At 66.9% G+C, this 108,722-nt stretch carries 113 protein-coding genes and 1 tRNA gene (2 of these 114 only partly in view); 63 read left to right on the top strand and 51 right to left on the bottom strand.

All coding sequences use genetic code 11. The annotated features are described in order from the left end of the window. The 6 genes from L6Q21_RS02010 to L6Q21_RS01985 form a co-directional block, all read left to right on the top strand. On the top strand, positions 1 to 1,377 hold the 3' portion of the coding sequence (locus tag L6Q21_RS02010) for a DUF2460 domain-containing protein (RefSeq protein ID WP_237828789.1). Its footprint begins 963 nt before the window's first position; the window shows 1,377 of its 2,340 coding nt (coding positions 964-2,340); its start codon lies beyond the left edge, outside the window; it ends in the stop codon at positions 1,375 to 1,377. After that, positions 1,374 to 2,213 carry a DUF2163 domain-containing protein gene (locus L6Q21_RS02005; protein WP_237828788.1) on the top strand — a complete coding sequence of 280 codons (840 nt, stop codon included), beginning with the start codon at positions 1,374 to 1,376 and terminating at the stop codon, positions 2,211 to 2,213. The genes L6Q21_RS02010 and L6Q21_RS02005 overlap by 4 nt, the downstream gene beginning before the upstream one ends. Before the next feature lie 3 nt (positions 2,214 to 2,216). Continuing rightward, positions 2,217 to 2,648, top strand: coding sequence for a peptidoglycan endopeptidase (locus tag L6Q21_RS02000; protein WP_237828787.1), 432 nt, complete (start codon positions 2,217 to 2,219; stop codon positions 2,646 to 2,648). Further along, the gene (locus L6Q21_RS01995; protein ID WP_237828786.1) at positions 2,649 to 4,754 is read left to right on the top strand and encodes a phage tail protein; all 2,106 of its coding nucleotides are present in this window, start codon (positions 2,649 to 2,651) and stop codon (positions 4,752 to 4,754) included. A gap of 15 nt (positions 4,755 to 4,769) precedes the next feature. Continuing rightward, entirely contained in the window at positions 4,770 to 5,243 is a 474-nt protein-coding gene (locus L6Q21_RS01990) for a DUF2793 domain-containing protein (protein WP_237828785.1), read from the top strand. Between the two features lie 132 nt (positions 5,244 to 5,375). Beyond that, on the top strand, positions 5,376 to 6,536 hold the full coding sequence (locus tag L6Q21_RS01985) for an OmpA family protein (RefSeq protein WP_237828784.1): 1,161 nt from the start codon (positions 5,376 to 5,378) through the stop codon (positions 6,534 to 6,536). A gap of 532 nt (positions 6,537 to 7,068) precedes the next feature. Here L6Q21_RS01985 and L6Q21_RS01980 read toward each other — a convergent pair. From L6Q21_RS01980 to lipB, 4 genes are all read right to left on the bottom strand, one after another. Beyond that, entirely contained in the window at positions 7,069 to 7,683 is a 615-nt protein-coding gene (locus tag L6Q21_RS01980) for a hypothetical protein (protein ID WP_237828783.1), read from the bottom strand. Then, positions 7,680 to 7,982, bottom strand: a complete 303-nt coding sequence (locus tag L6Q21_RS01975) for an SCP2 sterol-binding domain-containing protein (protein WP_237828782.1) — start codon at positions 7,980 to 7,982, stop codon at positions 7,680 to 7,682. The genes L6Q21_RS01980 and L6Q21_RS01975 overlap by 4 nt, the downstream gene beginning before the upstream one ends. Before the next feature lie 97 nt (positions 7,983 to 8,079). Further along, complete coding sequence (locus tag L6Q21_RS01970; RefSeq protein WP_237828781.1) at positions 8,080 to 8,394, bottom strand: hypothetical protein; 315 nt, start codon at positions 8,392 to 8,394, stop codon at positions 8,080 to 8,082. A 71-nt stretch (positions 8,395 to 8,465) separates the two neighbouring features. Beyond that, the gene (gene lipB, locus L6Q21_RS01965; protein WP_237828780.1) at positions 8,466 to 9,173 is read right to left on the bottom strand and encodes a lipoyl(octanoyl) transferase LipB; all 708 of its coding nucleotides are present in this window, start codon (positions 9,171 to 9,173) and stop codon (positions 8,466 to 8,468) included. Between the two features lie 94 nt (positions 9,174 to 9,267). Here lipB and L6Q21_RS01960 point away from each other — a divergent pair, with 94 nt between their 5' ends. The 6 genes from L6Q21_RS01960 to L6Q21_RS01935 all read left to right on the top strand — a co-directional run bounded on the left by L6Q21_RS01960 (position 9,268) and on the right by L6Q21_RS01935 (position 15,205). Continuing rightward, on the top strand, positions 9,268 to 10,224 hold the full coding sequence (locus tag L6Q21_RS01960; protein ID WP_237828779.1) for a D-alanyl-D-alanine carboxypeptidase family protein: 957 nt from the start codon (positions 9,268 to 9,270) through the stop codon (positions 10,222 to 10,224). Positions 10,225 to 10,340: 116 nt separating this feature from the next. Then, positions 10,341 to 11,456 (top strand): polyamine ABC transporter substrate-binding protein, encoded by a 1,116-nt coding sequence (locus L6Q21_RS01955; RefSeq protein WP_237828777.1) that lies wholly within the window; start codon positions 10,341 to 10,343, stop codon positions 11,454 to 11,456. A 21-nt stretch (positions 11,457 to 11,477) separates the two neighbouring features. Further along, positions 11,478 to 12,347 carry an ABC transporter permease gene (locus tag L6Q21_RS01950; RefSeq protein WP_237828775.1) on the top strand — a complete coding sequence of 290 codons (870 nt, stop codon included), beginning with the start codon at positions 11,478 to 11,480 and terminating at the stop codon, positions 12,345 to 12,347. Beyond that, positions 12,344 to 13,177, top strand: coding sequence for an ABC transporter permease (locus tag L6Q21_RS01945; protein WP_237828774.1), 834 nt, complete (start codon positions 12,344 to 12,346; stop codon positions 13,175 to 13,177). Before L6Q21_RS01950 ends, L6Q21_RS01945 begins: the two co-directional genes overlap by 4 nt. Beyond that, entirely contained in the window at positions 13,177 to 14,331 is a 1,155-nt protein-coding gene (locus tag L6Q21_RS01940; protein WP_237828773.1) for an ABC transporter ATP-binding protein, read from the top strand. Before L6Q21_RS01945 ends, L6Q21_RS01940 begins: the two co-directional genes overlap by 1 nt. Before the next feature lie 13 nt (positions 14,332 to 14,344). Further along, positions 14,345 to 15,205 carry an alpha/beta fold hydrolase gene (locus tag L6Q21_RS01935; protein WP_237828772.1) on the top strand — a complete coding sequence of 287 codons (861 nt, stop codon included), beginning with the start codon at positions 14,345 to 14,347 and terminating at the stop codon, positions 15,203 to 15,205. A gap of 164 nt (positions 15,206 to 15,369) precedes the next feature. Here the strand turns inward: L6Q21_RS01935 and cydX are convergent, their stop codons facing one another. From cydX to L6Q21_RS01920, 3 genes are read right to left on the bottom strand one after another with little or no spacing between them, the layout of a single operon-like run. Beyond that, entirely contained in the window at positions 15,370 to 15,483 is a 114-nt protein-coding gene (gene cydX / locus L6Q21_RS01930; RefSeq protein ID WP_237828771.1) for a cytochrome bd-I oxidase subunit CydX, read from the bottom strand. A gap of 21 nt (positions 15,484 to 15,504) precedes the next feature. Beyond that, entirely contained in the window at positions 15,505 to 16,653 is a 1,149-nt protein-coding gene (gene cydB, locus L6Q21_RS01925; protein ID WP_237828770.1) for a cytochrome d ubiquinol oxidase subunit II, read from the bottom strand. An 11-nt stretch (positions 16,654 to 16,664) separates the two neighbouring features. Beyond that, positions 16,665 to 18,248 carry a cytochrome ubiquinol oxidase subunit I gene (locus L6Q21_RS01920; RefSeq protein WP_237828769.1) on the bottom strand — a complete coding sequence of 528 codons (1,584 nt, stop codon included), beginning with the start codon at positions 18,246 to 18,248 and terminating at the stop codon, positions 16,665 to 16,667. A 90-nt stretch (positions 18,249 to 18,338) separates the two neighbouring features. Here L6Q21_RS01920 and L6Q21_RS01915 point away from each other — a divergent pair, with 90 nt between their 5' ends. Next, the gene (locus tag L6Q21_RS01915) at positions 18,339 to 19,907 is read left to right on the top strand and encodes an ATP-binding cassette domain-containing protein (protein WP_237828767.1); all 1,569 of its coding nucleotides are present in this window, start codon (positions 18,339 to 18,341) and stop codon (positions 19,905 to 19,907) included. Next, positions 19,904 to 21,502 (top strand): ATP-binding cassette domain-containing protein, encoded by a 1,599-nt coding sequence (locus L6Q21_RS01910; RefSeq protein ID WP_237828765.1) that lies wholly within the window; start codon positions 19,904 to 19,906, stop codon positions 21,500 to 21,502. Before L6Q21_RS01915 ends, L6Q21_RS01910 begins: the two co-directional genes overlap by 4 nt. 56 nt (positions 21,503 to 21,558) lie before the next feature. Here the strand turns inward: L6Q21_RS01910 and L6Q21_RS01905 are convergent, their stop codons facing one another. From L6Q21_RS01905 to L6Q21_RS01895, 3 genes are all read right to left on the bottom strand, one after another. Beyond that, the gene (locus tag L6Q21_RS01905; protein ID WP_237828764.1) at positions 21,559 to 22,530 is read right to left on the bottom strand and encodes a formylglycine-generating enzyme family protein; all 972 of its coding nucleotides are present in this window, start codon (positions 22,528 to 22,530) and stop codon (positions 21,559 to 21,561) included. Positions 22,531 to 22,636: 106 nt separating this feature from the next. Then, positions 22,637 to 23,374: an RlmE family RNA methyltransferase gene (locus tag L6Q21_RS01900; protein WP_237828763.1), complete on the bottom strand. Its 738-nt coding sequence runs from the start codon at positions 23,372 to 23,374 to the stop codon at positions 22,637 to 22,639. Continuing rightward, complete coding sequence (locus L6Q21_RS01895; RefSeq protein ID WP_336246219.1) at positions 23,371 to 24,354, bottom strand: Ppx/GppA phosphatase family protein; 984 nt, start codon at positions 24,352 to 24,354, stop codon at positions 23,371 to 23,373. The genes L6Q21_RS01900 and L6Q21_RS01895 overlap by 4 nt, the downstream gene beginning before the upstream one ends. A 337-nt stretch (positions 24,355 to 24,691) precedes the next feature. Here L6Q21_RS01895 and L6Q21_RS01890 point away from each other — a divergent pair. Next, a tRNA-Ala gene (locus L6Q21_RS01890) sits at positions 24,692 to 24,767 on the top strand. A gap of 66 nt (positions 24,768 to 24,833) precedes the next feature. Here the strand turns inward: L6Q21_RS01890 and L6Q21_RS01885 are convergent. Continuing rightward, entirely contained in the window at positions 24,834 to 25,277 is a 444-nt protein-coding gene (locus tag L6Q21_RS01885; RefSeq protein ID WP_237828762.1) for an SRPBCC family protein, read from the bottom strand. A gap of 134 nt (positions 25,278 to 25,411) precedes the next feature. On the opposite strand from L6Q21_RS01885, the gene L6Q21_RS01880 reads away from it, so the two are divergent. Then, on the top strand, positions 25,412 to 26,011 hold the full coding sequence (locus tag L6Q21_RS01880; protein WP_237828761.1) for an NAD(P)H-dependent oxidoreductase: 600 nt from the start codon (positions 25,412 to 25,414) through the stop codon (positions 26,009 to 26,011). Between the two features lie 145 nt (positions 26,012 to 26,156). On the opposite strand, the gene L6Q21_RS01875 is transcribed toward L6Q21_RS01880, so the two are convergent. The 4 genes from L6Q21_RS01875 to L6Q21_RS01860 are packed head-to-tail and all read right to left on the bottom strand — an operon-like array spanning position 26,157 to position 28,887. Further along, positions 26,157 to 26,324: a DUF1328 domain-containing protein gene (locus L6Q21_RS01875; protein WP_237828760.1), complete on the bottom strand. Its 168-nt coding sequence runs from the start codon at positions 26,322 to 26,324 to the stop codon at positions 26,157 to 26,159. 36 nt (positions 26,325 to 26,360) lie between these two features. Next, positions 26,361 to 28,043, bottom strand: coding sequence for a sensor histidine kinase (locus tag L6Q21_RS18105; RefSeq protein ID WP_237828759.1), 1,683 nt, complete (start codon positions 28,041 to 28,043; stop codon positions 26,361 to 26,363). Further along, positions 28,040 to 28,642 carry a sigma-70 family RNA polymerase sigma factor gene (locus tag L6Q21_RS01865; protein WP_237828757.1) on the bottom strand — a complete coding sequence of 201 codons (603 nt, stop codon included), beginning with the start codon at positions 28,640 to 28,642 and terminating at the stop codon, positions 28,040 to 28,042. The genes L6Q21_RS18105 and L6Q21_RS01865 overlap by 4 nt, the downstream gene beginning before the upstream one ends. Beyond that, positions 28,639 to 28,887, bottom strand: a complete 249-nt coding sequence (locus tag L6Q21_RS01860) for a NepR family anti-sigma factor (protein WP_237828756.1) — start codon at positions 28,885 to 28,887, stop codon at positions 28,639 to 28,641. Before L6Q21_RS01860 ends, L6Q21_RS01865 begins: the two co-directional genes overlap by 4 nt. Positions 28,888 to 29,050: 163 nt before the next feature. On the opposite strand from L6Q21_RS01860, the gene L6Q21_RS01855 reads away from it, so the two are divergent. The 3 genes from L6Q21_RS01855 to L6Q21_RS01845 all read left to right on the top strand — a co-directional run bounded on the left by L6Q21_RS01855 (position 29,051) and on the right by L6Q21_RS01845 (position 30,518). Next, complete coding sequence (locus L6Q21_RS01855) at positions 29,051 to 29,827, top strand: response regulator (protein WP_237828755.1); 777 nt, start codon at positions 29,051 to 29,053, stop codon at positions 29,825 to 29,827. Positions 29,828 to 29,966: 139 nt separating this feature from the next. Beyond that, positions 29,967 to 30,164: a CsbD family protein gene (locus tag L6Q21_RS01850; RefSeq protein WP_237828754.1), complete on the top strand. Its 198-nt coding sequence runs from the start codon at positions 29,967 to 29,969 to the stop codon at positions 30,162 to 30,164. Between the two features lie 12 nt (positions 30,165 to 30,176). Beyond that, positions 30,177 to 30,518, top strand: coding sequence for a hypothetical protein (locus L6Q21_RS01845; protein ID WP_237828753.1), 342 nt, complete (start codon positions 30,177 to 30,179; stop codon positions 30,516 to 30,518). 109 nt (positions 30,519 to 30,627) lie between these two features. On the opposite strand, the gene L6Q21_RS01840 is transcribed toward L6Q21_RS01845, so the two are convergent. After that, on the bottom strand, positions 30,628 to 31,647 hold the full coding sequence (locus L6Q21_RS01840) for a PAS domain S-box protein (RefSeq protein WP_237828752.1): 1,020 nt from the start codon (positions 31,645 to 31,647) through the stop codon (positions 30,628 to 30,630). A gap of 260 nt (positions 31,648 to 31,907) precedes the next feature. On the opposite strand from L6Q21_RS01840, the gene L6Q21_RS01835 reads away from it, so the two are divergent. Continuing rightward, a complete protein-coding gene (locus tag L6Q21_RS01835; protein WP_237828750.1) occupies positions 31,908 to 32,192 on the top strand; it encodes a hypothetical protein in 285 nt (94 codons plus the stop codon). 70 nt (positions 32,193 to 32,262) lie between these two features. Here L6Q21_RS01835 and L6Q21_RS01830 read toward each other — a convergent pair whose 3' ends face one another. Both L6Q21_RS01830 and L6Q21_RS01825 read right to left on the bottom strand, forming a co-directional pair. Continuing rightward, positions 32,263 to 32,580: a hypothetical protein gene (locus tag L6Q21_RS01830; protein ID WP_237828749.1), complete on the bottom strand. Its 318-nt coding sequence runs from the start codon at positions 32,578 to 32,580 to the stop codon at positions 32,263 to 32,265. A gap of 29 nt (positions 32,581 to 32,609) precedes the next feature. Beyond that, positions 32,610 to 32,879: a GlsB/YeaQ/YmgE family stress response membrane protein gene (locus L6Q21_RS01825; RefSeq protein ID WP_237828748.1), complete on the bottom strand. Its 270-nt coding sequence runs from the start codon at positions 32,877 to 32,879 to the stop codon at positions 32,610 to 32,612. A 173-nt stretch (positions 32,880 to 33,052) separates the two neighbouring features. On the opposite strand from L6Q21_RS01825, the gene ada reads away from it, so the two are divergent. From ada to L6Q21_RS01785, 8 genes are all read left to right on the top strand, one after another. After that, positions 33,053 to 34,132, top strand: a complete 1,080-nt coding sequence (gene ada, locus L6Q21_RS01820; protein WP_237828747.1) for a bifunctional DNA-binding transcriptional regulator/O6-methylguanine-DNA methyltransferase Ada — start codon at positions 33,053 to 33,055, stop codon at positions 34,130 to 34,132. A gap of 160 nt (positions 34,133 to 34,292) precedes the next feature. Continuing rightward, positions 34,293 to 37,211, top strand: coding sequence for a monovalent cation/H+ antiporter subunit A (locus tag L6Q21_RS01815; protein WP_237828746.1), 2,919 nt, complete (start codon positions 34,293 to 34,295; stop codon positions 37,209 to 37,211). Further along, positions 37,211 to 37,555, top strand: coding sequence for a Na+/H+ antiporter subunit C (locus L6Q21_RS01810; protein WP_237828745.1), 345 nt, complete (start codon positions 37,211 to 37,213; stop codon positions 37,553 to 37,555). The genes L6Q21_RS01815 and L6Q21_RS01810 overlap by 1 nt, the downstream gene beginning before the upstream one ends. Then, on the top strand, positions 37,552 to 39,180 hold the full coding sequence (locus L6Q21_RS01805) for a monovalent cation/H+ antiporter subunit D (protein WP_237828743.1): 1,629 nt from the start codon (positions 37,552 to 37,554) through the stop codon (positions 39,178 to 39,180). Before L6Q21_RS01810 ends, L6Q21_RS01805 begins: the two co-directional genes overlap by 4 nt. Then, on the top strand, positions 39,177 to 39,668 hold the full coding sequence (locus L6Q21_RS01800; protein WP_237828741.1) for a Na+/H+ antiporter subunit E: 492 nt from the start codon (positions 39,177 to 39,179) through the stop codon (positions 39,666 to 39,668). The genes L6Q21_RS01805 and L6Q21_RS01800 overlap by 4 nt, the downstream gene beginning before the upstream one ends. Beyond that, positions 39,665 to 39,949, top strand: a complete 285-nt coding sequence (locus L6Q21_RS01795) for a K+/H+ antiporter subunit F (protein WP_237828740.1) — start codon at positions 39,665 to 39,667, stop codon at positions 39,947 to 39,949. Before L6Q21_RS01800 ends, L6Q21_RS01795 begins: the two co-directional genes overlap by 4 nt. Then, a complete protein-coding gene (mnhG, locus tag L6Q21_RS01790) occupies positions 39,946 to 40,293 on the top strand; it encodes a monovalent cation/H(+) antiporter subunit G (RefSeq protein WP_237828739.1) in 348 nt (115 codons plus the stop codon). Before L6Q21_RS01795 ends, mnhG begins: the two co-directional genes overlap by 4 nt. 198 nt (positions 40,294 to 40,491) lie before the next feature. Next, a complete protein-coding gene (locus L6Q21_RS01785; protein ID WP_237828738.1) occupies positions 40,492 to 42,861 on the top strand; it encodes a TonB-dependent receptor in 2,370 nt (789 codons plus the stop codon). A gap of 47 nt (positions 42,862 to 42,908) precedes the next feature. Here the strand turns inward: L6Q21_RS01785 and L6Q21_RS01780 are convergent, their stop codons facing one another. The 3 genes from L6Q21_RS01780 to L6Q21_RS01770 are packed head-to-tail and all read right to left on the bottom strand — an operon-like array spanning position 42,909 to position 44,876. Continuing rightward, positions 42,909 to 43,682 (bottom strand): SDR family oxidoreductase, encoded by a 774-nt coding sequence (locus L6Q21_RS01780; RefSeq protein WP_237828737.1) that lies wholly within the window; start codon positions 43,680 to 43,682, stop codon positions 42,909 to 42,911. A 56-nt stretch (positions 43,683 to 43,738) separates the two neighbouring features. After that, positions 43,739 to 44,347 (bottom strand): hypothetical protein, encoded by a 609-nt coding sequence (locus L6Q21_RS01775; protein WP_237828736.1) that lies wholly within the window; start codon positions 44,345 to 44,347, stop codon positions 43,739 to 43,741. 13 nt (positions 44,348 to 44,360) lie between these two features. Next, a complete protein-coding gene (locus L6Q21_RS01770) occupies positions 44,361 to 44,876 on the bottom strand; it encodes a hypothetical protein (protein WP_237828734.1) in 516 nt (171 codons plus the stop codon). A gap of 563 nt (positions 44,877 to 45,439) precedes the next feature. Here L6Q21_RS01770 and L6Q21_RS01765 point away from each other — a divergent pair. The 3 genes from L6Q21_RS01765 (at position 45,440) to L6Q21_RS01755 (ending at position 48,830) form a co-directional block, all read left to right on the top strand. After that, positions 45,440 to 46,393, top strand: coding sequence for an AraC family transcriptional regulator (locus L6Q21_RS01765; protein ID WP_237828733.1), 954 nt, complete (start codon positions 45,440 to 45,442; stop codon positions 46,391 to 46,393). A gap of 498 nt (positions 46,394 to 46,891) precedes the next feature. Then, complete coding sequence (locus tag L6Q21_RS01760; RefSeq protein ID WP_237828732.1) at positions 46,892 to 47,827, top strand: helix-turn-helix domain-containing protein; 936 nt, start codon at positions 46,892 to 46,894, stop codon at positions 47,825 to 47,827. Between the two features lie 238 nt (positions 47,828 to 48,065). Then, entirely contained in the window at positions 48,066 to 48,830 is a 765-nt protein-coding gene (locus L6Q21_RS01755; protein WP_237828731.1) for a hypothetical protein, read from the top strand. 61 nt (positions 48,831 to 48,891) lie between these two features. Here L6Q21_RS01755 and L6Q21_RS01750 read toward each other — a convergent pair whose 3' ends face one another. Then, positions 48,892 to 49,290: a lysozyme inhibitor LprI family protein gene (locus tag L6Q21_RS01750; RefSeq protein ID WP_237828730.1), complete on the bottom strand. Its 399-nt coding sequence runs from the start codon at positions 49,288 to 49,290 to the stop codon at positions 48,892 to 48,894. A 240-nt stretch (positions 49,291 to 49,530) separates the two neighbouring features. Between L6Q21_RS01750 and L6Q21_RS01745 the strand changes: the two genes are divergently transcribed. Continuing rightward, positions 49,531 to 50,142 (top strand): DUF3011 domain-containing protein, encoded by a 612-nt coding sequence (locus tag L6Q21_RS01745; protein ID WP_237828729.1) that lies wholly within the window; start codon positions 49,531 to 49,533, stop codon positions 50,140 to 50,142. A 54-nt stretch (positions 50,143 to 50,196) separates the two neighbouring features. Here the strand turns inward: L6Q21_RS01745 and L6Q21_RS01740 are convergent, their stop codons facing one another. Continuing rightward, on the bottom strand, positions 50,197 to 50,484 hold the full coding sequence (locus tag L6Q21_RS01740; RefSeq protein WP_237828728.1) for a DUF167 domain-containing protein: 288 nt from the start codon (positions 50,482 to 50,484) through the stop codon (positions 50,197 to 50,199). After that, positions 50,481 to 51,383, bottom strand: coding sequence for an acyl-CoA thioesterase (locus tag L6Q21_RS01735; protein WP_237828726.1), 903 nt, complete (start codon positions 51,381 to 51,383; stop codon positions 50,481 to 50,483). Before L6Q21_RS01735 ends, L6Q21_RS01740 begins: the two co-directional genes overlap by 4 nt. 100 nt (positions 51,384 to 51,483) lie before the next feature. Between L6Q21_RS01735 and L6Q21_RS01730 the strand changes: the two genes are divergently transcribed. Together L6Q21_RS01730 and L6Q21_RS01725 are read left to right on the top strand one after the other, a co-directional pair. Then, positions 51,484 to 52,248: an NUDIX hydrolase gene (locus L6Q21_RS01730; RefSeq protein ID WP_237828725.1), complete on the top strand. Its 765-nt coding sequence runs from the start codon at positions 51,484 to 51,486 to the stop codon at positions 52,246 to 52,248. A gap of 78 nt (positions 52,249 to 52,326) precedes the next feature. Then, a complete protein-coding gene (locus L6Q21_RS01725; protein ID WP_237828724.1) occupies positions 52,327 to 53,778 on the top strand; it encodes a coniferyl aldehyde dehydrogenase in 1,452 nt (483 codons plus the stop codon). A gap of 53 nt (positions 53,779 to 53,831) precedes the next feature. On the opposite strand, the gene L6Q21_RS01720 is transcribed toward L6Q21_RS01725, so the two are convergent. Continuing rightward, the gene (locus L6Q21_RS01720; RefSeq protein ID WP_237828723.1) at positions 53,832 to 54,413 is read right to left on the bottom strand and encodes a DUF4136 domain-containing protein; all 582 of its coding nucleotides are present in this window, start codon (positions 54,411 to 54,413) and stop codon (positions 53,832 to 53,834) included. A gap of 175 nt (positions 54,414 to 54,588) precedes the next feature. On the opposite strand from L6Q21_RS01720, the gene L6Q21_RS01715 reads away from it, so the two are divergent. Further along, on the top strand, positions 54,589 to 57,747 hold the full coding sequence (locus L6Q21_RS01715) for a DUF748 domain-containing protein (RefSeq protein WP_237828722.1): 3,159 nt from the start codon (positions 54,589 to 54,591) through the stop codon (positions 57,745 to 57,747). Positions 57,748 to 57,751: 4 nt separating this feature from the next. On the opposite strand, the gene L6Q21_RS01710 is transcribed toward L6Q21_RS01715, so the two are convergent. Then, entirely contained in the window at positions 57,752 to 58,048 is a 297-nt protein-coding gene (locus tag L6Q21_RS01710) for a c-type cytochrome (protein ID WP_237828721.1), read from the bottom strand. A 97-nt stretch (positions 58,049 to 58,145) separates the two neighbouring features. Here L6Q21_RS01710 and L6Q21_RS01705 point away from each other — a divergent pair, with 97 nt between their 5' ends. Beyond that, entirely contained in the window at positions 58,146 to 60,380 is a 2,235-nt protein-coding gene (locus L6Q21_RS01705) for a patatin-like phospholipase family protein (RefSeq protein ID WP_237828720.1), read from the top strand. Positions 60,381 to 60,441: 61 nt separating this feature from the next. Here L6Q21_RS01705 and L6Q21_RS01700 read toward each other — a convergent pair whose 3' ends face one another. Further along, positions 60,442 to 61,155, bottom strand: coding sequence for a superoxide dismutase (locus tag L6Q21_RS01700; protein WP_237828719.1), 714 nt, complete (start codon positions 61,153 to 61,155; stop codon positions 60,442 to 60,444). 230 nt (positions 61,156 to 61,385) lie between these two features. Here L6Q21_RS01700 and glpD point away from each other — a divergent pair, with 230 nt between their 5' ends. Beyond that, the gene (gene glpD, locus L6Q21_RS01695; protein ID WP_237828718.1) at positions 61,386 to 62,858 is read left to right on the top strand and encodes a glycerol-3-phosphate dehydrogenase; all 1,473 of its coding nucleotides are present in this window, start codon (positions 61,386 to 61,388) and stop codon (positions 62,856 to 62,858) included. Between the two features lie 6 nt (positions 62,859 to 62,864). Here glpD and pdxH read toward each other — a convergent pair whose 3' ends face one another. Then, entirely contained in the window at positions 62,865 to 63,449 is a 585-nt protein-coding gene (gene pdxH / locus L6Q21_RS01690; RefSeq protein ID WP_237828717.1) for a pyridoxamine 5'-phosphate oxidase, read from the bottom strand. 141 nt (positions 63,450 to 63,590) lie between these two features. Between pdxH and L6Q21_RS01685 the strand changes: the two genes are divergently transcribed. The 5 genes from L6Q21_RS01685 to L6Q21_RS01665 all read left to right on the top strand — a co-directional run bounded on the left by L6Q21_RS01685 (position 63,591) and on the right by L6Q21_RS01665 (position 68,223). Then, a complete protein-coding gene (locus tag L6Q21_RS01685; RefSeq protein ID WP_237828715.1) occupies positions 63,591 to 64,514 on the top strand; it encodes a DnaJ C-terminal domain-containing protein in 924 nt (307 codons plus the stop codon). 10 nt (positions 64,515 to 64,524) lie between these two features. Beyond that, entirely contained in the window at positions 64,525 to 65,391 is an 867-nt protein-coding gene (locus L6Q21_RS01680; RefSeq protein ID WP_237828714.1) for a YihY/virulence factor BrkB family protein, read from the top strand. 62 nt (positions 65,392 to 65,453) lie between these two features. Further along, on the top strand, positions 65,454 to 65,834 hold the full coding sequence (locus L6Q21_RS01675) for a hypothetical protein (protein ID WP_237828712.1): 381 nt from the start codon (positions 65,454 to 65,456) through the stop codon (positions 65,832 to 65,834). A gap of 55 nt (positions 65,835 to 65,889) precedes the next feature. Further along, positions 65,890 to 67,437, top strand: coding sequence for an acyl-CoA carboxylase subunit beta (locus tag L6Q21_RS01670; protein ID WP_237828711.1), 1,548 nt, complete (start codon positions 65,890 to 65,892; stop codon positions 67,435 to 67,437). Positions 67,438 to 67,611: 174 nt separating this feature from the next. Further along, positions 67,612 to 68,223, top strand: a complete 612-nt coding sequence (locus L6Q21_RS01665; RefSeq protein ID WP_237828710.1) for a PEPxxWA-CTERM sorting domain-containing protein — start codon at positions 67,612 to 67,614, stop codon at positions 68,221 to 68,223. Positions 68,224 to 68,301: 78 nt separating this feature from the next. On the opposite strand, the gene lexA is transcribed toward L6Q21_RS01665, so the two are convergent. The 5 genes from lexA to tpiA all read right to left on the bottom strand — a co-directional run bounded on the left by lexA (position 68,302) and on the right by tpiA (position 72,193). Then, the gene (gene lexA, locus L6Q21_RS01660; RefSeq protein WP_237828709.1) at positions 68,302 to 68,979 is read right to left on the bottom strand and encodes a transcriptional repressor LexA; all 678 of its coding nucleotides are present in this window, start codon (positions 68,977 to 68,979) and stop codon (positions 68,302 to 68,304) included. A 96-nt stretch (positions 68,980 to 69,075) separates the two neighbouring features. Further along, positions 69,076 to 69,870, bottom strand: a complete 795-nt coding sequence (gene trpC / locus L6Q21_RS01655; RefSeq protein ID WP_237828708.1) for an indole-3-glycerol phosphate synthase TrpC — start codon at positions 69,868 to 69,870, stop codon at positions 69,076 to 69,078. Between the two features lie 9 nt (positions 69,871 to 69,879). Continuing rightward, positions 69,880 to 70,875 carry an anthranilate phosphoribosyltransferase gene (gene trpD / locus L6Q21_RS01650; protein ID WP_237828707.1) on the bottom strand — a complete coding sequence of 332 codons (996 nt, stop codon included), beginning with the start codon at positions 70,873 to 70,875 and terminating at the stop codon, positions 69,880 to 69,882. Then, complete coding sequence (locus tag L6Q21_RS01645) at positions 70,872 to 71,477, bottom strand: anthranilate synthase component II (protein ID WP_237828706.1); 606 nt, start codon at positions 71,475 to 71,477, stop codon at positions 70,872 to 70,874. The genes trpD and L6Q21_RS01645 overlap by 4 nt, the downstream gene beginning before the upstream one ends. After that, the gene (gene tpiA, locus L6Q21_RS01640; RefSeq protein WP_237828705.1) at positions 71,474 to 72,193 is read right to left on the bottom strand and encodes a triose-phosphate isomerase; all 720 of its coding nucleotides are present in this window, start codon (positions 72,191 to 72,193) and stop codon (positions 71,474 to 71,476) included. The genes L6Q21_RS01645 and tpiA overlap by 4 nt, the downstream gene beginning before the upstream one ends. A 113-nt stretch (positions 72,194 to 72,306) precedes the next feature. Here tpiA and L6Q21_RS01635 point away from each other — a divergent pair, with 113 nt between their 5' ends. The 3 genes from L6Q21_RS01635 (at position 72,307) to L6Q21_RS01625 (ending at position 75,328) form a co-directional block, all read left to right on the top strand. After that, positions 72,307 to 73,668 carry a M48 family metalloprotease gene (locus L6Q21_RS01635; protein ID WP_237828703.1) on the top strand — a complete coding sequence of 454 codons (1,362 nt, stop codon included), beginning with the start codon at positions 72,307 to 72,309 and terminating at the stop codon, positions 73,666 to 73,668. Continuing rightward, positions 73,658 to 74,500: a DsbA family protein gene (locus L6Q21_RS01630; protein WP_237828700.1), complete on the top strand. Its 843-nt coding sequence runs from the start codon at positions 73,658 to 73,660 to the stop codon at positions 74,498 to 74,500. The genes L6Q21_RS01635 and L6Q21_RS01630 overlap by 11 nt, the downstream gene beginning before the upstream one ends. 429 nt (positions 74,501 to 74,929) lie before the next feature. Continuing rightward, entirely contained in the window at positions 74,930 to 75,328 is a 399-nt protein-coding gene (locus L6Q21_RS01625; RefSeq protein WP_237828699.1) for a hypothetical protein, read from the top strand. Between the two features lie 77 nt (positions 75,329 to 75,405). Here L6Q21_RS01625 and rpoZ read toward each other — a convergent pair whose 3' ends face one another. Continuing rightward, positions 75,406 to 75,747 carry a DNA-directed RNA polymerase subunit omega gene (rpoZ, locus tag L6Q21_RS01620; protein ID WP_237828698.1) on the bottom strand — a complete coding sequence of 114 codons (342 nt, stop codon included), beginning with the start codon at positions 75,745 to 75,747 and terminating at the stop codon, positions 75,406 to 75,408. A gap of 262 nt (positions 75,748 to 76,009) precedes the next feature. Between rpoZ and rpsD the strand changes: the two genes are divergently transcribed. Then, positions 76,010 to 76,621, top strand: coding sequence for a 30S ribosomal protein S4 (gene rpsD, locus L6Q21_RS01615; RefSeq protein WP_237828697.1), 612 nt, complete (start codon positions 76,010 to 76,012; stop codon positions 76,619 to 76,621). Positions 76,622 to 76,694: 73 nt separating this feature from the next. Here rpsD and L6Q21_RS01610 read toward each other — a convergent pair whose 3' ends face one another. Continuing rightward, complete coding sequence (locus L6Q21_RS01610) at positions 76,695 to 77,090, bottom strand: TraR/DksA C4-type zinc finger protein (protein ID WP_237828696.1); 396 nt, start codon at positions 77,088 to 77,090, stop codon at positions 76,695 to 76,697. Positions 77,091 to 77,166: 76 nt separating this feature from the next. Here L6Q21_RS01610 and L6Q21_RS01605 point away from each other — a divergent pair, with 76 nt between their 5' ends. From L6Q21_RS01605 to L6Q21_RS01565, 9 genes are all read left to right on the top strand, one after another. Further along, positions 77,167 to 79,275: a RelA/SpoT family protein gene (locus tag L6Q21_RS01605; RefSeq protein WP_237828695.1), complete on the top strand. Its 2,109-nt coding sequence runs from the start codon at positions 77,167 to 77,169 to the stop codon at positions 79,273 to 79,275. A gap of 110 nt (positions 79,276 to 79,385) precedes the next feature. Next, positions 79,386 to 80,270, top strand: a complete 885-nt coding sequence (locus L6Q21_RS01600) for a DUF481 domain-containing protein (RefSeq protein ID WP_237828694.1) — start codon at positions 79,386 to 79,388, stop codon at positions 80,268 to 80,270. Positions 80,271 to 80,420: 150 nt separating this feature from the next. Further along, positions 80,421 to 81,305 carry a DUF481 domain-containing protein gene (locus tag L6Q21_RS01595; protein ID WP_237828693.1) on the top strand — a complete coding sequence of 295 codons (885 nt, stop codon included), beginning with the start codon at positions 80,421 to 80,423 and terminating at the stop codon, positions 81,303 to 81,305. Positions 81,306 to 81,361: 56 nt separating this feature from the next. Then, a complete protein-coding gene (gene pyrE, locus L6Q21_RS01590; RefSeq protein WP_237828692.1) occupies positions 81,362 to 81,943 on the top strand; it encodes an orotate phosphoribosyltransferase in 582 nt (193 codons plus the stop codon). Further along, positions 81,940 to 82,662 (top strand): pyridoxine 5'-phosphate synthase, encoded by a 723-nt coding sequence (locus tag L6Q21_RS01585; protein ID WP_237828691.1) that lies wholly within the window; start codon positions 81,940 to 81,942, stop codon positions 82,660 to 82,662. Before pyrE ends, L6Q21_RS01585 begins: the two co-directional genes overlap by 4 nt. Before the next feature lie 14 nt (positions 82,663 to 82,676). Beyond that, the gene (gene acpS / locus L6Q21_RS01580) at positions 82,677 to 83,078 is read left to right on the top strand and encodes a holo-ACP synthase (protein ID WP_237828940.1); all 402 of its coding nucleotides are present in this window, start codon (positions 82,677 to 82,679) and stop codon (positions 83,076 to 83,078) included. After that, entirely contained in the window at positions 83,075 to 83,908 is an 834-nt protein-coding gene (gene lepB, locus L6Q21_RS01575; RefSeq protein WP_237828690.1) for a signal peptidase I, read from the top strand. The genes acpS and lepB overlap by 4 nt, the downstream gene beginning before the upstream one ends. Before the next feature lie 5 nt (positions 83,909 to 83,913). After that, positions 83,914 to 84,942, top strand: a complete 1,029-nt coding sequence (locus L6Q21_RS01570) for an AI-2E family transporter (protein ID WP_237828689.1) — start codon at positions 83,914 to 83,916, stop codon at positions 84,940 to 84,942. 108 nt (positions 84,943 to 85,050) lie between these two features. After that, positions 85,051 to 86,700 (top strand): FAD-dependent oxidoreductase, encoded by a 1,650-nt coding sequence (locus L6Q21_RS01565; protein ID WP_237828686.1) that lies wholly within the window; start codon positions 85,051 to 85,053, stop codon positions 86,698 to 86,700. 69 nt (positions 86,701 to 86,769) lie between these two features. Here the strand turns inward: L6Q21_RS01565 and L6Q21_RS01560 are convergent, their stop codons facing one another. Genes L6Q21_RS01560 through L6Q21_RS01540 form a run of 5 tightly spaced genes read right to left on the bottom strand, consistent with a single transcriptional unit; the run spans position 86,770 to position 91,991 of the window. Continuing rightward, on the bottom strand, positions 86,770 to 87,747 hold the full coding sequence (locus tag L6Q21_RS01560) for a DUF4268 domain-containing protein (protein WP_237828684.1): 978 nt from the start codon (positions 87,745 to 87,747) through the stop codon (positions 86,770 to 86,772). 1 nt (position 87,748) lies between these two features. Further along, a complete protein-coding gene (gene lepA, locus L6Q21_RS01555; protein ID WP_237828682.1) occupies positions 87,749 to 89,551 on the bottom strand; it encodes a translation elongation factor 4 in 1,803 nt (600 codons plus the stop codon). Between the two features lie 42 nt (positions 89,552 to 89,593). Next, positions 89,594 to 90,013, bottom strand: a complete 420-nt coding sequence (ribH, locus tag L6Q21_RS01550; protein ID WP_237828681.1) for a 6,7-dimethyl-8-ribityllumazine synthase — start codon at positions 90,011 to 90,013, stop codon at positions 89,594 to 89,596. Positions 90,014 to 90,018: 5 nt separating this feature from the next. Next, on the bottom strand, positions 90,019 to 91,317 hold the full coding sequence (gene ribB, locus L6Q21_RS01545) for a 3,4-dihydroxy-2-butanone-4-phosphate synthase (RefSeq protein ID WP_237828680.1): 1,299 nt from the start codon (positions 91,315 to 91,317) through the stop codon (positions 90,019 to 90,021). A gap of 56 nt (positions 91,318 to 91,373) precedes the next feature. Beyond that, positions 91,374 to 91,991, bottom strand: a complete 618-nt coding sequence (locus tag L6Q21_RS01540) for a riboflavin synthase (protein ID WP_237828679.1) — start codon at positions 91,989 to 91,991, stop codon at positions 91,374 to 91,376. 98 nt (positions 91,992 to 92,089) lie between these two features. Here L6Q21_RS01540 and L6Q21_RS01535 point away from each other — a divergent pair, with 98 nt between their 5' ends. Then, positions 92,090 to 92,539, top strand: a complete 450-nt coding sequence (locus tag L6Q21_RS01535) for a hypothetical protein (RefSeq protein WP_237828678.1) — start codon at positions 92,090 to 92,092, stop codon at positions 92,537 to 92,539. On the opposite strand, the gene ribD is transcribed toward L6Q21_RS01535, so the two are convergent. Genes ribD through dnaN form a run of 3 tightly spaced genes read right to left on the bottom strand, consistent with a single transcriptional unit; the run spans position 92,524 to position 95,126 of the window. Then, on the bottom strand, positions 92,524 to 93,501 hold the full coding sequence (gene ribD / locus L6Q21_RS01530; protein WP_336246218.1) for a bifunctional diaminohydroxyphosphoribosylaminopyrimidine deaminase/5-amino-6-(5-phosphoribosylamino)uracil reductase RibD: 978 nt from the start codon (positions 93,499 to 93,501) through the stop codon (positions 92,524 to 92,526). The two genes, L6Q21_RS01535 and ribD, sit on opposite strands and share 16 nt — an antisense overlap. Before the next feature lies 1 nt (position 93,502). Further along, positions 93,503 to 93,967: a hypothetical protein gene (locus tag L6Q21_RS01525; RefSeq protein WP_237828677.1), complete on the bottom strand. Its 465-nt coding sequence runs from the start codon at positions 93,965 to 93,967 to the stop codon at positions 93,503 to 93,505. A 52-nt stretch (positions 93,968 to 94,019) separates the two neighbouring features. Then, on the bottom strand, positions 94,020 to 95,126 hold the full coding sequence (gene dnaN / locus L6Q21_RS01520) for a DNA polymerase III subunit beta (RefSeq protein WP_237828676.1): 1,107 nt from the start codon (positions 95,124 to 95,126) through the stop codon (positions 94,020 to 94,022). A gap of 116 nt (positions 95,127 to 95,242) precedes the next feature. Here dnaN and pyrC point away from each other — a divergent pair, with 116 nt between their 5' ends. Together pyrC and L6Q21_RS01510 are read left to right on the top strand one after the other, a co-directional pair. Continuing rightward, positions 95,243 to 96,298 (top strand): dihydroorotase, encoded by a 1,056-nt coding sequence (pyrC, locus tag L6Q21_RS01515; RefSeq protein WP_237828674.1) that lies wholly within the window; start codon positions 95,243 to 95,245, stop codon positions 96,296 to 96,298. 2 nt (positions 96,299 to 96,300) lie between these two features. After that, positions 96,301 to 96,693 carry a barstar family protein gene (locus L6Q21_RS01510; RefSeq protein ID WP_237828672.1) on the top strand — a complete coding sequence of 131 codons (393 nt, stop codon included), beginning with the start codon at positions 96,301 to 96,303 and terminating at the stop codon, positions 96,691 to 96,693. Here the strand turns inward: L6Q21_RS01510 and L6Q21_RS01505 are convergent. From L6Q21_RS01505 to rph, 5 genes are all read right to left on the bottom strand, one after another. Continuing rightward, positions 96,690 to 98,081 (bottom strand): N-acetylmuramoyl-L-alanine amidase, encoded by a 1,392-nt coding sequence (locus tag L6Q21_RS01505; protein WP_237828671.1) that lies wholly within the window; start codon positions 98,079 to 98,081, stop codon positions 96,690 to 96,692. The two genes, L6Q21_RS01510 and L6Q21_RS01505, sit on opposite strands and share 4 nt — an antisense overlap. 113 nt (positions 98,082 to 98,194) lie before the next feature. Further along, the gene (locus L6Q21_RS01500; protein WP_237828669.1) at positions 98,195 to 98,515 is read right to left on the bottom strand and encodes a hypothetical protein; all 321 of its coding nucleotides are present in this window, start codon (positions 98,513 to 98,515) and stop codon (positions 98,195 to 98,197) included. A 33-nt stretch (positions 98,516 to 98,548) separates the two neighbouring features. Beyond that, positions 98,549 to 99,715, bottom strand: a complete 1,167-nt coding sequence (gene hemW / locus L6Q21_RS01495) for a radical SAM family heme chaperone HemW (RefSeq protein WP_237828668.1) — start codon at positions 99,713 to 99,715, stop codon at positions 98,549 to 98,551. Then, a complete protein-coding gene (gene rdgB / locus L6Q21_RS01490) occupies positions 99,712 to 100,323 on the bottom strand; it encodes an RdgB/HAM1 family non-canonical purine NTP pyrophosphatase (protein ID WP_418895789.1) in 612 nt (203 codons plus the stop codon). The genes hemW and rdgB overlap by 4 nt, the downstream gene beginning before the upstream one ends. Continuing rightward, on the bottom strand, positions 100,320 to 101,036 hold the full coding sequence (gene rph / locus L6Q21_RS01485) for a ribonuclease PH (RefSeq protein WP_237828667.1): 717 nt from the start codon (positions 101,034 to 101,036) through the stop codon (positions 100,320 to 100,322). Before rph ends, rdgB begins: the two co-directional genes overlap by 4 nt. A gap of 112 nt (positions 101,037 to 101,148) precedes the next feature. Here rph and hrcA point away from each other — a divergent pair, with 112 nt between their 5' ends. From hrcA to L6Q21_RS01470, 3 genes are read left to right on the top strand one after another with little or no spacing between them, the layout of a single operon-like run. Next, positions 101,149 to 102,192, top strand: a complete 1,044-nt coding sequence (gene hrcA, locus L6Q21_RS01480) for a heat-inducible transcriptional repressor HrcA (protein ID WP_237828666.1) — start codon at positions 101,149 to 101,151, stop codon at positions 102,190 to 102,192. Next, positions 102,189 to 102,716: a nucleotide exchange factor GrpE gene (locus L6Q21_RS01475; RefSeq protein WP_237828665.1), complete on the top strand. Its 528-nt coding sequence runs from the start codon at positions 102,189 to 102,191 to the stop codon at positions 102,714 to 102,716. The genes hrcA and L6Q21_RS01475 overlap by 4 nt, the downstream gene beginning before the upstream one ends. After that, positions 102,713 to 103,087: a putative quinol monooxygenase gene (locus tag L6Q21_RS01470; RefSeq protein ID WP_237828664.1), complete on the top strand. Its 375-nt coding sequence runs from the start codon at positions 102,713 to 102,715 to the stop codon at positions 103,085 to 103,087. The genes L6Q21_RS01475 and L6Q21_RS01470 overlap by 4 nt, the downstream gene beginning before the upstream one ends. Here the strand turns inward: L6Q21_RS01470 and L6Q21_RS01465 are convergent. Then, a complete protein-coding gene (locus L6Q21_RS01465) occupies positions 102,991 to 103,410 on the bottom strand; it encodes a vgr related protein (RefSeq protein WP_336246217.1) in 420 nt (139 codons plus the stop codon). The two genes, L6Q21_RS01470 and L6Q21_RS01465, sit on opposite strands and share 97 nt — an antisense overlap. 106 nt (positions 103,411 to 103,516) lie before the next feature. Beyond that, positions 103,517 to 103,996, bottom strand: coding sequence for a copper chaperone PCu(A)C (locus L6Q21_RS01460; RefSeq protein WP_237828663.1), 480 nt, complete (start codon positions 103,994 to 103,996; stop codon positions 103,517 to 103,519). A gap of 244 nt (positions 103,997 to 104,240) precedes the next feature. Between L6Q21_RS01460 and dnaK the strand changes: the two genes are divergently transcribed. Next, a complete protein-coding gene (dnaK, locus tag L6Q21_RS01455; protein WP_237828662.1) occupies positions 104,241 to 106,148 on the top strand; it encodes a molecular chaperone DnaK in 1,908 nt (635 codons plus the stop codon). A 55-nt stretch (positions 106,149 to 106,203) separates the two neighbouring features. Beyond that, positions 106,204 to 107,346, top strand: a complete 1,143-nt coding sequence (gene dnaJ, locus L6Q21_RS01450) for a molecular chaperone DnaJ (RefSeq protein WP_237828660.1) — start codon at positions 106,204 to 106,206, stop codon at positions 107,344 to 107,346. 408 nt (positions 107,347 to 107,754) lie between these two features. Here dnaJ and L6Q21_RS01445 read toward each other — a convergent pair whose 3' ends face one another. Beyond that, positions 107,755 to 108,722: the 3' portion of an AbgT family transporter gene (locus L6Q21_RS01445; RefSeq protein WP_237828659.1), read on the bottom strand. Its footprint extends 598 nt past the window's final position; the window shows 968 of its 1,566 coding nt (coding positions 599-1,566); its start codon lies off the right edge, out of view — the gene reads right to left on this strand; its stop codon occupies positions 107,755 to 107,757.

Here is a 108,722-nt window from a genome sequence, read left to right as displayed (position 1 = left end):
GGCTGGGCGCCGCCTTCGACCTTGCTTTCGCCTTGCCATGCGGGCGCGATGGACTGGTTGCGCGGAATTGCTGGGGCTTTCGCCTCCATGGCCGCTGCCGAAGGCGGGCATGTGCGCTTTCAGGTGGGGGAACCCTGGTGGTGGGTGGGGCCTTCGGGCGCCCCCTGCTTCTACGATGCGGCGACGGTGGCGCGCTGGACGGCGGAAAAGGCGGCAGCGCCGCCGGCGATGGCGGATGTGGCGGGCGGGCGCAGCGCGGCGGAGCGGGCCTGGCTGGACTGGCTGGGGGCGCGGCTTGCCGAGGCTTGTGTGGGCGTGCGGGAGGCTGCGCGCTCGGCGGCGGGGGAGGCGGCCTTTACCTCCTATCTGCTGTTCTACGCGCCGCAGGTGCTGGACGAGGCGAAGCCCGATCTGAAGCGGGCGAACATGCCGGTGGGCTGGGCCTTTCCCGCATGGGATGTGCTGCAGCTGGAAGATTATGATTTCGTCGTGGCCGGCGACGAATGGGGGCAGGCGCGGGGGCGGGCGGCCGTGGGCGAGGCTCTGGGTTACCCGTTGCAGCGGCAGCAGTATTTTTCGGGATTCGTGCTGGACGCGGCGGATGCCGGCGTGGCGTGGCCGCGCATCGGCGAGGCGGCGGCAGAGGCGCAGCGCCGGGGGGTGCCGGAGGTGTTCCTCTGGGCCTGGCCGCAGGTGGCGCGGGACGGCTTCGTCTGGACGGCGGACGCTGGAAGCGGGGAGGAAGCGGAAGTGAATGGGTTTCACGATGTGCGGTTTCCGCTCTCGCTCGGGTTCGACGCGGTCGGCGGGCCGGAGTTTGCGACGCAGGTGGCGGAGCTGGTCTCGGGCCATGAGCAGCGCAACCTGCTGTGGGCGGAGGCGCGGCTGCGCTATGACGCCGGGCTAGGAGTGCGGTCCGAGGCGGATCTGGCGGAGCTTGTGCGCTTTTTCCGGGCGCGGCGGGGGCAAGCCTTCGCCTTTCGGTTCCGCGATCCGTTGGACTGGGTGAGCGGCGCCTTCGGCGCGGAGGTGGCGGCCACCGACCAGTTGCTGGGTGTGGGCGACGGGACGTCCATGCGGTTCCAGTTGGTGAAGCGCTATGGCGAGCCGGAGGATGCGGAGGTGCGGCGCATCACCCGTCCGGTGGGCGCGAGCGTTCGGGTTTCCGTGGGCGGCGTCGAACGGACGCAGGGCTGGGCCTTGCAGCCCGGCGGCGTGCTGCTGTTCGAAGTGCCTCCGGCCGCCGGAGCGGCGGTGCGGGCCGGGTTTCGTTTCGATGTGCCGGTGCGGTTTGCCGCCGATCGGCTGGATGTCTCCCTGTCGGGCGTGCGGTCGGGCGAGGTGCCTTCCGTGCCTCTGGTGGAGGTGCGGGAATGAGCGATTTCGCCGAGCGGGCGTTGCAGGGCGAGGTGACGACGCTTGCCCTGTGCTGGAAGCTGACCCGTGGCGACGGGCTGGTTCTGGGCTTTGCGAGCCACGATCGCGATCTGCTGCTGGGGGGCGTGCGCTATCGGGCGCGGCCGGGGATGACGCCTTCGGCGGTGACCCATTCGGTGGACCTGGCTGCCGACAGCATGGAGGCGGAGGGGTTTCTGAGCTCTGCGGGCCTCACCGAACTCGATCTGGAAAGCGGGCGCTGGGCGGAGGCGCGGGTGGAGCTGTTCGCTTGCGACTGGCGTTTTCCGCAAGCGGGCACTCTGGGGCTGATGCGGGGCCGCATGGGACGGGTTTCCCGCTTTGGCCTGGGGGCCGGGGGCGGGTTCCGGGCGGAACTGCTTTCCGATCTGGCGGAACTGGAAGCGCTGGAGCCGTTGCGGCTTTCGCCGCTGTGCCGCGCGGAGCTGGGGGATGGCCGCTGCGGGGTGGATATGGCCGGGCGGCGGGTGGAGCTGGATGTGCTGGCCTGGGAAGGCGATCGGCTGGAACTGGCCGCTGCCCCCGAGGCGCCCGAGCGTTACGCCTGGGGGCTGATGCGCTGGGTTTCCGGGGGTTTGGCGGGGGTGGACCGGCGGGTAGCTGCCGTGGAGGGCCGGACGATCTGGCTGGAGGAGACACTGCCCGATTTGCCGGAGCGGGCGGGGGCGATCTGGTTGTGGGAAGGTTGCGACAAGCGTTTCGAGACCTGTGGCCGTCGCTTCGGCAATGCGCTGGCGTTCGATGGCGAGCCGCATGTGCCGGGGAATGACGCCTTGCTTCGTTATGGCGATGGTTGAGGCGTGACGGTCGAAGAGGCGCGTGCCGCGCGCATCGTGGCGGCTGCTCGCGCGGAATTGGGCGGGGCGTTTCGGCCCCAGGGGCGGGGCGAGGAGGGGCTGGACTGCCTGGGCCTGGCGCTTCGTGCCCTGGCTGCCGGGGGCTGCCGGGTGGACATGCCGCGCCTGCCGATGCGCGGGCATTCGGTCGAGCAGGTGCATGGCTGGCTTTGCGCGGCCGGCTTTGCGCGGCTGGAGGTGGAGGAGGCTTCCCCGGGGGATCTGCTTCTGAGCTTTCCTGCCACGCGGCAGGCGCATCTGGCGGTTCGGACAGCGGAAGGCTTTGTCGAGGCCAATGCCCAACTGCGGCGGGTGGTGGAGCGCCCCTGGGGAGGCGGGGGCGTCTGGGATTCGGCGTGGTGCATCGGGGCGGGTGCGGTGAAAGGACGAGGGTGAATGGCATCGGTTCTGTTTTCGACCATTGGCCAGGCAGTAGGCGGACCTCTGGGGGCTGCCGTCGGGGCTGCCGTGGGGGGCAGTGTCGATTCCCTTCTCTTCGGTGCCCGGCGGCGGGGAACGGCGGAGCTGTTCGTGCAGCGTTCGGCTTATGGCGAAATATTGCCGCGGCTTTATGGGCGGACACGGGCGGCGGGGCAGCTGATCTGGGCGCTGCCGATCAAGGGGGCGGCCGGCAAAGGCAGCGGCCGGCGGGATTCGGGGGCGAGCTTCGCGATCGCGCTTTCCTCCGGGCCGATTCAGCGGGTGGGGCGAATCTGGGCGGACGGGCGGGAAATCCGCGATTCGAGCGGGCGTTTCGAGGCGCGGACGCAAATGCGCGTTCATGCGGGCGGTCTCGACCAGGTGGCCGATCCGCTGATCGTGGCGGCGGAGGGAGCCGAAAATGCTCTCGCCTATCCTGGCCTGGCTTATGTGCTGTTCGAGGATTTTGCGCTGGCGCCTTTCGGCAACCGCATTCCCAATCTCAGTTTCGAGATATTTGCCGATGCGGCGGGGCCGGCGCAGTGGCTGGATGATCTGGCCGGACAGGCCGGGATCACCGTGGAGGCGGATGAAGTCGATCCCGCCGCGCTGGGGTATGCGGCGTTCGAAGGGGGCCTGGAGGAGGCTGCCCGGATTGGACGGATTGGCGATTTGTCCGTCGGCTATGTCGAAGGCGGGGCGCGCTTTCGAGCCAGTCCGCCCGGTTTCGACCTGCGGCTGGAGGATTTGCTGGCGAGCGATGAAGGGGCCGTGAATCTCGCGCGGGGCGATCGCCCGTCTGCGATGGCGCTGACCTATCTGGATTCGGACCGTGACTATCAGCCGGGGCGTCAGCGTGTGGCGCGGGCGCGGCGCGGACGGGAACTGGAGAGCGAGGCGCCCGTCTGTGCGACGGCCGGCATGGCGCTTTCTCTGGCGGCGCGCTTTCTGCGGCAATCCGAGGTGGGGGCCGATCGGCTGCGGTTCGGCTTGTCGTGGCGGTGGCTGGGGATCGGGGTTGGGGATCATGTGCGGATCGAGGGGCTTGGAGCCTGGCGAATCCTGGAACGCGAGGTGCGGGGCCTGCGGCTGTTCTGTGAAGCGGAACGGGCGGAGTCCGGCGCGCCTTCGCGTGTGGGTGTGAGTGATCCGGGGCGGGTTTTGCCGGCGCCCGTGGTGCCGGCCGGATCTACCGACGTGCATTTGTTCGAGGTGCCCGTTCCGCTGCGGGCTGGCGCATCGGCCGCCTGGGTGTGGATGGGTGGCGGGGCCGGCTGGCGCGGGGCCCGGGCGAGCCTGCTGTCCGCCGGAGGCGAGAGCCTGATCGGCGAGGTGCGCGAGGCCTCGCCGCGCGGATGGCTGGCTGCGCCGCTGGAAGCGGGCCAGGAGGCCATCTGGGACTGGCGCAACTCGCTTCTGCTGGAGGTGGAGGAGGGTGCGCGCATCTTCGAGAGCCGAAGCCGGGCGGAGGTTCTGGCCGGCGCCAATCTGCTGCGCGTTGGCGAGGAGCTTATCCAATATTGCGAGGCGGTCGTCGTGGCCGCGAACAGGGTGCGGCTGTCCGGGCTGTTGCGGGGGCGGTTCGGCACCGGTTTCCGAAGTCGTCGGCTGGAGGTGGGAGAGATCGTGCGGCTGGTGGAGGTCGATCGGATTCTGCCGGTGGGCACGCAGGGGGATATGGCAGGGCGTAGTCTGCTTGTTCTGGCATCGGGCGCGGGTGATCCCGTCGGCGGGACGGAAGCCGGATTGACGGTGGAAGGGCTGGCGGCTTCGCCGATCGCACCCGTGCATGTGACGGTGCGGCGCGAGCCGGACGGCGGTTTGACCTGCAACTGGGCGCCCCGGTCGGCTGCGAACTGGCACTGGGATGCTGCTGAAGGGGCGCATGCAGGTTGGCGCTGCCACATTTTGTCGCAGGACGGGCGCTCGCTGGTGATTCTGGTTCGGGAGCAGCGACTGTATCTTGGCCCGGATCAGCAGGCAGCGGCGTTCGGGGCAATGCTGCAGGCGGGAACCATGGTCGTGGAGGTGTTGGGCGATGGCCCGCCGGATCTGCGGATGAGCCGGCCGCTGGTGGTTTGAGAGAGGGGGGTTGGAATGTTTGAGACAAGTGCTCGGCTGGGATTGCCATTGCTGATACCGGGGCAGGGGCAGAAAGATGTGACCCACAATGAGGCGCTTATGGCGTTGGATATGCTGGTACAGCCGGTGGCGGTGAGCGCCACCGCGACTGTGCCCCCTGCCTCTCCGTCAGAAGGGCAATGCTGGATGGTTCCGGCGAACGCCACGGGCGAATGGCAAGGACATGGGGACTGCATTGCCTGCTGGACAGCCGGGGGCTGGCGCTTTGCCGTGGCTGCCGAAGGCTGGGCGCTGTGGCTGCTGGACGAATCCGTCGTCTTGCGAAGGGGAAATGGGGCCTGGGTGCGCTCCGGAACTGTGGGGCCGCGGGCGGAAGCGGTGGATTTGCCCGCGGGTGGAGCTGTGGTGGATTCAGAAGCTCGCCTGGCGATTTCGACTTTGGTGGAGCGCCTCGTCGAACTGGGGCTTGTGCAGCCATCCGAGGGTTGAGTCATGTTCGATTTGCATATCAACATGTTGCTTACACGCAACAGTTTTGGCGAAACGCCCTCTTGCTAACCGATGTCGTGCTCGTTTACATGGCCTCTGCCTGAGTGCGTCAATACGTAGAAGGGGATAATCATGGGGAAGTTCGCCGTTGCGGTCGCCCTTGCGACCACGGTGCTGGCCGGAGCCGCGCATGCGCGTGACAAGGCTTGGTACATCGGCCTTGAAGGTGGCGGCTTCATCGCTGAAACCAAGAGCTGGGATATCGAAACCGCCGCTGGCGTCGGTGTCGATTCCGCGCTTCGGAACAAGTATGAGGCCGGCTGGGAAGTCGGTGGTGTTCTGGGTTACGATTTCGGTCCGTTCCGTTCGGAATTCGAAGTTGCCTACAAGAATGCCAATCTGGATGCGATCACTGTGGCCAACGGCACTCCGCCGATCGCTTGGGGCAACCCTGAGTGGGGTGGCCTTGGCGGCGTAGGCGTTCCGCCTGCCGGCCGTTACGACAGTGCCGACGGCAATGCCCAGATCCTGTCGTTCATGCTGAACGGTATGTTCGACTTCGGGAACAACGACGATTCGCGCTTTGGCGGTTTCGTCGGCGGTGGTGCGGGTATCGCCCGCTTCAACGCCCACATCTGGCAGCTTCAGAAGTATGGCCCGGCTTTCTCGGACGACAGCGACACGGGCTTTGCCTGGCAGGCTCTTGCCGGCATCCGCTACTCGCTCTCGAACAAGATCGACCTGTCGCTGAAGTATCGTTTCTTCAACATGAACGGTATCGATCTTCAGACGACCAACGGTCATGATCTTTCGGGCAATTGGCGCAGCCACAGCCTTCTGGCTGGCCTGACCTTCAATCTTTATGAGGAAGAGGCTGCTCCGCCGCCTCCGCCGCCTCCGCCGCCTCCGCCGCCTCCGCCGCCTCCGCCGCCTCCGCCGGCGCCTGTGGTTCCGGGGCCGTTCCTGGTCTTCTTCGACTGGGACAAGTATGACATCACGCCCGAAGCTGCCGCGATCCTCGACCGCGCTGCCGAAGCCTATGTCCAGACTGGCCAGTCTTCGGTGGTGATCGATGGTCACACCGACACTTCGGGTCCGGCTGCCTATAACCAGGCGCTGTCTGAGCGTCGTGCGAATGCCGTGAAGGCCTATATGGCTGGCAAGGGCATCGCCGAGAGCCAGATGACGACCCGTGGCTTCGGCTTCAACCGTCTGCTGGTCGACACGCCGCTGGGCGTGCGCGAACCGCAAAACCGGCGTGCCGAGATCATCTTCGGCCAACCCGCCAACTGATGATGATCGGCTGAAGCGCTTTCGCGCTTCACCGGAAAGATTTGGCCCGCCTCCTCATGGAGGCGGGCCTTTTCTTGTTGAGCGTCTTTTGCTTGTTGTTTGATCTGGGGAAGTTTGAACGTGGTAAGTGGCGTTTCTTTCTCAGAGTCGAATCTGGTTGCTGATCAACCAATCGGGACTAAGGTGAAAATGCCGATGTAGACGGCGGGCCGTTGATCGTAGTGCAAGTTGGATATCATGCCGACTAGTAAGCAATAACTTACAGGCAAAGAGCAACACGCACGGCATTTCAGAGCGAAATGCCGTAATAGTTCGTGAAATATGAAGGCGCCATGATCCTATTGAGATCATGTTCGAGGCAGGCTTAAGGACAGGCTACGGAGCGCTGTCTGCTATAAGGGCCGTTTTGCCGCCATTATGTTGCTCAGGCTTTAAGTCCTGAACTTGGCAGGAATAGTCTTACACTTGAAGCCCGCTGAAACTGCATGTGAAAGAGAATGAGAATCCGATCAATGTCGGATGCATATCCCTATCAATAGCGGCAACGCCCTCTCCTGTCGCAGGTGCCCACGTTCGGCACATCCGCCCACTCCAGTCTGGGATGCAAAGCTTCTGGTACGCTGTTATTGAAAATCAGGCTTTCCCGAAACGTCCCAAGTTCGGATTCCGCAAAGTCCCCCAGCTTGCCTTTCGGCACCGAAAGCGCCCGACGGCCGACCATGGCTGCGGCGTTGCAGAAACTATATTGGGCATCGAAGGTGGCCCAGCTCTGGTTGGTGCGCGTCGCATAGCTGTCGAAGGCGCGCTGGCCAACTCGCGGCCCCTTGCTGCGTACAAAATAGCCGGTCATCGTCTTGAAGCTGTCGGCCATCTCGTCACTATGCTGGCGGAGCAGGGCATTGTAGGTGGGCACGGTCGCCAGGAACGGTGAGAACTGGCATTGCAAGGCGGCCACGTTCAAACCGGCGCGGAGCCGCCAGATCCTGTCTGCCCGCTCTTCCTTCACGTTAAGGCCTGGCAGCGTTTCGGGGGTGAGGGTCTGTGCCCTCGCCCCCGTCACTATGCCGAACGCGCAAGCCACGGCCATGGCGAGCCGAACAGCGGAGGCCGACCTGCCGGTCGTGCGGTGCGCGCGCGCTTGGATCATCCCAGAATCTTGCCCAGTTGCATGGCAATGCCCATGTCGCCCTCGACCTTCAGCTTACCCATCATGAAAGCCATTTGCGGGTTTTGCTTGCCCGACGCAATATCCGTGAAATCGGCAATCGAAACCTTCACCCGGCAGTCGGCGTCACCGGCGTCGTTCGAAACCGTCGCGGGCTCGCTCGATCCGTCGATCCGCACCAGCCCGTCGTCTCCGAAATCGAACACGACCACCTTGCCGGCAATGGCGCCGTTCTTGGCCACCCGATCGGTCAGGCCCTGGGTAATTTCCGCGATGCTCATCTTGAACTCCTCCCTCCTCGAAACTTAAGAGAAAGGCCGCCTTTTGAGGGGCGGCCTTTCCAATCCTGGCCAGCCATTCCGCCGGCGCAAGGACCGCTTACTGCGCCGGAGCGGCAGCTTCGCCAGCCGCAGCGGCGGCATCGGCAGCGGCGGTCGCGGCGTCGGTCGCAGCGGCAGCGGCGTCAACGGCGGCGTCGGCAGCCGGAGCCACGGCAGCGTCGGCGGCCGCGGTCGCAGCGGCATCGGCGGCAATGGCGGCGTCGGCAGCGGCGGCATCGCCACCTTCCACCGGAGCGGCTTCGGTCGTGACGGCGGTTTCCTCGGCGGGCTTGGCGCCGCCGCAGGCCACAACGAACAGGGCCGCACCGGCGACCAGAGCGGCCGACTTCACCTTCAGAAGAACTTCACCCATTATCTGACTCCTGATTGTCTATTGAGAGTTCCAGAGCCTTCGGTCCCTGACGACCCAGAACCGGCGCGAACCTAGCTGCAATCCCCCTCTGCCTCAAGCGCCTTCATCGTGGAGGCGCGACAGCCTGTTAGGGAAGTGAGCATGGACGGAAGATGGCGCAGCAGGGCGGCGTCGAGATCGGCGAGGCTTGCGCCTGGCGCCAGATCCGCGAGCCGCGCCACGCCATGCGCCGAAATTCCGCAGGGGATGATGGCGCCATAGTGGCTGAGATCGGTCGCGACATTGATCGCCAGCCCGTGGAAGCTGATCCAGCGGCGGACGCGAACCCCGATCGCGCCGATCTTCGCTATCCCATTGGCGGTGTCGACCCAGATTCCGGTGCCGGCTTCATGGGGAAAGGCGCGGATTGCGAATTCGCCGAGCGCGGCGATGGCCCATTGTTCCAGGCTGGACACGTAGCGGTGAACGTCCCGGCCGCGCCGGCCGAGGTCGAGCATGGGATATATGACGCGCTGCCCCGGCCCATGGTAGGTGAAGCGTCCGCCCCGCCCGGCCTCCACCACGGGAAAGCGGGAGGAGTCGACCAGTTCCGCAGCGGCCGAACTGGTGCCGGCGGTGATCACCGCCTCATGCTCCACCAGCCAGACACGTTCGCCGGCCTGCTGCCGAAGCATCCGCTCGACATGGGCGTCCATTTCGCGAAGCGCCTCGCCATAGGGCGTGAGGCCGGGGGAGACCTGCCAATCGGGCTGCGTCAAAGGGGACTGGAGTGCGGCCATCTGCGGCAAATAGCCTCTCTGGCGGGATGGCGCCAGCTTGCGGGCTTCGAGGACTCTAGGCGCGGATTCCGCAAAGTGTTAAACAATCGGCGACATGAAACATCGTCGCATTGCAATTGGCGCTGCTTCCCTGCTGGCCGCCACACTTGCGTCGGCCGCGCCGGCGGGCGCGGTCAGCCTATTTTCCCAGCCCAAATATGCGGCCTTCGTGGCCGATGCCGACACGGGCGAGGTGCTCTATTCGCGCCAGGCGGATACGCAGCGCTTCCCGGCCTCCATCACCAAGGTGATGACGCTCTACATCGTCTTCGAGCAGCTTGCGGCCGGAACGCTGAAGCTGGAGGACCGGGTGGTGATGAGCCGCTTCGCGGCCGGTCAGCGGCCTTCGAAACTGGGCCTGAAGGCGGGCGAGAGCCTGACGGTGGATCAGGCGATCCGCAGCCTTGCCACCAAGTCCGCCAACGATGTGTCCGTGGCGCTTGCCGAGCATATCGCCGGCAGCGCCGACGCCTTCGCCCGGCTGATGACGAACCGCGCCAGGCAATTGGGCATGCGCAACAGCTATTTCGTCAACCCCAACGGCTTGCCGGATTCCCGCCAGGTGACCACGGCGCGCGACATCTTCATCCTGTCGCAGGCGACGATTCGGGATTTTCCGCAATATTACAGCTATTACCAGCAACAGCAGTTCGTGTTCGGCAACCAGGTGCTGCCGAACCATAATCATCTGCTGCGCACCATGCCCGGCGTGGACGGTATCAAGACCGGCTTCACCAATGCGGCGGGCTTCACGCTGGCGGCATCCGCCGTCCGCAACGGCAGGCGGCTGATCGCGGTGGTGCTGGGCGGGCCGTCGCGCGTGGCGCGGGACAGCAATGTGGAAAGCCTCCTCTCGGCGGGATTCGCGGTTCTGGACGCGCGCAATCGCGGGCGGCAGGTGCAGGTGGCCGACCTGCTTTCCGAGCCGGGCGACCTGAACGACGAACTGCTGACCCGGCTTGTGGAGCAGGGCAGCGGCGATGGCCCGGCGCCGAAGACCAGCCGCCGATAAGCGCGGGGCGGCTTTTTTTCGCGCGGCGCCTTTTGCAATGCACAAACGGGCTTAACCTTGCGCTCGCCCTGTTCTACGACTGCCGGCAAACGCTGGAATAATGGAGGGCAGGGGGCATGAACGCTTTCGGCATCGAGAAGGCTTCTTTCGCGAATCTGGGCCGGTCCAAATTGTCTCGGCGCGGTTTGCTGGCCGGGCTTGGGGCGGCGGCGGTCGGTTTCAGCCTGACCGGATGCGGTTCGGGCAGCGGCGGCGATTCCGGCGGCGAGAAGCTGAACTTCTACACCTGGGACACCTATATCGGCGAAACCACGCTGGCCGACTTCCAGAAGTCCTCCGGCGTCAAGGTGCAGACCAGCTATTTCGCGACCAACGACGAGCTGTTCGCCAAGCTGAAGGCCGGCAACCCCGGCTATGATGTGATCGTGCCCTCCAACGAGTTCGTGACGCGCATGCGCGAGGCGGGCATGCTGCTGCCGCTCGACATGTCGCTGATCCCCAATTCGAAGAATGTCGCCCCCGAATTCATGGGGCTGGACTATGATCCCGAGCCGAAGCACAGCCTACCCTACACTTGGCTGGTGACGGGGATCGGCTATCGTAAGTCCCGCGTGAACGGCGTGCCCGACAGCTGGAAGTGGCTCTATGATTCCGACCTTTACAAGGGGCGCATCGCGCTTCTGTCGGAAGCGGCCGACATCATCCGGCTGGGCGCCAAATATCTGGGCAAGTCGCTGAACGGGATCGACGCCGCGACCACGAAGCAGGTCGAGGAAATGCTGATCCGGCAGAAGCCCAACATCAAGACCTTCCACGAGGACAATGGGCAGGATCTGCTGCTGGCCGGCGATGTCGACCTGGTTATGGAGTTCAACGGCGACATCGCGCAGGTGGCGGCCGAAGACCCGGACATCGGCTTCGTGGTGCCCAGGGAAGGCTCGCTGCTGAACGCCGACACGCTGGCGATCCCCAAGGGCGCGCCGCGCGCCGAACTGGCGCACAAGTTCATCAACTTCCTGCTGGACGCGGAAGCCGGCAAGCATATCGCCGAGACGATCCTCTACCCGACGCCGAACGCCGCGGCGAAGGCGCTGATGCCGGAAAGCTATCGGGACAGCCCCATCATCTTCCCGCGCGGGCCGGGGATGGACGCCAGCGAATGGGGCAAGTTCGAAGGCGCGGAGCAGCAGCGCATGTTCGAGGAAGCCGTGACCCGCGTTCGCGCCGCCTGACGCCGCAAAGGGGGCGGACGGATGAACAACGGGATCGACTGGCGGCGATCGCTTACGGGCTTCGCCGGGCTTATGGGGCCGCCGCTCGGCTGGTTCCTGCTGTTCTTCGCCGTGCCCATGGCGGTGGTCTGGGCCTATAGCTTCGGCACCAATGTCGGCATTTCCGACATCGAGATTTCCGGCACCTTCGCCAACTATGCGCGGGCGCTGGAGCCGCTTTATCTCGGCATCCTCGGCAAGTCGCTGGCGTTTGCGGCGCTGGCGACCCTCATCTGCCTCGTCATCGGCTTTCCGGTGGCGCTGGCGATCAGCTTCGCCCCGCCCAGGCTGAAGACCTGGCTGCTGATCGGGGTGATGCTGCCCTTCTGGACCAACCTGCTGATCCGCACCTACGCCCTCATCGCCCTGCTGCGCGACGAGGGGCTGATCAACCATGGGCTGGAACTGGCCTTCGGCTGGGCCGGCTTCGAGCCGCTTCGCATGATGCACACCAATTTCGCGGTGATGGTGGGGCTGGTCTATGTGCACCTGCCCTTCACCGTCCTGCCGCTCTACGCCGCGCTGGACCGGCTGGACCGCTCCCTGCTGGAAGCCAGCCTCGACCTGGGCGCCGGCCATATCCGCACCATCTGGAACATCGTGCTGCCTTTGGCGTCGGCGGGGATCGCGTCGGCCATCCTCCTCACCTTCATTCCGGTGCTGGGCAGCTATCTCGCCCCCGACCTGCTGGGCGGGCCAGACAGCCAGATGATCGCCAATGTGATCGAGCGGCAGTTCAAGCGCGCCAACGACTGGCCGTTCGGCGCCGCGCTCGCCTTCATGCTGATGTATCTGACCTTGTTCGGGATCGCCATGCAATCGCTGCTGAAGCGGCGGGAGCGGCCGGAATGAGGGAAAAGCCCGGCCTTCTCGATTACGCCCGGCGCTGGCCGCTGCAACTGTGGATGTGGCTCGTCGGCCTGTTCCTCTACGCGCCGCTCGCCGTGCTGGTGCTGATGAGCTTCAACGACAGCCGCCGGACGACGCAGTGGCGCGGCTTCACCCTGGACTGGTATCGCAAAGTGTTCGAGGACGCCGAGCTGGTGCAGGCGCTGATGAACTCGCTCACCATCGCCGCGCTTTCCACCGCGCTCAGCGTGGTGCTGGGCACGCTCGCGGCGCTGGCGCTGTGGCGGTTCCGCTTCCCGGGCAAGCCGCTGGTGGACGGCGCCTTCTCGCTGCCGATCGTGGTGCCGGAAATCTGCATGGGCGTCGCGATGCTGATCTTCTTCGCCCGAGTCATGCCCTGGCCGCCCGGCCTGCCCTGGCCGCTGTCGCTGGGCGCCATCGTCATCGCCCATGTCGCCTTCAGCTTCCCCTTCGTGGCGGTGGTGGTGCGCGCCCGGCTGGGCAGCTTCGACCGCTCGCAGGAGGAGGCCGCGCGCGACCTCGGCGCCAGCCAGTGGCAGGCGATGTGGGACGTGGTGATCCCGCATCTCCGCCCGGCGCTGCTGGCCGGCGCGCTGCTGGCCTTCACCTTGAGCCTCGATGATTTCGTGATAACCTTCTTCACGGCCGGGCCGGACACTTTGACCTTCCCGGTGAAGGTCTATTCGATGGTGCGCTTCTCGGTCACGCCCAAGGTGAACGCCATTTCCACCCTGCTTCTTCTTTTCACCATCATCCTCACCTTCATCGCGCTGAGGCTGCAGGCCCGCGCCGAGACGGAACAGAAGCACTGATGACGAGCCCCGCGACCAAGCAGCCGGCCGAGCCGCGCCGCACCATCATCGAGTTCCGCAACATCACCAAGCGCTTCGGCCCGGTGGTGGCGGTGGACGATGTCAGCCTGACGATCGAGGAGGGGGAGTTCTTCGCGCTGCTCGGCCCCTCCGGCTGCGGCAAGACCACGCTGCTGCGGATGCTGGCCGGCTTCGAAACGCCGACCAGCGGCCAGATCCTGATCGACGGGCGGGACATCACCCGCGAGCCGCCGAACAAGCGGCCGGTCAACATGGTGTTCCAGAGCTATGCCGTCTTCCCGCACCTCTCGGTCATCCGGAACATCGAATATGGGCTGAAGATGGAAGGCGTGCCGTCTGCCGAGCGGCGCGAGCGGGCGGAAGCGGCGCTGGCGCAGGTGCAGCTGGAAGGCTATGGCGACCGCATGCCCGACCAGTTGTCCGGCGGGCAGCGGCAGCGGGTGGCGCTGGCGCGCGCCATCGTCAAGCGCCCGCGCGTGCTGCTGCTGGACGAGCCGCTTTCCGCGCTGGACGCCAAGCTGCGCGAGGAACTGCGCTTCGAAATGTCCGAGCTTCAGGACCGGCTTGGAATCACCTTCGTGATGGTGACGCACGACCAGGACGAGGCGCTGGCGCTCGCCAGCCGCTGCGCGGTGATGCACAAGGGTTCGCTGATGCAGGTGGCGACGCCCGCCGACCTTTACGAATTCCCCGCCTCGCGGCTGGTCGCCGACTTCATCGGCTCGGTGAACCTGTTCGAGGGCCGGGTGGAGGAGGACGACCACGATCATGCCATCATCAACCTGCCCGAGCTGGGGATAAAGGCCTGGCTGGACCATGGCACCGGCGCTTCGGAAACCGTGCAGATCTGGCTGGCGCTGCGGCCGGAAAAGGTGGAGCTGCACAAGCGCGAGAATGGCGAAGGCCCTCCCGACATGGAGGGGACACCCAAGGGCTATAATGTGGTGAAGGGCCGCATATTGGATGTGGCCTATCTCGGGTCGGAGTCGGTGTTCGACGTCAGGCTGGAAGGCGGCAAGCGCGTGCGCGTGATCCGCCCCAACCTCACCCGCTGGGATCAGGAGGATTTCAGTTGGGACGAAGACGTCTGGCTCGGCTGGCACGCGGAAGGGGCGCACATCCTGTTGGCCTGATGCAGGATAGCGAATGACGCCTGAGGAAATCTTCGTGCCCGTGCCCGGCGGGCGAATCTTCACCCTGCAATGGGGCGAAGGCCCGCTGCTGCTTTTCACCCATGCCACCGGCATGTGCGCGCGCGTCTATCTGCAGTTGCTGGAGCCGCTGGGCGCGAAGTTCCGGGTGGTGGCGCCCGATGCGCGCGGCCATGGGCTGACCGAACTGGAAGCCGATCCGGCGCGGATTCCGGCGGACTGGAAAATCTACGGGCAAGATTTGAGGCATCTCGTCTCGGCGCTGGGCGGCGGGCCGGTGCGCCTCGCCGGGCACAGTTTCGGGGCCGCCGTCGCCTTCGAGGCGGCTGCCGCCAATCCGGGGCTGGCTTCCTCCGTCTGCCTGATCGACCCGCCCGCCATTCCCTTCGAACATGCTGACTCCTATCGCGCGGCGCGGGAGGCGGATGGCCGTCCGCCCAATGCCATGGCGGATCAGGCGGAGCGCCGCCGTGGCCGGTTCGCCAGCCGCGCGGCCGTTCGCGCCGCCTACCGCGACCGCGGCGTCTTTCGGGACTGGCCCGAGCGCGCGCTGGACGATTATCTGGACGGCGGCCTGCTGGCGGAAGGCGATGGCGTGCGGCTCGCCTGTTCGCCGGCCTGGGAAGCCGCCAGCTTCCGGGGGGTGACGACGACGATGCGGGAAAGCCTGAAGGCGGCCGCTTTTCCGTTCACGCTGCTGCTGGCGGAAAAGGACAGCCCCGCCCCGGCCGGTTTCGAAGCCGCTGTCCGCGCGCTGCAACCACAGGCGATCGTGCGGCGATTCCCCGGCACCGGGCATTTCCTGCCGGTCACGCACCCGGAACTGGTGCGGCCCTGGCTGGAGGCGCTGACTTAGGTTCAGAAGCGATAGACGTAATGGATATATTCTCCGTCATCCCGGGCTTGACCCGGGATCCCGCTTTTCCCCCCGCCGGCGGGAAAGCTGGACCCCGGGTCAAGCCCGGGGTGACGAAAGGAAATGGGGTGACGAAGGGGAATAGGAGGCCCTAATCTGGCCCCTCATTCCCACCAGGGCTCGCCATCGTCATCGGCGTGGAATTCGTGCCACATGCCGTTCAGCACGCCGAAGGCGACGGCAAGGCCCAGCCCCAGCACCCAGGTGAAATACCACATGGAGTCGTCCTTTCCAGTCGATCAGTAATAGTCGGCCGAGGAGCGCACCGCCTCGGTCGTCACCCGCCCGAAGAGCACCTTGTAGACCCAGGCGGTGTAGAGCAGCACCAGCGGCAGGAAGATCAGCGTCGACAGCAGCATGATCCAGAGCGTCATGTGGCTGGAAGACGCATTCCAGACCGTCAGGCTGGAGCCCGCGTCCACCGAGGAGGGCAGGATCACCGGGAACATCGACAGGCCGACGGTGGAGATGATCCCCACCACCGCCAGCGACGAGCCGAGGAACACGCCCACATCCCAGCGGCGGGCGATTCCGGCCATCGCCAGCACCGGGCCGATGAAGCCAAGCGCCGGCGCGATCAGCATCCAGGGGTGGCTGGCATAATTGTCGAGCCACGCCCCGGGCGCCGCCACCGCGCCATGCATCAGCGGATTGGAGGGGCCGTTCGGATCGACCCCGGGGGCGATGCGCACGCCGAATTCGCCCAGCGCCATGAAAACGCCGCCGACCGCGAACAGCAGGATCGCCAGAGCCCCGGCGGCCAGGCCGTAACGCCGGGCCCGGTCCAGCACAGGCCCATGCTCGATCTTCAGACTCAACCAGCCGGCTCCGTGCAACACCAGCATAGAAACCGAGAGCAGCCCCGCCAACAGGGTGAAGGGCGTGAACAGGTCGAGAAGGCCGCCGTCCCAGAAGGCGCGCAGATTGTCGTCCAGATGGAAGGGCACGCCGGAAAGCACATTGCCCACCGCCACGCCGAACACCAGAGCCGGCACGAAGCCGCCGACGAACAGCGCCCAGTCCCAGCCGTTGCGCCATTTCGCGCTGGCCCGCTTCGAACGGTATTTGAAGCCGACCGGCCGCAGGATCAGTGCCATCAGCACCAGGAACATGGCGAGATAGAAGCCGGAGAAGCTGATCGCATAGACGAAGGGCCAGGCGGCGAAGATGGCGCCGCCGCCCAGGATGAACCACACCTGATTGCCTTCCCAGGTGGCGCCGATGGAGTTGATGACGAGCCTGCGCTCCTCGTCCGTCCGGGCGACGAACGGCAGCACCGTCGCCACGCCGAGGTCGAAGCCGTCCGTCAGCGCGAAGCCGATCAGCAGCACCCCCAGCAGCACCCACCAGATGAGGCGTAGCGTTTCATAATCGAAGGGAATGGGCATCGCCTCTCTCCTTATTCGGCCGGCAGCGGCACGAAGGCGCCGCGCACGCGATCTTCATGGGCGGCCGGGCCGCACTCGACGGACTGGTCTGGCCCGTGGCGGATTGCGGCCAGCATAAGCCGCACCATGATCACCGCCAGGATTCCATAGGCCAGCGTGAATCCGGCGATGGTGGCCCAGATCTGCGCCACGGTCAGGCTGGAAGGCGCCAGGAAGGTGGGCAGCGCGCCTTCCACCGCCCAGGGCTGGCGGCCATATTCCGCCAGGATCCAGCCCATCTGCGCCGCGAGCCACGGAAACGGCATCACCGCCACGCCCGCTTTCAGGAACCAGCGCTGGTCGAACCGCCGTTTCGAGGCCAGCAGGAAGGCGGTGCCGAAGAAGGCGATCAGGAAGAAGCCGATCCCCGCCATGCCCCGGAACAGCCAGAACAGCACCGGCACATTGGGAACCGTGCTCCAGGCGGCGGCCTCGATATCGGCCCTGGTCGCGGCGCGCGGGTCTTCCACGAAGCGCTTCAGCAGCATGGCGTAGCCGAGGTCGGCGCGGTGCAGCTCGAACTGTTCGCGGGCGGCGACATCCTGGCGATCCGCCTTCAGCTGCTCCACCGCGTCATAGGCGAGGATGCCGCGCTGGATCCGCACCTCCGCCGTCTCCACAAGCTGCTTGATTCCAGTGACTTCGCCAGTGAAGGAGCGGGTGGCGATCAGCCCCAGCACGGCCGGCATCCGCACTTCGAAATGGGTGGTGCGCGCCTCCTTGTCGGGCAGGCCGAACAGGGTGAGGCCGGCGGGCGCGGGCTCGGTTTCCCACATCGCCTCGATGGCGGCGAGCTTCATCTTCTGGTTGTCGGTCAGCGCATAGCCCGACTCGTCGCCCAGCACGACGACCGACAGCGAGGCCAGCAGCCCGAAGGAGGCCGCCACCACGAAGGAGCGCCGCGCGACCGGCCGGAACCGCCCCTTCAGCAGATACCAGCAGGACACCCCCAGCACGAAGACGGCCCCGGTCACATAGCCGGCGGACACGGTGTGGACGAACTTCGCCTGCGCCACCGGGTTCATCAGCACCTCCATGAAGGAGGTGATCTCCATGCGCATGGTGTCGGTGTTGAAGCGCGAGCCGACCGGATTCTGCATCCAGCCATTGGCGACCAGGATCCACAAGGCGGAGAGGTTGGAGCCGAGCGCCACCATGAAGGTCACGAACAGGTGCCCCAGCCGCGTTAGCTTGTCCCAGCCGAAGAACATGAGGCCGACGAAGGTCGCCTCCAGGAAGAAGGCCATCAGCCCTTCGATCGCCAGCGGCGCGCCGAAGATGTCGCCGACATAATGGCTGTAGTAGGACCAGTTGGTGCCGAACTGGAATTCCATGGTGATCCCGGTGGCGACGCCCAGCACGAAGTTGATTCCGAACAATTTGCCCCAGAAGCGTGTGGCATCGCGCCACACCGCCTTCCCCGTCATCACATAGACGCTTTCCATGATGACCAGCATGAAGGAAAGGCCAAGCGTGAGCGGCACGAACAGGAAATGGTAAAGCGCCGTCAACGCGAACTGGAGACGGGACATTTCGACGACCGCCATATCGACCATGGGTCACCTCGATAGCCTTGAGCGCAGGCCTCGCCTGCCGGGCGAGTCCGCCTGTTTATATGAGACTTTCCTAATTTTCGAAATGGCGAAGTGAAGGTGTCAGAACAGCGCACCCACCTGCATGGAAGCCATGCGGCCGCTTTCGCGTGGATGGGCGACGTGCTGGGCGCCGGGCTGGTGGCGGCCGGGCTTGCGCTGGGGGTGGGGCATGTTTCGGGTGTGGCGGTGCCCCCGCTCTGGATGGCGATGCTGTTGCTGCTGGCCGGCGGGTTGGCGCGCGCCGGGGCGCAATGGCTGGCGGCCGATCTGGGGATGGCAGATGCTATGCGCCTGAAGGCGGCGGAGCGTGCGCGGCACTGGCGGGCGCTGCTGGAGGCGCCACCGGCCGGCCGGCTGGCCGGCGCGGAAATGGCGCGCGCCATCGACAGCGTGGAAATGCTGGAGGGGTTCGAGGCGCGCTTCCGCCCGATGCGCACGGCGGCCGTCGTCGCGCCGCTGCTGGTCGCCCTGTTGGTGGCCTTCCAGAGCCCGGTTTCGGCGGCGATCCTTGTTTTCACCCTGCCGCCTTTCGCCATGGGGATGGCGCTGGCGGGCACGGCCGCGCGCACGGCGGCGGACCGGCAACTGGGCGCCATCCGCCATCTGAACGGCCTGTTCCTGGACAGGCTGCGGGCGCTTCCCGAAATCCGCCATTTCCAGGCCGAGGAGCGGGTGCTGCGGCAGATGGCCGACGCCTCGACCGAGGTGGCGGACCGCACGCTCGCCACCTTGCGGGTCGCCTTCCTGTCGGGCGGGATCATCGAGTTCTTCGCGGCGATCGCCGTGGCGCTGGTGGCGATCTACGCCGGCTTCAACCTGCTCGGCATATTGCCATTCCCGGTTCCCGAGCGGCTGGGGCTGGTGGCGGCCTTCTTCGCGCTGGCGATGGCGCCGGAATTCTACCTGCCGATGCGGCGGCTCGCCGCCGCCTATCACGACAAGCAGATGGGGGAGGCGGCGCGGGAGGCGCTGGCAACGCGGGCGGAATCCCCGCCGCCGCTGCCGAGGGCAGAACAGTTTGCCGGCGTTTCCGCGCGCGATCTCGTCGCACGCCACCCAGACGGACCGGTGATCGGCCCGGTGACGTTCGCGATCGCCGCCACGGGCTTGACCGTGCTTGTCGGGCCGACCGGTTCGGGCAAGTCCACGCTGCTGGCGGCGCTGGCCGGGCGGGTGCCGCTGGAATCCGGTGCCCTCGAATGGGCGGCCGGCGGCGTGCCGCCGCTCGGCTGGGCGGGGCAGCGGCCGCTGATCCTGTCCGGCAGCCTGGCTTCGAATCTCGCCCTCGCCGCGCCCGACGCCGCCGAGGCGGCAATCCTCGCGACGGCAAGGGCGGCGGCGCTCGACGAACTGCTGGCCACGCGCGGGCTTCAGGCCCGGATCGACTGGGCCGGTTCCGGCCTTTCCGGTGGCGAGCGGCGGCGGATCGGCGTGGCCCGCGCCCTGCTTTCTGGCCGGCCGCTTCTGCTGCTGGACGAGCCGACCGCCGACCTCGATGCGGAAAGCGCCGCGCATGTGCGTGAGGCATTGCGGGCAATGGCTGGAAGCCGGGCGCTGGTGGTCGCCACGCACGACGAGGCGCTCGCAGTGCTGGCCGACCAGCGGGTCCGGCTTTCATGAGTGCGCCCGAACAGGATCTGGAAGCGCTCGTCGCCGGGCGGATGGCGGGCCAGAAAAGCGCGCTGCGCGGGGCGATCTTCGCGGCCGTGGCGGCGGCGCTGGCGGCGACATTGCTGCTGGGCCTGTCCGGCTGGTTCCTGACCGGCGCCGGCCTTGCCGGGCTGGCGGGGGGCGGCGCGGTTCTGGCTTTCAACTATCTCGTGCCCAGCGCTTTCATCCGGCTGTCCGCCGTCGCCCGCACCGGCGGCCGCTATTTCGAGCGGTTGCTGTCGCACCGGGCGGCGCTCAGGACGCTGGCGGCGGTGCGGGTGGATCTGATGGCGCAGGTGGCGGCGCTGGATCCGCGCCGGGCACGGGTTCTGTCGAACGGAGAGGCCGCGGCGCGGCTGACGGGCGATGTCGATGCGCTGGAGGACCGGATCGTCCGCACGCCCGCGCGGCCGGCGGCGCTCGCCTCGGCGGCCTTCGCCCTGCTGCTGGCCGGCGCTGCCAGCCCATGGGCCGTTCCGGCTCTGGCTGCGCTGTTCCTGACCTTGCCGCCGGCGGTGGCAGCGGTGGCGCGGTGGCGGGTGGATGCGCCGGCGGAAGAGGCGCAGCGGCTGCTGGGGCAATTGAAGGCGGAAATGGCCGACATGCTGGCGGCCGGCCCGGAAATCGCCGTCTATGGGCTCGCAGCGGAAGCCGCCGGGCGGTTGCAGCGGACGGCCGCGCAAATGGACATGGCCCGGCGCCGCGCGGCGAGCGGAACGGCGCTCGCCACCGGGCTGCTGACGGCCGCCGGGCCGCTGATGGCGGCGCTGGTCCTGCTGCTCGGCACCGGCTCCGCGCCGCTGGTGGCGGCCGCCGCGCTCGCCGTGCTGGCCGCGTGCGAGATATTGGGTGGACCGATCCGGGCACGGCTGGAAGAAAGCCGCACCCGCACCGGGCTTCGGCAGCTGGAAGCGCTGGCGGCGCAGGCTGCCGACGCACCGGCGAAATCCTTGCCGGCCGCCAGTCAGCCGCAGCCGCTGGCAATAGACGCGCTTCGCCTGATACCGGGCGATAGGCTGGCGCTCACCGGCCGTTCGGGCAGCGGCAAGACGCGGATATTGGAAAGCTTCGCCGGCCTGCGCGCCGACGCGCCGCAAGCCTTGCGGGTGGGCGGGGAGGATCCGCGCGCCCTCGCCTTCGCCGACCTCAGCCGCCAGTTCGCGCTTTCGCCGCAAGACCCGGTGCTGATCGCCGGCACGGTGGCCGACAATCTGCGCCTGGCTCGCCCGGGGCTGACCGAGGAGGCGCTTTGGGCCGCCCTCGAAACCGCCTGCCTGGCGGACGAAGTGCGCGCCCTGCCCGAAGGGCTTCTCACCTGGCTGGGCGATGGCGGCGCGCGCCTGTCGGGCGGGCAGCGCAAGCGGCTGGCGCTGGCGCGGGCGCTGCTGGCGGGCCGCCCCTGGCTGCTGCTCGACGAGCCCAGCGAAGGCCTGGACTCCCGGACCGAGGCGGAACTGGCCCGGCGGCTTGGCGAATGGCTCTCCGCCACCGGCGCCGGGGCGTTGATCGCCAGCCACCGGCCGGCGATCGTGGGTTTGGCCGGACGGTGCCTCAACCTCGGCTGACGCGGAACGACAATCCTCGCCGGCCGGCCTGCTCGTCTGCGGCTGGCGGCTGAGCTTCAGTTCGCCGGGCGCCGAATGCAGCGAAAGCCCAGATGGCTCATGGAACTGTCCAGCATCTGCGCGTGGCGGGCGGCCGGGCGGTAGCGACGGCAGTAATCGGGCGTGCACAGATGCGATCCGCCCTTCAGCACTTTCCTCGGGATGCGGATGTCGGGCATCTCGGGATCGTAGCTGCCGTCGATCGCCGCGCCGCGCGGGTTGCTGGGCACGCAGCAGCTCTTGCCCTGCGGCTGGCCTTCGTGGCGCGGGGCATACCAGTCCTGCGTCCACTCCCAGACATTGCCGATCATGTCGGAAAGGCCGAAGGCATTGGCGGGGAAGCTGCCGACGGGCGAGGTGCGCTCGAACCCGTCCTCCAGGCTGTTGAAATAGGGGAAGCGGCCCTGAAAGACGTTCGCCATATGCCGGCCACCCAGCGTCAGCTCGTCGCCCCAGGCGAATTCCCGCCCGGCGTTTCCACCCCAGCCGGCGAATTCCCACTCCGCCTCGGTCGGCAACGACTTGCCGGCCCATTCGGCATAAGCGGCTGCATCATGGTGGCAGACATGCACCACAGGATGCTGCATCAGCCCATCGAGGCTGCTCGCCGGCCCCAACGGATGCTTCCAGCTGGCGCCCGGAGTCCAGGCCCACCACTGGCTCCAGTCGTCGAGGCTGACCGGGCCGGGCGGCGGCGTGAAGACGAGGCTGGCCGCCACCAGCATGGCCGGGTCGGCGCCGGGATAATCCTCGGCCCGGGGCGGCACCTCGGCCATGGTCACATAGCCCGTCGCCTCCACGAAGGCCGCGAACTGGCGGTTGGTGACCGGAGTCCGGTCCATCCAGAAGCCGGACACTTCCACCTCATGCGCGGGCGCTTCCTCGGGATAGTGCCGGTCCGAGCCCATGCGGAAGCGCCCGCCCGGAATCCAGGCCATGTCTTGGGTGGCCATGTCTTGGGTGGCCATGTCGTCGGTGGATAGGGTCATGGCGGGCTTCCTCTCGTCGGCCGCCTTAATGGACGGGGGAAAGGCCGGCCCGCAATGCCCTTTGCATCTGCCCCGGCCCAAAGCGGGCAAAAAAGCCGGCCGCGCCTCAGGCCGGCGACGCTTCGCCCTTGAAGCCGGTCGCGACCAGGAACGTCTCGGAGGAATCCTTGCGGCTGGCCGGCGGCTTGGCGTGCTTCACGCTGGCGAAGCGGCGCTTCAGCTCCGCGACCAGCGCGCCTTCCGCCCCGCCCCCCAGCACCTTCGCCACGAAGGCGCCATCCGGCTTCAGCACCCGCATGGCGAAGTCGGCGGCCGCCTCCACCAGCGCCATGGTGCGCAGATGATCCGTCGCCGGATGGCCGACGGTGTTCGCCGCCATGTCGGACATCACCAGATCGGCCTGGCCGCCTAGCATGGCGATCAGCCGTTCATCCATGCCGTCTTCCAGGAAATCGCCCTGCACGAACTCCAGCCCGGCGATGGGCTCCACCTCCAGCAGGTCGATGCCGATGATCTTCGCCTTCGGCCGGCGCTTCAGCGCCACCTGCGTCCAGCTACCCGGCGCCGCGCCCAGATCGACGATGCGGTCGGCGCCCTGCAGCAGGTGGAAGCGCTCATCCAGTTCCATCAGCTTGAAGGCGGCGCGGGCGCGCCAGCCTTCCAGATGCGCGCGCTTCACATAGGGGTCGTTCAACTGCCGCTCCAGCCAGCGGGCCGAGCTGGCCGAGCGGCCGCGCCGGTTCTTCAGCCGGTTGCGCCCCCCCAGAGAGCGCCCGCCGGTGCTGCGGCTGCCGCCACTGCCCGTGCCACCACCCCCGCCGCCGCCTCTTGCCGGCCCGCTCATGCCCGCACCGCCACAGCGGCATCCGTGCGCACGATCATGCTGCGCAATATCCCTTCGCGAATTCCCCGGTCGGCGACTCGAAGCCGCGGCGCGCTGCCAAGGTCGATCAGAGCCTCCAGGATCGCCGCCCCCGCCACCACCAGGTCGGCCCGGTCCGTGCCGACGCCGGGAATGGCGGCGCGCTCTTCGGGCGACTTGCGTGCGAGACCATGGCTCAGCGCCACCAGTTCCGTGGTGGAAGCCAGGGAGCCGTCCACCTGCCGCCTGTCATATTGCGGCAGCCCCATGTTGAGGCTGGCGAGCGTGGTGACCGTGCCGGAGGCGCCGAGCAGCTGCACGTCCCCGCGCATACGGTTCACCAGCGGCTTCAGATGTTCGGCGACCCGCGCCTTCATCCGCTCATAGGCTTCCATGCGCAGCGCCGGGTCTCCGGCATCCGCCAATTCCGTTTCCCCCAGCGACACGACCCCCCAGGGCACGCTCACCCAGGCCTCCATCCGGAAGGCGGGGGCGCGGGGCTTGTCGCCCCTGGTCCGCTCCAGCAGCACCACTTCCGTGGAACCGCCGCCGATGTCGAACACCAGCGTGCGTCGCGCCGTCCGGTCGATCAGCGTCTGGCAGCCCAGGACCGCCAGCCGCGCTTCTTCCGCCGGGGTGATGACGTCGAGGGCGAGGCCGGTCTCCTCATAGACCCGGCGCACGAACTCCGGGCCGTTGACGGCGCGGCGGCAGGCCTCGGTCGCCACGCTGCGCACCTGGGTGACGCCGCGCCGCGCCAGCTTGTCGGCGCAGGCGGAAAGGGCGGCCACGGCCCGGTCCATCGCCGCGTCGGACAGGCGGCCCGATTGCAGCAGGCCCTCGCCCAGCCGCACGATCCGCGAATAGGCGTCGATCACCTGGAACTCGCCGTCGTCGCCATGGCTGCGCCGGGCGATCAGCAGCCGACAGTTGTTGGTGCCGAGGTCGAGGGCTCCGAACACGCTCCGGCTGGCTGGGCCGCTTCTCAGGAAAGGTTGCCCGGCATGCAAGCGGCCGGGCCGCTCTCGCCCTTCGGGGCCTGCACTTTCCTCGGCGGCCTCTCCCGGCCGCCGGATTGCGCCATGGGCCTCGGCCCCGGCACGTTGATACTCGCCCATCGTCGTCGTCCCGGCTCGCTTGAAGCGGCAACCGCCTCAGGCACTTGGGAAGGAAGCTAGCAGGATGCGACGAATTCACAAGTGCCGGGCAAAAGCTTGCGCGCGCGGGCTTGTGCAAGGCCCTGCTCGCCGCTATAGGCCGCCCTTCTCATGGCCTGGGCCCCGACGTTCGGACGAGAACGGGGACGTAGCTCAGATGGGAGAGCGCAGCAATCGCACTGCTGAGGTCAGGGGTTCGATCCCCCTCGTCTCCACCAGGCCTTCCACGACATCGGTCTTGCTGACGAACCTGCGCCGGTCGACCGGGATCATGCGCGGCCCGGCTACTGGTTGATCTCGGGCTCCACCAGCCTTGCCAGCTTGTGCAGGGAATCCTGCCAGCCGAGATAACAGCCGTCGGGTGGAATCACGTCGGGCACGCCTTCCTGCTCGATGCGGATGTCTGTGCCGGCGGGTACCGCCTTCAGGACGACCGTGACCCGCATCTCGCCCGGCAGCTCGGGGTTGTCGAAGCGGTCCGTATAGACGAGACGCTCCCCGGGCACGAGTTCGAGATAGCGGCCGCTGAAGGAATGGCTGGCTCCGGTCGTGAAGTTCCGGAAGGACATGCGGTGGCCGCCGCCCACTTTTGCGTCCATCTCATGGACGGTGCAGAGGAAGCCATAAGGCGGAAGCCAGCTGGCGATCGCGTCGCTTTCCAGAAAGGCGCGATAGAGTTTTTCCGGTGGCGCGGCGATGACACGGTGAAGTCGGATGCTGCCGGGCATGTTCCTCTCCTCTCGCTTTGCATTCCGGCAGGGCAGCCCATCCGGATATGGAGGGCGACGCTCCGCCGACGGGCTGATATTTTGCCCCGAGTCTTAAATCCTCATATCTTACATCCCCATGTCCGGAGCTGGCGATGCGCGTTCTCATCCTCGACGGCCATCCCGATGAAGGCCGTCTCGTCACCCATTTGCTCGACCATTATCAGGCCGGGCTCGGCGCCGATATGGAGGTCGAGCGGATCGCGGTGCGCGATCTCGCCTTCGACCCGATTCTGCGGCAGGGCTACAAGGTCGTTCAGCCATGGGAGCCGGACCTCGAGCGCGTCGCTGCCGCAATCGCCGCCTGCGATCACCTCGTCGTCGCCTTTCCGATGTGGTGGGGCAGCGAGCCCGCCGAGTTGAAGGGGCTGATCGACCGGGTGCTGCTGCCCGGCTTCGCCTTCCGCTATCATCGCGACGATCCGTTCTGGGACCGGCTGCTTGCGGGCCGTTCGGCCGATGTGCTCATCACCACGGACACACCATCCTGGTATCTGCGCTGGGCCTATGGGAATCCGGTGGTGCGCCGCTGGCGCGGCCAGATTCTGGGCTTCTGCGGATTCAAGCCGCTGCGCGTGGCTCGCTTCGGCCCGGTGCGCCATGGCGGCGTGGAGAAGAATATCGGCGCTTGGCGGCGGCAGGTCGAAAAGCTCGCTTCGTCCGCCTCTCGCCTGCGACGCGGCCCCAAGGCCTGACGGGGATTGCTGAAAAAGAGCGTGGCCGAAGCAGCCAGCGGCTGCGCAGCATATCCAAAGGGGCGACCCCGCGTCTCGGCGGGGCCGCCCCTTTGCGTCGGCCATGGGCGTCGGGGGCGAAGGCCCGTGGCCCGACGTTGGCGTTTCAGCCCGCGCGCCGGATCAGCGACATCACCAGGCTTCCGATGAACAGCACGACGAAGATGAAGAACAATATCTGCGCCATTCCGGCCGAAGCGGAGGCGATACCCCCGAAACCGAACACGCCTGCAATCAGCGCAATGATCAGAAAGCCGATGGCCCAACCCAGCATAGCAGTCTTCCTTTCCTTTTCCTGCCTCTTGCGAATTCAACCTCCGGCGTTGCGAATTGTTCCCACATTCGGGTGAAAGGCCTGATCAAGCCTCGATTCTGGAAAAATGAGGCAAAGCGAAATCCTGCCGCAGTCGTCCTCGACCGTCAGGAACCGCCCACCCAATTGCCGCGCGAAGGCCGTGAGCAGCCTCGGCGGTTCCGGCAAGTCCCGTGTCGACCCGGCGTCTGTCTCCACTTCGAAATGCAGCGCCGCCTCGCCCTGCGCCAGCCGCAGCGAAAGCGATTGCAGGCGACAGCCCAGGCATTCCGGTTCGCGCAGCCAGGCGCCCACCTCCACCACGCAGAGCGCCAGCGGCACGGCGCTGTCGATTCCGACGGCGACGGGAGGGGCGTCGACCGTTAGCGCCTGCGTTTCGAACTCGGTGGCCACAAGCTCGACAAGCCCCTGAAGCAGCACATCCGCGCGCACGGCCGCCCGCTCGAAATCGCGGTAGAGCAGGCGATGCACCAGTGTCAGCGCCCCCACCCGCAGGCGCAATTCGCGCAGCGGGCCGATTTCCGCCTGGCCGGCGTTTCCGGCCCGCAGCGTCAGATAGCTGGAGATGAGCTGCAGATTGTTGCGGACGCGATGGTTCAATTCCAGCGTCAGCGCCTTTTGCCGTTCCAGCGCCTCGGTCAATGTCCGGTCGCGCTCGGCGATGGTGCGGGCCATGCGCTGCGCATCCGCCGCGAGCGCCCGGATCTCCAGCGGCGCTTCCTCGAACCGCTCGGCTGGAAGCCGGTAATTCCCCTCGCCGATCAGGCCGGTGATCCCCCTGAGCTCGGTGACCCAGCGCAGGATGCTGTGGTTGGCGCCCACCCAGATCGCCACGGACGTCAGCAGCAGGGCCGCCAGAGGCAGCGCGAAGGAACTGGCGAAAAACCACCAGTCCCCCGCGAGCCCGCCCATCCACGGCCGGACAAAGACCAGATGCAGGCTGTCCTCCGCCCGCTCGGCCGAATGCAGGGGGGCATGGCTCCAGGCCCAGCGCTCTCCCACGGCATTGACGAGCGAACCCGGCTGGCCCGCCGCGGGGCCGAGGGGCAGTGGGTCCAGCCCCGCGGGCGCCTTGCCGGCCAATATCCTGCCGCTCCCGTCGGCCAGCAGGGAAAAGGCGCCGCGCTGCCGCTGCGGCGGCTCGATGGAGTTCGCCAGCTTCGCAAGATCGACCAGCGCCACGACATATGGGCCGCTGGCAGGCGGGCCGGAGCGGGGCATCCGCCACAATTCGCCCGCCGTCATCTGCCGCCCCGCCTCGCCGCCGCAGCGGACCCGCCCCTTCTCGTCGAGGGCGACCAGCTTCACATAAGGCCCCAGCATCTCGCCGGCGGCGTGCAGCAGGCTCGCGCATTCCTCGGTGCGGCCTGCCCGTATGGCCGGATGGCTGTCCAGCAGGGCGACAAGGGGCTGGACGCGGTGAAGCGGATTCATCTGCGGCGAAGCGGCCTGGAGCACGGCTGCCCCCAGTTCCTGATTGGCCCTGCGCACATCGCTAAGAAGCCGGTCCACGCCCAGAATCGCCGCCAGAATCGCAAGCGGCACAAGCGCCAGGGACAGCACGATCAGCAGGGCCTGATGGATCGGCCGCCGCCGGGTGAGGAAGGTTACAAGCCGCCGGCCGAGGGAAACGAGGGGGGATGGGGCTGCTTCGACCGGCTCCGCGTCCGGAGGTCTCACCCCGGATTCGCCGCGGTCGCGCGAGCCGATGGCCTATCCTCCGGCCCCTCGATGTAACGCTTGAGCGCTGCACGGCCACGGGTGATTCTGCTCTTGACCGTGCCCAGCGGCACTCCGGCCACATCGGCGATTTCCGCCCACTGCAAGCCGGATTCCAGCAGCAGCAACGCTTCGCGCTGCTCGTCGGGCAGCGCCCGCAGGCCGCGCTGCAGATCGGCCAGCATGCGTTCCCCGCCCTGGTTGGGCGGGGTGGTCAGCAGCCGCTCCGCCGCTTCCGGGTCGTAGCTGGTAAAACGCCGCGCGACCGCAGCGGTGGTGTAGAAATGGTTTCGCAGGATTCGGAAGATCCAGGCGCGAAAGTTGGTGCCGGGCGTATAGGTGCGGCGGGCCCCCCAGGCCTTCGCCAGCGCTTCCTGCGCCAGATCGTCGGCCTGGTCGCGATTACCGCACAGCCCGCGGGCAAAAGCCCGCAGCGAAGGGATGATGCCGACGAGATCCCGGCGGAATTCGGCATCGGCCGCCGCGACATTCTCGGCCGGCGGCTCCGGCGGCTCCCCGGCCACGCCCGTGCGCGAGACGGAGACGAGATCGGCGGTCATAGCCGGTCGCCTCCGGCCCGCCGGGGGCCGTCCTCCAGCGCCGTCGCGGCCGGATTCTCCGCCCCGGAGCTTTCCGAAGGCGCGGTGGCGCGATGGTCGTCGATCCTGTCCAGCAGGTCGAGGAAATGGTCAGGCACGTCTTCCTGCTCCACATCCGCCCACAGCTTGCGCAAGCCAAGGGCAATCGGATCATCCGCCCGTCTTCCGACGGCTCGTCCGACCCCCGCCTTTTCGTCCTTAGCCATGGCCTGCTCTCTTCTCCTGCACGATCTTAACCGGCAACAATCGCCCTGTGGCGCGAAAGTTCCGTGCCGGCACCCACCGTCGCAAAAAAATTGATGGAGCGCGGGAACATGCAGCGATCCTCGTGGTTTTGCGCAGTGGAAGCTTCCTGCCGGAGAGAATCGAATGACGGTCGATCAGACGAGCGCGCGCCACACCTATGCCCCGCATCTGCCATTTCTGCGCCGCTACGCGCGCGCGATCTCCGGCTCGCAGAAAGCCGGGGACGCCTATGTCCGCGCGGCGCTCGAGGCCTTGCTGGCCGATCCGGGCGGGCTCGACACCAATCCGTCCAACCCCCGGCTGGAATTGTTCCGGCTGTTCCATCTTTTCCGGTCGCCGGTCTTGCAGCCGTCCGGCATCGCCGAGCCGGAAGGCGCGGCGCTCCATGGCCGCGAAGGGCTGATGCTGACGGCGATCGAGGGTTTCACCTCCTCCGAGGCCGCCAGCATCCTCAACATCTCCGCAACCGAGATGGAGGCCGCGATCGCCGATATGAAGGCGCGCATCGCCGCGGCCATCCGCTCCCGCGTGCTGATCATCGAGGACGAACCGATCATCGCCATGCATCTGGAACAGATCGTCGCCGACATGGGGCATGAAACGGTCGCAAACGCCATCACCCGCGAGGAGGCGGTGCAGGAAGCCGGGCGGACGCTTCCCGATCTGGTGCTGGCGGACATCCAGCTGGCCGACGGCTCTTCCGGCGTCGATGCCGTGGGCGATATTCTCGCCCGCCAGGACGTTCCCGTCATCTTCATCACCGCCTATCCGGAAAGGCTGCTGACCGGCGAGCGGCCCGAGCCCACCTATCTTGTCACCAAGCCGTTCCAGGCGGAGGCGGTGGTGGCCACGATCGGCCAGGCCCTCCTCGCCCGCCAGCCGCTGTTCGCGCCGGCCTGACCCGCCCGGAATCGTCCGGGTTGGCAGGGCGTGGCAATTCGCCGTCCAGCCGTCGGCAGCCCGGAAACAATGGCCCGTTTCGCCGGTTTCATTCCCGAGGCGCAGACGCCTCCTGACAGGATGATCGAAAGGAGCGGCCATGAACTGGGATAGGATTTCGGGAAACTGGACCCAGCTTACGGGAAAGGTGAAGGAGCAATGGGGCAAGCTGACGGATGACGATCTGACGGAAATCGCCGGAAAGCGCGACATCATGATCGGCAAGATCCAGGAACGCTATGGCATCGCCAAGGATGAGGCCGAGCGCCAGCTGGACAAGTTCAGCTCGGACTACTGAGAGGAATTGGAAATGACCCCCGCTCAGGCCGAAGAAGGCGATCTCGCGGACTTCGAAACGGCGCTCGCCGATCCCGCAGCCTATTATGCCGACCCGGAAACCATCCTGGCGGACCGCGAATTGTCGCTTTCCCAGAAGCGGCGTTTCCTGACGGAATGGGCGCAGGATCTGGCGGATCGGCAGCAGGCCGATGGAGAGGGCATGATTGCCCCCGGCCAGAAGCGGGAAGCGGCGGAAGCCGAGCTGCTGCGCCGGGTCAACGCCAGTCTCAAGCTGCTGGAAGGACAGCCGGAGCAAGAGGACGGGAAGGTCGAGCGGAGCCACTGGAAGCGCCTGCTTCCGCTCCGAGGCTGAACCAGTCCGCGCTTCGCGGATGCGACCCTGACTGGGCTGGTGCCGCCTTACGCGCACCAGCCCATTTTTATGCGTTCGAGATGGGTTTAAAAGCCATGACTACCGGCATTTATTGCGCAAATGTAGCGGATGGCAGCCTCAGTTGCGCGACTAATCCGTCCTGGGTCCATCGCCTGGTTATCTGTCCGCCGAGACTGCGCGCCGCCGTCCGCAACAGCAGGCTGCCGAAGCCTTCCTGCATCTCGCCGGGTTTCCCGGCGGGGCAACCGGCCTCGACCCAGTCGAGCCATATCTCCCCCTCCACATGCTTCAGGCTGACAGCCAGCCGACCATCCGCATGCGAAAGGGCGCCATATTTCGCCGCATTGGTGGCAAGCTCGTGCACGATGAGCGCCAGCATCGGCAGCGACCGGGCACCGGCGAGGATATCGGTGTCGACAACGAAGCGGCATTCCGCACCCCGGCGCTCGTAGGGCGCGACAATGGTCGCCAGAAGCTCGCGGACATCGACAGCGGCGGCGACGGGATCGGCGCCCGAGTCTGGCATCGTCAGGGCATGAGCGCGGTCGAGCGCCGCCACGCGGCCGGCGAAATTGTGGACCAGGTCATCCACATCCCCGGCGTCGCGCGCGCTCAGCGAGAGCAGGCCCGAGATGACCGCGAACAGATTCTTGATACGATGCCCCATTTCGCGCAGCAGCAGCGCCTGCTGTTCCGCATGCCGGCGGGCATCCCGGATGTCGCGCGCGATCTTCGACGCGCCGACGACCCTGCCTTCCTCGTCGCAGACAGGCGAAACGGTGAGCGATATGTCGACCAGGCTGCCGTCCTTGTGGCGCCTCAAGGTCTCGAAATGCCGAATGCTCTTCCCCTGGCTCAGCCGGGAGAGGATTTCGCTTTCCTCGTTCAACCGGTCTTCGGGGATTATGAGGGAGATATGCCGACCGATGGCCTCCTCGGCCGAATAGCCGAACAGTCGTTCGGCGGCACCGTTCCAGCTCAGGATAACGCCCTGCAATGTCTTGCCGACAATCGCATCGTCCGAGGATTCGACGATCGCCGCCAGCCAGGCTCTTTCACTCAATCCCTGTATGACGTCCGCCCGACCATATTCCGTTCCAGAATTCATATTTTCGTCCTTCGGGCCTCCTTCCGGCATATCGGAAGACATGGGAGGCGTGCAAATGTCTTGCGAACAACATAGGAACTTCGGCTTTTTCCGCCCTCCCGGCTGGCCTGCAAATCGGTGACTTGGCCGCATTTCCCCCGCCAGTCTGCGCAGCGGCCGGCTGGACTGGTCCGTTCCCACGGCGACTGGCGGGCCGGGCCTTGGAACCTTGGTCCGAGCGCGGCGGTTATGACGCAGGGGGTTCAAGAGAGGAGACAGTCATGAAAAAGTGGATTCCCGGCCTGTTCCTGGCGATCGGCCCCGCCACGATGGCGATGGCGCAGGAGGCGATGCCTCCCGAGCCGGCCCCGCAATATGGCAAGGAGGCCGCGCCGGCCTCGACCGAGGAGGCGCAGGCCCGGCGCCTGCTGATGGAAGCGGGCTACACCAACATCACCGACCTGCAACGCGACGGGCAGGGCTGGAAGGCGCGCGCCGTGCAATCCGGCAAAACGGTGAATGTCCGGGTAGCCGCGGACGGAAGCGTGTCCGGCCAACCGCGCTGAGGACAGCGCTTACAAGGCAATCACCCGGCCGGAGGAAATCCGGCCGGGTGATTCATTTTCAAGCGATGGTTTATTTGTCCTTTGCGCGATCCCGAACGGCATCCGCCTGATTTTCCAGCGAATCCGCCTTCCTCTCTCCGGAATCGCGCACGCGGTCGGCTTTTTCCTCCAGCGCGCGCTCGCCCGCGGTATCCGTTCCATCGATATGCGTGTCGAGGCTGTCCGCCCGGTCTTCCAGGGCTTCGGCTTGCAAATCGGTGTCGGCGCGAACGGCGTCGGCCTGATTCTCCAGGGCCTTCGCTTCTCGTTCGGCTTCCTTCTGGGCCGCATTGGAGCAGCCACTGGCCAGAAGCAGGGCAGCAACGGCGATAGGCGCGTGGAACTTCATGATCTGAAAATTCATCGATTGTCTCCCGATCAGCGCGGCGTGCCGCGGCGAACCATGTTGACGATTGCGAGCAGGATGATGGCGCCTATGAACGAAGCCAGCAGCGATCGGATATCGAAGGCGCCGCTGGTGATGGGGGCACCGCCCAGGAATGGCGTGACGATGAAGCCCGCCAGGATCGCGCCCACGATACCGACGACGACATTCAGCAGGATTCCCTGCTGCCCGTCGGTCCGCATGACGATGCTGGCAAGCCAGCCGATGATACCGCCGACAATCAGAATATAGAGAATCGTCATCAAACCTCTCCCTTCCCGGAGGGAAATAACCGCCGACGGGCGAAATGGTTCCCGCGAGCTGCCGGAAAGGCCGCACCGAGCGGTTGCTCTTCCTGCATGGGCCGCGCACCGATATCGGGTTTGAAAGCAGGAAACGGAGCGCGGCGTCGACGATTTGCCGCCAGGATGTGGCGATGATGACAAAGCCCATGGAAACAGCCCGGCCGGATATTGCATGCGATCCGCGCTGGGCGCGGGTGCTGGCCCGCGACACAAGCGCGGACGGCCAGTTCTGGTATTCGGTCAGGACGACAGGGGTCTATTGCCGCCCATCCTGCCCTTCGCGCCGCGCCGACCCCGGCAATGTCACGCTGCACGATACGCTGGAAAGCGCCCGCGCCAGCGGCTGCCGCCCCTGCAAGCGCTGCAATCCGGAAGGTGCTTCTCTCGACGCGCAAAACGCCGCGCTGGTGGAGCAGGCCTGCCGGTTGATCGAAATGGCGCAGGAGATCGTGCCGCTGCAGAAGCTGGCCGACACCGTGCAACTGAGCCCCGGCTATTTCCATCGGCTGTTCAAGGCCGGAACGGGCCTTACCCCCCGCGCCTATGCCGCCGCGCACCGGGCCGGAAAGCTGCGCGAGAAGCTGTCCGGCGGAAGCCCCGTGACCAACGCCATGCATGAGGCCGGGTTCAATTCCAGCAGCCGATTCTATGCGCAATCCTCCGACCTTCTCGGCATGGTGCCCGGGCGCTATCGCACCGGCGGCCGGCATGAGATATTGCGCTTCGCGGTCGGCCAATGCGCCTTGGGGGCGATACTGGTGGCGTCCAGCGAAAAGGGCGTCGCCGCGATCCTGCTGGGCGACGATCCCGATGCGCTGGTCCGCGACCTCCAGGACCGCTTTCCGAACGCCGGGCTGGTCGGGGGCGATACGGATTATGAGCATCTGGTCGCGCAGGTCATAGGGTTCGTGGAGGCGCCGGGGATCGGCCTCGACCTGCCGCTCGATGTGCGCGGCACGGCCTTCCAGCAGCGGGTCTGGCAAGCGCTGCGCGACATACCGCCGGGCGAGACGGCGACTTACGCCGACATTGCCAGGCGAATCGGCTCGCCAACCGCCACGCGCGCGGTGGCGGGGGCCTGCGCCGCCAACCGCATGGCCGTCGCCATTCCCTGCCACCGCGTCATCCGCACGGACGGCTCGCTTTCCGGCTATCGCTGGGGCGTGGAACGCAAGCAGGCGCTGCTCTTGCGGGAGGTCGCCTCCGGATGAAGCGGATCGCCTGGCGTAGGGGCCGAACGGGGGCCGAGCGGGGGGCCAGGCAAAAAACGCACCAAAGCGATCAACTTATGCTTGCGTCATCGGCCCTCGCTGAAGATTAAGGGCGGGAGCAACCCTGCTCGAGGCCGCTGGCGAGGAGCTGACGACCCCGATGGACCCGCAACATATCCTGTTGCTGATCATGACGCTGCCGTTCCTCGGCAGCTTCGCCGCTGCGTTCATTCCGACGCGGGCGCGCACCCAGGCGACCATGCTCGCCGGGCTGATCGCGCTGTTCTGCGCCGGCGCCATCGGCGGGCTCTATCCGCTGATCGCCAACGGGCAGGTGCTCGTCAGCACCACGCCCTGGCTGCCCTCGCTCGACTTGAACCTCACCTTCCGCCTGAGCGGCGTGTCGTGGCTGTTCTCCATGCTGGTGCTGCTGATGGGCGCGCTGGTGATCCTCTACGCCCGTTACTACATGTCGCCCGAGGATCCGGTTCCCAGGTTCTTCGCCTTCCTGATGGCCTTCATGGGCTCGATGCTGGGCGTTATCCTGTCGGGCAACCTGGTGCAGATCGTCTTCTTCTGGGAACTGACGAGCCTCTTTTCCTTCCTGCTGATCGGCTACTGGCACCATAACCAGAGCGCGCGGGACGGGGCGCGCATGTCGCTGATCGTCACCGGCGCGGGCGGCATCTGCCTGCTGCTGGGCTTCCTGCTGCTGGGGCATATCGCCGGCGGCTATTCGCTGGACCGGGTGCTGGCTTCGGGCGAGGCCATCCGTTCCAGCCCGCTCTACCTGCCGACCCTGCTGCTGATCCTGATCGGCGCCTTCACCAAGAGCGCGCAATTCCCCTTCCACTTCTGGCTGCCGCACGCGATGGCGGCGCCGACTCCGGTTTCCGCCTATCTCCATTCCGCCACCATGGTGAAGGCGGGGGTGTTCATCCTGATCCTGCTGTGGCCGGTGCTTTCGGGGACGGACGCCTGGTATTTCACGGTGGCACCCATCGGCCTCGCGACGCTGCTGATCGGCGCCTGGGTGGCAATCTTCCAGCAGGATCTGAAGGGCCTGCTGGCCTATTCCACGATCAGCCATCTGGGCCTCATCGTCCTGCTGCTGGGCCTCGGCAGCCCGCTGGCGGCGGTGGCGGCCATCTTCCACACGGTGAACCACGCCACCTTCAAGGCCTCGCTGTTCATGGCCGCAGGGATCATCGACCATGAGACCGGCACGCGGGACATCCGCAAGCTCGGCGGCCTCTATCGCTTCATGCCCATCACCGCGACGCTCGCCATGGTAGCCGCCGCCGCCATGGCCGGCGTTCCGCTGCTGAACGGCTTCCTTTCCAAGGAGATGTTCCTGGCCGAAGTTCTGGAAAAGCACAGCGGCACCATCCTCGACCAGATGCTCCCATGGCTCGCCACGCTGGCTAGCGCCTTCGCCGTGCTCTACTCGGTGCGGTTCATCCACCAGGTGTTCTTCGCGCCCCCGCCCGAACCCCTGCCGCACGAGCCGCATGAGGCGCCGCCCTGGATGCGCCTGCCGATCGAGATTCTGGTGCTGGCCTGCCTAGTGATCGGCATCTTCCCGGCGATCACGATCGGGCCGTTCCTGGCGACCGCCGTGCAGGACATGCTGGGGCCGCGCACGCCGGACTACAGCCTCGCCATCTGGCATGGTTTCAACCGGCCGCTGCTGCTCAGCCTGCTGGCGCTGGTGGGCGGGGTCAGCCTCTATGCGCTGTTCGGCAAGCGGCTGAACGCCGTGAAGACCTCGCCGGTGGTCGGGCGGCTGAAGGCGCGGCGGACGTTCGAGGCGGTGATCGAGCATATCGTCGACGGGGCCGGCCAACTGCACAAATGGGCGGGCACCGCCCGGTTGCAGCCGCAGCTTCGGGCGCTGGTGGTGATCGCGCTCGCCGCCTCCGTCCTGCCTTTCTGGCTCTTCGGCTATTCGGTGGGCAGCAAGCCTTTAACGCCGCTCGATCCGGTTTTCGCCATCTTCTGGGCGATCGGCGGCGCCAGCGCCATCGCCGCGGCATGGCTCGCCAAGTTCCACCGGCTGGCGGCGCTCATTCTCGTCGGCGTGGCCGGGCTCGTCACCTGTCTCAGCTTCGTCTGGCTGTCGGCGCCCGATCTCGCCGTCACCCAGCTCGTGGTGGAAATCGTGACGACGGTGCTGCTGCTTCTGGGGCTGCGCTGGCTGCCCAAGCGCCGCCCCGACATATGGCCGGAAAAGCATATGCCCGTGCGCGTGGCGGCGCGGCGCGGCGCCGATCTGGTGATCGCGATTATCGCCGGTCTTTGCATGTCTCTCGCCGCCTATGCGGTGATGAGCCGGCCGCTTACCGACAGCATCGGCAGCTTCTTCACCCAGAACGCCTATTCCAAGGGCGGCGGCACCAATATCGTCAATGTGATCCTGGTGGATTTCCGCGCGTTCGACACGCTGGGCGAAATCACCGTGCTGGCGATCGTCGCCATCACCGTCTTCTCGCTGCTGCGCCGCTTCCGTCCGGCGGCCGACAGCATCAAGACACCGGAACAGCAGCGCGTGCAGAACGAGTTCGACCGCGCCCATGCCAGCCGCGACGTGGGCGACACCCTTGCCGATTATCTGATGATCCCGCGCACGGTGATCGAATGGATGTTCCCCGTCGTCGTCACCTTCGCCATCTACCTGCTGCTGCGCGGCCACGACCTGCCGGGCGGCGGCTTCGCCGCCGGCATCGTCATGTCGATCGCGATCATCCTGCAATATATGGCGAGCGGCACCCGCCATGTCGAAGACCGGCTGATGATCATGCCGCTGCGCTGGATCGGCTTCGGGCTGCTGGCCGCCACCTTGACCGGGGCCGCCGCCTGGCTGTTCGGCTATCCGCTCCTCACCACCTATTTCCGCTACATCGAGCTGCCCGTCATCGGCACCATGCCGGTCGCAAGCGCGCTTCTGTTCGACATCGGCGTCTTCTCGGTGGTGGTCGGCGCCACGATCCTGGTGCTGATCGCGCTCGCCCACCAGTCCATCCGCACGCCGCGCGCCGCGCGCGCCACCGAAACCCAGGCGGGCGGGGAGGCGGGCTGATGGAAATCATAATGGCGCTTGCCATCGGCGTCCTGACCGGCTCGGGGGTGTGGCTGCTGCTGCGCCCGCGGACCTTCCAGCTGGTGATCGGGCTGGCGCTGCTTTCCTATGCGGTGAACCTGTTCATCCTGGCGATGGGCCGGCTGCGCGTCGGCGCTCCGCCCATCCTCACCAAGGGCGCCGCGGTGGACCCGGCCGCCTACACCGATCCGCTTCCGCAGGCGCTGGTGCTGACGGCGATCGTCATTTCCTTCGCCACCACGGCGCTGATGCTGGTGGTGCTGCTCGCCTCGCGCGGGCTTACCAACACCGACCATGTCGACGGCGAGGAGGATCAGCCGTGACGGGCGGATGGATGCAGCATCTCGTCGTCCTGCCGATCGTGCTGCCACTGGTCGCCAGCGCGGTGATGCTGCTGCTGCACGACCGCCGGCTTCGCCTCAGGAGCAGCCTCGGCCTCGCCACCACGGCGTTGCTTGTGCTGATCGCCTCGGTGCTGTTCTACCAGACGCTCGCCGGCGGGCCGCTGCAGCCTTGGGTCGGCACCTACCGGCTGGGGGACTGGGCCGCGCCCTTCGGCATCGTGCTGGTCGTCGACCGGCTTTCGGCGCTGATGCTGTTGCTGACTTCGGTGCTGGGCTTCACCTCGCTCCTCTACGCTCTGGCGCGGTGGGACAGGTCGGGGCCGCGCTTCCATGCCCTGTTCCTGCTGCTGCTGATGGGGCTGAACGGCGCCTTCCTGACGGGGGATCTCTTCAACCTCTTCGTCTTCTTTGAGGTTTTCCTCGCCGCCTCCTACGGGCTGGTTCTGCATGGTTCCGGACAGCCGCGCGTCAGCGCCGGGCTGCATTACATCGCCATCAATGTGGCCACCTCGCTGCTGTTCCTGATCGGCGTCAGCCTGCTCTACGGCGTCACCGGCACGCTCAACATGGCCGATCTCGCCATGCGCATCCCCAATGTCCCGCCGGAGGATGTGATGCTGCTGGAGGCGGGGGCGGCGATCCTCGGCATAGCCTTCCTGGTGAAGGCGGGCATGTGGCCGCTGGGCCTGTGGCTGCCGCGCACCTATGCGGCGGCGGCCCCGCCGATCGCGGCGATGTTCGCCATGCTCTCCAAGGTCGGCGTCTATATCATCCTGCGCCTTTCCATGCTGCTCTTCGGGGACCAGGCCGGCCTCGCCGCCAGCTTCGCCAACGACTGGCTGCTGATCGGCGGCATGGCGACCATCGCTTTCGGCGCCGTCGGAATCCTCTCCGCCTCCACGCTGACCGGGCTCGTCGGCCATTATGTGCTGGTGTCGTCCGGCACGCTGCTCGCCGCCATCGGCACCGGCAGCCACCGGGTGCTGGCGGGCGCGCTCTTCTATCTCGTCAGCTCGACGCTGGCGATCGCCGCCTTCTACCTGATCGTCGAACTGGTGGAACGCGGCAGTGTCGAGGAAGGCGAAGGCTCGACTTCGGAACCGGTGTTCGAGGACGAATATCTGGGCGCGCTGGCCGAGGAAGAGGATAACGAGATCGGGGTCGTCATCCCGGCGACGCTCGCCATCATCGGCGGCGGCTTCGCCTTCTGCGCCCTGCTGCTGTCCGGCCTGCCGCCGCTTTCGGGCTTCATCGCGAAATTCGCCATGATCGACGGCATCCTCGCCGAGCGGGCGACGATGGAGACTTCCTCCTGGTGGTTCATCGGCCTCATCCTCGCCTCCGGGCTGGCGGCGCTCATCGCCTGCGTGCGCGCCGGAATCGACCTCATCTGGACGCCCGACGAAACCCAGACCCCGGCGCTCGGCGTGCTGGAGGCGGTGCCGATCGCCATCCTGCTTTCCGCCTGCCTGGCGCTGATGATCTGGGCCGGTCCGGCGATGACCTTCATGGAGGACACGGTGCGCGACCTCTCCGACCGCGCCGTCTATTCCGATTCCGTGCTGGCGCCCATCGGCAAGTCCGTGGGAGAGGTGGCGCCATGATGAAGCGCATCCTGCCCTATCCCCTTTTCGGCCTCGCGCTGCTGGTGATGTGGCTGCTGCTGATGCAGTCCATATCCCCGGGGCAGATATTGCTCGGCTGCCTCGTGGCGCTGATCGCCACCAACGCCATGTCGGCGCTGCAGCCGGAAACCGCGAACATCCGCTTCGGCATGGCCATGCTGCGGCTTCCGCTGGTGGTGCTTCAGGACATCTTCCGTTCGAACCTCGCCGTCGGCCGCATCATCCTGCAGGGGCAGAGGCAGCATATCCGTTCCGGCTTCCTGCAGATCCCGCTCGACATGCGCGACCGCTTCGGCCTCGGCGTGCTGGCCATCATCCTCACCGCCACTCCGGGCACGCTCTGGGTGCAATATGACCGGTCGCGGAACCTTCTGCTGCTGCATGTGCTCGACTTCGTCGATCCCGACCATTGGGTCGAGCTGATCAAAGAGCGCTACGAACGCCTGCTGATGGAGATTTTCGAATGAGCGCCACGCTTCTGCTGGGCTGGTCCATCACCATCTCGCAGCTGATCCTGGGCTTCGCCATGGCCTGCGCCACATGGCGCGTGGTGATCGGCCCGCGCGCGCAGGACCGGGTGCTGGGGCTGGACACGCTTTATGTGAACGCCATGCTGCTGCTGGTCACCTTCGGGATCCAGTCGGGGCAGACGCTCTATTTCGAAGCGGCGCTGGTGATCGGCATGCTGGGTTTCACCGGCACGGTCGCGCTTTCCAAATTCCTGATGCGCGGCGAGGTGATCGAATGACCGAGGCCCCGGACCTGCCGCTCTGGGCCGCGATCCTGACGGCGCTGCTGCTGCTGACCGGCGCCAGCATCACCGCCATCGGCTCGATCGGCCTGCTGAGGCTCAAATCCTTCTACCAGCGCGTCCACGCCCCGACGCTCGGCTCTACGCTGGGGGCGGGCGGGATCCTCGTTGCCTCCATCCTCTGCTTCTCGGTGCTGGAGGGGCGGGCGGTGATCCATGAAGTGCTGATCGCCCTTTTCCTGACGCTGACAACCCCGGTCACGCTGATGCTGCTGGCCCGCGCCGCCCTCTATCGCGACCGCACGGAAGGGGATGAAGACGTGCCGAAGGAACTGGACTGAAACCCTGATTCCCATCGAGGGCGCTGCGCAGCCTGGAAGGTCCGGCCCCGGCCCGACCGTTCAGCCTGCCCCGGAAGTGGGCATGAGGGCAAGGCAAGCACGGGTTCTGGCGCTCCAATCAAAACTGTCTCCCTAAATTCTCTATTGAAACAATAGATATCTGTCGGATTGGAACATGAGATCCGAAAAGGGACGGATATGCGAAAAAAGGGGTTCACGGTTCAATCGAGCCTTTCGGCGCTGATCGCCGGGCTGGGCGTGCTCGCCATGCCCGCGCAGGCGGAAGCGGATGCGGACGCCGAGGTGACGGCCGCTTCCAGCGGGGAGATCGTCGTCACCGCGCGCAAGCGCGACGAGCGGCTGCAGGACGTGCCGGTGGCCATTTCCACCATTTCCGGCGACACGCTGGCCCGGCAGCAGATCAACCGCGTATCGGACTTTTCCGCCAAGCTGCCCAATTTCGGCGCGGTGCAGCAGAATACCCGCGTGTCCGGCCTCTATGTGCGCGGCCTTGGCGGCAACGCCAACAACGACGGCGCGGAATCGGGCGTCGGCCTCATCGTCGACAATGTGTTCTACACCCATGTCGGCTTCTCCTGGCTCGACTTCGTGGATGTGGAAAATGTGGAACTCGTGCGCGGCCCGCAGGGCACGCTGCTGGGCAAGAACACCACTATCGGCGCGCTGATCATCACCACGAAGAAGCCCAGCTTCGAGCCGGAGGCGACGGTGGAGGCCGGCTACGCCAATTTCGGCCGCTGGCAACTGCGCGGCAATGTGAGCGGCCCGATCATCAAGGACAGGCTGGCGTTCCGCATCACCGGCTATCGCGACAAGTCGGACGGCTGGATCACCAACGCCTATGACGGCCAGAAGTTCCTGGACGTGAACCGCTGGGCGCTGCGCGGGCAACTGCTGCTGGAGCTGCCGACCTTCACCAACCGGCTGATCGTCGAGCGTTACGAAACCAACGAATACAACAATTTCTACCCGCCGTTCGCCGATGCCAACAACTTCACCAATGGCACGGTCCGCGCCGCGAGCTGGGAGCGCAAGCTGCAAACCATCTTCGGCTTCACGCCCAGCTACGATTATCCGCAGAACGCCAATGTGAACACGCAGGAGCGGATTTCCAGCAAGGTCTGGGGCATTTCCAACCAGTTCGACGTGCAATTGGGCGATCACAGCATCACTTCCGTCTCCGCCTGGCGACAGCTGCGCTTCCGCCCCAAGAACGACAGCGACAATTCACCCTTCTCCATCCTGCGCGCCGGGTTCGACGTCGACGTCGACCAATATTCGCAGGAGATCCGCCTCGCTTCCCCCACCGGCCAGACGGTCGATTATCAGGTCGGCGCCTTCTACCTTTACGAGGATCTGGTTTCCAACAACCGCTCCCTCTTCCAGTCCGACGCCACCAGATGGTTCCTGACCGGCCAGCTGCCGCCGGCCTATCTGCTGCCGCTGGTACTGGATGGGGTGGAATATCAGCAGCGCGGCTCGGCCAAGATCGAAAGCTCGGCCCTCTTCGGGCAGGGCACATGGCATGCGACGGACAGGTTCGACCTGACGCTCGGCCTGCGCCTCTCGCGGGAGGCGAAATCCGCCATCAACCTCGGCCGGAGCTTCGGCGGCACGCCGCTGGTCGGCCCGCTCGCGGCGCTCGCGCCTGCCCGCGCCGCCGTCCTCGCCTCCTTTGGCGGCACCACCCCGGCGCTGGCCGGCAATTTCCGTCTGGCGGATTCCCATACCACGACCGGCTGGTCGTGGCTCGTCAACCCGTCCTACAAGCTGTCGGACGATGTGCTACTCTACGCCTCCGTGAGCCACGGCGAGAAATCCGGCGCCGCCAACCTGTCGGCGACGCCCGGCAAGCCGCTGCTGATCGATCCGGAAAAATCGACCGCCTACGAAGCGGGGGTGAAGGCAAGCTTCCCGGGCGTCGGCTTCCTCAATGCCAATCTTTACTGGAACGACATCACCAATTTCCAGGCGACGCAGGTGGACCCGAACCGGCTGGCGCTGGGCAGCTATCTCGGCAATGTCGGCAAGGTCAGGCTGCGCGGGGTGGAACTGGAAGGCCAGGTCTCGCTGGCCCGGGGCATCAGCCTTTCGGCCAATGGCGCCTTCAACGACGCGCGCTACGTCTCCTATGAGAAGGGCCCCTCGCCGGTAGAGGCGCAATATCCGGGCGCCCCCACCTATGTCGACTGGTCGGGGGAACGGGTGGTCGGAGCGCCCAAATGGTCGGGGCAGGTCAGCCTCGACGCGGATGTGCCGATTTCGAGCGCGCTCCACATCACGGGCTTCGCGAACCAGACCTATCGGTCGGCGGTCAACCTCTCCAACCCCTTCTCCGAATATGGGCGGCAGGAGGCTTATGGCCTCACCAACGCCGGCCTGGGCATCCGCGCGGCGGATGGCCGCTGGTCGCTGAATGTCTGGGGCCGGAACCTGTTCGACAAGACCTATTTCGTGGGGGTCGGCCCCGCCAATCCGGTTTCGCCCTACATCGGCGTGCTGGGCGATCCGCGCACCTATGGGGTCACCGGCAAGGTCAGCTTCTGACAGCGGCGCCGGATGCAGGCTCGTGCATCCGGCGCCCCGCAGGCGGCTTATTTCGTGGTGTAGCCGCCGTTCACCAGAATCGTCTGGCCGGTCATCCACCAGCCGTCGGTCACCAGGAAGCGGATCCAGGGCACGATATCCTCGATATGGGTGAGGCCCGTGGGGGTGAACCTGGACAGGGCCGCGGCCGTCTTGTGATAGGCGACCGCCTCTGCGCCTTCCGCCGGATAGAAGAAGGGCGTGTCCATCGGCCCGGGGCCGATCGCCGTCACCGAAATCCCGCGATCGCCGAACTCCTTGGAAGCGGCGCGGGTGAAATGCTCGACCGGCGCCTTGGTGCCGGCGTAGCTGGCGTAAAATGGCGTGTAGGCCCCCAGCAGCGAAGTGACGAGCGTGCAGATCCGGCCATTGTCGTCAAGCGTCTTTCCGGCCTCCTTCAGGAAGAAGAAGGCGGCCTTGGCATTCACCGCGCTCATTTCATCATATTCGGCCTCGCTGACTTCGGCGATCGGCTTCTTCAGAACCTTGCCGACCGTGTTGATGGCGATGTCGATGCCGCCAAGCGCCGCCTTCGCGTCCGCGAACAGCTTTTCCATGGCGCCCGCCGTGGAGAGATCGGCTTGGAAGGCGAAGGCCCTGGCGCCCGCCGCCTCGATGGCGGCCACGGTCGCCTCCGCTTCGGCCTTGGCCGAAGGGCTGTTGTAGTGGATGGCAATCGCGCGCGCGCCATGTCCGGCGAAGTCCCGGGCGATCAGTCCGCCCAGATTCTTCGCGCCGCCGGCGATGAGAACGGCCTTCCCCTTGATGCTGTGATCCGTCATTTCAACAAGCTCCTTTGCCAGAATATGGGCGGGTGATCGCCGGCTGGCCCGCGGATTCAGAACAGCCGGTCATAGGCGTGGAACGACCAGCCCAGCAGTTCGGTCAGCGCCAGGATCAGGATCGCCGCATGTGCCGCCGGCCGGCGTGTCAGCGCGCCGGCGATCGCCAGAACCAGCAGCCATGCGATGTGGAAGGCGTAGCGCGGCCCCAGCGCGGTCAGATAGTCGGCCCCCTTCAGCAGGCCGTCTCCCAGGTCGAAGACCGTAATCGCCGCGATGAAGCCGAAGAACCAGCGCCTGCGGGAGATCAGATAGTCCTGATAGCCGTCATAGCCCTCCAGCGAAGAAGGAAAGAGAATGGCGCAGACGAGGAAATAAAGGCCGGAGTATCCGAACAGGAAGAAATATTTCCAGATCGTCCAGTTCCCGATCTGGCTGAGATGAAACTCCCACCACCAGAAGCTGATGACGAAGAAGATGGCCCAGGCCACCCAGCCCAGATGCACCCACCACAGCTTCTTCGCCCGCGGATGTTCGATAATGTTGGCGATGCCTTGCAAAAGACGCCCGATCGACAAGCCCAATATGACGCCGATCAGCAACCGGATGTGGACGAAGAGGTCATGAATGTCGTTCGGATCGGGCTGGGTCAGGGGCATGGTCATGCGCGTCGTCGGGCTATCGCGGATAAAGGGAGACTTCGCGGTTTTCGCCTATCAGGCTGCAGGTGAGCGTCGTCGTCCGCCCCGCGACCCGCGCGACCGGCCCGTCGATGAAATCGCATGAGATCAGATTGTCGGGGCTGCTTCGGCGCGCGGTGAATATGTTCACATTCACCATCGGCGGCTCCTGCAGCCAGCCGATCTTCTTCCGGTCGACCGGGTCTCCGGTCAGGCGCACGGAGCCGGGCGGCTTCGACAACGTCCGGGTTTCCTCCCCCAGATCGATCATGCCTGCCGCATTGGCGTGGCGCCGGGCCGCGACCATGGGGGTGCCATAATAGTTCGCGCTGACGATTATGCCTTCGCCGCGCCGTGCGAGGTCTTCGGCGGCCTTTTGGGAAAGAAGTATCCGCAGATCGAATCCCAGTTGCGCATCACCGGCGCCGGCCGCGCCTTCCGGGGCTTTGGCCGGAACCGGCTGCGCCCCGACCATCGTCGACAGCGCCAGCAGGGCCAGGATTGGGTTGATCAAACGGGACACTCCATTTCCCTTGAATGACCGGAGGCGGCGGAACACAGCCGCCTCCGGCCCCGACCCTGTAATATGATCGGCTATGCGCCCATTCCGCTCGGGAAGGATAGGCTGACGAGCCGGCTCTCGGAAATTAAAGCGGTTTCCTGAAAATCGATATTATTCTGAAATCAGAAATATTCGATAAATATCCATCATGTCATTCTAGAATAAGAGATAAAATGTGGAGAATGTTTATAATATACTTCAATGCTGTTTGGAGAAATCATATTCAAACGACATCCTTATGCTTGCACATCCGATTTCCATATGCGTGACTTGCTGACAGTTGGCTTGGCTTCTAATCCGCCCATCACCGTCTGTGTCACGGGGTGGCGCCGCTTCCCTGTAAAACCGTGCCTGGAAATAGTGGGTCCGCAAGAAGGGTTTTGCGTCCGTCTTGTCGTGGTGCGGCAAGACGGGCGATAATGTATCCGCTGAGGCCTTCCGCTGCAGGCTCCGGGCGAGGGCCTGACTCCGTGCCGGTTCCAGCCTCGGCCGCACGGTTCGAAAGTGTGCAACGCATGGCAAAGACGCATGAAGCTGGCATTCCGGCCGGCATGGGCGACAAGCCCGGCCTCCGATCTTTCGATCGGGTTCCCGAAAGCTGGGGGCCCCGAATCTCCACTGGCCTGGCCGATCTGGCGGCGATCAGGCCTGGCCCGGACGACGCCGACGCGGAGGCCGACGCGCATTTCCTGCTTGTCTTCCAGTCCCCCCAGCGCCGCCGGGAGCTTCGGCTTGACGCCGCCCGCAGCACCATATTCGATGCCCCGGCGGGAAGCCTGGAAATCGTTCCGGCCGGCGCCAGCTATTTCTCCCGCTGGCAGCATCCGATGGAGTGCCTGCTGCTCTCGCTGGAACCGGCCCGGCTCCAGCAGTTCGCCCAAAGGGAGTTCGGCGTCGGCCGGATCGAGTTGCGGGCGCTGAAGCCCGGCACGGTCGATCGCACGGCGAATGGAATAGCGGGCCTTCTGCGCGACGAGATGCGCCGCGCGGACCATTCGCCCGCAAGGCTCTACATCGAATCCCTGACGACCGCCTTGATGGTTCATATCGTCAGGAGCCATTCCTCGCTGGCCGAGCAGCCGGAGGCGCAGCCGCTGCGTGGCGGGCTGTCGCCGCGCGTCTGGCGGGACATGGAAGATTTCATCCGGGAGAATCTGGCGGCCGATATAGCCCTTGCCAGCCTGGCGAGCCGCGCCGGCTTGTCCTACAGCCACTTCCTGCGGGCCTTCCGCCAGACCACCGGCGTCTCCCCGCATCGCTATATCATGCAGTTGCGCGCCTATCAGGCACGCCATCAGGCGGCCACGTCCCGCATTCCGCTGAAGCAGATCGCCGCTCAGTGCGGATTCGCCAGCCAGAGCCATATGACGACTGTTCTGAAGGCCCTGTTGAACGAGACCCCCGGCGAGGTGCGCCGGCAATCCGGCGCCGCTGCCATCCAGGATCAGGTCGAGAACTCCTGGACGTAATGGATATATTTTCCGTCATCCCGGGCTTGACCCGGGATCCCGCTTCTTTCTCACGCCGGCCGGGAAGCTGGACCGCGGGTCAAGCCCGGGGTGACGAAGGGGAACAGGAAGTCCAGCCTGGCGAAACGGGCGCTTCCCGGTCGATTCGTGGAAATATGCCTTGTTCCCGTAAAGCAGATCGCTTTCCGTCATCGACTTCGCCAAAATAGAGGTGCCCCATACTGGGTCGCGCCCGGGATTTCATGGATGTCCAGGCGCAATGCCGTGGGGTGCGTATCGCGGCGGCGACCGTTATTTGCCATTCAGGAAAGCCGTCCGAGCGCGCAGTCGGGGTCAGACAGGCCGATGAAGCGAGGCGGGGGATGAGGGCGGATGCAACCATGAAGCGGGCACGAAGCGGGACTGCGCGGCAGGTCGCCCGGCGACTTTCATTTCAGCCTTCGTTCGGATCGCGTGTAACCGGCAGGCCATCCCCATGATCCCGCGAGGTGCAGGAGGATGACGACCTTGACCGGCGGGCCGGACGACAAGATCGTGCCCCAATCCGCTTCGCCGCTGGCGATAGACCTCGTTCCGGACAGTTGGGGTCCGAAGAGTTACAGCGACATCGCCGACGTCGCGCTCACCCGCCGCGGGCCCGACGAGATCGAGTTCGAGGTCGGCTCCCACTTCCTGCTGGTGCTGCTGACGCCGCAGCCGCAGCGCGAGGTGCGGCTGGCAGGCAGCCGGCAAATCGTCTTCGACGCCCCGGCCGGATCGGTGGAGGTCATCCCGGCCGGCGCCAGTTTCCAGGCGCGGTGGCATGTCTCCAAGGAGAATATCCTCATTTCGCTGGACCCGGCGCGCATGGCGGATTTCGCCGCGCGGGAATTCGATGCCGGCCGGGTGGAGATGCAGACCGTGCAGCCCGGCATGATCGACCGGACGGCAGCCGGGATTGCCGCCCTCATGCGCGACAATCTCGCCCGGCCGGAGGGTTTCGACCGGCTCTATGTGGAGTCGCTCAACACCGCTCTCATGCTGCATTTCATCCGCAGCCATTCCTCGCTTGCCGGGCGTTCGGTGCAGGATGGCTTCCGGGGCGGGCTTGCGCCCCGGACCTGGCGGGACATGGAGGATTTCATCCGGGAAAATCTGGCCTCCGACATGGCGCTGGCGACCCTCGCGGATCGGGCGGGCCTCTCCTACAGCCATTTCCTCCGCGCGTTCCGGCAGACCGCGGGCGTGTCGCCGCACCGCTATATCATGCTGCAACGCGCCAATCTGGCGCGGGAGCTGGCCGCATTCTCCAGCCTGCCGCTGAAGCAGATCGCGCTTCGCTGCGGCTTCTCCAGCCAGAGCCATATGACGACGGTGATGAAGGCCCTTTTGAGCCTCACTCCAGGACAGATCCGCCGACAGGCCGGAATCTTCTCCGACGCCTCCGATAGCTAGGGGTGACGCATGTCTCGCCGACTTGGAGATCGGATTCTGGAATCCGGCCGAATCCGAAGACGCGCGACACACGCAACTGCGGGCGGCGTGGGTTAGTCGGGCAGTGGGCTTCCATTCCAACCGGAGAGCGGCTGTGCAAGGCCAGTTGCCGACAGATGCCGAACGGACTGCGGAGAGCCGTCCCCGTCGCGAGGGGTCGCGGCAGCGGGTCGGTTTCGGGGCGCGGCTGCTCCTGGCGATGCTGGCCGCGGCGCCCGCCCATGCGGAACGTCCGGAGGACAAGGCGTGGCTGAAGGCGGGGGTCTTCCGCGCCAGTGTCGACACCTCGCTGAAGATCGACGACAGCAAGCTGGGCATTCCCGGAACGAGGATCGATTTCGAGGAGGATCTGGGCTTCAGGCGACATGCCTGGAAACCCAAGGTCGAAGGCGGAGTCCGATTCGGAAAGGCGTTCCGGGTCGAGGCGGATTATTTCAGCCTCGGACGTTCGGGAGGCGCGGCCATCGATGCGGAAATCCGAATCGACGACACCGTCTTTCCGGTGGACGCGGAACTCGATGCGTCCTTCCGCACCGACGTCTGGCGCATCGCCGCCGGCTGGTCCCCCCTGCATTCGCAGAAGGGCGAGCTGGGGCTGTCCGCCGGCGTTCACCTGACGAGGGCGCGCTACAGCTTTTCGGCCGAAGTAGCCGGCGTCGAACTGAGCGAGGCGAAGAGCAAAACCGTTCCGCTTCCCAATGTGTCGCTGTTCGGAAACTACAGCATCGACGGGACATGGGGGCTGAACGGCCGCGTCGACCTGCTGTCGATGAAGATGGGGGGCTACAAGGGCAAGCTGGTGGACGCGCAGGCGACCGTTTCGGCGCGAATCCACCGCCACTTCGGCGCGGGCCTCGGCTATCGCTATGTCGATTATGACCTCAGGGTGCGCAAGAGCGACCTCAGGGCCGAGGTCGACTATCGCTACCATGGCCCTTTCGCCTTCGCGGAGCTTGCCTTCTGACCCGCCGTGGCGGACGCGCCGACCGGAGGCTTCCCGGCGGGCGCGCCGCCCTTGCCGTCGATCAGCTGCCGCAGCCCATGTCGCCTTCCTGACAATAGAGCCGGCCGCGCAGCTGGGCGGCCCGGGTTGTCGTCACGCTGGCGGCGCAGGAGGCGAAGACCGTGGGATAGATGGAACCGCCCGAATTGGGATTGGCGACGAAGGCGCAGTGCTTGTCCCGGAAGGAGATCCAGCTGCGCTGCGCGGCCTGCAGCAGCTTCGCGTCCTCCGGCTCCAGCTTCTTCAGCAGCCGCTGATAGAGCGTGTTCAGCGTCTTGTCGGCCGAGGCGAAGTCGCCCTTGATGCAGGCGTTCATGGCGGCCTGCGTCTTGCTGTCGGCACAGTCGGCGGCGAGCGCCGGCGCGGCGGGAATTGCGAGCAGCAGGGCCAGGGCCATCCGGCGGGCGAAAGATGCGCTCATGAATCTCCATCTCCTGTTAATTGCGGCCGGAACATAGCGCGGCTGGCGAAGATGCTGGAGCCGCCGGCTTCCCGATTTGTGCGGAATTGCGGGAATCGCTCACGAACGATCCGCCGCGCGCCCTCGTCCATGTGCATCGATCCGCCATGGGGTCTAGGAACCGGGTTGCGGCATCGGCGTGGCCGGCGGAACCTTCCGGGGCAGCCCCGCCCGCCAGCCGGGATTGAGGGGGAGCATCCAATGATCAAGGCAGGGCTGAAACTTCTGGCGCTCGCGGGTGGCGTCTTCTGGGCGACTTCGCCGGCCACGGCGGCTACCACCGTGGAATGCCATTCGGTGAACTATCAATATACCGAATGCAGCGCGGGCAGCCTGTCGAAGCCGCAGCTCGTCCACCAGATTTCCAGCAGTTCCTGCGTGCTCAACCGCACCTGGGGCTACAATCCCAGAAGCGGCTATCTCTGGGTGGCGCAAGGCTGTGCCGGCGTCTTCGCCGATGTCGGCGGCTACCATTACGGCAGGGGCGACGGCTATGATTCCAACGCCCGCATGTACAATGAGCATGGGCATGATGTCGGGGCGGCGGTCGGCGGCGCCATCATCGGCGCCCTGATCGAGGGCATGGTCACCAGCAAGCATGGGGACTATCAGCACGAAACCAGCAACTATTCGGGCGGCCACTACAGCGCGCGGACATCGAGCGGCTCGCGCTACAACGGCTGCCATGGCGTGGGCTGCCTCGTCAGCGGCGACTCTCCGCCGGAACCGGGCCAGTCCGAGTTTCGCGGAAGCAGCGACTATGATTCGCCGCCAGAACCCGGCCAGCAGGAGATGAGCGGCCCGGAATCCTGATCCCGGGAATGCAGGCGAGCCGGACGATCAGGGCGCCAGCACGCTAGGGGAACTTCAGCCTTCGGTCAGGCCGTCGGGCAGGCTGCCTCCGTGCACCCTCACCCGTTTCCAGCGGGCGTGCGCGCCGGAGACGATCTCCACCTCGCGCCGCGCCACTCCGAAGCTTCTCGCCAGGAAGCCCAGCATGCGTTCGGTCGCCTTGCCGTCCTCGGGCGGCGCGGCCACGTCGAGCAGCAGCAGGCCACCGGAAACACCTTTCAGCCGGTCCACCCTGGCCGCCGGCCGCGCTTTCACGTTCAGCAGCCAGTCGTCGCCCTCGCGACGGATCGCCGCTTCGCTCATCCGTCGGCCCGGCGCGGCCGCAGCAGCGCCTCCTGCGCCACCGAGGAAACCAGCACCCCGTTCCCGGAATAGATCAGGCCGCGCGACATGCCCCGCCCGGCCTGGGCAGACGGGCTGTCGGTGTCGAACAGCAGCCATTCGTCCACCCGCATCGGCCGGTGGAACCACATGGCATGGTCGAGGCTCGCCATGAACAGCGACGGGCTGGGGCAGGGAAGCGTGTGCGGCATGGCGGCCGTTCCCGCCAGCCAATAGTCGGAGAGATAGGCGAGCAGGCAGCATTGCTCGTGCGGGGTGGCGCCGGCGCCGCTTTTCAGCCGCATCCAGATCGCCCGCCGGGGAATCACGCCTTCCACCCGCAGGAAGCTCTCGGGGTCCACGGGCTTGACGTCGATATGGGTGTCGCGATGCACCCAGCGCTCGCGCAGCCAATCGGGCAGGCGCTCGCCCATGGTTTCGGCAAGCTCGGGCAGGGCCAGCAATTCCGAAGGGGCGGGAATGCCGGGCGGCAAGGCGGCCTGATGCTCGAATCCGCCCTCGGCGGCGTGAAAGCCGCATTCCATGTGGAAGATCGGTTCGCCTTCCTGAATGGCGATGACCCGCCTGGTCGAGAAGCGGCCGCCGTCGCGCGTGCGGTCCACCTGGTAGATGACGGGCGCATGCGCCCGGCCGGCGCGCAGGAAATAGCCGTGCAGCGAATGCACGCCGCGCGGCAGGCCGCCCATATCGTCCACGGTGTGGGTGGCGGCCGTCAGCGACTGCGCAAGCACCTGCCCGCCGAACAGCGCGTCGTTGGCGTTGCTCTGGTTCAAATGGTTGCGGAACAGGTCGCGGTCCAGCCGTTCCAGCGCGATCAGCTCCGGCGCGCTCACCCCGTCCCATTCCCGAACCGTCTGCATGCCCGTCTCCTTCACGCCCCTGACAATTTCCGGGTGGGAAGCGACCTATCCTCTGCTAACCTGGCCGTATCAAGACCGGAATCTTCCGGCAGCAGACGGGATGGAAATGCAAGCACCCGATCCGACGGATTCGATCCCCGCCGCCACCGTCATCATCGGCCGCGACGGCCCGCAGGGCCTTGAAATCCTCGCCATCGAGCGCGCCAGAGGCATGGGCTTCGCCGGCGGCGCCATCGCCTTCCCCGGCGGCAAGGTGGACGCCAGCGACTGGCCCGAAGACCCGGTGTTCGAGGGATTCGAGGGGCTGGACCCGGACGAGGCGACGGCGATGGTGACGGCCGCCCGCGAATGTTTCGAGGAATCCGGCATCCTGTTGTCGCGCGGCCCGGCGGTCGGCGCGGAAACGCGGGCGCGCCTGCGCCCCCTGTCCGACCGGCACGAGATCGCCTTCGGCCGGCTGCTGGCGGAAATCGGCCATACGCTCGACGCCGTCGAGCTGCGCCCTTTCGCCCGCTGGCTGCCGCCGTTCGGCTTCCATACCCGTTTCGACACCCGCTTCTATCTGGCGGCCCTGCCGCCGGGCGAGGAAATGCAGGCGGACGGGCACGAAGCCGTCCATGCGCGCTGGGCGCCGCCGGCCGCGCTTCTCGCCGAGGCCGACGCGGGCCGCATCAGCCTCTTGTTCCCGACGAGGTGCAACATCGCCCGGCTGGCGCAGTTCGACAGCCTCGCCGCCGTGCTGATGGACCAGACGCCGCCACCCTTCGTGCAGCCGGAGGTGGACGGCGATGGCTGGCTCTCCATCCCGGAGGGCATCGGCTACCCCTATCGCCGGGAACGGCTGGAGAATGTGCGCCGCGCCTGAGGGCAAGCTCTGAAAGCCGTCATGCTTTTCAGCGCCGCTGGAAGCGCCTAGGCTCCTTCGCAAAAGAGGGAGCCCATCATGTCCATCGCCGCCGAGACACTCGCCCGCGACACCGCCGCCATGCAGGCGCTACTGGAAAAGCAGCGCGCCGCCTTCACCGCCGAGCTGCCGGTCGGCGGCGCCGTCCGCAAGGACAGGCTGCGCCGCGCCATCGCCCTGATCCTCGAGCATAAGGAGGGTTTCGTGAAAGCGCTCAGCGACGATTTCGGCCACCGCTCGGCCGAACAGTCGCTGGTGACCGACATCATGGCGTCGCTGAAGCCGCTGAAGCACAGCCTGAAGCATGTCGACGCGTGGATGCGCCCGGAAAAGCGCAAGCTGGATTTCCCGCTGGGCCTGCTGGGCGCGCGGGCCGAAGTGCAGTGGCAGCCCAAGGGCGTGGTCGGGATCATCTCCCCCTGGAATTTCCCTGTGAACCTGACCTTCGCGCCGCTTGCCAACATCCTGGCGGCGGGCAACCGGGCGATGATCAAGCCGTCCGAATTTACGCCGGCGACGTCCGAACTGATGGCGAAGGCGATCGCGCAGCATTTCGACGAGGCGGAAGTGGCGGTGGTCGCCGGCGGGCCGGAAATCGGCAAGGCGTTCAGCGAGCTCGCCTTCGATCACATCATCTTCACCGGCGCCACGTCCGTCGCCCGGCATGTGATGGCGGCGGCGGCGAAGAATCTGGTGCCGCTGACGCTGGAGCTGGGCGGCAAGTCCCCCACCTTCATCAGCCGCTCCGCCGACGTCGCGCAGGCGACCGAGCGGGTGGCGATGGGCAAGCTCCTGAACGCCGGGCAGATCTGCCTGGCGCCGGATTATATGCTGGTGCCCGCCGAGAAGGAGGCGGACGTGGTGGAAGGGCTGAAGTCCGCGACCGCCCGCATGTATCCGACGCTGCTGGCGAACGACGACTACACCAGCGTCATTTCAAGGCGCCATCGCGACAGGTTGGACGCGCATATCGCCGATGCCCGCGCCAAGGGGGCGGAAATCGTTGAAGTGAATCCCGCGAACGAGGATTTCTCCCGCCAGAACACCAACAAGATGCCGCTGACGCTGATCCGCAACCCGACGGACGAGATGACGGTGATGCAGGAGGAGATCTTCGGCCCGGTTCTGCCAATCCGGAGCTACAAGTCGGTCGAGGAGGCGATCGACTATGTGAACCGCCGCGACCGGCCGCTCGGCCTCTACTGGTTCGGGACCGACGCGGCCGAGGAAAAGCAGGTGCTGGACCGCACCATCTCCGGCGGGGTGACGGTGAACGACGTGGTGTTCCATGTCTCCGCCGAGGATCTGCCTTTCGGCGGGATCGGCCCGGCGGGCATGGGCAATTACCATGGGCATGACGGTTTCAGGGAGTTCAGCCACCCGAAGGCCGTCTATCGCCAGCCGAAGCTGGATCTGGCCGGGCTCGCGGGCTTCAAGCCGCCCTATGGCGAAAAGACGCGCAAGGCGCTGGCGCGCGAACTGAAGGCCTGAGAAGACGTTCGGGCGGAGCCGCTGGCCGGCCCGCCCGAACGCCATGGGCCAATCTACTGCGCGGTCGCCGGAACCGGGAATTTGGCGAACACCGCGGCGACCGTGCTCTCGATCGTCGCGGGCACATTCTCCACGTCCTTCGAGGAAACCGCCTTGGTCGCCGTGCCTTCCCAGACGAGCTGCTTGCGCGCCGCGTCCACCAGATCGATGGTCAGCGTGCCCTGCTGATATTGCGTCACTTCCGTCCGGTCGGTGTACATCGGCCAGGGCTGGTAGAAGCCACGGCGATAACCATAATAGCCATAACCATAATAGCTCGGTTCCGGCACGGTGGTGACCCGCATCTTGTCGTCGAGCTTGGCGCTGAAGTTGATCAGCAGCTGCGGGCTGGCCGGATCGTAGCGGAAGCCGCGCGCTTCCATCTGCCGGCGCGTCGAATCCTTCAGATGCTGCGACACGATCGACTGGTAACCCGCCCGATCCGTGCCCAGCGGCTCGACGAAGCCGAACGTCTGATACTGGCTGAAACTGACGGACGGGTCCGACAGGGTCTGGATGTTCGGACCGCTGGAACAGGCCGCCAGCGCCAGCAGCGGCGCTGCCGCAAGAGCCACCAGGGAAATCCGCTTCGGCATAAAATCCTCCTCAGGCAATCTGCCATTTCGCTAACATCCGCCGCGGCTTCCGGCTAGCGAAACGATGTAAAATCGCCCAAATCGGGGCGATTGCGGGCACAGGGCTTGACCGGAATGCCCCGCAAGGCGCTAGCTGTGCCCCGCTCGACGCGCAGCGGGATGTGTGGGAGCCACTGTGAGCGAAGTGATGGAAGCAGATGCAAATCCGCCGGAAGGACAGCGGCGCCGGTTCGGCAGCGGCCGTCCGTGGCTGATTGCCGCAGCCCTTCTCGCCCTGCTGCTCGGCCTTTACGCGGCGGCCGGCTATCTTCTCGCCCCGCGCCTCATCCGTTCCGAAGCGCAGGCCTGGACGCGCGAGAAGCTGAAGCAGGAACTGGCGATCGGGCAAGTGAAGGTGGACCCGTTCCGCTTCACCGTCGATATCGAGGGGATCGCCATTCCGGCGGACGCGCCGATGCTGCGGGTGAAGGCGCTGCGCGTCAATTTCGCCGGCCGCTCGCTGTTCGGGGACAGTTACCGCTTCGACGAGGTCCGGGTGGTGGAACCGGACGTGCAGGCGATCGTCCGCCCGGACGGCAGCCTCAACCTTCTCGACCTGATGCCGCCGCCCAGCCCGGACCCCATGCCGCCGCTGCTGATCGCGGACCTGAAGGTGGAGCGGGGCCGCGCCCTGCTGGCGGATCACAGCAAGCCCAACAGGCCGGACGCGCTTCTGACCCCGATCGGTTTCCGCCTGCAGAATCTCCACACCACGCGCGACGAGGGCGGCGGCTTCCAGTTGCAGGGCCGGTCGGACGCGGATGAGCTTTTCGTCTGGAAGGGCCATGTCTCGATGGCGCCCATCGCCTCGCGCGGGGGGCTGGCGGTCCGCAACCTGAAGGCTGCGAGCGTGCAGGAGTTTGCCGGAGAGGCGCTGCCGGCCGCCTTGAAGGCGGGGGCGATGGACTTCGACCTTTCCTACACCGCTGCCTATGGCGCCGATGGCCTGAAGGCGACGGCCAGGCTGCCGAAGTTCCTGGTGAAAGGGCTGGCCGTATCCGGCAGGCCGCAGCTGGTGCACGCCGATGTCGGCATCGGCGGGCTGGCGCTGGCCGGGATCGCGGCAGAGGCGGAAATGCCGGCGGGCGGTGAATTGAAGAGCCGCCTGTCCGTCGCCGATGTGGCGTTGCGCGCCGTGGAGGTGAAGGGCAATGGCCCCGCCGCCGGGCAGACGATCGCCCTGAAGGCCGCCGATGTGCAAGGGATAAAGCTCGATCCGGCGACTTCGGCGCTGTCTTTGTCGACGGTCAGGCTGGCCGGGCTCGACACCACTATCACCCGTGACCGGCGCGGCGGTATCTCGCTCCTGAAACTGATGCCGGCCCCTTCTGCACAACCGCCGGCCCAACCGCTCGCCAGGCCGTCGTCCGCCACGGCTTCGGCGCCGATGCCGGCAGTCGGCGAAATCAGCCTGTCGGATACGAAGATCCGGTTCATCGACCAGGCGGTGAAACCCGTTTCCACCTGGACGGTCACTCCGCTGGCCTTGACCGCGCGCGGCGCGGAGGGGGGAGCGCTGAAAGTCAGCCTCTCCGGCCGGCTCAACGGCTCGACCAGCTTTTCCGCCAGCGGCGAGGTGAACCCGGTCACGACGGCTGCCGACCTTGCCGTGAAGCTGGCCGGCTTCCCCGTCAAAAGCGCCGTTCCCTACACCGTCGATTTCCCGGCCCTGCAAATCGTTTCGGGCACCGCCTCGGCGGACGGACGGGTTCGCTACAGCGCGAAGGACATGGGCTATCGCGGGCAGGCCGCCATCGACAATCTGGAGCTTGTCGAAACCTACCAGCGCAGCGACCTCGTGCGCTGGAAACGGCTGCAGCTGGAGGGAATCGACGCTACGCCGAAGAAGGCGGTCGTCGCCCGCGCGCGCATCGTCGAGCCTTATGGCGCGCTGACGATCTTCCCGGACGGGACGCTGAACTTCCAGCGTCTCGTCACCTTCAACCCGCAGCCGGTGGTGCCGCCCGCCGCCGACGTGGCCCCCATGAAGAAGCCGACGCGGGCGGAACGGCGGGCCGAGGCCGAGCGCCTCGCCGCCGAGAAACAGGCCACCGCCCTAAAGGCGCGTGCGGCGCTGGCCGCCCCCGTCCGCGAACCGGATATACCGGTTCTGGTGAAGCGGCTGGACGTGACAGGCGGCACGATGAACTTCGCCGATTACTCGCTCCAGCCCAGTTTCGCCGCCAAGGTGGAAGGGGTGAACGGGCATGTCGCCAACATCTCCAACAGCCCGCGCGCCGTGGCGGCGGTGAAGCTCGACGGCTATGTGATCGACAAACACTCCCCCGTCAGCATTTCGGGCGAGCTGACACCCATGCAATACGACCGGCGCACCCGGATCGACATGGCGTTCCGCAACATCGAGCTGCCGGTGTTCAACCCCTATTCCGGTCGCTGGGCCGGCTATGCCATCGCCAAAGGCAAGCTGACGACCGAGCTTTCCTACGCCATCGACAACCGCGCTCTGGAAGCGAAGCACCACATCCTGATCGACCAGCTGGAATGGGGCGACGCCACCGACAGCAAGGAAAAGGTGTCGATGCCGATCAAGTTCGCCACTTCGCTTCTGAAGGACAAGAATGGGGTGATCGAACTGGACGTGCCGGTGACCGGGTCGCTCGACGACCCCAGCTTCCGTCTCGGCCCGATCATCTGGAAGGTCGTCGGCAACCTGTTCGAGAAAGTGCTGACGGCCCCGTTCCGGGCGCTGGGCGACCTGTTCGGCGGCAAGGAGGATGTGCAGTTCGTGGATTTCGATCCCGGCTCCTCCACCGTGCCATCGGGGGCGGCCGGCAATCTGGCGGGAATCGCCAAGGGACTGGCTGAGAAGCCGGAACTGCGGCTGGACATACCGGCCGGCCCCGGCCTGCCGCTGGATGCGCAGGGCATGGCGGATCGCCGAATCGCGGCGGCGGCCATGGCGAAGGAAGTGAAGAAAGGGGCCGCAGCCGACCTCTCCACGCTGGAGCCTGCCACACGTCACGACCGGCTGGAGGATCTCTACAAGGCGCGCCTGAAGGCGAAGCCCGCCTATGCCGCCGGCCCGAACGGGGAAACGAAGGAGGCGCGGCGCGAACGGGAGGCGGACTGGCTGATGGCCGAGCTTCGCAAATCCTTCGCCCCGACACCCGCCGAACTGGCGGCATTGGGCAAGGCGCGCGCCGAATCGGTCCGCCAGACGTTGCTGCAGGGCGGCACCGCCGTCGACCCGGCCCGGCTGTTCATCTCCGCCCGCGATTCCGCCGTGGAGAAGGAGGGCCGGGCGCGGATGGAGCTGAAGCTGGAAGGCAGTTGAACGCTCAGCCGAATTGACGGGTCAGATAGTCCGCGATCGCCTTGCGGTCCTCGTCCGGAATGTCGGCGCCGTGCGTGTCCACCATATCGTCTATGGTTCTGCTCCACCATTGGGCGCCCCGGCCGGCGGGCTGCTTCGTCAGATAATCGAGGCCATGGCAGGCCGTGCATCTTTCGATCACCCGATTCGTTTCCGGCCCGGGCGGCAGCGCCGGAGGTACCTCAGCCAGGGCAATCGGCGCAGCGGCGATGGCAAGAGGCGCCAGCGCCAAATACTTCCATCTGGAATCAGCGAGTTGCACGATCATTGTCCTGAAGCTTTGCAGCGGCTTTGCCGCAATTCGCGGCGTTCGCCAAGGCGCTGGCGTGTTGCGCCGGCTGAGGCCATAGAGAAGGCCGATGCGTCGCACCTTCCTGCCACTTTTCGCCCTCCTCGCGCTGGCGGCTCCGCTGGCTGCCGAGACTGTTCCCCAACCCGCGCCCGGCCAGCCCCGGATCGGCCTGGTCCTGGGGGGCGGGGGCGCGCGCGGCTTTGCCCATGTGGGCGTTCTGCAGGTGCTGGAAGAGAATCGCATCCCCGTGCACGCCGTGGCGGGCACCAGCATGGGGGCCGTGGTTGGCAGCCTCTACGCGCAGGGGAAGACGCCGGCCGAACTGACGGCGATCACCGAGGAAATCCCCTGGACCACGGTGTTCAACGATTCGATCCCGCGCGACCGCCTCAGCTTCCGCCGCAAGCGCGACCAGCGCGACGTGCTGATCGACTATCGCATCAGCTTCGACAACCGGGGCCTGGTGCTGCCCAAGGGCGTGCTGCGCGGGCAGGACCTGTTCCTGACGCTGGCGGAATATCTGGCGCCGGCGCGCAGCCAGACCGATTTCGACCTTCTGGCCATCCCCTATCGCGCGGTCGCCGCCGATATCGAGACGGGCCGGCCGGTGGTGATGGATTCGGGCGACATCGCGACCGCGGTGTTCGCCTCCATGTCAGTGCCGGGCGGGCTGCCCCCGGTCGAGCGCGACGGCAGGCTGCTGGTGGACGGCGGAATCGTCGACAATGTGCCGATCGACGTCGGCCGCGCGATGGGTGTCGACCATCTGATCGTCGTCGATGTGGGCACGCCGCTGCTGCCGCGCGACCGGATTTCCAGCTTCGTCTCGGTGCTGAACCAGATGCAGCTTCTGCTGGGCCGCGACAATATCGAGCGGCAGGTGGCGACCTTGACGCCGCAGGATGTGCTGATCCGCCCGGACCAGCCGGACATTTCCACCACCGGCTTCGAGCATGGCGCCGCCGGAATCGCCGCCGGCCGCGCCGCCGCCCTGGCGGCGCTGGAGCAGTTGCGCCCCTATCAGCTTTCCGAGGGCGAATGGCAGGCGCATCTGGCCGCCCGGCAGGCCCGGGCGCCGCGCAACGCGCCGGTCGTCGATTTCGTGAAGGTGGACAACCGTTCCGACACCTACACCCAGCAGATCGAGGCGTTGATCCAACAGAAGCCGGGGCAGCCGCTGGATGCGCGGCAGATGACCGAGGATCTGCACAACGTCTATGCGCTGGGCGGCTTCCGCGCCGTGCGCTACGGCATAGGCGCGTCCGACAGGCTGGGCGGCGAAGGAGTCACCATCACCGCCGACGGCGACCCGACGGCCGCCAACTGGCTGCAGGTGGGGCTGGGCATCTCCACCGATTTCAACCGACATTCGGCGATCCGCCTGGGCCTCGGCTATACCGACCGCAACTTCATGGGCACCGGCGCCGAATGGCGGACGGACGTGCGGGTCGGCACCAATCTGCTGATCGCCAGCGGCTTCTACACCGAGTTCGGAAGCGCCGATCTGCTGCCGGGCCGGAAGAACCGCATGTTCGCGGAAATCACCCCCTATTGGTCGCGGATCGACACCGTTCTTTACGAAGGCGACAAGGCGGTGGCCGAAGTGCGCGACGCGCGGCTGGGCCTCGATCTGGATGGCGGCTTCCTGTTCGGCAACCACGCCGAGCTGCGCTTCGGCGTCGGCTATGCGCAGGTCGATCTCGACACGCTGATCGGCATTCCCGCCGACATCGGTCCCCAGATGCAGGACGCGCAGTGGCGGGTGACGCTGACCGCCGACACGCTGGACCAGCTGAACTTCCCGACCGAAGGCCTCTATCTGCGCCTCGGCATGGTCGACCATGTGAAACTGCTGGGCGGCGACCTCGGCTACACGGTGGTTTCGGGCGAGCTTTGGAAGCCGGTCTCCTGGGGGCGCAACACCATCCTCTTCTCCGGCGAATTCGGCTTCACCAGCCGGGGGGATGGCCGGTCCGTCGGCGATTTCCGGCTGGGCGGCTTCCTGAACCTCTCCGGCCTCGACCCCGACCAGCTTCTGGGGCGGCACAAGCTGCTGGGCCGGGCGATCTTCTTCCACCGCCTGTCCGAGGAGGCGCCGATCGTGAATGTGCCGGTCTATCTGGGCGGCAGCGTGGAAGTGGGAAACACCTGGAGCTCGATCGACGACGTGTCCTTCAGCGCGCTGCGCCCGGCCGCCAGCCTGTTCGCGGGCACGGACACGCCGCTGGGGCCGTTCGTGATCGCCGGCGGCCTCACGCGCGGCAACGGCGCGCTTTATCTGGTCCTCGGCCGCATCTTCTGAAGAAAGCCCCGCCGGGCTTTCGCTAGGCGGGGCCTGGTTTCGTGTCGGCGCCCGTTTCGCATCAGCGCCTGGCGGAGGCTTCCGCGAACAGCTCGTTCACATGGCCCCAGTTCACCACGTCCCACCATTTGGAGAGATAGTCGCCGCGGCGGTTGCGGTAGGTGAGGTAATAGGCATGTTCCCAGACGTCGTTGCCCAGGATCGGCGTGCCCTTCACCGGCGCCAGGTCCATCAGCGGATTGTCCTGGTTGGGCGTGGAAGTGACCGCGAGTTTGCCTTCGGGCGTGACGACCAGCCAGGCCCAGCCCGAGCCGAACTGCGTCGCGCCGGCCTGCTGGAACGCGGCCTTGAACTTGTCGAGCCCGCCGAAGTCCCGCTCGATCGCGGCCAGCAGTGGGGCGGAAGGGGCGCCGCGCTTGCCCTCGGGGGCCATCAGCGCCCAGAAGAAGCGGTGGTTCCAGTGGCCGCCGCCATTGTCCCGCACCGCCTTGGGCAGCGTCGACACGCGGGCCAGAAGCTGCTCCAGCGAAACGCCTTTGAGCGCCGGGTCGGCCGTCACCGCCTTGTTCAGATTGTCGACATAGGCGCGGTGGTGCTTGCCCCAGTGCAGCTCCATCGTTTCCTGGTCGATCACCGGCGCCAGCGCATTGGCGGCATAGGGCAGGGCATCCAGCACGAACGGCCCCTGCGCGGCCGGAGCGGCGGCTGGCGCCGTCTGGGCGATGGCCGCCGGGGCTGCAACGGCGAGAAGGAGTGCGGCGAAAGGCTTCAGCATGGTCGCTCCCTTGCGATCGGACGGATTTCGTCGGGACTTGCCACTTTGCATAGCCGCCCCAGCCTGTCGCACAAGGCGGAAATGCGAGCCGCTTGCAGCGGGGCGGCAGGAAGAGCGGCTTTCGCGCCTGTTCGATGCGCGCCACGCAATTCGCTTGTGGCAGCGATCGGGGCGGCGCATGGCGGCCCGCCACTTTCCGACAGGCCGTGGCTCGTCTAGGGCGACAGCCCATGCCGATTTCTCCCGACAGCGCCGATTCCGTCCTCGATCTTCTGGTGATCGGCGGCGGCGTGAACGGGGCGGGCATCGCGCGGGACGCGGCGGGCCGGGGTCTTTCCGTCGCCCTCGTCGAGATGGGCGATCTGGCCGGCGCCACCTCGTCCGCTTCCACCAAGCTGGTGCATGGCGGGCTGCGCTATCTGGAGTTCTTCGAATTCGCCCTTGTCCGAAAGGCGCTGGCGGAGCGGGAGGTGATCCTGCGCGCGGCGCCGCACATTTCCCGGCCGCTTCCTTTCCTGCTGCCGCTGGAGCCGCATCTGCGGCCCGGCTGGATGATCCGCGCCGGTCTGTTCCTCTACGATCATCTGGCCCGGCGGAAGGAAGTGCCGGGCTCCTCGCGCGTCGATCTCAGGAGCGATGCCGCCGGCCCCGCCTTCCAGCCGCAGCTGAAGCGAGCCTACCGTTATTGGGACGGCTGGATCGACGATGCGCGGCTGGTGGTGCTGAACGCGCAGGATGCGGCCGCGCGCGGCGCGCAGATTCTGGTGCGCGAAGCGGCGACGGCGGCGCGGCGCACCGAACTCGGCTGGGAAGTGACGACCGCCGGCGGACGGCGGCTGGCCGCGCGGCATCTGGTCAATTGCGCCGGTCCCTGGGCCGGACAGGTGGCGCACGAACTGATGGGCGTGGCCGATGCGCCGAAGCTCTCTCTGGTGCAGGGCGCGCATATCGTCACCCGCAAGGTGAACCGCACGACGGACGCCTGGATGCTGCAACAGCCGGATGGGCGTATCGTTTTCGTGATTCCCTATCAGGGCGAGTTCAGCCTGATAGGCACCACCGAAACCCCGGTATCAGAGCCGCATGCGGCAAGGATCACGGCCGACGAGGAAGCCTATCTGTTGGCGGCCGTCAACCGCAGCCTCGCCCGCCCGCTGACCCCGGACGACATCGTTCACCGCTTCGCCGGCATCCGCCCGCTGGTGCTGGAGGAGGGCAAGGGCGCGCGCGAGACCACGCGCGACTGGCGGCTGGTTCCGCACGAAGGGCAGAATGCGATGACGGTGATCGGCGGCAAGATCACCACCTACCGCCTGCTGGCCGAAGCCGTGCTGGCGAAACTATTCCCGAAGACGAAACGCTGGACGCGCGATGCCCCGCTTCCCGGAGGCGATGTGCCGCGCCTCGGCGGCACCGCAGGGCAGGATTTCGCCCGATGGCTCGCGCATCTGAAGGCGCGCAACCCGCTCTACGATCCGCTGATCATAGAGCGCATGGCGCGGCTCTATGGCACCGAAACCGAAGCGATGCTGGAAGCCGGGCTGGGCGCCAATCTGGGCGGCATCTTCGAGGCGGAATTGCAGCATATGCGCGACAGGGAGTGGGCGCGGACCGCCGAGGATGCGCTCTGGCGGCGAAGCAAGCTGGGGCTGCGCTTGTCGCCCGAGGCGCAGGCCCGCGTCGCGGCTTTCTTCGGCGGTTAGGGAAGCTCAGGGGTAGAGGAGTTGCATGTCCCAGCCGCCTTCCACCCGCGAGAAGCGCTCGCGGTGATGCTGGCGGCCGACCCGGTCTTCCCAGAATTCGATCCAGTCCGGCCGCAGCCGATAGCCGCCCCAGTGCGCCGGGCGGGGGATTTCGCCCGGGAAAAGTTCGGCCGCTTCCGCCAGCCGCGCCTCGAAGGTGGAGCGGTCGTCGAGCGGTTCCGATTGCCGGGAAGCCCAGGCGGAAAGCTGGCTTTCGCGGGGGCGGGTGGCGAAATACTCGTCGCTTTCCGACTCGCTCACCCGGGCGACGACTCCCTGGACCCGCACCTGCCGGCGCAGGCTCTTCCAGTGGAAATCCAGCGCCGCCACCGGGCAGGCGCTCAGTTGCAGGCCCTTGGCGCTGCGATAGTTGGTGAAGAAGGTGAAGCCTTCCGCGCCCACGCCTTTCAGCAGCACGATCCGCACATCGGGGCGGGGCAGGCCCGCCTGGTCGAGATCGACGGTGGCGAGCGCGCAGGCGTTGGCGTCGTTCAACTCCCGCTCTTGCGCCTCGACGAACCAGGCCTCAAATATCTGCAAAGGGTGCGTCATGGCGAAAAGCGCTAGGGCGTCGCCCCGACACATGCAATGCGGCAGTTTTCCACGCGCTTTCCCGGGCGTTGGGGACTTGCCGGATCATTCGGATCGGCCTATATCCACTGTGACATTTATGCAACAGGTGATGCGCGACTGATGGCTGATCTCTATTCCGTTCTGGGTGTTCCCCGGGCCGCGGACGCCGCGGCAATCAAGCGCGCCTATCGAAAGCTCGCCAAGCAATATCATCCGGACAAGAACAAGGACAACGCAGAGGCGGCCGACCGTTTCAAGCAGGTGACCGCCGCCTACGACATCCTGTCCGACGAGAAGCGGCGCGGCGAATATGACCGTGGCGAGATCGACGAGCAGGGCAATCCCAAATTCGCCGGCTTCGGCGGCGGCACCGCCGGCGGCTTTCGTGGCGCCGGCCCGCGGCCGGGTGGCCGGGCGTCGGCCGGTGCGCCCGATTTCGACTTCGACTTCGGCGGCGACACCAGCGACCTTTTCTCGGAATTGTTCGGCCGCGCGCAAAGAGGCGGAGTGGGCGGGGGCGGCATGGGCGGCGGTTTCCGCGCGCCGCCGCAGCGCGGCGCCGACGTCTCCTATCGGCTGACCGTGTCCTTCACCGACGCGGCGCTGGCAAGGACGGTGCGCCTCGCCCTTCGCAACGGCAAGACGATCGACCTCAATATCCCCAAAGGCGTGGAGGAAGGCCGCCAGCTCCGCCTGGCGGGACAGGGGGACCAGGGGCCGGCCGGAGCGGGGGACGCCATCGTCACCATCACCATCCAGCCCGACGGCCGCTTCACCCGCGACCGGGACGACATCCGTGCCGACATCCATGTGCCGCTGGAAACGGCGGTGCTGGGCGGCAAGCAGCGCGTGCCGACGCCCGAGGGCGAGGTGATGCTGAGCATCGCGCCCGGAACCAGTTCAGGCAAGGTGATGCGCCTGAAGGCCAAGGGCTGGACCCTGCGCGACGGCAGCCGGGGGGATCTGCTGGCCCGCGTGCTGGTGGACGTGCCCGACGACCCTGAACTGGCGGACTTCCTGCGCGGCAAAGTGCGGGCCGGCTGAGCGTGCGGGCATGAACGTGCGCGAAACGGCCGCCGCCTGGTGGGCAGGCGTGGCGAGCCGGAAGCCGCGCACCATCGCCGCCGCGCGGCGGGTGGTCAGCCGCACGCTGCGCGACGGCTATATCCATGCCGGCAACATCGCCTATCTTTCGCTGGTCACGCTGCTGCCGCTCATCATACTCATCACCGCCGTCACCGTGGCTTTCGGCCAGACGGATGCCGGCCAATATGCCATCCACGCCCTGTTGCGGGCCTTGCCGGCCAATATCGCCGATCTGTTCGCGCCGGTGATCGAGGAAGTGCTGCAGGCGCGCACCGGCAATCTGCTGTGGATCGGCGGCCTGGTCGCGCTGTGGACCGTCACCACCTTCATCGAAACGCTGCGCGACATCAGCTTCCGGGCGTTCGGCGTCAATCCGGAGCGGCATTTCCTCGCCTATCGGCTGCAATCGCTGGCCGGCACGCTGATCGCCATCTTCCTCGCCCTTGTCGCCTTCCTGCTGCAGGTGGTGATGGTGGTCGCGGTGCGGGCGGTGGAGGGGCTGGTGCCGCTGGGGATAGAGCTTCCGGGCTGGATCGACTGGTCGCGCCTCGTCACGCCCGTCGGCCTGTTCCTGGTGCTTTGGGCGTTGCTGAAGCTGCTGACTCCGCCGGGATTCAAATACAGCCCCAGCTGGCCCGGCGCCCTCATCACCACTTTCGCCTGGGTGATCGGCTCGCTACTGCTGGGCCCCACCTTCTCCAGCTTCAGCCATATGGGCCTCACCTATGGCGCTTTGTCGGGGGTGATGCTGGCCATGCTGTTCTTCTATGCCATCGGCTTCGCCCTGGTGGCGGGCGTGGAGGTGAACGCAGCGCTGGCCGAGGCCTATAGCTGAAGATTTTCTTCCTGTTGCGCTTTGCCGTGGAATTTCCGCATTCCACCCCTAGATTGCGGCATATGCGAATTCTTCTTCCGCTTGTCGCCGGCCTGCTGGCGGGGCCTGCGCTGGCGGCGGCCCCTTCCTTGCAAGCCCTGTCCGGCTGGCAGGCGGGACAGTGGCGCGCGGCCGAAGTCGGTGGCCATCCTGCCGCCCCCATCTGCGCCGCTTCGCCGGAAACGATGCTGCTGGCCGGCCGGCCCAACGCCGGCTGTGTCTTCACCGTGATCGAGGACACGTCCAACATGGCGGTCGTCACCTACCGCTGCGCGGGCGGCCGGCAGGGCCGCACGGAAGTGCGGCGCGACACCAGCGACCTTTTCACCGTGGACGCGCAGGGGCTGGAAGGCGGGCGCCCCTTCGCCAGCCGCACCGAATGGCGGCGCGCCGGCCGCTGCTGATCCCCGCTGCTTCCGTCAGGCTTCCGGCGTTGCGCCTTCGCGCTATGCTGGCTGCATGGCATGGGAAACGGAAATAGCGGAACTGCGCCGCCGGCAGGAGCTGGCGAAGCGCATGGGCGGGGCGGAGAAGCTGAAACGGCAGGCCGATGCCGGCCGGCTGGACGCAAGGGCGCGGCTGGCGGCGGTCGCGGATTCGGGCAGCTTCCGCGAGATCGGCGAATTGTCGGGCTTTGCCACCTATTCCGCAGACGGCGGGCTGGAGGCGATGCTGCCGGCCAATTTCCTCTTCGGCCGCGCCGAGGTGGATGGCCGGCCGGTGGTGCTGACGGCCGATGACTTCACCGTGCGCGGCGGCGCGGCCGACGCCGCCCTCCACCGCAAGCTGCTGGAAGCCGAACGCCTGGCCGGCGAATATCGCATGCCGCTCATCCGCATGATCGAAGGCACGGGCGGCGGCGGCTCGGTGAAAAGCCTGGAAGCGATGGGCTACACCTATGTGCCCGAAATCCCCGGCTGGGAGGTGATGGTCGCCAACATGTCCCAGGTGCCGGTGGTGGCGCTGGGGCTAGGGCCCGTCGCCGGTCTGGGGGCCGGGCGCATGGCGATGGCGCATTACAGCCTGCTGGTGGACGGCCTCTCCCAGATGTTCGTGGCGGGGCCGCCAGTAGTGGCGGCCGCGGGCGAAGTGCGCACCAAAGAGGAACTCGGCGGCGCGCACATCCATGCGAAGAATGGCGCGGTCGACGACCGGGTGAAGAGCGAGGCGGAAGCATTCGAGCGGCTGCGGCGCTTCCTTTCCTATCTGCCCTCCAGCGTCGACGAGCTTCCGGCGCGCGTGAAGACGCGCGATCCGGCGTCGCGGCGGGAGGGGTGGCTGAACTCGGCCGTGCCGCGCGATTCGCGGCGGCTCTACCCGATCCGGCCGATCGTCGAGGCGATCGTGGACAAGGGAAGCTGGTTCGAGATCGGGCGCGAATGGGGGCTGGGCGTGGTGACCGGGCTGGCGCGGCTGGATGGCCATGCCGTGGCGGTGATCGCCTCCAACCCGGAAGCGCTGGGCGGCCTCTGGACGGCGGCAACCGCGCGCAAGGTGGAGCGGATGGTCGATCTGGCCGACAGCTTCCACCTGCCGGTCGTGCATCTGGTGGACAATCCGGGCTTCCTGATCGGCCGCCGGGCGGAAGAGGAAGCGACCATCCGCTGGGGCAGCCGGGCGCTGGCGGCCATCTATCAGGCGAGCGTGCCCTGGGCGACGGTGATCCTGCGCAAGGCCTATGGCATGGCCGGCAGCGCCCATGCGCCGGCCGACCGCTTCCGCTGGCGCATGGCCTGGCCGAGCGGTGACTGGGGCAGCCTGCCCATATCCGGCGGGCTGGAGGCGGCCTATCGCGGCGAGCTGGAAGCGGCCGAGGATCCGGCGGCGCGGCTGGCGGAGATCCGGGCGCGGCTGGAACGGGTGCGGAGCCCCTTCCGCACGGCCGAGCGCTTCGGCGTGGAAGCGATCATCGCCCCCGATGAAACGCGCGAGGAGCTTTGCGCTTTTGCGCGCACCGCGCAACGGGCACTGAAACCGGGCGCGAAGGGGCGAGGCCTGCGCTGCTGATCTTGGTTAAAGCCGACATGCTGTCTGCCGAATTTTACAGCGCAGCCGCCTGGCCAATGTGGCCGTATATGATAATTCAACAGGTTAGATCTTGTTAGCCGTTTGGCACGCTTGTTGCTGGCTTCTTCCTGTGGCCGGGGCATAGGGTCGGCCGAACAGGATAGGACAATGCGCATGCACAAGTTTCTTCTTGCTTCCGCACTGGTTTTCGGCGCGGCGACCGCGGCTCAGGCCGCGCTGCCGCAATATCCGAATCCGGGGACTTTCAATGAGGCGGATTACAGCTTCACCGCGCTCGCGACCGGCGACATCGTCGCCTATTTCGCCGGGCATACGGCCGGCTACACCAACTGGCTGCGGCTGGAAGTTAATGGGGTGGACACCGGCCTCGAAGGGCTGAACAACCAGGTGACCGCACTTGGCACCTCGTTCAACTTCGGATCGGTCAACGCCGGCGACAAGCTGGTGTTCAAAATCCGCGTCGTGAACACGGGGGAATATTTCTATTCCCAGCGCAGCCTGAACCCGGATGGCCTGACCCATATCTATTCCGCCGACTATGCCGGTGGCGACTGGGGCATTCCCGCCGGTGTCTATGTCGGCTTCGAGGATCTGCTCGGCGGCGGCGACCGGGATTATGACGATCTCCGCTTCGTCTTCACCAATGTCGGCGGCGGCGAAGTGGGCGGCGTGCCCGAGCCGACGACCTGGGCGATGCTGATCGCCGGCTTCGGCCTGGTAGGCGTGGCGGCCCGCCGCCGGGTGGCGCGCCAGACGCAAGCCTGAAGGCATGGATTTTGACAAAGGGGCTGCACCCTCGCTGGTGCAGCCCCTTTGCATTGCCGACTCGCCTCAATCGGCGCTTCAGTAGCGCCGGAGCAGGCCCGCGAGCTTGCCCTGGATTTTCACGCGCGAGGGCAGATAGAGTTGCGGCTCGTAGAGGCTGTTCGCCGGATCGAGGCGGACCATGCCCTTTTCCCGGCGCAGATATTTCAGCGTCGCCTCGGCATTGTCGATCAGCGCCACCACGATCTCGCCGTCGCGCGCGTCGTCCACCTTGCGGATAAGAGCGAAGTCGCCGTCGAAGATGCCGGCCTCGATCATCGAATCGCCCGAAACCTGCAGCGCATAATGGTCGCCCGGCCCCAGCAGGGTGGCGGGCACGGCGAGCTGCTCATGGTCCTCGATCGCCTCGATCGGCAGGCCGGCGGCGATGCGGCCGACCAGAGGCACGGCGAGCGCCGGGGCGTCGCTGGTGTCGGCGGGAAAATCATTGGCGCCGGCCGGAGAGCGGCGGGCCCGCGCGGCCGAAATGTCGGTGACGGAAGCCCCAGGCAATCGCACCACTTCCAGAGCGCGGGCGCGGTTGGGCAGGCGGCGGAGGAATTGCCGCTCTTCCAGCGCGCCGATCAGTCGGTGCACGCCGGATTTGGATTTCAGGTCCAGCGCTTCCTTCATTTCCTCGAACGAAGGGGAAACGCCGGTTTCCGCGAGGCGCCGATGAATGAAAAGCAGCAGTTCATGTTGCTTCGACGTCAGCATGGCAGCCTTCCACCTTCTTCCCCACATTGGAACATGAGTGGAACATTAGGGGAATAGAGGCGAACAGGTCAAGAGTCGGCCGTCAACCGGCGGAATTCACTGGCCCGTCAGCAGGCGGCGGGTCGCGGCTTCCACATCGGCTTCGCGCATCAGCGCCTCGCCGACGAGGAAAGTGGAAACGCCGGCGGCCTTCAGGCTGGCGAGATCGGCGTGGGCGGAAAGCCCGGATTCCGCGACGATCAGGCGCCCTTCCGGGATGCGTTCGGCCAGCCGGGCGGAAAGGCCGATGTCGACCGCCATCGTCTTCAGATTGCGGTTGTTCACCCCGATCAGCGGCGTGTGCAGCTTCAGCGCCCGCTCCAGTTCCGCTTCGTCATGCACTTCCACCAGCACGTCGAGGCCTAGCAGCATCGCCTGCGCTTCGAATTCGGCCAGTTCCGCGTCCGTGAGCGCGGCGACGATCAGCAGGATCGCGTCCGCCCCCAACACCCGGGATTCGGCGACCTGGTAGCGGTCGATGATGAAGTCCTTGCGCAACGCCGGCAGCGAGGGCGCGGCGTGGCGGGCAAGAGCAAGAAAGCTGTCCTTCCCCTGGAAATAGGGCTCGTCCGTCAGCACCGAGAGGCAGGTGGCGCCGGCCGCCTCATAGGCTTCGGCGATCGCCGCCGGGTCGAAATCGGCGCGGATCAGGCCCTTGGACGGGCTTGCCTTCTTCACTTCGGCGATCAGGCCGAAATGGTCCGCGGCGCGGGCGGCCTTCAGGGCGGCGGCGAAGCCGCGCGTCGGGCCGTTGGCCTTCAGGTCCAGCGTCGATTCCGGTTTCACGGCCTTGCGGGCGGCGACATGCGCGCGCTTGGCTTCGATGATCGGCTGCAGGCGGTCGGCGGGCATGGCTGGTCCCTAACGGAAGGCGAGGAAGCGCGCGAGCTTGTCGGCCGCGGCGCCGGAATCGAGGGCGGTCCGGGCATCGGCGAGCGCCCGATCCCAGGTCCGGCCGGTGAGGGTGAGGGCGGCGGCGGCATTCGCCAGCACGATGGCGCGATAGGCGGGGCGCCCGCGCCCTTCCATGAGCGCGCGAAGCTCGGCCGCATTCTCCGGCGGGTCGCCGCCGGCGATCGCCTCGCGGGCGTGAAGGCCGAGATCATGCGCCTGCGGGTCGAAGGCTTCCGGGATCAGCACGCCCTCGCGCAGCCGGCGCAGGTCCGTCTGGCCATGCACGGCGATTTCGTCCAGCCCGCCGCCATGCACGGTCAGGATCTCGGTGCCGCCCAGCGCCGCTCCGGCCCGGGCGATCGGCTCCAGCCATTCAGGCGCCGCCACCCCGATCATCTGCCGGGGGACGCCGGCCGGGTTGGCGAGCGGCCCCAGCAGGTTGAAGATGGTGCGGCGGCCGAGCGCCCGGCGAACCGGGGCGACGCGGGCCAGCGCCGGATGGTGGCGCTGGGCGAACAGGAAGGTCACGCCGATTTCGTGCAGGGCGGCCTCCACCCGGTCCATGGCGAGGTCGCTTTGCCAGCCCAGCGCTTCCAGCACATCGGCCGTGCCCGAACGAGACGAGGCGCCGCGATTGCCATGCTTGGCGACCGGAACCCCGGCGGCGGCCACCACGAAGGTGGCGGCGGTGGAGACGTTGAGGCTGTGCGAGCCGTCGCCGCCGGTGCCGCAAAGGTCGATGGCGCCTTCGGGCGCGGAAACCGGCAGCATCAACTGGCGCAGGACCGAGGCGGCGGCGGCGATTTCGTCGGCGGTCTCGCCGCGCTCCGCCAGCGCCAGCAGAAAGGCGGCTATGTCGCTGTCGGCAAGGTCGCCGCCGACGATATGGTGGAAGGCGTCCGCCGCCGCATCCTTGTCGAGAGGCCGGCCCGGGTCCGGCAGGCGGGTGGCGATGGCCTTCACGCGCTCAACCCCTCGGGGCTGAGGTGCGGGATTCCGGCGATGTCCAGGAAGTTCGCCAGCAGGGCGTGGCCATGTTCGGTGGCGATCGATTCGGGGTGGAACTGCACGCCATGCAGGGGCAGCTCCCGGTGGGCGAGGCCCATGATGAGGCCATCGTCCGACTCCGCGGTGATTTCCAGCGCCGGCGGCAGCGTGGCGCGGTCGACGATCAGGCTGTGGTAGCGGGTGGCGGTGAAGGGCGAGGGCAGGCCGGCGAAGACGGAGCGCCCGGCGTGTGTGATCGGGCTGGTCTTGCCATGCATCAGCGCCGGCGCCCGCACCACGCGCCCCTGAAAGGCCTGGCCGATCGCCTGATGGCCCAGGCACACCCCGAACAGCGGCAGCCCCGTCCGGGCGGCGGCGCCGATCAGGTCCAGGCAGATTCCGGCCTCGTTCGGCGTGCACGGCCCCGGCGACAGCAGCACCGCCTTCGGCTGCTTCTCCAGGGCTTCCGCGACGCTCAACCGATCGTTGCGCGCAACCTCCACCTCGGCGCCCAGTTGTTGCAGATACTGGACGAGGTTGAAGGTGAAGCTGTCGTAATTGTCGATGACGAGGATCATGTCGCCGCGCCGGCCGCGATCGCCAGGAAATCGGCCGCCTTCAGGCTGGCGCCGCCCACCAGCGCGCCATGCACATGCGGCACCGACAGCAGTTCGGCCGCATTCGCGGGCTTCACCGAACCGCCGTAGAGGATGCGGGTGCCCGCCGGCATCCGCGCGGCGATGGCGGCATGCACTTGCCTCACCTGTTCCGTGGTGGGCGTGCGGCCGGTGCCGATGGCCCAGACCGGCTCATAGGCGACGACGAGGCCGGCGATGCCTTCCGGCACCGAGCCTTCCAGCTGGCGCGCGATCACCGCCAGCGTCTCGCCCGAGTCGCGCTCGGCCAGCGTCTCGCCGACGCAGACGATGGGGGTGCAGCCGGCGCGGTGCGCGGCCTCGGCCTTGCGGCGGACGATGGCGTCCGTCTCGCCATGGTCGGCGCGGCGTTCGGAGTGGCCGACTATGATATCGCGCGCGCCAGCGTCCGCCAGCATTTCGGCGGAAATGTCGCCGGTATGGGCGCCGGACACCTCCCAATGGCAGTCCTGCGCGCCGATTCCGAGCTTGCTGCCCTCGGCCAGCCCGGCGAAGGCCGCGACCAGCGTCGCCGGCGGGCAGAGCAGAAGCTCGACGCCCGCGGGCACCTCCGCCGCCAGCAGCGCCTCCAGTTCGGCGGCGCCCGCCTTCAGGCCGTTCATCTTCCAGTTGCCGGCGATCAGCTTCATGGCTTCCAAAAATCCTCGTCCATTCAGGCGGTGGAAAGCCGTCCCTCTAGACAGGACGGGGCTTGAACGGCAACCCGTGGGGTAGCTCTGCCATGAACCGGTCCCATATTCCTTCCGCCCTGATGGCGATTCTGGCGCTCGTGCTGGCGCAGGCCTGGGCCGTGCCCGCCCGCGCGCAGTCGCTGCTGCGCGACGCCGAAACCGAGAAACTGTTCCGCGACATGGGCGAGCCGCTGATGCAGGCCGCCGGCCTCGATCCGCGCGCGGTGACGATCAACCTCGTCGGCGCGAACGAGATCAACGCTTTCGCGACGCTGGGGCAGGGCATCTATTTCTATTCCGGTCTCATCATCGCCGCCGACGATGTGCTGGAAGTGCAGGGCGTGCTGGCGCACGAACTGGGCCATGTGGCGGGCGGCCATGCCGTGCGCTTCAACGAGGGCGCTGGGCCTGCGACCAACATCAGCCTCCTCTCTCTGGTGATCGGCGCCGCGCTTCTGGCGGCCGGCGCCGGCGACGCCGGGATGGCCGCGATGATGGCCGGGCAGCAGGCCGCGCAAGGCAAGTTCCTGGCCTTCAGCCGCGAACAGGAAAGCCGCACCGACCAGGCCGGGGCGCAATTCCTGGAAAAGGCCGGAGTCGACGGCCATGGCATGATCAGCTTCTTCCGCGAGCTTCAGGGGCAGGAGTATCGCCTGGCGATCCCGCAGGACAACAGCTACAACCGCACCCACCCCCTGTCCGGGGAGCGGATCGCGGCGCTGGAGGATGTGCTGCAACGCTCGCCGGCCTGGGGCAAGGGCGCCGATCCGGTCCTCCAGGCGCGCTATCAGCGGGTGCGCGCGAAGCTGATCGGCTATCTGTCCGAACCCGCCGACACGCTGAGGGCCTATCCGCCGGGCGACACCTCCGCGCCCGCCCGGGTGGCGCGCGCCTATGCCTTCCACAAGCTGGCCGAGCCGGAAAAGGCGGTGTCGGAGGTGGACGCGCTGCTGAAGACGCTGCCGGACGACCCCTATCTGCTGGAGCTGAAAGGGCAGGTGCTGCTGGAATCCGGGCATGTGAAGGAGGCGATCCCGCCGCTCCGGCAGGCGGTGCGGCTGTCGAACGGCAACCCGCTGATCGCCGGCATGCTGGGCCATGCGCTGGTGCAGACCAGCGAGCGGGAGCACGACGACGCCATGCTGGACGAAGCGGAGAAGGTGCTGCGCTCGGCGCTGGCGCGCGACGACGACAACCCCTTCGCCTGGCTGCAACTGGAAACCGTCTATGAGCGTAAGGGGGACAAGCCGCGCCTCGCCCTTGCCACGGCGGAGCGGCTGACGCTGTCGGGCGGGGACCCGCGCGCCGCGCTCAATTCCGCCATGGTCGCCGCGCAAGGGCTGCCGCAAGGCACGCCGGAATGGATCCGCGCGCAGGACATCGTGCAATTCTCGCGCAACCGCGCCGAGGACATGAAGAAGAAGGGCCGCAATGACCGCTGAACCCGATCCAGCCCCCGAAAGCCCCGATGCCGGGGAGTGGTGGGCGCGCGTGAAGCGTTCCGCCCTGCCGCAGGGGGCGGCGCATTGGGGCTGGTGGGCGGGCGGACTGGGGGCGGGGCTGCTGGTCGCGCTTCTCGCCACCACCCTTTCGGGCCAGCGCACCCCAGCCGCTCCGCCGCCCGGAAGCCGGGCGGAAATCGAGGCGATCGTCAGGGAAACCATCCTCGCCAACCCGGAACTGATCCCGGAGGCGATCAACCGCCTGCAGGAACGCGAAGTGGAAAAGCTGCTCGCCAGCAACCGCGAGGCGATCGAAACCCCGTTCGCCGGCGCCTGGGCGGGCGCGAAGGACGGCGATGTGGTGCTGGTGGAGTTCTTCGACTTCAACTGCCCCTATTGCCGCAAATCCGCGGAGGACGTGGACCGGCTGCTGAAGGAAGACCCGAAGCTGAAGGTCGTCTTCCGCGACATGCCGGTGCTGGGGCCGGACAGCGAGCATTTCGCCATGGCCAGCCTCTCGGCGGCGCAGCAGGGGCGCTACCGGAAATTCTATTCCACCGTGTTCGCCGGCCAGGGCGCGCTCAACCAGGAGCGGCTGATCCGCAGCGTCCGCCAGGCGGGGCTGGATGAAGGCAAGGTCGCGAACGACCTGCAATCGAAGGCGCTCCAGGCCGAGATCGAGAAGAACATGGGCCTCGGCCGGGCGCTGGGGCTGACGGGGACACCAAGCTATGTGGTGGGCAACCGCATTCTCTCGGGCGCAGTCGGCTATGACGAGCTGAAGCTCGCGGTCGAGCAGGCGCGGGAGAAGCAGGGCGCGGATCGGGCGTAAGGTTTTTGCCTCCGGCGGCCAGGGCTTTGCCCCCCGTCGCCGGATGGCGACCGCAGAAAGTCCGAAGGGGCTTTGCCCCTTCACCCCAGCAGGGAAATGATTTCCCTGCACCCTCTTTTCTTCAGGTGAGTGCGGAACCGGCCAGCTCGGGCATGCGAACATAGTCGATTGCCTGCGGCGCTTTACACCCCACTTTCCCGTCACCCCGGGCTTGACCCGGGGTCCAGCTGTTTGGCCCGCCATTCGGGCATGAGCAGCGAACCTCGGCGCGCGAGGAAGCTGGACCCCGGGTCAAGCCCGGGGTGACGGGGGAGGCGGTTGAAAGTCCGCCAAGTCCGCGCCGCAAGGATTTGAGACAGCACTCGCCATTGCTGTCCTACATGGCGGAATAAATATACCATATTGGTCATTTTCAAAGAAAGGTGACCAATGAGACGATGGGTGGTTGTGGCGTCGGCTTTGTTGCTGACCGGCTGTGTGACGGTTCGGGCCGGTGATTCGGCGGATCGGGAATTGGCTTTGCTGATGAGCGCGGCGGCCGATGCCGTCCGTGCCTTGGTGCTGAGCGCCGAGCAGGGCGGAGAGCCCGATTTTGAGGGGGCGCGGATCGCGGTTGAACATGCGCGCGTCGCGGCGGTCCTGCGCGCGACGGAGCCCGGAAGCCTTGAGCAGATGGCGGGCTATGCGGCGCTTGGCGTGACGTTGACGCTGTGCCGGGACAATCTGGATCGGCTGGAGATGCGACTCGGCACGGAATCCTCGGGGCAGTTGCTGGCGCGCCTCAGGGTCGGCTGCATCGCGCCGCTGGCGCTGGTGGCCGTGGGCTGAGCCGGGAAAACGGCCTGAAAGCCAAAAGGGCCGGCGTTTCCGCCGGCCCTTCGCATTTGTTCGGATTAGGGCGGGACTTACTCGTAGTCCGGCCCCAGATTCTGATTGCGCGGCGGCGCGGCGGCCGTCAGGCGCAGCGCCTCGGCGGAAGCGGCGAGCGAGCCGACTTCGTCGGCCACATCGTCCTCGTCGATCCGCACCTTCTGCAGGTCGGTCACGATCTTGTCGGACAGGGCTTCGGGCGAGACGTTCGACTCGGCGATCTCGCGCAGCGCCACCACCGGGTTCTTGTCGCGGTCGCGGTCCAGCGTCAGCTCGGCGCCGCCCGAGATCTGGCGGGCGCGCTGGCCGGCCAGCAGAACCAGCTCGAAGCGGTTCGGAACCTTCTCGATGCAGTCTTCAACGGTGACGCGTGCCATCAAGGCCTCTTCGTATCTGGAATTTCGGGCAGGGGCCGGGACATAGCGATGGCGAGGCTTCCGGTCAAGGACGGGCGGGGTTTGCGCCTTGACCTTTGCCGGCTCCGGCGCTAGGGGCCGCGCTTCGCATTCGGCCCCGCACGCCCGGTGAAGCGGTGGCCCGGTTTCCTTTTCAAAAGAGAATCGCGCGGTTCCGGGCTTGCCCTGACGAGGGGCGTGCCTTGGTGCAATTCCGCGCCGGGGCCAAGCGAAGGATGGATATATGTCGAAGCGCACCAGCGCCAAGTACAAGCTCGACCGCCGCATGGGCGAGAATGTCTGGGGCCGTCCCAAGAGCCCGGTCAACCGCCGCGAATATGGCCCCGGCCAGCACGGCCAGCGCCGCAAGGGCAAGATGTCGGACTTCGGCCTGCAGCTTCGCGCCAAGCAGAAGCTGAAGGGCTATTACGGCGACGTCACCGAAAAGCAGTTCAAGAAGGTCTACGCCGAAGCCGTCCGCATGAAGGGCGACACTTCGCAGAACCTGATCGGCCTCCTGGAGCGTCGCCTCGGCACCGTCGTCTATCGCGCCAAGTTCGCCCCCACCGTGTTCGCCGCCCGCCAGCTGGTGAACCATGGCCATGTGCTGGTGAACGGCCGCAAGTGCAACATCGCCTCCGCCATGGTGAAGCCGGGCGACGTGATCGAGCTTTCGGAAAAGGGCAGGCAGATGGTGCTGGTTCTGGAAGCCGCGCAATCGTCCGAGCGCGACGTGCCGGAATATGTCGCCGTCGAGGGCCTGAAGGCCAGCTACGTCCGCGTGCCGACGCTGGACGAGGTGCCCTATCCGGTGAAGATGGAACCGAACCTCGTCGTCGAATTCTACAGCCGCTGAGCGGCGGTTTCGGGAAGACAGGAACGAAAAAAGGGCGGGGTCATCCCCGCCCTTTTTGCATGCCCGCCGGCCTTCAGCCCGATCCGCCCCGCTTCCAGCTGGCGCGATCCCGGCGGTAATCCTCCCGGGAGCCCCATTCCTCCGCCCGCCGCGCCCGCTGGCCGACGGGCGCCATGGCGGCACAGGGCGTGCAGAGTCGGGTCGCCGGCATCGCCTTCAGCCGCCCTTCGGAAATATCCTCGCCGCAGCGGCCGCAAGGGATGGGCGACCCCTCGGGTTCTTCGTGCGACGGCGCCTGAAACAGGGCCGGTTCCTCGGTGGGCAGCGGAGCGGCCTTCGGCGCGGGCATGGAGGCGGCTTCGCCCGGAAGCCCGCGCCAGTCGCAGACGGAGCAGCGCAGCCGACGGCCGGCCGGCACGGGGCTGCCGGGCGCCCCGGCATGTCCGCATCGCGGGCAGCAGAATGGCATGGCCTTCCTCCCTCGACTTCGTCCCGGCCACAATATCTTCTTTTCTTCCGGGCCGCTTCCCACTTATCCCATCAGCATGCTGCGCCAGTATGAACTAGTCGAGCGGGTCAAGAGCTACGACCCGCAAGCGGATGAGGATCTCCTCAACCGCGCCTATGTGTTTTCGATGAAGGCGCACGGCAGCCAGTTGCGCGCCAGCGGCGACCCCTATTTCTCCCACCCGATCGAGGTGGCCGGCATCCTGACCGACCTCAACCTCGACGACGAGACCATCGTCACCGCCATCCTCCACGACACCATCGAGGACACGGTGGCGACGCCGGACGACATCCGCCGGCTGTTCGGCGAGAATGTGGCGCGGCTGGTGGAAGGGGTGACGAAGCTCAGCCGAATCGAGGCGCAGACGGAAAGCGAGCGGGCGGCGGAGAATCTGCGGCGCTTCCTGCTGGCGATGTCGGACGATATCCGCGTGCTGCTGGTGAAGCTGGCCGACCGGCTGCACAACATGCGCACGCTGAAGCATCTGAAGAACCCGGAGAAGCGCCGCCGCATCGCCCGGGAGACGATGGACATCTACGCCCCGCTCGCCGAGCGGATCGGCATGTATGGCTTCATGGACGAGCTGAAGGAGCTTTCCTTCGCCGAACTGGAGCCGGAGGCCTATCAGTCGATCAACAAGCGGCTGGAGGCGCTGCGGGCCGGCGGCGGCGACACGGTGAAGCGGATCGAAAGCGGAATCCGCCACACGCTGGAATCGGCCGGCGTGCCGGTCGACGATGTGCGCGGCCGGGAAAAGCGCCCCTGGTCCATCTTCCGCAAGATGCAGGAGCGGCATGTGGCGTTCGAGCAATTGTCGGACGTGATGGCGTTCCGGGTGATCACCCGCAGCCCGGACGATTGCTACCGCGCGCTGGGCGCGCTGCACCGGCGCTGGCCGATGGTGCCCGGCCGGTTCAAGGATTATATCTCCACCCCCAAGCGCAACGGCTATCGCTCGCTGCACACGACGCTCGTGGACCGGGCGAAGATGCGGATCGAAGTGCAGATCCGCGACGCCGACATGCACGCCGAGGCGGAATATGGCATGGCCGCCCACTGGGCCTACAAGCAGCGGCAGGGCGCCGGCGGCACCAGCTACCCCTGGCTCACCGACCTGCTGGAAATCCTGGACAACGCCCAGTCGCCCGAGGAAGTGCTGGAGCACACCCGGATCGCCATGTTCCAGGACCAGCTCTTCTGCTTCACCCCCAAGGGCGAGCTGGTGCAGTTGCCGCGCGGCAGCACGCCGGTCGATTTCGCCTATGCCGTGCACACGACGCTGGGGGACACCTGCGTCGGCGCGCGGGTGAACGGCAAGGTGGTGCCGTTGCGCACCCGCCTGCACAACGGCGACCAGGTGGAGATATTGCGTTCCTCGGCGCAGACGCCGGACCCGGCCTGGGAACAGTTCGCCGTCACCGCCAAGGCGCGCTCCGCCGTCCGCCGGCATATGCGGCAGAAGACCCGCGCCGCGCAGTTGAAGACCGGCGAGGCGCTGTTCCACGATGCGGTCACCCGGCTGAAGGTGGAAATCGGCGCCGAGGCGATCGCCGCCGCCCTGAAGCGGCTGAAGCTTTCCGACCAGTCGGCGCTGTTCGTGGCGCTGGCGACGGCGCAGGTGTCGGACGCGCAACTGGTGGAGGCGCTGGTGCCCGGCTCGGCGACGCAGCGCCGGGCGCGGCGGAAAAGCCCGCCGACGGGCGTCGAAAGCGCCATCCTGGTGGCGGGCGGGGCCGACATGGGCAGCATGGAAATGGGAAGCTGCTGCATGCCCGTGCCCGGGGACCGGATCGTCGGCCTCAGGGTGCCCGATCATGGAATCGAGGTCCACACCATCGATTGCCCGAGGCTGGCGGCGGCCGAGGATGGCGAATGGGTCGACCTGAAATGGGCGCCGGACGCTTCCTCGGGCACGGCGCGGGTGGAAGTGGTGGTGATGAACGAGCCGGGCGCGCTGGCGCAGGTGACGGCCATCCTGGCGCAGCAGGGCGCGAACATCGTCAACCTGCAGCTGAAGGACCGCGATCGCGCCCACCACCGCTATATCATGGATGTGGAGGTGGACGATCTGAAGCATCTTTCCGAACTGGTGGCGGGCCTGCGGGCGCCCAGCCTGGTCGTCACCGCCGAACGGATGCAGGGATAGGCTGAAGCGTTTCCCGCGCCGCGCGCCGGCTGCGGTTTTTCCTTGCCATGGCGGCCATTGGCCGGTTCTTTGGCGCGCCAGCCATCCCCGCGCCTGATCACGGAGTAAGCATGCGTTCGATTCTGGCTGCCGCCACCTTGCTGGCGGCGACGCCCGCCCCGGCCCAATCGCTGCCGAAGCCGGTGCACGACATGGTGGAGGCCGCCGCCCGCTCGGGGGACAGAGTGAAGATCGACGCCGTCGTCGCCATCGCCAAGGAGACGAACAAGGGCGCCGAAGCCGAGATCGACGCGATCGTCGCCCATCATGCCGCCATCCGCGCGGCGCAGCGGCAGGCGACGCTTGCGGAGGCCGGCCTGTTCGACAACTGGAAGGGCCGGGGGCAGGTCGGCGCCTCCCTCTCCACCGGCAACAGCGATGTGAGAAGCCTGACCGTCGGCCTGAACCTGCAACGCGAAGGGGTGGCCTGGCGGCATCGCCTCGATGCGGCGTTCGACATCACCGACAATCGAAAGGGCAGCGATCAGGAGCGAATCCTGACCGGCTACCAGCTCGACTACAAGATCTCCGAACGGGCCTACAGCTGGGCGCGGCTGGAATATGAGCGCAACCGCGAGGCGGGGATCAAGCGCCGCTTCGCCGAATCGGCCGGCCTCGGCTGGCGCGCCATCCAGGGCAAGGCGGTCCGCTGGGATCTCGAAGCGGGTCCGGCGCTCCGGCAGACGAAATTCGTCTATTATGACGAGAACAGCGTTGCCGGCCGGGGCGCTTCGCGCTTTGCGTGGAAATTTTCCCGGCATACGGAGTTCAGCAGCGACACCGCCATTTTCTTCGACAGTTCGGCGACCATCAACACCACCGCCGCGCTCACCTCGCGCATGTTCGGCGCCATCGGCACGCGGCTCAGCTACAACCTCGCCTGGGAAGAGGATCCGCCGAACGGGCTCCGGAGCCTGGACACCACCACGCGCATAACCCTCGTCTATGATTTCTGACGCGCATGCGGGGAGGGCGAGGCCGTTTTCCGCCCGGAATTGAGCCCCTTGCCTCTTGCCAAATGCCGCATATGCACTTTCTCCTGAACCGCTTGCGTGGCAAGGGGGCCGGCAAAGCCCGGATATCCGGGCGTCGACAGGGGAAACAGCATGCGTCTCATTCTTGCCACGGCACTTTTGCTGGCCGCGCCGGCCATGGCGCAAACGAGCCTTTCGCCGGGCGCGCGCGAAATGGTGGAAGCCGCCGCCCATTCCGGCGACCAGGCCAAGATCGACGCCGTCGTGGCCATCGCCAAGTCCACCAACAAGGGCGCCGAGGCGGAGATCGACAAGATCGTCGCCGACATCGCCGCCACCAAGACGGCGCAGCGCGAGGAAGAGCTGAAGCAGGCCGGCTTCTTCCAGAACTGGACCGGTTCGGGCCAGTTCGGCGCCTCCTTCTCGACCGGCAACAGCGAAACCAAGAGCGTGACCGCCGGAATCGCCCTGGAGCGCGATGGCCTCAACTGGCGGCACCGGGCCGACGCCCTCGTCGACATCGTCGACAACGACGGCGGCACCGACCAGCAGCGGATTCTGGCGGGCTATCAGCTGGACTATAAATTCTCCGAGCGGCTCTACGCCTGGGGCCGCTTCGAATATGAGCGCAACCGAGAAGCTGGGATCAAGCGTCGCTTCGCCGAATCGGCCGGTATCGGCTGGCGCGCCGTCGACGGCGCGCGGGTGAAGTGGGATCTGGAAGCCGGTCCGGCGCTTCGGCAGACCCGGTTCCTGACCTACAATGAGAATGAGTTCGCCGGCCGCGGCGCCTCGCGCTTCGCCTGGAACCTGTCGGACACGACGATCTTCACCAACGATACGGCGATCTTCTTCTCCGGCTCGTCCTCGATCAACAACACGGCGGCGCTGACGGCGAAGCTGTTCGGCGCATTGAGCGCGCGGGCGAGCTTCAACCTCGCCTGGGAAGAGGAGCCGCCCGCCGGCCTCGAGAAGCTCGACACCACCACTCGCTTCACGCTGGTCTACGACTTCTGAGCATGGCCATCAGGGGCCGGGTGGCGCCCGGCCCCCTTTGGCGTTAATTGGGCCGCATGACCGACGACGAGATTCTCGCGGAGTTCCGCGCGGCCGATGCCCTTCTGGAAGGGCATTTCATCCTGTCCTCCGGGCTGCGCAGCCCACGCTACCTGCAATGCGCGCGGGTGTTGATGGACCCTGCGCGGGCCGAACGGCTGGCGCAGGCGCTGGCCGCGAAGATTCCCGCCGAAGTGAAGGCAAGGGCGAAAGTGGTGGTCGCCCCCGCGATGGGCGGCCTCATCTGCGGCTATGAACTGGCGCGCGCCCTCGGGCTGCAATCCATGTTCGTCGAGCGGCCGACCGGCAGCTTCGAGCTGCGCCGGGGCTTCCGGCTGGAGCCGGGCACGCACGCGATCCTGATGGAGGATGTGGTGACGACCGGCCTTTCCAGCCGGGAGGCCATCGCGGCGGTGGAAGCGGCCGGCGGCAAGGTGATCCACGCCGCCAGCCTCGTCGATCGCTCGGCCGGCACCGCCGACCTGGGCGTGCCCTTCACGCCGCTCATCCGTCTGGCGGTTCCCTCTTACGAGCCGGACAATCTGCCGCAGGAACTGGCCGTCATCCCGGCCGTGAAGCCCGGGAGCCGCGCCGCGTGACGCGACGATTGCGGCTCGGGGTGAATATCGACCATGTGGCGACCATAAGGAACGCCCGTGGCGGCGCGCACCCCAGCCCGCTCAGGGCGGCGGAACTGGCGACCGCCGCCGGCGCCGACGGTATCACCGCGCATCTGCGCGAGGATCGCCGGCACATGACGGATACCGACATCGCCGAGCTGGTGACGGGCATCGCCCTGCCGCTCAACCTCGAAATGGCGGCGACGGACGAGATGCTGGCGATCGCGCTGAAGCATCGGCCGCACGCCGCCTGCATCGTGCCGGAGCGTCGCGCCGAGCGGACGACCGAAGGCGGGCTGGACGCCGCCGGCCAGCACAACCATCTGGCGCCGCTCGTCGAGCGGCTTTCGGGCGCCGGAATCCGCGTCTCCCTGTTCATCGCCCCCGATCCGCGCCAGATCGAGATGGCGGCGCGGCTGGGGGCGCCGGTGGTGGAGCTGCACACGGGGCCCTATGCCCATGGCGAGGAGGGCGCGCTCGCGAAACTGGAGGCGGGCGCGGCGCTCGCCGCCTCGCTGGGGCTGGAAGTGCATGCCGGCCACGGCCTGACCTTCGACAATGTCGGCGCGGTGGCCGCAATCCCGGACCTCGCCGAACTCAACATCGGCCACTTCCTGATCGGCGAAGCCTTGTTCATCGGGCTGGAAGCTTCCATCGGCCATATGCGCCAGTTGATGGACGAGGCGCGGGCCGCATGATTCCGAACGGGCTGGTGGTGATCGGGCTGGGCAACGACCTGTGCAACATCGAGCGGATCGCCGCCTCGATCGACCGCTTCGGCGACCGTTTCATCAACCGCATCTTCACCCCGCTGGAACAGGCGAAGGCGAACCGCCGCGAGCTGACGCGCATCGGCACCTACGCCAAGCGTTTCGCCGCCAAGGAGGCGGCCTCGAAGGCGCTGGGCACGGGGTTTCGCGACGGCGTGTTCTTCCGGGACATCGGCGTGGTGAACCTTGCCTCCGGCCGGCCGACGCTCAGCCTGACCGGCGGCGCGGCCGTCCGCCTTGCCGCCATCACCCCGCCGGGGCATAAGGCCGACATTCACGTCACGCTGACAGACGACCATCCCTGGGCACAGGCGATCGTGCTCATAACCGCGAGTCCCGCATGAACGCTTCCGCGCCCGACCTTTCGAAGCCCTCCAGCCCGCCGAAGGAGCCCTTTTCTTGGGGGCGCGAACTGAAGCAATGGGCGATGCTGATCCTGATCGTGCTGGGCGTGCACAGCTTCGTCGCCAAGCCCTTCTACATCCCGTCGGAATCGATGATGGCGAACCTGCTGGTGGGCGACCGGCTGATCGTCTCCAAATTCCCCTACGGCTTTTCCTACCTGTCGCCTTCGGTGCCGATCCTGCCGCATATTCCGGGCCGGCTTTTCGGCAGCATGCCGGAACAGGGGGACATCATCGTCATCAAGAGCCCGTCCGACGGGGCGGACTGGATCAAGCGGGTGATCGGCCTGCCCGGCGATACCGTCGAAATGCGCGACGGCGAACTGTGGCTGAACGGCAAGCGCCTGCCGCGCGAACGCCGGCCGGAAACCGAGCTGCTGGTGACGCCCAACACCGACTGCCCCTATATGCCGCAATTCCGGGGCATGGGCGCCGACGGTCTCCCGGTCTGCCGTTTCCCCACCTATCGCGAAACGCTGTCCAACGGCCGCCAGTATGACACGCTGGACATGGCGCTGACCGAGCGGGACAATTTCGGCCCCGTCACGGTGCCCGAAGGGCATCTGTTCCTGATGGGCGACAACCGCGACAATTCGATGGACAGCCGCGTGCCGCCGGAAATCGGCGGGCTGGGGCTGGTGCCGTGGGAGAATATCGTCGGCCGCGCCGAGTTCACGACCTTCTCGCTCGACGGCTCGCAGACGATCAATCCGCTCACCTGGTGGGGGGCGCTGAGAGGGGATCGGGCGTTCCTGAGCCTCAGGAACTGAGCCCGGTGACGGCCTCACAGATCGGGCGGGGCGAATTCGCCGTCCGGGTGGGAATTGCCGTGCTGATCGTGGCGCTGGCCTTCGGCCTCTGGCGCATGCACGATATCCTGCTGCTGGTCTTTGCCGGCGTGCTCGTCGGCATCATCTTGAACGCGCTCGCGCACCGGATCGAACGGTTCAGTGGGCTCGGGCATCGCATGGCGCTCGCCGCGGCGACGCTCTCGCTGTTCGGGCTGATCGGCGCGCTCTTCTATTTCTTCGGCCATGAAATCGCGGCGCAGCTAGGCGAGCTCGGCGCGAAGCTGCCGGCCGCCTGGGACGATCTGCGCCGCCTGATTTCCGCCAGCGGCTATGAGGCGCAGGTGAACGCGCAACTCTCCCGCTCCGTGCCGAGCGGCGGCACCATCATTGCCGTTCTCGGCAATGTGGTGACCGGGGTGAGCGGCGCCATTTCGGGGCTGCTGCTGGCGACATTGGGCGGAATCTATCTGGCGGCGCAGCCCGGCGTCTATCAGACAGGCGTTCTGATGCTGTTCCCGCCGGAGCGGGCGGACGCGCTCAACCGGGCGATCGGCCGCACCGGCTATTCGCTGCGGGCCTGGTTGAAGGGGCAATTGATTTCGATGCTCTTCACCGCGACCGCCATCATGATCGGGCTGGCGGTGATCGGCGTGCCCACGCCGGTGGCGCTGGGCCTGATCGCCGGTATCGCCGGCTTCATCCCGATGATCGGGCCGCTGATCGGCGCGGCGGTCGGCATATTGGTGGCGCTCACCATTGGTGGCACGGTGCTCTGGAGCACGATCCTCCTCTATCTGGTGGTGCAGCAACTGGCGGGCAGCGTGATCGAGCCGCTCATCATGCAGCATACGGTGAAGGTGCCGCCGGCCCTCACCCTGTTCGGCCTGCTGGCGGTCGGCGCGCTGCTGGGGCCGATCGGCGTGCTGTTGGGCGGGCCGATTCTGGTCGCCAGCTATGTGCTCACCCGCGAGCTCTATGTGAAGGAAGCGCTGGGGCGCCCGCTGGAAGACTGAAGTCTATTTTCGCGCAGATATTGCGCCTGGGTGAAATTTTGACCATCCTTTGCCGCAACGGTCCGGCGCGCGGGAGACGCGCCGGGCGGACTTGATGGTGGAGGACAGATGGCGGAGGAAGGCTTCGACGTGCTCGTGCTGGGCACGGGTGCCGCCGGCTTGACCGCGGCGATCGCCGCGCACGAGCATGGCGCGAAAGTGGGCGTTCTGGAAAAGTCCGATCGGGTGGGCGGCACCACCGCCTGGTCGGGCGGGATGATCTGGATTCCCAACACGCCGCACCAGAAGGCGGCCGGCCGCAGCGACAGCCGGGAGGAAGCCCTCACCTATATCGGCGCCCTGTCGAACGGCCTCATCTCCGAGGATCTGGCCGCCGCCTATGTCGACGCCGGCCCGGAAATGGTGCGATTCCTGGAAGAGCGCACGCCGGTCAGCTTCTACTGCGTGGCTGATTTTCCCGACTATCACCCCGAGGTTCCCGGCGGAAAGGCCGAGGGTGGGCGCACTCTGGAGTGCCCGCCCTTTTCCTATCATGAGCTGGGAGAGTGGGCGGCGCGTGTGGAAGTCTCGCCCTATTTCCCTGACATCCATATCGCCATCGGCGAGACGACGCTGGGCCAGCCGGTGCCGGTGCCGATGCCGCCGGAAGTGAAGCAGCGCCGGATCGCCGAGGACGAGCGCGGGCTTGGCCATGCGCTGATCGGCCGGCTGCTGAAGGGCTGCCTCGATCGGGGAATAGAGCCGCTGACCGGGCATCGGGCGGTGGAACTGATCCTCTCGAACGGCCGTGTGACCGGGGTGCGGGTGGAGCATGAAGGGGGCGAACGGGTGATCGCCGCCCGCAATGTGGTGATCGCCACCGGCGGCTTCGAATGGAACGAGCGCTTCGTGCGCGCCTTCCTGCGCGGGCCGCTGACGCATCCGGTCTCGGTGCCGACCAACACCGGCGACGGGCTGGTGATGGCGATGAAGGCGGGCGCGATGCTGGGCAACATGCGCGAGGCCTGGTGGCAGACCTCGGTGGTGGTTCCCGACACGCTGGTGTCGACCGGGCGGCAGATCATCAGCTCGGCGCGGGGGCTGCCCGGCGCCATCATCGTCAACCGCGCCGGCCGGCGGTTCATGAACGAGGCCGCCAACTACAATGCGGTGGGCGCCGCCATGCAGGAGCAGGACACGGCCTCCGGCACCTACCGCAACCTGCCTTGCTGGGTCGTCTTCGACCAACGCTATTTCGACCGCTACGGCTTCGCCGGCGGCATGAAGGACGGGCTGAACGGCGGAACGGCGAGCGCGCCCGACTGGATCACAGCCGCTGAAACATTGGATGGTCTGGCGCTGAAGCTCGGCATCCCGGCCGGCGCGCTGGACGAGACGGTCGCCCGCTTCAACGCCCATGTCGAAGCCGGCCACGACGCGGACTTCCAGCGCGGCGAAAGCGCGCACGACCGCTGGTGGGGCGACCCGGCGTGGAAGGGGCAGAAACGCGCGACGCTCGGCCCGATCGGCCCCGGCCCCTGGTATGCGGTGGAAATGCTGCCCTCGGGGCTGGGCACCAAGGGCGGGCCGCAGACCGACGCCGAAGGGCGGGTGATGCACCTGGACGGCCAGCCGATCGAGGGCCTTTATGCGGCCGGCAACGCCATGGCCTCGCCCTTCGGCATGACCTATGGCGGGGCGGGCGGCACGATCGGCCCGGCGATGGTGTTCGGCTTCCTCGCCGGAAGGCACGCCGCCCGGCACAATGCGCGGGCCTGAACACTTAGCCGAAGCTGAAGCAATACTGTCGAAAGACCTGCCGCAGGCATCCGAATCAGACTGAAACATCTATGGGGCGACGGAAAGCTGCCTTACGCGATGGGCGAACAGCCGATGTAGGGCATTCAACTGTTCGGCAAGCCAGGCATGTTGACGTGGCCAGTCAGCCCGGTTCGTCGGGTCGGTCTCTTCCAGCACCAGATTGATCTTGCTCTCTTTTCCATCCGGCAGTTCATGCCATTGCAACGGGCGGCCGAATGACTGTTCAATTTCCGCTTTATGCGCTTCGAGCGCATGGAAATGAGCCTTCGCCCTGTTGCCTGTTAGATAAAGCTCTGCACGCAAATGCTTTTTTTGAGTTTGTATAACGGCGCTTATGCTGAAACCTGTTCTGCCGATCCGATAAGCCATCCACGATTGTGGCTGCGGCGTGCGTCTCCCTCGAAGCGGTCCACCAAGTTGTTCCAGAGCCGTGTGCAGCCCAGCCCAATAATCGCGTTGCATCAGGTGAAGCTCGGAAAGCGCGCCATCGTCGATGCTCCGCGCCGCCTGCGCCACCGCGCGCGACCAGTCGTTCGGCTTGGAAACGATGTTGAACTTCGGCGCCGCCGGGGAGGAGCTTATCCGCCAGAGTTCCACCTCAAGGCCGAAGAAGCGGAAATGCTCGTCGGTGATCCGGTTGAGCCAGTCCAGCGTCGAGCGATGTTCTTCGGTGAATCGCGCGGCGATCCAGACGATGGTGACGGCCGAGAGGCCCGAAGCGTAGGTAAGCAACTGGCCGAGGTGAGTGTGATCGGTACGCTCAAGCTGATTCTCGATCAGCACCCAGCTATCGGTGGCGATATCCTTGCACAAAAGATCTGCCCGGAATGGTCCCACGGACTGTTCCTGCGCTTCCAGTTCAAGTTCAAGGCCCAGCGTGTCGGCAAGGGTCGCCAGATTGTCCTCGCGCGCGAGCCATGGTGTGAAGCCTCCTGCTTCGTTTGCCCAGATGCTGCGTAATTCCACTCGCTCCAGCCGCCCCAACGCCAATTCACTTATGCTCATATTATTCGTCCCCCATCCGAAGCGCGGCGATGAAGGCCTCCTGCGGGATATCGACGCTGCCATATTGGCGCATGCGCTTCTTCCCCTCCTTCTGCTTCTCCAGCAGCTTGCGCTTCCGGCTGATGTCTCCGCCGTAGCATTTGGCGGTGACGTCCTTGCGCAAGGCGGCGATGGTTTCGCGGGCGATCACCTTGGCGCCGATGGCGGCCTGGATGGGAATCTTGAAGAGGTGCCTGGGGATCAGATCCTTCAGCCGCTCGCACATGTGGCGGCCGCGCGCCTCGGCCGCGTCGCGGTGGACGATCATCGACAGAGCGTCCACCTGCTCGCCGTTCACCAGGATCGACATCTTGACGAGATCGCCCGAGCGATAGCCGGTCTGGTGATAGTCGAAGCTGGCATAGCCGCGCGAAATGCTCTTCAGCCGATCGTAGAAGTCGAACACCACTTCGTTGAGCGGCAGCTCGTAGGTGAGCTGCGCCCGGCCGCCGACATAGGTAAGGTTCTTCTGGATGCCGCGCCGATCCTGGCAGAGCTTCAGGATCGCGCCCAGATATTCGTCGGGCACATAGATGGTGGCCTCGATCCAGGGCTCTTCCATATGGTCGATCTTCACCGGGTCCGGCATGTCGGCGGGGTTGTGCAGTTCGATCACCGCGCCGTCCGTCAGATGCACTTTGTAGACGACCGACGGGGCAGTGGTGATAAGGTCGAGGTCATATTCGCGGCTCAAACGCTCCTGGATGATCTCCAGATGCAGGAGGCCGAGGAAGCCGCAGCGGAAGCCGAAGCCGAGCGCGGCGGAAGTCTCCATCTCGAAGCTGAACGAGGCGTCGTTCAGCCGAAGCTTGTAGATGCTGTCGCGCAGCTTCTCGAAATCGGCGGCGTCGGTCGGGAACAGGCCGCAGAACACCACCGGCTGCACTTCGCGGAAACCCGCCAGCGGCTCGGCGGCGGGCTTCTTCACGTCGGTGATGGTGTCGCCCACCCGCGCTTCGGCGATCTCCTTGATCTGCGCGGTGATGAAGCCGATCTCGCCCGGCCCCAGTTCCGGCAATTGCTCGATCTTCGGGCGGAAGGCGCCGACGCGGTCCACCAGATGCTCGGTGCCGCCGGCCATGAACTTGATCTGCTGGCCCTTCCGGATAGCGCCGTCGATCACCCGGACGAGGATCACCACGCCCAGATAAGGATCATACCAGCTGTCGACCAGCATCGCCTTCAGCGGCGCGGCGCGATCCCCCTTGGGCGGCGGGATGCGCTTCACGATCGCTTCCAGTATCTCGGTAATGCCGATTCCGGTCTTGGCGCTGGCCAGCACCGCTTCGGACGCGTCGAGGCCGATCACCTCCTCGATCTCGGCCTTCACCTTTTCCGGCTCGGCGGACGGCAGGTCCACCTTGTTGATGACGGGCACGATCTCATGGTCATGCTCGATCGACTGGTAGACGTTGGCGAGCGTCTGCGCCTCCACCCCTTGCGCCGCATCCACCACCAGCAGCGCGCCCTCGCAGGCGGCGAGGCTGCGCGAGACTTCATAGGCGAAGTCGACATGGCCCGGCGTGTCCATCAGGTTCAGCACATAGCTTTCCCCGTCCGACGCCTTGTAGTCGAGGCGCACGGTCTGCGCCTTGATGGTGATTCCGCGCTCCTTCTCGATGTCCATATTGTCGAGCACCTGCGCCGACATCTCGCGCTCGGAAAGCCCGCCGGTGGACTGGATCAGCCGGTCGGCGAGGGTCGACTTCCCATGGTCGATATGGGCGATGATCGAGAAGTTGCGGATATGTGAAAGGGCCGTCATGCGCGCCCTCTAGAGCAAGTTTCGCCCGGCGGGAATGCCCCCTCAGCCGAAGCGGCGGCGCAGTTCCAGAAGGGCGAGCGCGGCCTCCACCGCTTCGCCGGCCTTGTTCTTCTGCGCCGGGTCGGCGCGGACGAGCGCCTGCGCCTCATTCTCGACCGTCAATATGCCGTTGCCGACGGCCAGCCCGTCCAGCGTCAGCGCCATGATGCCGCGAGCGCTTTCGTTGGAGACAATCTCGAAATGATAGGTTTCGCCGCGAATCACGCAGCCCAGCGCCACGAAGGCGTCGTAACCGCCATTGTCGGCCGCCAGCGCGATCGCCGCCGGAATTTCGAGCGCGCCGGGCACTTCCACCAGTTCATGCTTGTGGCCGCCAGCCTCCAGCGCCGCGATGGCGCCCTTCAGCTGCAGCTCGAAGATGTGCCGGTAGAAGCCGGCGCCGACGAGAAGGACCTTGGCCATTTCGATTACCCCCGGTTATCCGCAGGAAGCGGGCTTTCCGCAAGAAGCGGCCGCTCGCCGACCACTTTCAGGCCATAGCCTTCCAGGCCCACATAGGCGCGCGGGGCGGTGGTGAGAAGCTCCATTTCCGCCACCCCCAGATCCACCAGGATCTGCGAGCCGACGCCCAGTTCCCGCACCGTATTATATTCCCCCTCGCCGCGCGCCTTCATCTGCCGGGAAAGCCCGTCGCTGCGCGAATCGCGGATCAGGATCAGGATTCCGGCGCCCTCCGCGGCGATGGCATCCATGGCGCGGCCGATCAGCCCGGCGCGGCCGCCGGTCTCGGCGAAGAGGTCGGCGAAGGCGTTCACCACATGCACGCGCACCAGCGTCGGCTTCTCCGGCGAGATGCGGCCCTTTATCAGCACCAGATGCTCGGCATATTCGGCGGTGTTGGCGTAGGTCATCGCCGTCCAGCGGCCGCCATGCTCGCTTTCGATCTCCACCTCGGCGACCTTGGCGACCAGATGGTCGTGCCGCATCCGATAGGCGATCAGGTCGCGGATGGTGCCGATCTTCAGCCCATGCCGGCGGGCGAAGGGGATCAGGTCGTCGAGGCGGGCCATGGTGCCGTCCTCGTTCATGATCTCGCAGATCACGCCCGAGGGGTTGAGGCCGGCGAGGCGCGAGACATCGACGGCCGCCTCGGTGTGGCCGGCGCGGACCAGCACGCCGCCGTTGCGGGCGACGAGCGGGAAGACATGGCCCGGCGTGACGATCGAGTCCGACAGCTTGGAGCCGTCGATCGCAACCGCCACCGTGCGTGCGCGGTCGGCCGCCGAAATGCCCGTCGTCACCCCGTCCTTCGCCTCGATGGAAACGGTGAAGGCGGTTTCGTGCCGCGTGCGGTTCATCGAGCTCATCAGCGGCAGGCCGAGCTGGTCCACCCGCGCCTTGCTGAGCGACAGGCAGATGAGGCCGCGGCCGTGCGTCGCCATGAAGTTGATGGCGTCGGGCGTCGCCATCTGCGCCGGGATGATGAGGTCGCCCTCATTCTCCCGGTCCTCGTCGTCGACGAGGATGTACATGCGGCCGTTTCGCGCCTCGGCGATGATCTCCTCGATCGGCACCAGCGGCGAAGGGCCGGAGCCGGTCAGGAAGGCCTCCAGCTTCGAAAGCGTGTCGGCCGTCGGGTTCCAGCCCGGCTGGTCCAGATCGCGAAGCGTGTTAGCGTGAAGCCCCGCCGCCCTGGCGAGGCCGGAGCGCGAAAGCCCGGTTTCGGAAAGATGCGCGCGGATCCGGTCTAGAAGCTGTTGTGCCATTCCATCCAATTCTCACATCAAAATGTGAGAATCAAGATTTGAATCACATTGCAATGTCAGACTGCGCCGCGCGCCTGCGTCATTCGGGCCAGGTAGCGGGCCAGAACGTCGATTTCCAGATTCACCTGCCGCCCCGGCTGCGCTTCCCCCAGTGTCGTCCATTGCGCGGTGTGGGGGATGATGTTCAGATGGAAGACGGCGCTTCCGTCCGGCTGGTCGTCGACCGCGTTCACGGTCAGCGAAATGCCGTCCACCGCGACCGAGCCCTTGGCGGCGATCGAGGGCGCCAGATCGGCGGGGGCGCGGATGGCGATGTGCACGGAGCCTTCCACCGGCTCCACCGCTTCCACCGTGCCGACGCCATCGACATGGCCGGTGACGATGTGGCCGCCCAGCTCGTCGCCCACCTTCAAGGAGCGTTCGAGGTTCAGCCTCGCGCCGTTGCGCCACTGCGCCGGCGCGGTGCGGCTGACGGTCTCGCCGGAGACATCCACGGTGAAGCGGTCGGCGGATTTTCCGGTGACGGTCAGGCAGACGCCCGAGCAGGCGATGGAGGCGCCGATGGCGACCGTTTCCAGATCATAGGCGGTGCGGATGGAAAGGCGGAGGTCTTCGCCGGGGCGCTCTTCCAGCTCCACGATTTCGCCGATGTCGGTGATGATTCCGGTGAACATACCGCTGGTTTAGGCGTAGCCGGGCGCGAGGGAAAGCGCTGGATTCAACCGCGACGCCCGCTAGACTGGCCGGCCACAACATCGTTCCGGAGAGATAATTGCGGCGCGCGCTCAGCCTTTTCTTCTATGGTCTGGCGGTCATCCTGCTGATCGCGGCGCCGGTTTACGCCGCCATGGCCTTCGCCGACGGCGAACCGCTGGAGATGCGCCTGTTCGTGCTGCCAGTCGTCGTTGCCGGGCTGGTGCCGCTGCTGATCGGGCTGGCGCTGGAGAGCGAGGGGCGGCTGGCGCCGGCGGGCTGGGTGCTCTCGCTCGCCGCCGGGCTTGGGACCTTGCTGGCGGCCGCGCTTCTGCTGACGGTGGGCAGCGCCGACACGCTGGCGCGCCTGTCGCCGGGCACGCAGCCGGTGCGGATGAGCTGGCTGGGGCCGCTCGTCACCGGAATCCCCCTGGCGCTGGCCGGCGGCGCGTGCCTCTGGCTGGCGCGCCGGCAGCGGCCGAAGCCCCGCAAGCGCTCGCTGGAAGACCGGCTTCACATCAACCGATAGCGTTCCAGCAGGTCGGCGCCGAGCGGCCGGCGCTCCTCCAGCCGCCAGACGCCATGGGTTTCGGCGAGCGTAGCCGGGTGCAGCCCCTCCAGCCCGATCCCTTCGCCGATCAGGATCGGCGCGCGCAACAGCAGCAGCCGATCCACGCGATTCATCGTCAGCAGCGCTGAAGCCAGCCCGCCGCCGCCTTCGCAGAGGATTCGGTTCAGGCCCTCCTGTCTTGCAAAATGCTCCAGCGCCTGGAGATCGCAGAAGGCCAGAAAACCCTCCGGCACGGGGCCGGACGTAAGCACCGCCTTGAGCGGCTGCGGCGCATGGCTGCCGGGCAGGCGATTGTCGAGGCGGGGCCGGTCGGCGCGCAATGTGCCACCGCCCACCAGCACCATGTCCGCTTCGGCGCGAAGCTGGTGGGCGTAGAGGCGGGCGGCCTCGCCGGTGATCCATTGGCTGCGGCCGTCGGCCATGGCCAGCCGCCCATCCAGCGAAAGCGCCAGCTTCAGCGTCAGTTCGGCCCGGCCGGTGGCAAGGCGGCCGACGAATCCGGCCAGTTCCAGGCGCGCCTCGGCTTCCAGCACGCCGGAAACGGTTTCGACTCCGGCCGCCTTCAGCCGCGCCAGCCCCTTGCCGGCCGTGCGTTCGTCCGGATCGGCCATGGCGACGACGCAGCGGGCGATTCCGGCGGCGATGAGGCTGTCGGCGCAGGCCGGGCCGCGCCGGCTTTCATGCGCGCAGGGCTCCAGCGTGACATAGGCGATGGCGCCTTGCGCGCGGCTTCCGGCTTCCGTCAGCGCCATGGCTTCGGCGTGCGGGCGGCCGCCGTCCTGCGTCCAGCCCCGGCCGACGACCCGGCTGCCTTGCAGCAGCAGGCAGCCGACATTGGGGTTGCTGCCCGTCCGCCCCCGGCCGCGCCTGGCCAGCGCGAGCGCCGCCGCCATCCAGCGCCGGTCGGCGTCCGGCGTCACCTCAGCTCGTGGCCTGTCGGGCGGCGGCGCGCTCGGCTTCCAGCGCCTTCTGCCGCGCCTGTTCCGCTTCATGGGCGCGGCGGTTGGCTTCCACCTGCGCGCGCAGCCTGTCCATCGCCTCGGCTTGGTCGCGCAAGGCGTCCTCGGACGTGCGATTGCCGTCCCAGCTTTCCATATAGACGACGCGCTCGGGCACCTCGATGCCGCTGTCCATGGCGATCAGGAAGGCGGACACGATCGCGACCGCCATTCCCAGCGCGACCACAGCGGCGATCAGCTTGTGCCGCGGGGCGTTGCGGATCCGCGCCGCGAAGCCCTGCGGCTCGGCATTCCAGGAAAAGCCGTCCGCCTGCTCCAGCTCGCGCTTTATCAATATCGCGCGGCGCCGGGCGTCGTCGTCGTGCGAAAGCTCCTGCGCCGCGAAAGGCATGGGAAGCTTCGCCTGTTTTGGCTTCTTGATCGGCATCGCAGCGCAGTTCTCCGGGTGGCGCCCCTCTTCGGCAACAGGGGCGGCCGCTTCAGACCCGCATCGGCATCAGCACATAGAGGGCTTCGGAATCCTCGGTCTCGCGGATGAGCGTGGGCGCGGCGGCATCCGCCATATGGACTTCCACCAGATCGCCTTCAACCTGCCCCAGGATGTCGAGCAGATAGCGGCTGTTGAAACCCACCTCGAAGCTGCCGGACGAATAGTCGGCCGGCACATCCTCGCTGGCGGTGCCGTTCTCCGGGCTGGTGACGGACAGCGTCACCCGGTCGCGGTCGAGGCTCAGCTTCACCGCGCGGGTCTTTTCGCTGGCGATCGCCGTCACCCGGTCCACCCCTTCGGCGAGCGTCGCGGGGTCGATCTTCAGCAGCTTGTCGTTCGCGGTCGGGATGACGCGGCTGTAATCCGGGAAGGTGCCGTCGATCAGCTTGGAGGTGAGGACCGCCTGGCCGATCGCGAAGCGGATCTTCGCGGCCGACAGGGCGATTTCCACTTCGCCGTCGCGCTCGTCCAGCAGCTTGCGCACTTCCGACACGCATTTGCGCGGGATGATGATGTCCGGCATGCCGCCCGCGCCTTCGGGCAGCGGGATTTCCACCCGCGCCAGCCGGTGCCCGTCCGTCGCCACGGCGCGCAGCGTGCTGCCGCCGGCGGGCGCGTGGATGAAGATGCCGTTCAGATAATAGCGCGTCTCTTCCGTCGAGATGGCGAAGCGCGTCTTGTCGATCAGCGTCACCAGCGTTTCCGCCGGAAGCCGGAAGCCGACCGGAAGGTCGCTCTCGCCGATCACCGGGAAATCCTCGCGCGGGAGCGTCTGCAACTGGAAGCGGGCGCGCCCGGCGGTGACGGCCATGCGCGAGCCCGACGAGTCCAGCGTCACCTGCGCGCCGTCCGGGATCTTGCGCACGATGTCGAACAAGGTGTGGGCGGAAACGGTGGTGGCGCCCGGCGTTTCCACCGCCGCCGGCGCTTCCTCGACGATCTGGAGGTCGAGGTCGGTCGCCATCAGCTTCATCGACTGGCCGTCCGCCGAGAGCAGCACGTTCGACAGGATGGGAATGGTGTTCCGGCGCTCCACAACGGACTGCACATGGCCCAACGCCCTCAGGAGTGTAGCGCGCTCGACAACCAGCTTCATGCGTTTTCCCTGCGAAGAATTTTATCCCCTCTATACATGAGCGAAGGGGAGGGGAAAGCGGGTTTTCACCGAAATGGCGATGGCAATCCATTTCCCCCGCCGCTAGCAGGCTGGGCATGAGCACGCCCGAAACCCTGATCCTGCGCCGCCCGGACGACTGGCATGTGCATCTGCGCGACGGCGCCATGCTGAGATCGGTGGTGAACTGGACGGCGCGGCAGTTCCGCCGCGCCATCGCCATGCCGAACCTGGTGCCGCCGGTGACGACGACCGACGAAGGCCGCGCCTATCGCGAGCGCATCTTGGCCGCCGTCGATCCGGACCTGGGGTTCGAGCCGCTGATCGTCTGCTACCTGACCGACCATACCGACCCGGACGATCTGCAGCGCGGCGCGGCGGAAGGGGTGTTCACGGCGGTGAAGCTCTACCCGGCGCACGCCACCACCAATTCCAGCCATGGCGTGACCGACGTGAGGAAGCTGGCCCCCGTCTTCGAGCGGATGCAGAAGATCGGCCTGCCGCTGCTGCTGCACGGTGAGGTGACGGACAAGGCGGTCGACATCTTCGACCGGGAGGCCGTGTTCATCGAGCGGGTGTTCCAGCCGCTGCGCGCCGCCTTTCCGGGGCTGAAGACGGTGTTCGAGCATATCACCACCGCCGAGGCGGCCGATTTCGTGGCGGACGGAGACGAAAATCTGGCGGCGACCATCACTCCGCACCATTTGCACATCAACCGCAACGCCATCTTCGACGGCGGAATCCGCCCGCACGCCTATTGCCTGCCGATCGCCAAGCGGGAGCGGCACCGGCTGGCGCTGGTGAAGGCGGCGACCTCCGGTTCGGCGAAATTCTTCCTGGGCACCGATACGGCGCCGCATGCGGTCGAGGCGAAGGAAGCCGCCTGCGGCTGCGCCGGCATCTTCTGCGCGCCCTATGCGCTGGAAAGCTACGCCGCCCTGTTCGAGGCGGAAGGCGCGCTCGACCGGCTGGAAGGCTTCGCCAGCGTGCATGGGCCGCGCTTCTACGGCCTGCCGCTGAACGAGGAGCGGGTGAAGCTGGAACGGGTGGCCGAGCCGGTGCCGGAGAAGCTGGAACTGGAAGCCGCGACGCTGGTGCCCTTCCATGCGGGCGAAACGCTGGGCTGGCGCTTCGGCGGCGTGCTGCCGGCCTGAAGATGGTGCCGGCCTTCACGCTGGAAGGGCGTGCGATCCACGACATTCCCTCCTTCTACGCGGAGGTGAACCGCCTCTTCATGGCGGGCGAGGACTGGAAGCTCGGCCAGAGCCTGGATGCGCTGGATGACCTGCTTTATGGCGGCTATGGCGCGCTGCAGGGACATGCGCGGGTGCGGCTGGTCTGGCGCGACATGGAGCAGAGCCGCGCCGCCCTCGGGAAGGAAGCGACACGCGCGCTCTACCTTGAAAAGCTGAAGCAGCCGGAGCGATATGATGTGGGGCGGATCAAGCGCGATCTGGCGGCGCTGGAAGCGGGCACCGGCCCGACTTATTTCCAGACGATATTGGACATCATCGCCAGCCATCCGAACATCGAACTGGTCGCCGCCTAGCGCCGCGCGAGATAATCGACGACCGCTTCGCCAAGGCCGTCGGCGATCGCCGCCTGCCCCTTTTTCGAGAAGAGATAGGCGGCATCCTGCGTGTTCGAGAGGAAGCCGGTTTCCAGCAGCACGGCCGGCACACCGAGATTCCGCAGCACCTGGAAGTTGGCGAAGCGGTGGAAATGGCTGCGGAACAGCACGCCCTCGGGCTCCAGCCCCCTTTGCAGGGCCTCGGCGAAATCGGAACTGGCGTTCATAGAATCGCGCATGCCGAGATCGACGAGGATGCTCGCCACTTCCCGATCCTCGCCGGTCAGATCCACCCCCGAGATCAGGTCGGCGCGGTTTTCCTTGGCGGCGACCCGCGCCGCCTCCCGGTCGGACGCGGTTTCCGAAAGCGTGTAGACCGAAGCGCCGCGGGCCGCGATGTTGGGGGCGCTGTCGGCGTGGATGGAGATGAACAGGTCCGCGCCCCATTGCCGGGCGAGTCGCACCCGGCCGCCCAGCGTCACGAAATAATCCCCGTCCCGCGTCAGCCGCACTTCGACGGGAACGCCCTTCGCCCGGGCGCGCCTCTCGATCGCCGCCTTCGCCAGCCTGGCGACCGCCAGCGTCACCTCCTTCTCGTTCCCGCCGGTGGCGGACGGCGCTCCGGGATCGGTGCCGCCATGGCCAGGGTCCAGCACCACCACATAGCGGCGGGACCTCGGGGCGCGCGCGCTGACGACGGGGGCCTGTCGGGGCGGCGCCAGCTTCGTCGGCGGCGTGGGCTGGGCGCGGAGATCGACGGGCGGCACAGGGGTCGCGACCTTCGGCGGCACCGGGCCGGGCGCGGGCTTCGGCGGCTCCAGCGCCTGATCGGCGGCGGAAAGCGCGGCCTCCACCGCATCCAGCCGCGCGGCGCTGTCGGCGGCCAGATCGGGCGCCGGCGCGGGACCGGGCGGCACGGCGCGCGGGGCCTCCTGCTGGAAGCCGGCCACGGGGTTGCGCCCGCGCGACACCTGCCGGCGGAACATGGCCTCGTCGATCGGCCGGAACTTCAGTTCCAGCACCTGGTTGCGGTCCTGGTAGGCGGAAACCAACTGCATCGGCTTTTCGAGGTCGAGGACCAGCCGCACGGTTTCCGGATCGAACTGGGAGACGCGCGCGGCTTTTGCCGGCCCGGCGCCAGCGACGTCACGGCGAAGCGAGGAGGCCTCGCCGAGGTCGACGGCCCAGCGCATCGGGTCGGCCAGCGCGAAGGCGCGCGGCGGGGCGGCAAGGGGTTCCGAAAGCGCGAGGCGCACCGTCAGCCCCTCGGCGGTCGGCAGCAGCCGCAGCGCGCCCGTTACCGCGACGGCAAGCGCGGGCAAGGGCAGCAACAGCAGGAACAGGCCGACGAGCCAGCGGAAAGCCATGATGCCCGCCTTCTGCCAAGCCGGCGGCGCGTTGAAAACCCGCCCAAGGCCAAAGCCGGGACGGGCCGTTCATCGGCTTGCGATGGAAAGCGCGCCGGTGTCCGGCTCGGCGCTCAATCTTTCAGCAGTTCGCCTTCCAGCGCGTCGGGCGGGATCGGTCCGCCCAGCACCGCTTCCGGCTGGCGCGGCGGAACAGCGCCCGGCGCTGCCGCCTCGGCCTGCTTGCGGGCGTTGCGGCGCTCCAGCCAGCGGGTGAACAGCAGGCCGCCGACGGCAGCCGCCACCATTCCGGCCGGCCCCAGCCGGCGTGCAACCGCCGGCAGCATCACCGGCAGGGCCGCGCCGATCACGGCGCCCACGGGGCCGGCAGCCGTTCCGCCCACCGTCTGCGCCACGCTGCGCCCGGCTACTGCGCTGACCAATTTGCCAATCATGCTGCCTCCGATCTTGGCCCGGTTCGATAGCTGCTACTTGGCATGCCCGGCGGCGGATTCAAGCCCGGAAACCAGCTCGACCAGCAAGCGGTTCGTCAACGGCCGCCCGGCCTCGGTGGTTCTGAGGCGCAGCCCGGGCTCCAGCAGGCCCATCGCCTGCAGCCGGGCGCGGGCTTGCGGCTCGGCGACCGAATCGAGAGGCAGGCCCGTGCGCGCCTCGAAATGCGCCGGCTCGATTCCACGCACCAGCCGCAAGCCCATCAACAGCGCCTCCTCGGCTGCCGCCGAACGGTCTATGGCCTCTTCCGCCTCCAGCCCGTGGCCACGGGCCGATACCGCTTCCAGCCAGCTTTCCGGGCGGCGGATCCGCGTGGTGGCAAGGCCGCCGCGCCGTCCGTGCGCGCCGGGGCCGATGCCGGCATAGTCGCCATAGGTCCAATATTGCAGGTTGTGGCGGCTCTCCGCGCCGGGCCGGGCGTGGTTGGAGATTTCATAGAGCGGCAGCCCGGCGGCGGCGCAGAGTTCGCCGGTCAGGTCGAACATGGTCGCGGCCTCCTCCTCGTCCGGCAGGGTAAGGAGGCCCTTGGCTGCCAGCGTATGGAAGCGCGTGCCCGGTTCTATGGTGAGCTGGTAGGCGGACAGGTGCTCGGTCCCGAAGGACAGGGCGCGCGCCAGTTCCGTTTCCCATTCGACCGACGTCTGGCCGGGGCGCGTGTGGATCAGGTCGAAGCTGACGCGCGGGAAATGCGCCTGCGCGGTGTCGAGCGCCGCCAGCCCCTGTGCCAGGTCGTGCGGCCGCCCGAGCAGCTTCAGCGCCGCGTCGTCCAGCGCCTGAAGGCCCAGCGAGACGCGGTTGACGCCGGCGGCGGCGAAATCGGCGAAGCGGGCCGCTTCCACCGAGGAGGGGTTGGCTTCCAGCGTGATTTCAGGATCGGCGGCGGCGGGCCAGAGGCGGAGCGCTTCGGCGATGAGCGCCTCGGCGGTCGCCGGTTCCATCAGCGAAGGCGTGCCGCCGCCGAAGAAGATGGAAACCAGCTTCTGCCCGCCGGTCAGCGCGGCTTCATGCCGGAGGTCGGCCAATAAGGCGTCGCGCCAGCGGGACTGGTCCACCCGCTCGCGCACATGGCTGTTGAAGTCGCAATAGGGGCATTTGGTGACGCAGAAGGGCCAATGGACATAGAGGGCGATGTCGCCGCTCATGCGGCCCCCAGCGCCGCCTTCAACTTGGCGAATGCCTGGGCGCGGTGGCTGATCGCCTTTTTTTCGGCCGGGTCCAGTTCGGCGAAGCTCTGGCGGTGGCCTTCGGGCACGAACACCGGATCATAGCCGAAGCCCATTTCGCCGCGCGGCGGCCAGGCGAGTGTTCCCGCCACCCGGCCCTCGAACGTCTCTTCCCGCCCGTCCGGCCAGACCAGCGCCAGCACGCAGACGAATTCGGCCGCGCGCGACGCATCGGGGCCGAGGGCCTGAAGCCTGTCCTCCACCTTGGTCATGGCCAGCAGCCAGTCGCGGCCGTTCCCGGTCTCGGCCCAGTCGGCGGTGTAGACGCCAGGCTCGCCGCCCAGCGCCTCCACGCAAAGGCCGCTGTCGTCGGAAAGGGCGGGCAGGCCCGAGCCCTTCGCCGCGAAGCGCGCCTTCAGCAGCGCGTTGCCGGCGAAGCTGTCCTCCGTCTCCTCCGGCTCGGGCAGGCCGAATTCCGAGGCCGGCACCGCCTCGATCCCGAAGGGCGCCAGCAGTTCGGCGATTTCCTTCAGCTTGCCCTTGTTGTGGCTGGCAAGGACGAGCTTCGGGCCGATCCTGCCGATCACCGGCCGGTCGCTTCCCGCTGCTTCGCGAAGATGGCGTCCGTGCCGATGCGCGACAGCCGCAGCAGGCGCAGCAGGGCTTCCTCGTCGAACACCGCGCCTTCGGCCGTCGCCTGGATTTCCACCAGCGCGCCGGTCGAGGTCAGGACGAAATTGCCATCGGTATGGGCGACCGAATCCTCATCATAATCGAGGTCCAGCACCGGCGTGCCTTCGTAGATGCCGCAGGAGACGGCCGCGACCTGGTTGGCCAGCGGGTCGATCTCGAACGGGCTAGCCTTGTGGATTGCGTCCAGCGCCAGCCGCAGCGCCACCCAGGCGCCGGAAATGGCCGCCGTGCGGGTGCCGCCATCGGCCTGCAGCACGTCGCAGTCGAGCGTGATCTGCCGCTCGCCCAGCGCCTTCAGGTCGGTGACGGCGCGCAAGGAGCGGCCGATCAGCCGCTGGATTTCCTGCGTGCGGCCGGATTGCTTGCCCTTGGCCGCCTCGCGGCTGCCGCGGGTGTGGGTGGCGCGGGGCAGCATGCCATATTCCGCCGTCACCCAGCCTTCGCCCTTGCCGCGCATCCATGGCGGCAGCTTTTCCTCGACGCTGGCGGTCACCAGCACATGCGTGTGGCCGAACTTCACCAGGCACGAACCCTCGGCATGGGCGTTGAAGTTGGGAATCATCGCGATTTCGCGCATCATGTCCGGCGAACGGCCCGAAGGGCGCATATCCTGTCCTTTGGTTCGGTGGGGTATTGGCAGCAGGGCTTAGGCGCGGGCGCGGGCCTTGCCAAGCGTCGCGGTTGAGCGGCGCGGCTTTCCCCCCTAGATTGGCTCCACCATGGTCGAAGCTTCCGCCATCAGCGTCTCGCAGCTTTCGGACCGCGCGCGCACCATCTTCCGCGACATCGTCGACAGTTACCTGACGACCGGGGCGCCGGTCGGCTCGCGCACGCTTTCGCGCACCGGCGAGTTGCAGCTTTCGCCCGCCTCCATCCGCAACGTCATGCAGGATCTGGAGGAACTGGGGCTGCTGGCGGCGCCGCACACTTCCGCCGGCCGGGTGCCGACCGAGCAGGGGCTGCGGCTGTTCGTGGACGGGATGATGCAGGCCGCCTCCCCCAGCGCCGAGGAGATCGCGGCGATCGAGGCGGAGGCCGCGCGTTCGGGCGCCAGCCTCGAGGATGTGCTGACGCGCACCACGGCGGCGCTGTCCGGGCTGGCACAATGCGCGGCGGTGGTGGCGGCGCCGCGTTCCGAGGCTATCATCCGCCAGCTCAACCTGGTGCCGCTCGGCCGGGGCCGGGCGCTGGCGGTGCTGGTGGGGGCGGACGGCAGCATCGAGAACCGGGTGATGGCGCTGCCCGAGGATGTGCCGCCGCAGGCGCTGGAGCAGGCGCAGAATTATGTGAACGCGCGGCTTTCTGGCCTGACGCTTGCCGATGCGGTGGAGCGGTTGCAGGCGGAAATGCTGACCGACCGGGCGGAGCTCGACCGGCTGACCGCTGGGCTGGTGGCGGAAGGGCTGGCAAGCTGGTCCAGCGACGGGGCGCGGCCGGTGCTGATCGTGCGCGGGCAGGCGCATCTCCTCGATTCGGCCGATCTCGACCGGGCGCGGGCGCTGCTGGAGGAGCTGGAGGAGAAGGCCGAGCTCGCCCGTTTGCTGGACGAGGCGCGGTCGGCGGAGGCGCTGCGCATCTTCATCGGCGCGGAAACGCGGCAGTTCGCGCTTTCCGGCTCCAGCGTGATCGCCGCCCCCTATCGCGGCGCGGACGGCCGGGTGATCGGGGTGGTGGGGGTTATCGGCCCGACGCGGTTGAACTATGCGCGCGTCGTCCCCATGGTGGATTTCACTGCAAACAGATTGTCGAGGTTGATGGCATGACAGCCGAAACGCCGGAAAACGGCGCAGAAATTTCACTGGAAGACGAACTCGCCGCCGCGCGGGCGGAAATCGTGGCGCTGGTGACCGAGCGCGACGCCGAGCGCGACCGGGCGCTGAGGATGGCCGCCGAGGCGGAGAACACCCGCCGCCGGCTGGAGCGCGACAAGGCGGATGCGGTGCAGTTCGCCGCCGCCGGTTTCGCCCGCGACATGCTGACGGTGGCCGACAATCTCGCCCGCGCGCTCGAATCGCTGCCGGCCGAGGCGGCGGACGGGCTTCGCACCGGAATCGAGGCGACCCAGCGCGAGCTGGTCTCCATCTTCGAGCGCCATGGGATCAAGCGGGTGCCGGCCGTCGGCCTGCCGCTCGACCCCAACGCGCATCAGGCGATGGTGGAAGTGGAAGCCGACGCCGAGCCGGGCACGGTGGTTTCCGAACTGCAGCCGGGGTGGACGCTGAAGGAGCGGCTGCTGCGTCCGGCGCTCGTCACCGTCGCCAAGGCCAAGAGCGAGACGGCCGCATGATCATCGCCTTGGGGCGCGCCGAAGTCGATCCGGCGCAATTGCAGGCGCTTCGGCCCGTGCTGCGGGACATCATGCGCTGCACCTTCGACGAGTCCGGCTGTCTGTCCTACAGCGCGGCCATCGAATCCGAAGGCGGTGACGGTTTCCCGGCCGTTATCACCTTCGCCGAGCGCTGGGCCAGCGAGGCCGACATGCAGTGCCATGCGGAGTCGCCGCACATGTTGGCTTTCGTCGAGAATTTCGGAGAGGCGATCTGGTCGGTCGACCTTAAGATCTACGATGCCTCGGCCGAACGATCGATGATGCTGACCGGGCCCACATTCGCGAAGCTTCCCCTGATTCCCGGCCTGAACGGCAGCAGCGCGCAATAAGCCGCAAGCGGCGGACGGCCTTTCAGCCGCACCCCTTCGGCGAGCAGCCAGGCGTCCTTCACGATTTCCGCCTGCTGCTCGATGCCGTAGCGGCTGAAGGGCTTGCCCGGCTTCAGCGGCAGATAGGAATAGTGCGCGAAGGGCGGGCGTTTCAGCAGCAGGTTCATGCCCTGCTGGTGCTGCCAGACATGCACCATCTCATGCACGAAATGCGCCCGCAGCCAGACGGATTCGGCGCTGAAGTCCGCGCTCCAGATGTCGCCATTGGGGTGGAACCACAAATGCCCGTCCGGGGCCATGGTCACCCAGGCCGGCTGCCACATCCACCATTTCAGATGGTGGATGCGGACGGGCGCGCAGTCGACGGCGTCGCCGAAGACGCGCGCGACCAGTTGCCGCTCGCCCTGTGTCAGCGCGCGGCTGCGGGAATCAGTGCTGATGCGCGGACCCCGCCGGCTTCGCGGCCGGGCTGTTGACGGCGCGCGCCTCGGCGTCGATCGTCACCTTGGCGCCCGACTGGAAGCTGAAGGTGAGCGGGATTCGGTCGCCGGGCTTCACCCCGGCGGAAAGGCCGAAGAGCATCAGGTGGCTGCCGCCCGGCGCGAACTTCAGCTCGCCCCTGGCGGGGAGGGCGAAGCTCGGCTCGGCGCGCATCTTCATCACTCCGCCCTCGTTCACCATGGAATGCAGCTCGATCCGCTCGGCCTTGGGCGAGGTGACCCCCACCAGCGCGTCGGCGGCCGCGGTGCCATGCGCCAGGAAGTAGCCGCCGGCGGGGCGTCCGGCCGCCGCCGGAAGGCGGACCCAGGCGTCCATCACATGCGGTGTCGTGTATTTTGCCTCGGAATGCTGGGCGATCGCCGGCAGGGGGCTCAAAAGAAGGGCGGAAATGGCAAGGGTGCGCAGCATGGGCATGTTTCCTGTCGCGTCGGGCTGGATCGGGTCCGGCGAACCTCTACTCTCTGGCGGTGCGTGGCTGCAACAGACGAGCTTGCCCGGCCATGAATGAAATCGAAAAGCGCGGATTCGCCATTGATGCCGGCTTTCATCCACCTATATGCCGAACGGACATGGAAGCCTTCGGGTTTCCGGACAGAATCTCAAGCGAAAGGTGCGCCGGGCGTTTTCCGGCGTGAAACAGGCAAGGACGAATATGGCGAAGGTGATCGGTATCGACCTCGGCACCACCAACAGCTGCGTGTCGGTGATGGAAGGTGCAACGCCCAAGGTTATCGAAAATGCAGAAGGCGCGCGGACCACGCCGTCGCAGGTCGCCTTTACCAAGGACGGGGAGCGGCTCGTTGGCCAGCCGGCCAAGCGCCAGGCGGTGACGAACCCGGAAAACACCGTGTTCGCGGTGAAGCGGCTGATCGGCCGGCGTTTCGACGACCCGATGACGCAGAAGGACATCGGCCTCGTCCCCTACAAGATCGTGAAGGGTGCGAACGGCGACGCCTGGGTGTCGGCCGGCGGCAAGGATTACAGCCCCTCGCAGATTTCCGCCTTCATCCTGCAGAAGATGAAGGAAACCGCCGAAAGCTATCTCGGCGAAACGGTGACGCAGGCCGTCATCACGGTTCCCGCCTATTTCAACGACGCCCAGCGCCAGGCGACGAAGGACGCCGGCAAGATCGCCGGCCTCGACGTGCTGCGCATCATCAACGAGCCGACGGCGGCCGCGCTCGCCTATGGCCTCGACAAGAACACCTCCGCGAAGACCATCGCCGTCTATGACCTTGGCGGCGGCACCTTCGACGTCTCCGTCCTCGAACTGGGCGACGGCGTGTTCGAAGTGAAGTCGACCAGCGGCGACACGTTCCTCGGCGGTGAGGATTTCGACGTGAAACTCGTCGAGTATCTGGCCGAAGGCTTCAGGAAGGACGAAGGCATCGACCTGCGCAACGACCGGCTTGCGCTGCAGCGGTTGAAGGAAGCGGCGGAAAAGGCGAAGATCGAGCTGTCCTCGTCCGCCAGCACCGAAGTGAACCTGCCCTTCATCACCGCCGACGCCACCGGGCCGAAGCACCTCGTGCGGTCGATCAGCCGCGCCGACCTCGAGAAGCTGGTGATCGACCTGATCGAGCGCACCCGCAAGCCCTGCGTCGACGCGATGAACGAAGCCGGCGTGAAGGCGAGCGAGATCGACGAGGTCGTCCTCGTGGGCGGCATGACCCGCATGCCGCGCGTGCGCGCATTCGTGAAGGACCTGTTCGGCAAGGAGCCGAACACTTCGGTGAACCCGGATGAAGTGGTCGCCATGGGCGCCGCCATCCAGGCCGGCGTGCTGCAGGGCGACGTGAAGGACGTGCTGCTGCTGGACGTGACCCCGCTTTCGCTGGGCATCGAGACGCTGGGCGGCGTCTTCACCCGCATGATCGACCGCAACACGACGATCCCCACCAAGAAGTCGCAGACGTTCAGCACCGCCGACGACAACCAGTCGGCTGTCACCATCCGCGTCTTCCAGGGCGAGCGGGAAATGGCGGCCGACAACAAGCTGCTGGGCAATTTCGACCTCGTCGGCATCCCGTCGGCCCCGCGCGGCGTGCCGCAGATCGAAGTGACCTTCGATATCGACGCCAACGGCCTCGTTTCCGTGACGGCGAAGGACAAGGGCACCGGCAAGGAGCAGCAGATCAAGATCCAGCCCTCGGGCGGCCTCAACAAGGACGATATCGAGAAGATGGTGAAGGAGGCCGAGCAATTCTCGGCCGAGGACAAGAAGCGCCGCGAGGCGGCCGAAGCGCGCAACCAGGCCGACGGGCTGGTGCACGCGACCGAGCGCCAGCTCGCCGAGCATGGCGACAAGGTGGATGCCGAGACCAAGGCTTCCATCGAGACCGCGATCGCCGATGTGAAGGCGGTTCTCGATTCCGGCGACCCGGAGCAGATCAGCCAGAAGTCGCAGGCGCTGGCGCAGGTGGCGATGAAGCTGGGCGAAGCGGTCTATGCCGCCGAGCAGGCGAAGACCGCCGAAGGCGGCGACGCCGCCGCCGAGGCGAAGCCGGCCGACGATGTGGTCGATGCCGACTTCACCGAAGTGGACGACAGCAAGAAGTGATCAAATGCGGGCCGGAGTCTGATCTCCGGCCCCTTCTTGCGAAGGCTCGTCGGGTATGTACACCGAAGTCGATTATTATGAGCTGCTGGAAGTGCAGAAGGGCTGCGACGACAGCACCCTGAAGACGGCCTACCGCAAGCTCGCCATGCGCTGGCACCCGGACAAGAATCCCGGCGACAGCGATGCGGAGGCGCGTTTCAAGGCCATCAGCGAGGCCTATGGCGTGCTGTCCGACCCGCAGAAGCGCGCCACTTACGACCGCCTCGGCCATGCCGGCGTGCGCGGCGGGGCGGGCAACGGCGCCGGCGGCAATCCGTTCGGCGATGGCGCCCCCTTCTCCGACATCTTCTCCGATATTTTCGACCAGTTCATGGGCGGCGGCGCGGCGCGCGGCCGCCGTTCCGGCCCGCAACGCGGCGCGGATCTGCGCTACGACCTTCAGGTGAGCTTCGAGGACGCCTTCCAGGGCGGCGAGGCGGACGTCGATCTGGATGTCGCGGTCACCTGCGACCATTGCGTCGGCACCGGCGGCAAGCCTGGCTCGCGGGCGCAGGCCTGCTCCACCTGCGGCGGGCGCGGACAGGTGCGCATGCAGAACGGCATGTTCATCGTCGAGCGCACCTGCCCGCAATGCCATGGCTCCGGCTCGGTCATTTCCGACCCGTGCGAGCATTGCCATGGCGAGGGCCGGGTGGAGCGGCGCAAGACGCTGAAGGTGAAGATCCCGAAGGGCGTCGACAGCGGCACGCGAATCCGCCTGGCCGGTGAGGGCGAGGCGGGGCCGCGCGGCGGCGAGGCCGGCGACCTCTACATCTTCATCCACATGAAGCCGCACCCGATCTGGAAGCGGGACGGGACGACCTTGTTCGCGCAGGTGCCGATGAGCTTCGTCGACGCGGCGCTTGGCGGCGAAATCCACATCCCCGGCCTCGACAAGCTGCCGGTGGATGTGAAGGTGCCGGCGGGCACCCAGTCCGGCCGGCAGTTCCGCGTGCGCGGGCGCGGCATGCCGACGCTGAACGGCCATGGCGCCGGCGATCTGGTGGTGCAGGTGGAGCTGGAAACGCCCACGAAATTGTCCGCGCGGCAGAAGGAACTGCTGGAGGAGTTTCGCGGAACTTCCGGGCATGAGGCCTGCCCGAAGGCTAAGGGCTTCTTCGACCGGCTGAAGGGGGCTTGGGACGAGTTGACCGATTAGATAGAGGAAGCTGCGAGCAAGACTGTCGTGCTCGATGAAAGGTGGCCTGCGGTAATGCACCCGTGTCTTGCTGTAATATTATTTGCTTCTATTGCGATGACAGTAAGTTGCGCCACTGCGTTGAAACCACAACTTCTGGTTGATGTAGAGCAGTGGGAAGGGAGTTCTTGCCGCATAATCTCTAATGGGAGGACAATTGAGCATGAGGCTGCTTTAGAGCAGTTTATACGGCTGCGTCACGATCATCGGGCTGTTCTTGTCAGTCTTTCGGATCAAGTAGAGTATAGATGCCTTAGTAGCGTGATTTTCAATTTGCAGCGAGCGGGATTTAAGGAGATTACGTTTCGAATGAATCCCGATCCCTGATTCTGGGTATGCGGATGCCGTCCGCAGCTTGTCCCGTCCCGATCAAAATCCCCACGGCGCCCCCAGCAGATACCAGCCGACCAACAAAGCCGTCCAGATCGGCACCAGCCACATCGTGTAGGGCAGCATGATGGCGATCACCGTGCCGACGCCCGCATCCTTCACATATTGCTGGCAATAGATCACCACCAGCGGGAAATAGCCCATCAGCGGCGTCACCACGTTCATCGGCGAATCCGCCACCCGATAGGCGGCGAGCACGGTCGCCGGATCGCTGCCCAGCTGGATGAACAGCGGGATGAAGATCGGCGCGAAGATCGCCCATTTCGGAATGGCGCCGGGCATGATGATGTCCAGCAGCAGGATGGCGATCACGAAACCTATGATGAGCGTGACGGAACCGAGATTCGCCGCCACCAGCGCGTCCGCCATGTTTACCGCGAGCACGGTCGCGATGTTGGTGAAGCCGAAGAAGGCCAGGAACTGGGCGATCACCAGGAACAGGAACACCAGCGGCCCCATGTTCTTGAAGGTCTTGTCGATCATGCCGATGGCCTGCGAACTGCTCTTCAGCGTGCCGGCGCCGATGCCATAGGCGACGCCGACCGACAGGAAGATGATCGCCACCAGCACGATAAGCCCCTGCATCAGCGGCGAATCGGAAATGAGGGAGCCGGTTTCCGGGTTGCGGAACACCGCCCCTTCGCCCCAGCTCAGCGCCACGATGGCGGCGAGCACCAGCAGCAGCGTCCAGCCGGCGTAGCGCAGCCCGCGCGCCTCCGCCTCGGCGCCAGGGCCTTCATCATGCGCATCCGCGGGGCCGGCGCCTTCGGAGGCGAGATGCCCGGCCTGCGCCGGATCGTAGCTGCCCAGGTGCGGCTCCACGAACTTCTCGGTGATCCAGGCGCACAGCACAGACATCAGGACCAGGCTGACGATCGAGAACCACATGGTCGCCGTCAGGTCGATCGACATATCAGGGTTCACCAGCCCGATGGCGTCGTTGGTGA

The sequence above is a fragment of the Sandaracinobacteroides sayramensis genome, assembly GCF_022014495.1.
In the GTDB taxonomy this organism is placed as follows: Bacteria; Pseudomonadota; Alphaproteobacteria; order Sphingomonadales; family Sphingomonadaceae; genus Sandaracinobacteroides; species Sandaracinobacteroides sayramense.
The sequence above is the reverse complement of the archived record's forward strand: the minus strand, read 5'-3'. Positions and strand labels throughout refer to the sequence as shown.

Bases quoted from the DNA above. Each gene is read 5' to 3' on its own strand.
- rpoZ (WP_237828698.1), bottom strand. From the start codon at position 75,747: ATGGCACGCGTCACCGTTGAAGACTGCATCGAGAAGGTTCCGAACCGC.
- ribB (WP_237828680.1), bottom strand. From the start codon at position 91,317: ATGGCACAACAGCTTCTAGACCGGATCCGCGCGCATCTTTCCGAAACC.
- L6Q21_RS01565 (WP_237828686.1), top strand. From the start codon at position 85,051: ATGGCGGAGGAAGGCTTCGACGTGCTCGTGCTGGGCACGGGTGCCGCC.
- L6Q21_RS01725 (WP_237828724.1), top strand. From the start codon at position 52,327: ATGTCCATCGCCGCCGAGACACTCGCCCGCGACACCGCCGCCATGCAG.
- L6Q21_RS01635 (WP_237828703.1), top strand. From the start codon at position 72,307: ATGGCGATTCTGGCGCTCGTGCTGGCGCAGGCCTGGGCCGTGCCCGCC.
- ribH (WP_237828681.1), bottom strand. From the start codon at position 90,013: ATGGCCAAGGTCCTTCTCGTCGGCGCCGGCTTCTACCGGCACATCTTC.
- mnhG (WP_237828739.1), top strand. From the start codon at position 39,946: ATGACCGAGGCCCCGGACCTGCCGCTCTGGGCCGCGATCCTGACGGCG.
- L6Q21_RS01730 (WP_237828725.1), top strand. From the start codon at position 51,484: ATGGAAATGCAAGCACCCGATCCGACGGATTCGATCCCCGCCGCCACC.
- L6Q21_RS01840 (WP_237828752.1), bottom strand. From the start codon at position 31,647: ATGAATTCTGGAACGGAATATGGTCGGGCGGACGTCATACAGGGATTG.
- glpD (WP_237828718.1), top strand. From the start codon at position 61,386: ATGCCGATTTCTCCCGACAGCGCCGATTCCGTCCTCGATCTTCTGGTG.
- pyrE (WP_237828692.1), top strand. From the start codon at position 81,362: ATGACCGACGACGAGATTCTCGCGGAGTTCCGCGCGGCCGATGCCCTT.
- L6Q21_RS01985 (WP_237828784.1), top strand. From the start codon at position 5,376: ATGGGGAAGTTCGCCGTTGCGGTCGCCCTTGCGACCACGGTGCTGGCC.
- L6Q21_RS01850 (WP_237828754.1), top strand. From the start codon at position 29,967: ATGAACTGGGATAGGATTTCGGGAAACTGGACCCAGCTTACGGGAAAG.
- L6Q21_RS01990 (WP_237828785.1), top strand. From the start codon at position 4,770: ATGTTTGAGACAAGTGCTCGGCTGGGATTGCCATTGCTGATACCGGGG.
- L6Q21_RS01470 (WP_237828664.1), top strand. From the start codon at position 102,713: ATGATCATCGCCTTGGGGCGCGCCGAAGTCGATCCGGCGCAATTGCAG.
- L6Q21_RS01955 (WP_237828777.1), top strand. From the start codon at position 10,341: ATGAACGCTTTCGGCATCGAGAAGGCTTCTTTCGCGAATCTGGGCCGG.
- L6Q21_RS01815 (WP_237828746.1), top strand. From the start codon at position 34,293: ATGGACCCGCAACATATCCTGTTGCTGATCATGACGCTGCCGTTCCTC.
- L6Q21_RS01865 (WP_237828757.1), bottom strand. From the start codon at position 28,642: ATGACCGCCGATCTCGTCTCCGTCTCGCGCACGGGCGTGGCCGGGGAG.
- L6Q21_RS01680 (WP_237828714.1), top strand. From the start codon at position 64,525: ATGAACGTGCGCGAAACGGCCGCCGCCTGGTGGGCAGGCGTGGCGAGC.
- L6Q21_RS01740 (WP_237828728.1), bottom strand. From the start codon at position 50,484: ATGAGCGAAGCGGCGATCCGTCGCGAGGGCGACGACTGGCTGCTGAAC.
- lipB (WP_237828780.1), bottom strand. From the start codon at position 9,173: ATGGCCGCACTCCAGTCCCCTTTGACGCAGCCCGATTGGCAGGTCTCC.
- L6Q21_RS01685 (WP_237828715.1), top strand. From the start codon at position 63,591: ATGGCTGATCTCTATTCCGTTCTGGGTGTTCCCCGGGCCGCGGACGCC.
- lepA (WP_237828682.1), bottom strand. From the start codon at position 89,551: ATGACGGCCCTTTCACATATCCGCAACTTCTCGATCATCGCCCATATC.
- L6Q21_RS01745 (WP_237828729.1), top strand. From the start codon at position 49,531: ATGATCAAGGCAGGGCTGAAACTTCTGGCGCTCGCGGGTGGCGTCTTC.
- L6Q21_RS01460 (WP_237828663.1), bottom strand. From the start codon at position 103,996: ATGCTGCGCACCCTTGCCATTTCCGCCCTTCTTTTGAGCCCCCTGCCG.
- L6Q21_RS01970 (WP_237828781.1), bottom strand. From the start codon at position 8,394: ATGGGTGAAGTTCTTCTGAAGGTGAAGTCGGCCGCTCTGGTCGCCGGT.
- L6Q21_RS01900 (WP_237828763.1), bottom strand. From the start codon at position 23,374: ATGAGCGGGCCGGCAAGAGGCGGCGGCGGGGGTGGTGGCACGGGCAGT.
- L6Q21_RS01705 (WP_237828720.1), top strand. From the start codon at position 58,146: ATGCGTCGCACCTTCCTGCCACTTTTCGCCCTCCTCGCGCTGGCGGCT.
- L6Q21_RS02005 (WP_237828788.1), top strand. From the start codon at position 1,374: ATGAGCGATTTCGCCGAGCGGGCGTTGCAGGGCGAGGTGACGACGCTT.
- L6Q21_RS01760 (WP_237828732.1), top strand. From the start codon at position 46,892: ATGACGACCTTGACCGGCGGGCCGGACGACAAGATCGTGCCCCAATCC.
- L6Q21_RS01510 (WP_237828672.1), top strand. From the start codon at position 96,301: ATGGTGCCGGCCTTCACGCTGGAAGGGCGTGCGATCCACGACATTCCC.
- L6Q21_RS01855 (WP_237828755.1), top strand. From the start codon at position 29,051: ATGACGGTCGATCAGACGAGCGCGCGCCACACCTATGCCCCGCATCTG.
- L6Q21_RS01880 (WP_237828761.1), top strand. From the start codon at position 25,412: ATGCGCGTTCTCATCCTCGACGGCCATCCCGATGAAGGCCGTCTCGTC.
- lepB (WP_237828690.1), top strand. From the start codon at position 83,075: ATGAACGCTTCCGCGCCCGACCTTTCGAAGCCCTCCAGCCCGCCGAAG.
- L6Q21_RS01720 (WP_237828723.1), bottom strand. From the start codon at position 54,413: ATGCCGAAGCGGATTTCCCTGGTGGCTCTTGCGGCAGCGCCGCTGCTG.
- L6Q21_RS01800 (WP_237828741.1), top strand. From the start codon at position 39,177: ATGATGAAGCGCATCCTGCCCTATCCCCTTTTCGGCCTCGCGCTGCTG.
- L6Q21_RS01475 (WP_237828665.1), top strand. From the start codon at position 102,189: ATGACAGCCGAAACGCCGGAAAACGGCGCAGAAATTTCACTGGAAGAC.
- rpsD (WP_237828697.1), top strand. From the start codon at position 76,010: ATGTCGAAGCGCACCAGCGCCAAGTACAAGCTCGACCGCCGCATGGGC.
- rph (WP_237828667.1), bottom strand. From the start codon at position 101,036: ATGCGCCCTTCGGGCCGTTCGCCGGACATGATGCGCGAAATCGCGATG.
- L6Q21_RS01940 (WP_237828773.1), top strand. From the start codon at position 13,177: ATGACGAGCCCCGCGACCAAGCAGCCGGCCGAGCCGCGCCGCACCATC.
- L6Q21_RS01675 (WP_237828712.1), top strand. From the start codon at position 65,454: ATGCGAATTCTTCTTCCGCTTGTCGCCGGCCTGCTGGCGGGGCCTGCG.
- L6Q21_RS01700 (WP_237828719.1), bottom strand. From the start codon at position 61,155: ATGCTGAAGCCTTTCGCCGCACTCCTTCTCGCCGTTGCAGCCCCGGCG.
- trpC (WP_237828708.1), bottom strand. From the start codon at position 69,870: ATGCCCGCCGACCGCCTGCAGCCGATCATCGAAGCCAAGCGCGCGCAT.
- L6Q21_RS01785 (WP_237828738.1), top strand. From the start codon at position 40,492: ATGCGAAAAAAGGGGTTCACGGTTCAATCGAGCCTTTCGGCGCTGATC.
- L6Q21_RS01860 (WP_237828756.1), bottom strand. From the start codon at position 28,887: ATGGCTAAGGACGAAAAGGCGGGGGTCGGACGAGCCGTCGGAAGACGG.
- L6Q21_RS01885 (WP_237828762.1), bottom strand. From the start codon at position 25,277: ATGCCCGGCAGCATCCGACTTCACCGTGTCATCGCCGCGCCACCGGAA.
- L6Q21_RS01795 (WP_237828740.1), top strand. From the start codon at position 39,665: ATGAGCGCCACGCTTCTGCTGGGCTGGTCCATCACCATCTCGCAGCTG.
- L6Q21_RS01500 (WP_237828669.1), bottom strand. From the start codon at position 98,515: ATGATTGGCAAATTGGTCAGCGCAGTAGCCGGGCGCAGCGTGGCGCAG.
- L6Q21_RS01595 (WP_237828693.1), top strand. From the start codon at position 80,421: ATGCGTCTCATTCTTGCCACGGCACTTTTGCTGGCCGCGCCGGCCATG.
- L6Q21_RS01935 (WP_237828772.1), top strand. From the start codon at position 14,345: ATGACGCCTGAGGAAATCTTCGTGCCCGTGCCCGGCGGGCGAATCTTC.
- L6Q21_RS01975 (WP_237828782.1), bottom strand. From the start codon at position 7,982: ATGAGCATCGCGGAAATTACCCAGGGCCTGACCGATCGGGTGGCCAAG.
- L6Q21_RS01645 (WP_237828706.1), bottom strand. From the start codon at position 71,477: ATGATCCTCGTCATCGACAATTACGACAGCTTCACCTTCAACCTCGTC.
- L6Q21_RS01825 (WP_237828748.1), bottom strand. From the start codon at position 32,879: ATGACGATTCTCTATATTCTGATTGTCGGCGGTATCATCGGCTGGCTT.
- L6Q21_RS01910 (WP_237828765.1), top strand. From the start codon at position 19,904: ATGAGTGCGCCCGAACAGGATCTGGAAGCGCTCGTCGCCGGGCGGATG.
- L6Q21_RS01995 (WP_237828786.1), top strand. From the start codon at position 2,649: ATGGCATCGGTTCTGTTTTCGACCATTGGCCAGGCAGTAGGCGGACCT.
- L6Q21_RS01600 (WP_237828694.1), top strand. From the start codon at position 79,386: ATGCGTTCGATTCTGGCTGCCGCCACCTTGCTGGCGGCGACGCCCGCC.
- cydB (WP_237828770.1), bottom strand. From the start codon at position 16,653: ATGCCCATTCCCTTCGATTATGAAACGCTACGCCTCATCTGGTGGGTG.
- L6Q21_RS01735 (WP_237828726.1), bottom strand. From the start codon at position 51,383: ATGCAGACGGTTCGGGAATGGGACGGGGTGAGCGCGCCGGAGCTGATC.
- hemW (WP_237828668.1), bottom strand. From the start codon at position 99,715: ATGAGCGGCGACATCGCCCTCTATGTCCATTGGCCCTTCTGCGTCACC.
- L6Q21_RS01830 (WP_237828749.1), bottom strand. From the start codon at position 32,580: ATGAAGTTCCACGCGCCTATCGCCGTTGCTGCCCTGCTTCTGGCCAGT.
- L6Q21_RS01950 (WP_237828775.1), top strand. From the start codon at position 11,478: ATGAACAACGGGATCGACTGGCGGCGATCGCTTACGGGCTTCGCCGGG.
- L6Q21_RS01755 (WP_237828731.1), top strand. From the start codon at position 48,066: ATGCTGGCCGCGGCGCCCGCCCATGCGGAACGTCCGGAGGACAAGGCG.
- L6Q21_RS01605 (WP_237828695.1), top strand. From the start codon at position 77,167: ATGCTGCGCCAGTATGAACTAGTCGAGCGGGTCAAGAGCTACGACCCG.
- cydX (WP_237828771.1), bottom strand. From the start codon at position 15,483: ATGTGGTATTTCACCTGGGTGCTGGGGCTGGGCCTTGCCGTCGCCTTC.
- L6Q21_RS01845 (WP_237828753.1), top strand. From the start codon at position 30,177: ATGACCCCCGCTCAGGCCGAAGAAGGCGATCTCGCGGACTTCGAAACG.
- L6Q21_RS01875 (WP_237828760.1), bottom strand. From the start codon at position 26,324: ATGCTGGGTTGGGCCATCGGCTTTCTGATCATTGCGCTGATTGCAGGC.
- L6Q21_RS01665 (WP_237828710.1), top strand. From the start codon at position 67,612: ATGCACAAGTTTCTTCTTGCTTCCGCACTGGTTTTCGGCGCGGCGACC.
- L6Q21_RS01610 (WP_237828696.1), bottom strand. From the start codon at position 77,090: ATGCCATTCTGCTGCCCGCGATGCGGACATGCCGGGGCGCCCGGCAGC.
- L6Q21_RS01465 (WP_336246217.1), bottom strand. From the start codon at position 103,410: ATGTGGCAGCCGGCCTGGGTGACCATGGCCCCGGACGGGCATTTGTGG.
- L6Q21_RS01835 (WP_237828750.1), top strand. From the start codon at position 31,908: ATGAAAAAGTGGATTCCCGGCCTGTTCCTGGCGATCGGCCCCGCCACG.
- pyrC (WP_237828674.1), top strand. From the start codon at position 95,243: ATGAGCACGCCCGAAACCCTGATCCTGCGCCGCCCGGACGACTGGCAT.
- L6Q21_RS01560 (WP_237828684.1), bottom strand. From the start codon at position 87,747: ATGAGCATAAGTGAATTGGCGTTGGGGCGGCTGGAGCGAGTGGAATTA.
- L6Q21_RS01540 (WP_237828679.1), bottom strand. From the start codon at position 91,991: ATGTTCACCGGAATCATCACCGACATCGGCGAAATCGTGGAGCTGGAA.
- lexA (WP_237828709.1), bottom strand. From the start codon at position 68,979: ATGCTGACGTCGAAGCAACATGAACTGCTGCTTTTCATTCATCGGCGC.
- L6Q21_RS01960 (WP_237828779.1), top strand. From the start codon at position 9,268: ATGAAACATCGTCGCATTGCAATTGGCGCTGCTTCCCTGCTGGCCGCC.
- L6Q21_RS01980 (WP_237828783.1), bottom strand. From the start codon at position 7,683: ATGATCCAAGCGCGCGCGCACCGCACGACCGGCAGGTCGGCCTCCGCT.
- L6Q21_RS01780 (WP_237828737.1), bottom strand. From the start codon at position 43,682: ATGACGGATCACAGCATCAAGGGGAAGGCCGTTCTCATCGCCGGCGGC.
- ada (WP_237828747.1), top strand. From the start codon at position 33,053: ATGATGACAAAGCCCATGGAAACAGCCCGGCCGGATATTGCATGCGAT.
- L6Q21_RS01905 (WP_237828764.1), bottom strand. From the start codon at position 22,530: ATGACCCTATCCACCGACGACATGGCCACCCAAGACATGGCCACCCAA.
- dnaJ (WP_237828660.1), top strand. From the start codon at position 106,204: ATGTACACCGAAGTCGATTATTATGAGCTGCTGGAAGTGCAGAAGGGC.
- pdxH (WP_237828717.1), bottom strand. From the start codon at position 63,449: ATGACGCACCCTTTGCAGATATTTGAGGCCTGGTTCGTCGAGGCGCAA.
- L6Q21_RS01775 (WP_237828736.1), bottom strand. From the start codon at position 44,347: ATGACCATGCCCCTGACCCAGCCCGATCCGAACGACATTCATGACCTC.
- L6Q21_RS01505 (WP_237828671.1), bottom strand. From the start codon at position 98,081: ATGGCTTTCCGCTGGCTCGTCGGCCTGTTCCTGCTGTTGCTGCCCTTG.
- L6Q21_RS01670 (WP_237828711.1), top strand. From the start codon at position 65,890: ATGGCATGGGAAACGGAAATAGCGGAACTGCGCCGCCGGCAGGAGCTG.
- L6Q21_RS01750 (WP_237828730.1), bottom strand. From the start codon at position 49,290: ATGAGCGCATCTTTCGCCCGCCGGATGGCCCTGGCCCTGCTGCTCGCA.
- L6Q21_RS01525 (WP_237828677.1), bottom strand. From the start codon at position 93,967: ATGCCGATCAAGAAGCCAAAACAGGCGAAGCTTCCCATGCCTTTCGCG.
- L6Q21_RS01810 (WP_237828745.1), top strand. From the start codon at position 37,211: ATGGAAATCATAATGGCGCTTGCCATCGGCGTCCTGACCGGCTCGGGG.
- L6Q21_RS01630 (WP_237828700.1), top strand. From the start codon at position 73,658: ATGACCGCTGAACCCGATCCAGCCCCCGAAAGCCCCGATGCCGGGGAG.
- L6Q21_RS01920 (WP_237828769.1), bottom strand. From the start codon at position 18,248: ATGGTCGATATGGCGGTCGTCGAAATGTCCCGTCTCCAGTTCGCGTTG.
- hrcA (WP_237828666.1), top strand. From the start codon at position 101,149: ATGGTCGAAGCTTCCGCCATCAGCGTCTCGCAGCTTTCGGACCGCGCG.
- dnaN (WP_237828676.1), bottom strand. From the start codon at position 95,126: ATGAAGCTGGTTGTCGAGCGCGCTACACTCCTGAGGGCGTTGGGCCAT.
- L6Q21_RS01945 (WP_237828774.1), top strand. From the start codon at position 12,344: ATGAGGGAAAAGCCCGGCCTTCTCGATTACGCCCGGCGCTGGCCGCTG.
- dnaK (WP_237828662.1), top strand. From the start codon at position 104,241: ATGGCGAAGGTGATCGGTATCGACCTCGGCACCACCAACAGCTGCGTG.
- L6Q21_RS01625 (WP_237828699.1), top strand. From the start codon at position 74,930: ATGAGACGATGGGTGGTTGTGGCGTCGGCTTTGTTGCTGACCGGCTGT.
- L6Q21_RS01765 (WP_237828733.1), top strand. From the start codon at position 45,440: ATGGCAAAGACGCATGAAGCTGGCATTCCGGCCGGCATGGGCGACAAG.